The sequence below is a fragment of the Candidatus Lokiarchaeota archaeon genome (assembly GCA_014730275.1).
GTDB lineage: Archaea > Asgardarchaeota > Thorarchaeia > Thorarchaeales > Thorarchaeaceae > WJIL01.
Window position 1 is genome coordinate 1 of sequence record WJIL01000006.1, and the last position, 115343, is coordinate 115343.

Here is a 115343-nt window from a genome sequence, read left to right on the forward strand (position 1 = left end):
CCATCCATGATTGCCTTAAGCTCACCCGTTTGAGAATCTGCAAGTAGAATGGTCCCCATAATGGTGGGTTTTCCTCGTTCCTTGTTCTTGGGGTAATCACAGACGACTTTACAGGCAACCCCCATATCTTCAACATATGCAGGCATAAAGGCCCACCAACGCCATTCTTCTCCTGGCAACGTGAATTGGCTTTTTGATGGATAGACAGTCCTTCCCTTTGCATGCTTGCGGAAGGCCTCTTCTACGACCTCAATGCATTCCTCCATGCTTACGAGTTGGGCAATATCTTCGCCTTTCAGGATTATCATTGCACTTAACCATAGAAGAACATGCAGAAAAGGTCTACTATAAGCGGCAAAAGGTTGTAGTTAAAATTGGTCTGACCACTACATGAAACCGGTGAAGGTGTACTCTCGCGCGACGAGTGAAGGTTCTTTAAAGCCATCTTCACAGCTCAAATCAGCACCAGACTCGATTACACACGGATGCCGAAACTGATGCAGAAGGAAAAGGAAGAGCTCTTCAAAATACGACAATTGCCAGAGGATGTGGACAGGCGGTTTCAAGAGGAGCTAAATGATGAACAATATGAAGCCGTTACCCATGAAGCAGGACCGGCACTTGTTATTGCTGGTCCCGGATCGGGAAAAACAAGGGTACTGACATACAGAGCTGCCTGGTTGCTTGAGAAAGGAGCTTCCCCAGAAGCAATCGCACTCATGACATTTACAAAGAAAGCAGCTCAAGACATGATTCGTCGTGTCGAGTATCTTACAGGAGGAAAAGGCAATCGCATTATTGCAGGAACGTTCCACCACATATGCAATCGCTTTCTGAAGAAAAATGCCGACGCCTTGGACTGGGGATACACTTCTGATTTCACGATTCTAGACAGAGAAGATGCTGAAGATCTCATGAAACTCGTTGTTGGTAGACGCATTCCCGAAGAACAGCAAGGACATCACCCTCGGCCGTCTCAACTGGTCAATATCTATTCGAAAGCGTTGAATCTTGCTGAGAAGATAAAGGAGGTCGTGAAGGAATTCTATCCGGGGTATGAGGAACAAGCGGGTTTCATCATCAGAATGATTGATGCCTATCAAGTACGCAAACGAGAAATGAATGTGATGGACTTCGATGATCTCCTGGTGAATTTCCTCAATCTTCTACGCACGGATGATGTTGGTAATCAAATCAAAAGCCAGTTTGAGCATGTTCTCGTAGATGAGTATCAAGATGTGAATACCCTACAAGCGGACATCGTTAAAGAGCTGAGCTCGGAGGCTCAGTCAGTAATGGTAGTTGGAGATGATGCTCAAGCAATCTATTCGTTTCGGGGTGCACAAATCGAACACATGCTGGAGTTCCCTGAAAGGTATGATGGTACTACCGAGTACAGGCTCGAAAGCAACTATAGAAGCGTTCCGGAGATACTTAACTTCGTTAATGCATCAATCGCTCATAATGAATCTCAGTTCGAAAAAACACTACAACCAACAAGAGAATCGGGTGATAAACCATACCTGACCCCTTGCTTAGATGTCAGAGAAGAGGCGAATTTGACTTGTTCCAGAATACTTGAACTCAACGAGCAGGGTGTTCCTTTGAGCGAACAGGCTGTTTTATTTCGGGCCAGACATCACTCTCTTGAAGTTGAAAGGGCGTGTATTAATTACGGGATACAATATGAGATGCGAGCCGGCTTACGCTTCTTCGAGCGTGCTCATATCAAGGATGCAATGGCTCACCTGATTCTACTTGTCAATCCCGCTGATGTTGTACAGTGGATGAGAGTACTCACAATGCAGAGAGGAATAGGAGATGTGACAGCCTCAAAGGTACTCGATGAAGTGCTTGAAGCGGACAAACCCATGTCCAGATTTGTGAGACTGAATATGTCTGCTGCAATGTCAGGGAAAAGGGTATACAAGACAGGTATGGAAAGCCTCCAGCGGATTCAGAAATTCTTCCGAGATGATCTCCCACATTCATCAAACGAGGGCCTTCCATCTTTAGATGTCATACTTGAAAGGATTATCGAGTTTATTGAACCAATTGTACAAGATAACTACGATAATGCGGATGAGAGAATCCAAGATCTCCGTGAGCTGGTGAATTTCTCGGCAAGGTACGAGGACCCCACTGAGTTCCTCTCCGATGTTCTCACAATGTACAATCTGGTGGGAGCAACCAGAGACGAAGCCGCTGAAGAAGATTCAGAGAAAATCGTTCTATCAACGATACATCAAGCAAAAGGGTTGGAGTGGGATGCGGTCTATATTATTAGGCTCCTCGAGGGGGCATTACCATTTCACCGAGCTTTCAATAAGCCAGAAGAGATAGAGGAGGAGAGACGCCTCTTCTATGTAGCCAGTACGAGAGCCAAAGACTATCTGTTTCTAACCTATCCAGATGTTCTCGATTCTCGATGGTCTGATGAGATTGGTACCCCCTCTCGATTCATTGAGGAAATCCGTGATGAGGGGGTCTTCCAAGAATTGGGTGTTCTTGAGTAGATATGTAGAGAAAGCGGTTGATGGGATTCATCCAATGGCTAGTCTCGACCAGGTAACCTTCTCAAATTGCTTCAAGTGATGCTTTTGAGTACCTGCTTTGTACCTGAGAAGGTATAGCTGTCGTTACGTGAAGAGAACCCAATACTATTAATGGCATTTTCTAACTTAACAAGCAAAGCAGTTTCTCACTTCTTGTTATGAACATACACAGCATAGAGTAATCCCAGCGAAGGTGAATCGTACATGAATGAAATCTTATTGCCAATTATGGTGCTATTCTTAGTGGGCTTCATAGGTAAGCTAGTGGATTCCACTCTAGGACTAGGATATGGTACAATCCTAGCTCCATCGCTTCTTCTACTAGGATTTTCTGTAGATAGAGTGATACCTGGAGTGCTCCTTTCAGAGTTCATATCAGCAGCATTGACAGCTATTTCACACAGAGGGATGGGTACCATAAGCTCACACCCACGATCTGAGGATTTCAAGGTCAGTTTTGTTCTTTCAACTCTTGGTGTCATCGGGGCAGGTGTGGGTGTTTTTGTGGCATTAGCAACACCCTCCACATTCATCACTTTCTACGTTCTTGCAACAGTAATATTCACAGGAACACTAGTAATTGCAGGTTTCAAATGGAGATTCTCATGGGGACGAATCACCGTTTTAGGATTCATAGCCTCACTCAATAAGGCTCTAAGTGGAGGAGGATATGGCCCAATAGTTGCAGGAGGACAGATGATTTCCGGACGAGATGGTAAAGAAGCTCTTGGCACAACAAGTACAGCGGAAGCTTTCACAACAGGAGCTTCTTGGTTTCTTTACATAATGGTTGGCAAGGCTTCGTTGAATTGGGCATCACTTTCTGTCTTTGAAGTGCCATTACTTGTGGGTGCGGCAGCTTCTGCTCCAATAGCAGCATACGTAGTCAATAAAATTGATTCTCATAAGATAACTCCCTTCGTGGGCGCCGCCGCTGTTTCGTTAGGTATTGTTGCTATGGCCAATCTTGTCTTCGGCGGAATTGTTGTCATCGGAGCAGCTCTAGGTGTACTGATCATATTGGTATTTGGAGCAGGCTGGCTCCAATACGAAAAACAAGAGTTACAACGAGCAGGTAAATGGCCATCGCCTTGCGAAATTTATGATGAACCACCTTGTGATGACAAAGAGGAATAGATACAGTCCGAGAAGAAGTAAGAAACGACCAAAGAGATTATAGTCGCTACTCGGTGTTGGTTGGATTATGTCAAAACCATTTAGAGTTCTACAAATTGGCTTGGGTGCCATTGGTAAGCCAATCGCATCCGAAATACTCGCAAGGGACAATCTCAAGCTCATTGCCGTCGTGGATATCAATCCGAAGTACAAGGGGAAGAAAATCGCTGAAAGCAGCTCAAGTGATGCAGGAAAAGAAGTTCCCATCTTCTCAGATCTAACAGAAGCACTAGAGAGAACATCAGCCCGCCCTGCAGACATTGCTCTCATAGCTACGTCTTCTCACTTGGAGCAAGTGAAGAAGGCTATCCTCACCTGCCTAGATGTAGGCCTACACGTAGTTTCAATATGTGAGGAGCTCTCATATCCGCACAGGAGATACCCTAAGCTCGCGAACAAAATTGACTCAGAGGCTGAGGAAGTAGGTCGAACAGTTCTCGGCACAGGTATCAACCCGGGCTTTCTCATGGATCTTCTACCCATTATGCTAACGGGGCCATGTATACGATTCAACAAGCTAAAGGTTACGAGAGTCATCGACTCCAGTACTAGACGCAGCTCCTTCCAAGAAAAAGTAGGAACCGGAATGACAACAGACGAGTTCGAGAATGCAATCGAAGAGGGAAGAATTACAGGGCACGTGGGATTACTGGAATCCATTTACATGATTGATGATGCTCTCAAGCTTTCACTTGATGAGATTAAGGAAATGCCGCCGGAAGCAGTGATAGCGGATGAGGGGATGGAAACTCCAATTGGCAAAGTCGAGAAGGGCAATGTTTTGGGCCTCAAAAGCAGAGGTTTAGGTCTCAGAGCCGATGAAGAGATTGTTACGCTGGAATTTGTTGCACATGCAAGCGCTTCACCCGAGTACGATGAAATCATCATTGACGGGCAACCAGCAATCACACAGCGAATAGAGGGTGGAGTCATGGGTGATCATGGAACCGTTGGGATGGTGCTGAACGCGATACCACTTGTAATTAGCGCACCAGCAGGATTAGTTAAAATGACAGATCTTGCCATTCCCAGAAACACTCAGCATTACTACAAAATGAAATAGAATTCGAATTCAAGGAGTTTGAGAACATGCTTGAAGACTATGAATCAGCAACGCCCAAATCTAAAAAATTGTGGGCAAGAGCATTGAAAGTATTCGCGGGTGGTGTGAATCATAATATCCGGACTTTCGGTCTAGATGTATGCAATTCACATCCTCCATTTATAGCAAGAGGTGAAGGCTCTCATCTCTGGGATGTAGATGGAAACGAATATGTTGATTATTGGCTAACTCACTATTCTGCAATCCTTGGTCACAACCATCCAATCATCCAAAAAGCCATTGTAGATCGAGCACAAGATGGACACCACCTTGGAGCCTTGAACGAGCACCAAGTCGAAATGGCTGAAAGGATGCAGGATGCCATTCCCTTCTTCGAGAAGATGAGGTTCTGTAGCACGGGTGGGGAAGCAACTATGTATGCTGTTCGGCTCGCAAGGTTGTTCACTGGTAAGCCATTGGTGGCAAAAGCATTTGGTGGATGGCACGGGGGCAATGATGCGGTTGGCTATCATATCAAACATCCATATGATGATGAACCTTGGTATGATGGAGTCACATTCAACTACAATGACAAAGAAAGCGTAGATCGATTGCTCGAGCGCCATGGCGAGGATATTGCAGCTTTTATCGTGGAGCCAGTGTTGGGAGCTGGAGGTGGTCTTCCACCACGCAATGGATTCTTGAGTTATCTTCGAGAGGAAACTGAGAAGCGAGGTATAGTTCTTATCTTCGATGAGATTATCACAGGTTTTCGGTTGACCTATGGTTCTGCCGGTCTGAACTTGTTTGGTGTTGAACCTGACCTAGCTACGTTCGGAAAGATTGCCGGCGGGGGAATGCATCTGGGAGCCTACGGAGGACGTAAGGACATCATGCATCTAGCTGCCCCGCATGCGGAAGGAGGGCGATGGGTTGGTGGAGGCACGTTTTCAAGCCATCCTCTGTCCATGGTTGCAGGATCTGCGGCCTTAGATGAGTTACAGAAGCGAAGAGATGACTTCTCTAAACTCAACGATAAGGGGGACCAATTCCGGGAAAAAATAAACGAAATACTTCACGATAAAGGCCAATCCGCCATTTCCACCGGTACGGGATCGATTGTGTTTATCCACACATTGAAAGATAATATAGACCTACCATTAACGGGCGAGAAACTGGGTAGGCTCCTTGACCGCAAGAGTCTTGCAGAATTTCAATCAAAACTCATCGAAAAAGGGGTATTTGGCCACCACGGGCTTGGTGCACTGTCTTTTGCTCATTCAGAAGAAGACCTCGAGTTCACGCTAGACGCAATAGCTGAGGTATGATCAGCTGACTCGGTTCCATTGAGCATCAAAAATATAATACTCCAGCTTACCGATGCTTCAGCTTTTGTAGAGGAGTATTTGATAATGGACCGACCGAAAGTAGTAGTCTATACCGTAGCATCAGCAGATGGGAGAGTAGCCATAGCTCCAAACAAGACCATGTTCGATGGAGATGACCGATTTGACAGTTTCATGCACAAACCAGAACTAGATGTTCAGAAGCATCTATTTTCTATTCATGAACCAACAGTGATTATGGAAGGGAGTGGATCCTTTGTTCCAGAGAATGTTGTACCAAAGCCCCTTCCGCCCAGTGAAATGGAAGACTCTATTCTCTATGATGACTTCTTACCCCCGGATATCGTGGAAGTGGAGGAGCGCTGTGGTTGGTGCGTAGCTGTAGATGGAAGAGGAAGAATGAGAGGGTGGGCGAAGGAATTCGATGACATGCCCGGCTGGCATATTCTAATCATGGTTGGGTATCATACGCCTGCTGAGTACCTAGCTTATCTCAGACGCGAGAAAATACCGTATCTCGTTGCGGGTGAAGGCCATGTGAATTTAGAAGCGGTCTTCAAGAAACTGCGATCGAAGCTTGGTGTAGATTGTATTCTCTCAACCGCAGGAGGAAAACTGAACGGAGCTCTGCTTCGAGCAGGACTAATAGACGAGGTGAATATCGAGATTACGCCGGGGCTTGTTGGAGGTACAAATACGCCAATTCTTTATGAATCACCAGACCTTGAGGAGGAGGAGCTTCCAACCAAGTTGAAGCTGCTTTCGACCCATGTGGACAAAGGTGGCCATGTCTGGCTAAGATATGAGGTGCTATGTTCTTAGACCCTCAAAAGCAATTCTGATCGTTTGGGGCTTCTTAGGTAGCTTCTATACAGATTCGAAAAGAGGAATTCGAAGATACTGACGAATAGTGATATAAGACATGACCACACTGGACGGTGAAGAGGATAGAATAAAATGCGTCACCGTGCATTTGCACTCACATTATTCACAGTTATGTTACTTTCAGGATTCTTGGGCGTAGCTACTCACCAATCATTGCCCCGAGCAGAAACAGGGTCTCAATTGAAGACCAGTTCTGATTTACCATCCGGAACGAATCTAAGTAGGGTAGAATGGAGGGCAGATCACAATCCCAACCACGGATTCGAGTATTGGAGAACGGAACATGTTCCAGAGGAGCTGGACACATACCGAAGCACAGACAGATATCTGTGGTATGCCGAGAATCCTTGGCCAGTAAATGAGGGGTCAAAATCAATGGGTATACAAGCACGAGCAATCGATTCCGATCACCCCAGTCAAGCAGAGCTTAAGCAAGGAACCCAAGTTTCTCAGGATAACCCAGTGAATCTCACCCTTGATTTCGACTATTACATAAATCAGACTTCAAACCCTGATACCGACTATTTCTATCTTCATTTGGAGTTGAAGCAGTCTGGCACGAAAGAGCTCTACTACTATCTTAGTGGCGTTGATGATTCAGTTTCAAACTCATCATATTACAGGTACTTTGTAATGAACCAAACGCAGAATACTTGGTTGAGTTTTGATAGAAACATCACGGAGGATTTCTTTGCAGCATTTGGAGAATATCCGGAGTCCCAGAATATTATGGAATTCATTCTATTCAGTGAGACTTCATCATATACCCGAGTCTTTGTGGATGACTTGAACTTGGTCAATGGTACAAATAAAATCGTATCTGGATCGACTAACAATGGAGATTTTGAAGGGGGTGGAGGATGGGTTATCAGCAACAGAGAAGCTGGTGACATTGCTCGTACCGATATGCACAAGGAAGGCGATTATGCTCTCAATGCTACAGTAGCATCGAGCGGTAACATAAGCCAGGCAAGATTCTCATTCCATACAGACAGACGTTTGACTGCTAGTAACCAAGACCAGTTCCGTTTCTGGTGGCGAATCCACGAATACCAGGGTGCATCTAACTATACCTATGCATATATTCATGTCAGTTGTAGTAATGCAACAGAAGAATTCAGCATTTACTATATGTTTGCTCAGGGGTTGGAATCCCCGGTACATGGATACTCACAGGTAATCCAGATACAACCATCTGGATTCAATACGACTGATACATGGACATATTTCAATCGGAGTATCTGGGATGATATCACCGCCCATAATCAGACAAGTGAGGTTTTTGTGGAAGAAGTAGAATTGAGGATGTACACAAGCCACAAGTATTCACGGCTCTCCATGCTATTTGATGATATGGTATTGGAATGCTCGGCACTAAACGACAGGGGCTATGAAGATCAACCCGGTGTTGGTGAAGAAATTCGAGCTTGGGGTATTCCTAGCACAGAGTCGTACTTCACAGTTACAAATGATGCGTTGAATGGGGACAAAGCCGCCAATCTGACGGTTCAAAATGGTGACTCCTACTATGGCGATCAAGAAGGTGCCTACCGCCCTCTCAACAATGAAACAGATACCTATCTTGAAGTGAGCTGGAAACTTGAAACATTCACATCACAAGTAGACGAGATGGTGCATATCATCATTGAGTTTGCCGACAACAAAGAATACTCATATGTTTTCGCCAATGGCAGCGATCCAACTGGAGGAGAGGGTGTAGATGACTACATCATTTTGCCCAATGGAAATACCATAGGTCAATGGTTCACTGTGCAACGGAATATCGCTGAAGATTATGAGTTGCTGTTCGGCTCAGCACCCGAAACCGCAATTGACCGAGTAAATCTTGAAGGTTACTCAGAGACAGGAGGCACCGTTGAGATTCTATTTGACGATGTTTACTTGTACAATGACGCAGCTCCAGAGATTTCTGAACTCAGCTACACCCCGATATCCCCAGAAGTTGATGAGGCGGTAGAGGTCAACGTGTCGGTCTATGATCTTGGTACTGATACTGTGAAACTACATTATAGAGTTGATTCAGGGGGGTGGAGTAGTATCCCCATGACTGACCTTGGTGATAATAGATACACTACTTCGATTCCTGGACAAGCCTTCGACGCAGTTATCGAATTCTACGTGTCTGCTAATGATACCTCAGGCAAGTCCACAACTTTGCTCGATGATTCAGATTACTTCAGCTATACAGTCACAGATACAATCGCACCAGAAGTAGAAATCGTGTCTCCAGAGCAAGGTGACACCGTTAGTGATTCGGTCCAAATCAACATCACAGCGAGTGATAGTGGAAGTGGAATCGACCGAGTGGAAATCTACATGGATAACACCAGCTTGACAAACCTCACGAGCGAACCGTTTCTCTACAGCTGGAACACAACCACGGTATCAAATGGTGATTACAACCTTACTGTCCGAGCTTATGATGAAGCCGGCAATTGCGCGGATGTACAAATAAGCGTTTCAGTAGAAAATGAAGCAACTACCACAACTACTACAACTACTACAACTACCACTACTACAACGTCTACAACTGAAACGACAACTACCACCACAACAGTCCCACCACCTGATTTCACGGTAGTACCGGCCATAATAGCTGCAATCGTGGCCATCGTTATCATCGTGATTGTCCTATATCAGAGACAACAAAGAAGCTAAATCAACAGACCCCCTAGCTGAGGGGTATGGAAGCATCTCAGGATTGGGATGCTTCTTTGCCTCCTCTCATCTGTGAATACAAAGGGTTATTCATAAGACGTAGCAAAATCAGAGAATAAACAGTTCATTCCTTTGCCTATTTAAGACTCGCCTTTTTCTGCCGAAGAGAATCTCTATTCCTGACTTCCGGGTTCGTAGAGCTATGCCGCCCAGATAGGGTTCACGTTCAGATTGGCTTAGTGGTTCACCAAGTATAGCTCTCTTAGCCGTCATGAGAGTCAGGTCATGCGTAATATTGATGGACATACATCCAGCCTCTAGGGCTCCCAGATTATTGAAAACGGTGGTATCCAGCCGATCCAAATAGTCTCCAAAGCTTTCCATTTCTCCATCATATCTTCCGTGAGCCCAATTGTTGATGAATTCAGTAACGTTTTCACCATCTGGATGCAGCTCGCGTGAGATTACATTCATTGCGTTTTCTGGGCCAACTAGAGCTGGAAGGGTATCAATGGTATCCACAGTGTATCCTTGTTCTGATAGACCGTCAGCCAAATGTTCAGCAGTTTCATAGCAGCGAGAAATGAAGCTGGTCGATATGTGGACATTGCTACCAACTCTAAGCCTACAACCCATCTCATATGCGGTCTTCCTTCCCAAGTCTGTAAGACCAGCCCCCATCATCTCTTCATGATTGTTGAGTCGCTCTCTATGGGAGTGTCGGAGCAGAAGAACTGTCTGAACTCCTGCAGGGGTTTCTCTTGTCCATTCGACAATGTTCCTAGCAGAATCCAACCACTCAAATGAATACCAACTCTTCGCATGAGGCATGTGTCTTCACTGACCATTACTGATGGGCATGTCGTTTGATTATTTGATTATCATTTGTTCTGATGCTAAGCCGAGTTCTCAGTGTTCATTCTCCCATCGATCACTTCATCCACAAGTTCGACAAGAGCTCTCACTAGTGCAGCTCCAAATCCTCCCAATAGCGCACCAATTATGATGCTGATGACTATGACTAGCCAGCCCAAGCCGCTCAGGCCTAGCAAGGCAATGAAGAAATCAGCAATTGCCAACGCTTGAGATGTTAAAATGAGATATCCGAAGAGGATGGCCCAAGCCAGTCCAACACCAAGAAATCCTGCTATGAAGGCACGTTTGAGCCTGCGGCAAAACAGAGCTCCAATACCCCCTGCAAGTAGCATCAGGATCCATAGTCCAGTCAGCTGGAATAGTACTCCAAGTATCAGTACGAAAACAATAACTAAAACAAATGGTAATTTCGGAATAGATTCATCGATTTTTGGCAATGTAAAGCCTCCTTAGGGTAGAAAAGAAATTTCGCGTTCCATCAGTGTGTCCTCAGTATCATCTTCCAAGAAATCCTGAGATGTAGAATAAAAGAGCATCTGATGGTAGCCATAATGCTCTGTTTCAGAATCATAGCTATACCAGAGGTCGAACATGTCGTGCCAATGAGGGCTGAAGATGTTTCCACTTTGACCGCCGGGATACACATTGTATGATTCAGAAATATCACTCAAATCTGCGACCATGCGCCATGATGGGCCACCTCGAACAACCCATCGTGCATCCCATCCGCGATGTCTGCCACCTCCAGCTGCATTGAGCGTATAACCCGATCCTCGGTGGGGACCTCCGCCAAGATATGTCAACCCGACAAGATGGTCTACAACAATGATGTGTTGATGCCCATATTCCCAGTTGCTTTGGTCGTTCCCCAAATCTTCATTCATATTATCAAGAGCACGATGAAGGGATTGCACAATCATAGTTTTTCGCGTTTCTATATCCTCAGTTGTGTGGTCATCCAGGTAATATGTCCAGTTTTCCTTGAGAATATGTTCGAGTACAGGATTCCGGGAAAGGCGCAACCGAGAATCTATAGTCCTGAGCTCATCAAAAACCTCGTAGGACAAGGCCTTCAACAGGTATCGCCATAGCGTCGGTGTCTTTGAATCGGTTTTCATAACGAAATCCCAGTCGCGAAACCAATCGATTGCTGTATCAATAGTGGTGTTCGATTCTTCAGCAGAGTCCCAGTCATCGATAACAATGGGTACAATCTCTTGGGCCGAAACATCAAGAGAATCAGCTTGGAATTGCATCATCTTTTCCACAGTAACGTCATCATCAGTACTGAGTAAATCATCAATTCTTCTTCCCCGATAGCCGTCCGCAAACAGACCCTGTAACGTAAAAGCAGAGTCTTCTGGAGCAATAGAACGCTGATTGCAGGATTGCAAGTACCCTTGCGTAGGATTGACTGATCGAGGATTACATGCGTACGGGATATTGCTTACCATCCCGACGGAATCATTGAGAGCTTCTATAGGAAACTCACCAGTATATCCAGCACGTATAGGAAAGCGACCAGCCACTGTCATTGCGATGTTTCCTTCGTCATCTGCATAAACGATATTCTGCGGAGGGCTATCCCACCAGTAAACTGCTTCATAGTAATCTGTGATGTTCTTGGCTTGATTTAGAAGCGACAAGGCGAGAATCTCATGGGTTACACCACTCCCCGTCCAGTTCATTGCCATATTCACGCCATTAGCAGAATAGTTATCGTATCCTCCGATAACAGAGTCAATACACGGACCATGAATGGATTTCCGGACTTCGAAATCCACCGTACCCTGGTCACTGGTTTCGATAGGTTCATTCAAAATTTCAAAATCTCTCCAATCATCGCCATAATAGTACTGTGTCTCGTTGTCAGGATTCAGTCTTTCGACGAATAGATCCAGAACATCAACGCCAACATTGGTGAAGCCCCAAGCAATCTGATCCGTATGACCCAGCAGAATTCCCGGTAAACCTGGTAATGTAACTCCTGCGACATCTAATGCCCCAGGAACAACGATATGGGCTTCGTACCAGAGTGACGGCGCCTGAAGGCCTAGGTGAGGATCGTTAGCAAGAAGTGGTTTTCCAGTTGCTGTTCTGTCTCCATGTACAACCCAGTTATTGCTTCCCACTAACTCTTGGGGTCCAAGAGCTTCTGCCACGTTTGAAATTGCATCGAGTACCATTTTGAGCTTCTCGACGCCTAGAGTATCTTCATCACAATGTTTCGATTGAATCTGCTTTGGGGGATTAGTTGTTGCAGGAAAGTCCCCGGGTGCATTCGGAAATTCAGTCAAACTCAAGTTATGCTGTTCAGGAATGATGGGGACGGTATAAGGCATAACAGAGGGGTACATATCCTGGCGTAGGCTTTCGTTTTCTATCGTTGCCCATATGAATTGACGCTCAAGATCAGCGAACCCTCCAGACAGACCCCAAGTCATCATTTTGCTCCAAAGGAAGATGTCATGTGGAGTCCATTTTCGAGCTTGTATGCCTAGCATCTTGAATTCGAGTGGTGTGGTTGCTTGTGTCATGGATTCTATGAAAGCATTTACTCCCGCCACTTCAGCATTAACCAAGTCTAAGGCATATGCTATCTCAGGATTACTGTCTTGATGGCTCAGAAACCACTCGTAGGTTCTTTCAGCAGCCCGTGCAAGGCCAATTGTTCGATAGTATTTGTCGGTTGAAAGAGCAGGAGACCCGACAAGCTCACTAAGCCTGCCCGCTGCCATGTGATTCTGTAAAATCATCTGAAAGAGACGTTCTTTGGCATGCAAATATCCAAGCACACGAAATGCATCTTCAACGGTCTCAGCGTAGATGTGAGGGACCCCCCATGTGTCAATAATGACATCAACTGGAGCATCCAAGATGGACAGAGAGACGGTCATATCTGATTGGGGGTTGGCGACTCTTCCACTATCGAATATCCCACCCCATGGTTGGAGTATCCCTAAGCCGCCAGCAAGTGGTCCAATGGGCATAGTTAGTAAGATAATCAAAGCAATTGGTCCCACAAACGATAACCCAAGTTTCGCAATCTTTTTTCTCATTTGGGCCTCCTCACCTAATACCTTGGCATGACGCATCATGCGACTTAAACATTCCTAGTCAATTCTGATATCACAAAAGACTGAAATAGAACAGTTCGTGCATTCCTGTAATAGTGTCTAGAATCAGAGGAGGAGTGTTCGGTCTACATGCCTTTAACAGAAGTAGCATTGACGTTCGTACTGGCTGTTGCGGGAATGATAATCTGTTCAGGTATCATGTACATAAGTATTGGCAGAATGATTGCCCCATTGTTAGCATTTGTTGTTGCGGGACTGATTATTCCAGTCATCATGAATATTGTTTGGACTATGCTTTTGCCCTTTGTGACAATAATGGATTATCCAAAAACATCATTCATAGTCCCCACTGGTCCAGGTGTTGCAGTTGCAGTTGGTTGTTGGGCGGGTTTGTTCATAGAATACTACGCAGGTTTGCAGCTAGATGAATATGGAGATACGTCATGCTATAGATGCAGCCTGATGATTTTTGCGGCGATGTTGATTGGTATCCTTGCGTTCATAATGATTCCATAGCTCAAGCGAATGCCATCATACTCAAAGAACAAGAAAGGCCGATCTGTAAACGCTTTTCAAGCTGAACCAGGCGGTAGAGGGGGTTTCCATCTTGAATCCGATTTTGTTCGATATAGGAATGATAAAAGAATTGTCAGACAAGGAGACCTCAAGCTATCTCTTCAAAGGGTATTTCGGAAATGCTCAACCCGTACATCCCTAAAACACCAATAGCCTGTTCAATCCAAGTCTAGAAAAGCCAAGTTACCCTTAAGCAAGCGGCGCCAAACCAACTATTTATCACGAATATACCTGCTAAGTTCGACCAGCAAAAAGTGGAGTAGACTGATTTGTTTGAGCACCTTGATGGTATTGTAGAAAAAGGAACCAGCATGGGCGCTTCGTACGTTGAAGCGCGTGGTGAAAACAGCTTCGTAGAATACATTCAGATGGATGATGGCAGAGTCAATGCTCTCAGCCGTCGTATTGAACAGGGCGTCGCTCTGAGAGTGCTTGTTGATGGTGCGTGGAGTTTTGTTTCAACGGGACAACTTGATAGACTTGATGAGTATATAGATGATGCAGTTTCTATGGCAAAAGCAGCAGCAAGGAGTCGCAGAGAACCTATAGAACTTGCCGAAGTAGATACATTCGAAGATACAATTGAAGCGGATATTGAAAGAGATCCTCAGAACGTTCCGATTGAAGAGAAGATCGAGTATCTGAAGAATTTAACAGCTGCTGCCAAGGACTATGACGAACGAATCAGTGCGGTGACCGGGAAGCTGAGAAGTATTTCTGGCGAAACATTCCTTGTTACATCTGAAGGGTCGCGTATCAAGAAACCCAAGCTTCTGGTTTGGGTATATCCGTGGATAAGCGGAAAAGAAGGAACGCAACTGACAGCTGCCAGATATGAAGAGGCATCAACCCATGAGGGCTGGGAATTCATGGAGAACACCGCCACACCCGAACTAATCGCAGAAGAGGCCGCCAAGCGGGTCGTGCTACAGCTAGATGGAGTGAAAAGCAAGGCAGGTTCATTTCCCTGCGTGTTGGGCCCGCGAGTAATTGGCGTGCTTGCCCATGAAGCCCTCGGCCACCTGGCAGAAGCAGATCTCACAGTGAAAAGCGCCTTTGCAGGCAAAGTTGGAGAAGTCGTTGCTGCGGAGGGAGTAAATATGATCGATGACGGCACGGATGAAAACAATCTGGGCACAGAAGCCTATGATGAAGAAGGAGTTCCTCCAAGCAAAGTGGAGATAATCAAAGATTCCGTACTAAACGAGCTCATGACGAACCGGGAATACGCTGCCAAGACCGGACAACGAGTTACCGGAAATGCACGTGCAGAAAGCTACTTGTATCCACCAATAATCCGTATGAGAAATACATACTTCGAGAAAGGAAATTATGCACCAGAGGAAATTTTTGAGGGGATTGATTTTGGGTATTATTGTGCCGACTTCCGAGGGGGGCAAGCCCAGATGAATGCTAGCTTTCAAGTGGGTGTTCAAGAGGCCTATGAGATTGTCGATGGGGAACTCGGGAACCCAATCAAGGATCTATCGATTTCGGGAATCGCTACTGATGCACTTTTCAAAATTGAAGGTGTAGCGAATGAGGACTTCCCCTACGAGTTGGGCAGATGTGGTAAAGGCCAGACAGCCTATGTGGCCTCAGGGGGACCAAAGATTCGATTTTCTAAAGGCGGAATAACCTTTGGAGGCCAGGAGTAGAAGGTGACGAAAATGAATGAAAAGACACTCTTAGACCTATGTACGGATGCGTTAGACGTAGCTGAGAAGAAAGGTGTTGATGCAGCCGAAATCCAAGCTCATCATGAGTCTGAATTGGAATCTGAGGCAGAAATGGGACAAGTAAGTAGTGTTAATCAAAAAACTGGCAGCGAAATCGCAGTCAGGCTCTATATAGGGCAAAGAATGGGGTCTGCTTTTACGAGTATTGCAACTTCAGATTCTGTGGAAAAGGCGGTAGATCTTGCAATCGCAGCCGCGAAGGCATCCACTGTGGACGAGAAGTGGGAAGACCTGCCCACTCCCGCAGACTACCCGTCAGTAGAGGAATTATGGAACTCCGAAGTTGCAAATCTGGAGTCGTCAACAATTGTAGAAAGAACCAATGAACTCATAGCCAGAAGCAGTTCAGAAGAAGGGCTCATTCCTGCATCTGCGGGTGGAGGAATCTCTCTCTATCAATCAGCTTATGCCAACACAAATGGCATTGAGCATTCGGAACGAGGTTCTCTTGCTTATGCATTTCTAGCCGCAGTTGCAAGAACTGAATCTGGAATGACACCGATGACATTCTGCTTTGATATGAAGCGGTCACCAGATTTGGACTTGGACTATGTAATTGATGAGGTTACATCTACGATTCGAGTGATGAAGGAAACCGCAAAGGGAAGGGCAGGAAAGCATGATGTTGTAATGCACCCATCTGCATACGGACAATTGCTTCAATACACGCTTGTACCCTCAATCCGCGGTGATAACGTAACGAGAGGCAAATCGAAGATTGGCGACAAATTGGGAGAGAGTATAGCAGCAGAAACTCTGAATGTGTATGATGACGGGACGAACCCACGTGGAATTCAAGCATCAATTGCTGATGATGAGGGGGTTCCACGTCAGAAAACACCAATTCTTGAAGATGGAATCCTTCAATCATTCATTTGGGACAACTACTGGGCAAACAGAAGAGGGGTTGAAAGCACAGGAAACGCTAGTCGTAATAGGCGACAAGGGCTCGTCGAAGTAGCCCCATCGAACGTAGTAGTGGAATCAGGCTCCGTCTCCGATGAAGAGCTTATCAGTGGAATCGATTACGGATATCTCATCAAGGGATTACAAGGTGCACATAGCTCAAATCCAGAATCAGGTGATTTCAGCGTAGTTGGTAACCCGGCGATTCTCATTGAAAATGGAGAACCAGTAGGAGCCGTACACGGGCTTGCATTATCAGGGAATGTTTACGACCTGCTGAAGAGCATAAACAAGATTGCAAGCGAAGAAATAGTACTTCAGCAATTAATCGGTCCGCTGATTCTATTCAGTGATGTGAGTGTAGTAACGAAGGGCTAGCATGGGACTTGTTTCAATCCTATTGCAGGAGGGGGGGTTTCTTCATCAATATGGGGAAGTGGGTAAGTGAGCATCGATTCCCGATTCTAATCTATCGTGACAAGAGCGGGCAAAGTTTCCAGTCACTCCAGTAAGAAACAAAGGAGCAATGTTCCGAAGATTTATTTGAGAATGAATGATTAATATTACAATTAAGGCTGTTCATGGACCAAATCAAACAAAGAACAGTCTATAATGAACAACATCCAAAACAGAAAAGCAAAAGGTGTGATATCTTGAAAAGTGTGAGTGAAGGCGGAATCACGGTATATGTCCAAAGCAATGGCAGGTCAATGAGGGTAATAGAGTTGCCCCCTAACCAGGCGGAATCAGAGAGTTCCCTCAATACCTTGAAGAGCGGTGAAAGGAAATTGCCTGAAGACCAGATGATAATGCTCTTCGCTGCTACCAAAGCAGCTAGCGAGCTGGGCTGTCAATGCAAAGTTGTTGATGTTGGTCAATGGAGCTATCTGAAAAGCTTGAAGGGACCGAAGGTACCAATTCCAAGTGTGAGTGTTGGCCATCGAATACTGAAAGGAAGGCCAAAGACAAGCGAGATAGTAGACACTTACAAACAGGCGGCGAGTAGATAATCGAAGCTCAAGATTCCACACGTTGCCATAGATAGCCAGATTACTTTTCGACTGTAACAATGAGATTTCGGTCACGTGTTCTGTCAAAGGGACTACCATCATAGGTGGAGTAGAGCTTCATATCATGAAATCCAGCCTCATTCATGATTTCATGAACAATATTGTGGTTCAATTGTAGTACTTGAGTTGTATTTAGATTCATCTGCCATTCTTCATCTTCTTTGTGAAAAACGCTTAGAACTAATGTTGAAAAGCTAGAATCCTCAATATGATCAAAGAAACGGAAGAAAACTAAATCATCACCACTGGCAGATTTAGTTCCCTTTGGGGTTATGAAGCGAAATCCCGTTTGGTCCATACTCTCAAAGTTGAGTATTTGATACAGGAACATTCCTTCAGATACTAGTACATCATGAACGTCTGACACCACTTGTTGGAGGGTTGCAAGATTTGGAAGCAGTGCAAGAGAATTGCCCAGACATAAAACAAGATCGAAGTCATCTGAAATTGACTCCTTCATATCTCTCATATCTGCAACCATGAACTCCGCGTCGCTATGATGTCGATTCGCAATTTCTCTTGCCTTTTCTATCATGTTGGAACTGCTGTCAATCCCGAGTGCTTCAGCCCCTTGTCTTTCAAGTTCAATAATGTGTCGACCGGTTCCGCACGCAAGATCTAGTATTCGCTTGCCATCGATATTTCCGATTGTGTCGATTATGAAAGGAATCTCCCTACGGAGTCTTTCCTCCCAGTTAATACTATGATCATATGCAAGTGCAATGTCATCAAATTTCCCGCTAGACACCATAGAACCTCCATTTCCTTTCAAATACAAAGATTCAGGGCGTGCTTTGCCTATTCACTTTTCGATATTGGGTTTTCGTTTGTATCTATTTTGGGCAACCAAACTTTGAATCGGGCACCTTTCTTACGCTGTTCTTCAATACGATTCTCGACTGTTATCTGTCCATCATACTTGTCCAAAATCAGCTTGGCAAGATGTAAACCAAGTCCGCCATACCTACGAGATAAATCAAAGAGAATCTCTTTTCGTTTATCCTCGATTCCCACTCCATTATCTGCAATGGATACTGAATAGCCCCCAAGTGATTCTTCCATTCGCACCCAGACTTTTTTCTCACTACGTGGATTATGTTCTACTGCATTCTCCAGAAGAATATGAAAGAGCTCGGCGATATTTCTATCTGCATTTACAAAAGCCTTCGATACACAAATTTCCGATTCCATAGTAGCTTCAGGGAATTCAGTCCCAAAAGCATCCAAAGAACTACTTAGGATGTTGGTAACCTCGATTGGCTTCAATTCCCCATGATCAACTGAATCTAGTTTCTTGGCATCCCGAATAAGGCTGCTACTTTCCTGTAAGGTATTAATCGCGCTTTCAAGTACAGCAAGAGTCTCTCGATCCGCAGTCTCTTTTTCAGCGAATTCGAGTGCCAAAAGAACAGCTTGAAGATCGTTCGTAATATCGTGTCCAAGAATATCAAGATACAGCATAGCTTGGTTTCTTTGAATTTGGAGACGCTCCTGTGATTGTGCCAAGCTACCAATGGCGTTCTCAAGATAGGATGACAGCTTCCATACAAGAATAGCCAGAATATGGAATGTTGCGATAGCAGGTATGTTGGGTAGGATGTGACCAGCTATCTGGGACATTATTGAGATGATAACAGAGCTTACTGAAGCAACCAAAACTGCAGTCCAAGGGCGAACAAGGAAAGCCGACATGGTAATTGGAACTGCGAAGATTAGCAGAGATCGCCCATGAGAGACATGATACGGAGTTTCGGTAAAGATAATTATCAGAAGAATAGCTAGTATCAAAAGACCAGTGATTGTTCTTGATTCTGTTTTGTGGAGTAATCGTTCCATAACCAACACGAAAACGAAAAGTGAAAAAGAAGACAGAAGCAAGAGTGTAACATCGTTCCAGCCGGAAACCCATCCGCTTGGAACAGAAATTACGGAAAGAATCATCACAACAGAAGAGCCAAGAGCTATTATCCGTAGCGTGTGTCTAGTCATACGGTCTTGGAGCTCTTCAATTCGTGAAGGGCGATTGAATAGGTGTTCTCTCTCCTTCATTTCGACACTTTGCTCATACTTGCTCGCTGCTATATGAAGAATCCCCAGATGTATTCGCGAGGTATTTTCAGGCCGAATCTACCTAAAGCGAACGAAATTGTCACCATGATAGATACAATTGCAACCACTGGACACCACATCAATGGTATATGGCAATCTTAATATATTGATTTATCGCAATTATTCGATGTATTTAGATGTAAATAATGAGGGTAGAAAGATGGAATTAGAATTACCTGCAACCGAAAAGGAACTATCATTATTCGAGAAGTATTTGCCAATTTGGATTGCAATCTGTATGGTCGGCGGGATAGTCATGTCCCAAGCACTCCCGGGGATAAGTGCTGTTATTGATTCATGGCAAGTCGGAGGAGTTTCAATCCCGATAGGCATTTGTTTGTTCCTCATGATGTATCCAGCAATGCTCAACTTCCAAGTCTCAGAACTGAAGAAACTGGGAAGGAATCCGCAACCGATACTATTGACGCTCATTTCGAACTGGATTGTAGCGCCCTTGGTGGGATACGGACTGGCAACATTGTTGCTTCCGGGACAGGAGCAATTAATCGTTGCAGTTATTTTGTTAACATCTAGTCCCTGTACAGCAATGGTTCTGGTATGGGGATATCTTGCAAATGGGAATCAAGAACAAAATGTAATCACAACCAGCATCAATACGTTTACACTCATTCTTCTTTATGCACCTCTAGTTGCCATTTTCACCGGACTCTCCAATATCCCAATAGACCGATGGCTGCTGCTGGTCTCTGCGTTTGTATTTATTGGGCTGCCTCTATTGCTTGGAGTTGTGAGCAGGAGAGTTCTAGTTGATTGGAAGGGGAAAGAATGGTTTGAAAGTACATACCGACCAGCTGTAGGAAACTTAGCCCTAGTTGCCCTCTTGACAACTCTCATAGTATTGTTTTCGCTCAACGGAAGCATAATGCTGGATCGCCCAGACCTTCTAGTCTTAGTATCTGTTCCACTTATAGCCGGTTTCGCTATCGTTGTAGGATACAACCTTTTGGTAACGAGGATCGTGGGCCTTGCATATCAGGAGGGGGTTATTAGTGTCATCATCGGATCTTCAAGCCATTTCGAAATAGCGATTGCGACCGCTGTTTCAATCTATGGCGTTGGTTCTATCGCTGCACTAGGAACTACGATGGGATTGTTCTGGGAAGTGCCCATTATGCTTGGGCTGGTGTATCTGGCCAAGCACTTGAAAAGCAAAGACTACTGGAAACAACCTTCAGAAACAACAAAAAGGGAAGCTGTCCAGTATACAGAATAGAGTGCTAACATTGGTATCCGATGACAAGCTCCTAGATTGGCGGGTGGAATTCCACAAAGCCTTGAGTAACCCAATTAGACTTCGAATTGTTGAGGATTTATTGGAAGGTGAAGAATGTCAGTGTGAAATATTTCCTCGGATAGGACTATCTCAGTCAACGGTATCCTCTTATCTCTCTCAATTAGTTGATGCAGGAATACTCGAATCAAGACGTGATGGCAAGAGGAAGCTATATTCTATTTCGAATGAGGAAATCGCAGGTCTTTTACAAAAAATCAAAGAGACTGTGGAGTCCGTGCGGCAGTGAAGTCAAGGATAGCCGAACTAATATCCCGTACTCATTCTAGTCATCTTTTCTCAGCCAATAGACAGCAGTTGTAGTTACCACCAAGCCCGAAAGAACACCCACAACCAGAGCTAATTCCTCAAATGTTAGACCCAAGAAAGACGGATCAAGAGAATCTCCAGATATCCGTTGAAGGATTCGGAAATAATGGTCATTGGCGTCGAACTCAATCATTTCGCTTGGTACGTAGGTTGACACATTGAAGGGACCGGATGTAACCATTTCATTCTCTGAGGGTTTTGGATTCCAAGTATTCCAGCCGTTTAGACCAATCTCGACGAATATATGCTTTGGAATTATTGGTTTGTAGCCGATAGAACCTAGATGCCAAATCGACTCAATATTGAACTGGAATCGGACCTTATAGGTGGTCATCTCTACAGCCTGAGTCATGTTCCAAAAATCTGGCCCGTATGGCCCCCCGGAGGTGTCGCGATAGTAATTGATTGAAAAGGCAATATCTTCAGCCGTGATGGGGCTACCATCAGTCCAAGTGAGATTATTATAGAGTTCAAATGTTACCCGCGTGAAACCGTTAGGAACTGCAGGATTGTCGTCATGTGTTTCCATGTTGTATGACTTTGCCATCCATCCCATTTCTACACCGTTTGGACCCTGTTTCAGCAGGCTATCATACATCACACTGAGCATCGCTTCAACTGGATAATCATCCACCAAGGTCATGAAATTGAAACTCGGAATTTCCATGTCATAAGTGGTGCGGAATGTGCCTCCAAACGGGCCGCCATTTGCTAGTTTGGGATGAGACCTGTAGTAGGTCCACCAGCTTGGAACACCAGTATGTACATCATTCACAAAACCATCAAAACGATCAGTACGATATGCTGAAATCACTGATTTCTGATAAAGCACAATCTCTGGACATTGATACGTCCATATCTGCTGAAGACATTGTGCTGCTTCGTATACTGCATCATAATCTGGTGTGTGAAGGAGTTTATCAGCCCAGAAATCAAATGTTTCGTTTTGAAAGTTTGCCAGATTGTATCCACGATAATCCCTAAGTTCTGACCAGAAGTTGTATCCAAGCCAATCAACATACATAGTATTGAACTGTCTTGAGAGAATAGCCATATCATAATCGCCATGCCAGTATAGACGCTCTAAATAGTCATAATACCAGCCTTGAGTAATCAAGGCATCAATATGGAGAGCTTCAAAAGCCACTTCAAGTTGATTCTTCACGGGTTCGCTCTTGATGAAATGATCTGAGGACCAAACCACAACATCGAAGTTATCTCCATTGGGAGCTTCTCGGTACCCATCGCCGTCAACATCGAGAAAACCAGTTTCATTCAGCAGTTTATTCCCATAATCGATATCAGCATCATAGTAGCTGAAATTCAGTTTTCCCTCAACAGAGTAGGGATTGGCAGCAGGCACACAGGAATCTAAGGTGTTGGCATATCCACCCCAGATATCCTCAGCTATAGCATTCTTATCTATTGCAAAAGCCAGAGCTCGTCTGAATCCTGTGTAGTTGAATGGATATTTCTCAGTATTGATGGACAAGCAGACGTAACCATTTTGTGGAGTTGTTGAAACATTGATATTTTCTGTTTCCTGTAGTTCCGCAACGAGATCAGGGGTTATTCCTTCTCCAATCAAATCAATCTCATCATCCGTAAGTGCTTCCACCTGTCTCGCTTCGCTCGGGATATGACGTGCCACTAATTTGTCAATGGATGGACCATTGATTTTCGAATAGGGTTCTGGCTTTGTTGCGGCTACCATTACTGAAGAAACCGTAGGAAGCAGAAAAGAGAGAAGCAGACATAGAACAAAAACGATTCGTCCATCATACGATGCCCTGCACAAATTCGGAGACCTCCTGTTGAAACAATAAACTTCTATGAACGATTCAAGAAAAGAATTCTTGTGTATGTGTGAACAATTTGTTCACGATTCGAAGAAGGAATATTCCTATCGTCAGGCATCTTGCTTTCTATCATCAAAATATTCAATCTTCGCCAATTTGGTTGTATCATCTCTAGCTCTAATCTGACTCTGGCTCATACTTCGAAGGTCGATGCTCAATTTGTCCGAGTTTCGCGTTAGCCACAGTTCATAAGCATCACGAGCAAGAATACTAGCCGCAGCCACAGCCATTGTCTCTTCAGCACCATGTTTCTGAACAAGCCTAATCTCACTCAAATCGAAAACTTGACTCATCCGCTTTCTTGTTTTGACCCGAGCAAATTCATCTACAACAATCTGAATATCTGAATCAGCAAAATTCTGTTTCACTAGTTCGTAGATTTCAGAGACAGCCTTTGAATGTGCCCATGCTAGAATATCATTGAGGTTCTTGCTTTCCGCCCTGAAATCAGCAAACATGTTGTTGAATTTGTGAGGTGAGATGACCAAAACGTGTTTGGATTCACAGTATCCAACGATATCCTGAGCTTTCTGAGCGATTCTGTGGCGGGGAAGATCTTTACTGTCCATGATTCCAAGCGCTCTGAGATGCTTGGATTGTTGAGGTGTGAGTGCGACCGCGGCAACAGTAAGAGGGCCCAACCACTCACCTTTTCCTGCCTCATCTGAACCAATGATAATCTCATATCCCTCATCTTCGAATTGCATCTTCTGTATCGTTCTGTAAATCAATGCAGCACATTCAGAGGTATTAGACACAACTTTCCCGGTCCTATATCCAACAATGATGCCGCCTGAATATGCTAGTCTAAACTCCTCATGCCTGCTCTTAGCATCCAGCTGTGAAACCGGTTCATCTTTCAGAATCAAATCACGCATCTCGATAATCTTGCTAGGTGGAACTATTACAGTGGAAGATTCCAGATGAGACTACCTCCTCCTGCAGCCATGCATCTGCAGGTATTTAGATGTACTCATAAAAGAGTCGAAGAATCTTAAGGAGGTAGAAAACCTATTCAGAATAATAATATCACGAATTGGGCTCAGAGGTTCAAACGAACATAGTGAAACATGCTCATAATGCGAGCCCTAAGGAAAACCAGTACTTCCATGTAAGAAAGAGGTTGTAATCATCAAGAATAAGATTCCACCAATGACACGTAAGCAATGGCCACATTAGCAGCCTAGAGACTAACTCTTGTAACATCTCCAATAGTGACGGCCTTCTGAATTCCAGATTTGGTTTCAATTACTAATGCACCATCATCCCGGATATCCACGGCTGTCCCTTCAATCGTATCAGCTCCAGTATCAACTACCACATGATAGCCAAGAATCTTGTTCAGCCATTTCCATTCCTCAATGGTATCATCGTAAGATCCGTTTTCTTTCACAACTCCGATTCGTTTGTCAATTGCCAGAAGGATTTCCCTCAGTAATTCTTTACGAGAGATTTCATTTCCAGTGACTTCGATGAGACTTGCAGCAGGATACCTAAACTCAGTTGACAAGCCACTCATGGGATGGTTAAGATTTATGCCAACACCAACCACAACTCCTTCAATTTTGCCACCTTTAGATATGGCCTCGCAGAGGATTCCACCAACCTTGTTTTCATCAATGATGATATCATTAGGCCATTTTATGCTGGAATCAACTCCCACAACATGTCGAATAGACTCCGTCACAGCACAAGCCACAAGCATCCCCAGAATGGGTGAAGGTATTCCTTCCAGTGGACTTTCAAGAAAAACCGAAAAATAGAGTCCACCAGGGGGGGAAATCCAAATTCTGTTCATCCTCCCTCTTCCAGCAAGCTGCTCATCGGCAATTACTAACAGACCATGGTGCTGACCAGCGAGGGCTTCCTTCTTTGCCGTCTCGTTTGTGGAGTCCAATTTCTTGAAATAGCGAATCCTAGGTTTGAAATATCTAGTTTCCAGATTATCTGCGAAGGATTCGGGCTCGAACATCGTTTTCTTGTCCTATTGTCTTTTTCTCCAAATAGAATTTTCGCTGGAATTTCGAACAGGTTCTACCGCAAGAACCTATATTTGTGGGTACTGGTATTCCTATCTCGTGGGGTCCCAGATGACGAGTCTAGCAGGCGCTGTTATACTGGCAGACCGGAAGAAAACAGTGCTTTTCAAAAACAGAGACGTACTGAACACAGAACAATGCGACACCCTTTTCTATGATGTCGATTGTTTCGGAATTCGAGGGGTCGATAAGGCAACACAGAAGGAATCGGGATTGACTGTCGGTGTGAATCGGCATGGGTTGGCTGTAGCAAGTACACATGTACACAAAACAGTTGACCCAAACTATGACCTCTTGGCCGAACAGATTGTCATGTTTGCAAAAGACGCGGAAGATGGCTTGAAAATGACCAGAAGCTACCTAAAAGGGGGGCGAAAGTATCAGTGGGGTAATTTGATTCTGGCTGATCACGATAGCATCCTTGTCATAGAAATAGCCGGTAGTAATCATTCCATTGAACGGTCTGAAAGAAAAGCGCTTCGGACGAGTCATCATGTTATGCTAGATACTGAAGACACACTTAGACAATCTCTTGCCAAGTCTGGAGAGTACACATACGAAAATTCAGTAAATCGACTCTACAGAGGTTATGAACTCGTGAAAGAAGTATCTAGGGTCGATGGTGTATTTGACATGCTAAAAGATCACGGAGACAATCCAAGCAGTGAAAGCATGTGTGTACATGGCGAAAACGGAGAAGTGCCTGAAACAAGAAGAAGCTATGTCATCGAGGTGAATCATGGCAAGGACGCAAAGCGGCCCAGTGTTCTATTCCACGTAGCAAAGGGCAGGCCATGTGAGAATGAATTCATGGCAATACCATTAGTGTTTCCTGCAGACGAACAGGTTATGGAACGAGCTCGGTCTATGTATTTCGAGTAAGTATTCAACAATCAAGTTTCTTTAGCGAAAAGCCAAGTTTAATCGATAGTTGGAAACAGTTAGTTACATTAGTAATAGCGAACCCATAATACTTCAAAAAATACTGAAAAAAAGGATGAATAGACGAATAACATTCATAATCTATCCATCTTCTATTAGTTTTGTTCGCCAAATTCAAATCTTACGTCCCCCAGAAAAGGCGTGGATACATGATGGATACTGAGCAGTTGTATAGCAATATCCTTGAAGGTTCAACTAGCCTGATTCACAGCATAAAACCAAATGGGTCCTTTGAATTCGTGAATCGGGCATGGAAGAATACTTTGGGATATACAGAGGAAGAAACAGATGAAATGACTATTGACAGGATAATCTTCCCTGAAATGATACATAAGCATAAAGAAATGTTAGATTCGGTTTTTAATGGCAACAGAGTCACGGATTTCAATTCTATCTTCGTATCAAAGGATGGCGAACGGGTTTTTGTGGAAGGGAATATACTCCCGAGAGTTGAAGAGTCACAGGTGGTAGCTGCGCAATGCTACTATAGAGATATAACCAAGGAAAAAGAAACGCGAATAAGATTAAAGGAAGAGAGGAAACAATCAGAATTCCTACTAGATTTGATGCTACATGATATCACCAATATCAACCAAGAAATCATTACAACTTTCGAAATAACCTTACATCATCCAGATCTACCAAGTGACCTCAAGGAAATCGTTGAGGAGGGGCTTGAAGAAGTGGATAGAGCGTCAAACCTCATATCAAATGTCCGAAAAATCTCAATCATTGAAGAAAGAAGCCATTCTACAGAGAGCAAGGATCTGGGAAAAGCAATTCTTGATGCTGCTGCTGAAGTAGATTCTACTTTTCCCGACAAGAAGATGAAGTTGAATACAAACGTCAATGAAAATGAATACTTCATCATGGCGGATGAATTCCTAGATGATGTGTTCTTTGCTCTCCTGCATAATTCAATGAAATTCGATGAGAAAAAAGAAGTCGAAATAGATATTGAACTGGAGGAAATATCTCACACCCCGTTCTTGCGTATCGATATTAAAGATCGGGGACCTGGTATCCCAGACAAAGACAAGGAGCAAGTCTTTGCGAAAGTGAGCGGGAAAAGAGAAGGAATTCTAGGGTTGGGGCTGGGACTGACTCTTGTGAAAAAGGTTCTAGAGAATTACGGAGGACAAATTCGAGTGGAGGACAGAGTGCAGGGCGAGTACACAAAGGGAGTGAATTATGTGATTCTACTCCGTCGCGAATACGATAGTGATTCAGATAGAGGGGGCCGTTAAAATGGTAAGCGTATTGATTGTCGATGATGACAAGTTCATCCATAAAGTGCTTGAGCGAATAATAGAACTTGGAGGACACGACGTAGTTGGTCATGCCAGCAATGGGGCAGAAGCAGTTGAGCAATTTGTTGCATTAGAAGAAAAACCAGATATTATCCTGATGGATGAACGCATGCCAGTGATGAAAGGTGCAGCTGCAACAGCAGAAATCCTTGCATTGGATAGCAACACCAAAGTGCTATTTGTAAGCGCCGACGAATCTGTTAAACCCAAAGCAATGGAAGCTGGTGCTGTGGGATTTCTCACCAAACCCATTCGCAGTGCTCATCTCTTTGAAGCTATCGAGAAACACACCAGTTGCTAAACCCTGCTTCTGCGGTGTATTGATTTCTAGTAGCACTAGCCAGAGAGACTACACAGAAAGAGGAATTAGAACCTCGAAAGTGGCTCCAGAGTCTTCTTGTGGTTCGAGCAATTCAATGACTCCGCCAACAGCCTCTACGACCTGCCTTGAAAGATAAAGGCCTAGTCCCCCACCCCGTGTTGACACCCCTTTTTCAAAGAGATTATCACGGATTTCCTCTGCAATTCCGGGGCCGTCATCCCTAAAGATGACCTTTGCATTGTTTCCCTCCCGGGATAGCTCCACTGTGATTTTCGGATTCGTGCCTGCATGAACGGCAGAGTTTCTAAACAGATTCTCGAAAACCAACGGAAGTAGCTTGCTTTCCGTTATTCGCAGATTATCTGCTTCTTCATCAATCCGTAAGTCTACGGTGATATTTGGGTTAGCCCTTTCTGATCTAGAAGCGATATTTCGCAACATTTTGGCTATTTTGCGCTCCTCAGAATCAGTCGCTCGTCCAAAAGTTCTGAGAAGTTTCATCATTCGTTGGAACACAGCTTCGGAAGAAGACAATGCTTGTTTTACCATGTCATCTTGTGATTTCAGGACCATCTGAAGCAATTCATGATTTCCGATGATTACAGAAAGATCATTTCTCAAGTCGTGCCTAAGTAGTTTAGAGTATATTTCTAACTCCCGATGCTGCTGGCGTCTTATATCCTCATTGTGTTTCCTTTGGAGATAGCGTTCAAGCTCATTTGCCAAAGTCTGAATTAATGTCCGTTCTTCATTCGAGAAAGGCACTTCATCTTCTGGAGAGCGGTTCTCAAGATAACAGACCTCTAGCTTCCCTTTCAGCCCCTCACCATATGAGAACTCCTCAGTTTGCTTCCATTCGGTATCGGCATAGTTGGCAGAACTAACAATGGTCGGTCCAAGTGTGACTCTAGCTGCGGTTATACTAGGATATTGCCAACCTTCAGGAATCAAATGAACAAAGGTGTTTAGGACTTGTTTTAGAGGTGTTTCTGTTTGAGAAAAAAGCTTCGTAACAGCTCTATAGCAAATAATCTGATGTGCAATATTCTCAAGGTCCTCTTTTCTCTTCCGCTTCTCAGTGATATCATCAACAGTCGCTAAGAGGATTGAGTTTCGTTCCTCAGGCCCATTGATGGGAATGATGGAGGCCATAAGGATTCTTTTCTCACCATTTTGATTTACTGATTCGAATTCTCTAGATTCTGATTCCCCCAAGCCATCCAGATAAGGTAGTTTTGAACCTTTTAGCTCTTCCGGATTTGTATTCAACATGAAACCCAGAGTAGTGTTAGCAATATCGATTTCCCTCTCATCATCAAGAACAGCGACGCCCATGGGAAGAGCCTGAAGTATGGGTATCAGGAGATCGGAATTCTCGGACATCGAATAGTAGTCCCCTTGCTTGATTGGAATACATAACGACTGTTTCGTTATAACTTATATCCAGCTATGGTTGCTCTCAGGTTACATCCGGTGCCTCTGGAGCCTCTTTCTCACGTTTGATTTTAGCCTTACGCATTGCGCTAAGTTCCTTCTCCTTACCTCTGAAGAAAGTGTAGAAGAATAGGACACCAAGCAGATATAGACCAGATACCAATAGATAGGGAACTCGATAAAGCCCCCGAGCTAGCAGCCATCCCCCGATTATGGCAGCGACCCCCCTTACAAAAGAGTCTCCTGTGCGTGTTATGCCTACTGCAGTAGCTCGTTCCTTCTTGGTTAAACCTTCCATGAAAAACGCGTTGCTAACGGGGCCAGCCATATTCATCAGCACAGTACGTGATACATAGGCTATGACACCGATGTACAGAACTGGTGCCCACCCCAGCATGAGTAAGAAGGGAATAGATAGTGCTTCGGTTACAATTACCGTCTTCACCTTTCCTATTCTATCTGCCAAGGCTGGTGCTGAGAATTGTCCTACAGACAGCAAGATTGTATTGATAGCAAAGATTAGCCCGATTGTAGCTTCATCAACTTGGAAAACCGAACTGAAGTACAAGTTGAAATAAAGGACAATCACGCCTGCGCCAAGGCCAATTGTACTAGTAGTGATTGTGTATTTTCCAATGAAATCCCAATTTCGAACGTTAGCAAAGCCAAGCCTCTGCTCAGATTCTTGCGGTTCATCAGGCGTCATCGGTAGAAGAGCAAGACTGGATATGGCAATTGGAATGAGGCTAACCCACAAGGTGAGACGATAGGACCAGAGGAGATCGATTGCAATTCCCAAGCCTCTCAAGACTCCCGGAATATACCCACCCAAGATATTGCCTCCAAGTACTGCAAGCAATGACATTCCGCCACTGAACCCGAATAGATGGGCTCGTTCTTTTTCCGTTGACACATCACTTACGTAGGGTGACATCGCAACTTGAGTGAACGCTTGGGAGAAGCCTAACATCACTTGAGAGAAGAGGAGAATATACGGTTGAATCGCAGTATAGCGAATTGCTGTAGAAAGGAATGAAACGAAACTTGCGGCGAGCAAAATGCGTTTTCTGCTCCTCCGGTCTGTAATCATTCCAGCAGCTATTGCTATACCAGCCGTCGCGAACATTGATATGGATAGAAAGAAGCCAAGAAAGTCTTCACCAAAACCCACTTCAATCATATAGAGATTAAAGATTACATTGCTGATTCCGTAACCAAGAGTGCTTGCAACCCGAGAAAAAATGTATAGTTTGGCATCTTTCTGAAAAAGCCTAATTTTGTCCAAGTACCCCAGTTCGTCGCCAGCTGTCAAGCTCGTGGTACCGTCCTGCAAAATCTGCTCGTGTTAGAGGAAGTCCATCACCTTTATGCGTTGTCAAAACAGCAAAACCACAGACCTATATTTTCGTGTCAACTTCCGAGGTATCATGTCACCAATTGATCTTCGCAGCGATACGATTACTGAGCCAACTGATGACATGATTCAGGCAATCGTTCAGGCTCACGAAACAGGAAGGCTTGGAGATGATGTGATTGGCGAGGATGAAGTGGTAAATGAACTCCAAGAAAAAGCCGCCAAAATTCTTGGAAAAGAAGACGCATTGCTCGTCACTTCAGGCACACAAGGAAATGTGATATCACTTCTTGGACAGACAACTCGGGGGGGCGAAGTAATTGTTGAAGAGAACAGCCATACGTTTCTCTTTGAGGCGGGAGCTATGTCATCTCTTGGCGGCTTATTCCCCAAACCAGTGGAGGGGAATAGAGGATACATTGAACCAGAAACACTAGAAGGGGCAATTAGGCCAGATGATCCTCACTATCCTGAAAGCCAGTTGGTTGTAATAGAAAATACACACAATTATGCTGGGGGCGTGGTTGTGACCCCTGAGCGGGTTGATGCCCTCACTGAAGTTGCACATGAACACTCATTGAAGGTTCATTGTGACGGTGCTAGACTATTCAACGCAGCAGTAGCACTTGGAATCCCTGCAAAGAATCTTGTAGATACAGTAGATAGCGTTCAAATCTGCTTGAGTAAGGGGCTATCAGCACCTGTTGGCTCAATCATAGCTGGATCCGAGGAATTCATCCATGAAGCAGTAAGAATCAGGAAGCGTTTGGGAGGAGGAATGAGGCAAGCGGGAATCATAGCAGCTCCTGGACTTATTGCCATCGAGAAGATGGTTGATAGATTAGAGGATGATCATAAGAACGCGAGGTTTCTCTATGACAGACTGTCAGAAATTCCAAATCTAGAGGTAACTGAACCTGACACGAACATAATATTCGTCGATATCAGTGCGTACGATATGAATTCGATGGAATTCTCCAAAGAATTGGAAAAAGAGGGTATTCTTGTCTACGGGGGGTATGGATCCAGAGTGCGATTTGTAACCAACAGGATGGTAGACAGAGCAGACATGATAAAGACAGCTAATGCTATCGAATCTATTTTAAGCTAGAATGGGTAATTGGTCCGTGCTGAAGACATAGGGAAGGTAAGCCCACTATCTAGTAAGCCATCCTCATCGTGTGTATGAAGAGGATTACGGGCTTTTTCCTGCAGTATCTAGTATTTTATTGACATGCTTTTTCCAGCTTGGCTCAAGTTCTAGTGCCTTCTCAGCACAACATACAGCAGCTTCATACTCTTTCAGCTTCGTGTGAAGGAGACCTTTGTAGAACCAAGCATGGGCATACTCTTCATTCATATCGATGGCCTTCTGATAGGCCTCTAATGCTTCTTCGAATTCTCCCTTCTCTTCATAGCTTTTGGCTATTCTATAGTAGTCGTAATGGGTTACTGGAATCTCATCCGACAACCTATAACACCTCATCGAGGCGTTGTATTGGTAATCTAATCAAATAAATTTGCCGTAATTAAAGGGATTGCAGCCTAATTCATTGGAGTACAAAAGAGGAAATAGATATCTTAAGATGACACTGGAAGGTTTACCCTTCATGTTCACATAGTTCGAGAAGAACGCCACCAGTTGATTTTGGATGTACGAACGCTATCTTCGTGCCATGTGCCCCTAGTCGTGCTTCATGATCAATCATTCTTGTTTCATCTGCAAGCAATTCGTCAATAGCACTATCGATATCATCTACCTGAATAGCTATATGATGCATACCAGATCCACGCTTGGCAAGGAATTTGGCAACGGGACTTTCGTCAGTGGTGGGTTCAAGGAGCTCTATTCGGCTCTCACCAATCTCAAAGAAAGCTACTCGTACTCCTTGATCAGAAACCTCTTCTGAGCCAAGGTAGTTCATTCCAAGGGTATCTCGATAATAGGGGATTAAATCGGCTATGCTGTTCACAGCAATTCCAATATGATCTATTTTCTCTGGTCTCATTAGTTGCTACCTCAATGTATCAGGGCTTTGGTATTCTCCAAATTCATCTCGAAGAACCGAGCAAATCTCTCCAAGGGTTGCATACACTCTAACTGCTTCCAGAATTGGTGGCATCAAATTAGCATCACTTCTAGCTGCTTCCCGCAAAGCATCGAGAGCTACTTTAACGGTATTGTCATCGCGGGTTTTACGAAGCTTGTTCAATCGTTCTATCTGCGCTCTTTCGGTTTCTGGGTCGACTCGTAGATATTCGAATTCTCGTTCTTCCGTTGTAGTAAATTCATTTACGCCAACAACGATACGCTTACCCTCATCGACCTCTTTTTGATGTTTATATGCACTTTCACTTATTTCCCTTTGAATGAAGCCTCTCTCGATTGCTGATGGCGATCCTCCAAGATCATCAATCTGCTGTAGATACTCTCTAGCCTTTTCTTCGATGCTGTTTGTCAGAGATTCTACATAGTAGGAGCCAGCCAGCGGATCTATGGTGTCTGCAACACCTGTCTCATGTGCGAGGATCTGTTGGGTTCTCAGCGCAATCTGAACAGATTTCTCAGTTGGCAATGACAAAGCTTCATCTCGTGAATTTGTATGTAGAGACTGTGTTCCTCCCAGAACTCCTTGCAATGCCTGTAGAGTCACTCGTACAACATTGTTGTCAGGTTGTTGTGCTGTAAGGGTGCACCCCGCGGTCTGAGTATGAAATCTAAGCCTGCAAGATTTGTCATCCTCAGCATCGAATCTCTTCTTCATTATACGCGCCCATAAGCGTCGAGCGGCTCGGAATTTCGCAATCTCTTCAAAGAAGTGACTATGTGATCCGAAGAAAAATGATAGACGGGAGGCAAATCCATCTACATCAAGACCAGCATCCAAAGCAGCTTCTACATAGGCAATGCCGTTGGCCAGTGTGAAAGCCACCTCTTGAACAGCTGTCGAACCAGCCTCACGAATATGATAGCCGGATATGGATATAGTGTTCCATAAGGGCATGTTCTCCGAGCAGTATTCGAAAACATCAGTTATTAGTCTCATAGAGGGTTCTGGAGGGAAAATGTAGGTTCCTCTCGCAACATATTCCTTGAGAATATCGTTCTGAATCGTGCCTCGAAGCTCCTTAGCCGGAACACCTTGCTTCTCTGCCAGAGCTACATACATAGCCAAGAGTACAGCTGCAGGAGCGTTGATTGTCATCGAGGTGCTGACTTCATCCAAGGGAATACCATCGAATAGAATCTCCATATCAGCCAAAGAATCGATGGCAACGCCAACTTTGCCAACTTCCCCTTTCGCTAGGGGGTAATCCGAATCATATCCAACTTGTGTTGGCAAATCAAAAGCCACAGAAAGGCCAGTTTGCCCCTGTTCAAGCAAGAATTTGAAGCGTTCATTGGTCTCCTGTGCGGTTCCAAAGCCACTGTACTGTCGCATAGTCCAGAGGCGACCCCTGTACATAGTAGTATAGACACCACGGGTGTACGGAAACTGACCAGGAAAGCCCAAATCCTCCAAGTATTCTGTATTTTTCGTATCCATTGGAGTATACAATCGATTCGTAGGAATTCCTGAAACTGTGGAAAAATCCTGTTTTCTCTCAGGAAACCTCTCGATTGTTTTCTTGACCACACTGTCTCGCCATTTCTTGTATTGCTGGTTTATTTTCTCATCCTCCAAGCATATCACCTACTCTTCTTGTTCCGCAAGGAATTTCACAATCAGTCTTTCAGCAACAGTATAGGGATCTTCATGGCGTTTGGCAATCTTATTGATGGCTTCTTCGTAGTCTGTACTTCCACGGAGCTTTCCGAGCAGTTCTTGCGTTAGCTTATACTCCATAATGTCTTCAAGCTCCTCACGGCTCCGTTCAAGTCCCCTCTCATCAAGAAGACCACTAGCCTTGAGATAACGCATATGCTCCTCAATTTTCTCAACAAGCGTCTCAACACCTTCACCAGTTCGCGAGTTTGTTTGGAGAACTGGTGGCCTCCATCCGTCATCCTCAGGCGCAATATCGAGCATAGCATTGAGTTCGAGGACTTTCTTATCTGCCCCTGGAAGGTCGGACTTGTTGACGACAAAGATGTCAGCAATTTCCATGATTCCGGCTTTTATTGCTTGAATGTCGTCCCCGCTCCCAGGAACATCCGTTACAACTACTGTATGCGCAATCTCGATGACTTCAACTTCTGACTGGCCAGCACCTACAGTCTCAACGATGATTATGTCTTTTCCGAATGCATCTAATGCACGAACAGCGTCAGATGTCGCCCGGGATAGTCCTCCCAGATGACCCCGAGTACCCATGCTACGGACGAAAACCTTCTCATCGAGGGTATGTTTCTGCATCCGTATCCTATCACCGAGAAGTGCACCACCAGAAAACGGACTTGAGGGATCTACACAGATTATACCAATCGTTTTGTCTCTTTCACGATAGGCAGTTGTCAATTTGTTGACAAGAGTGGATTTGCCAGAACCTGGAGGACCTGTTACGCCAACAACATGAGCCTCACCGGTATGTCTATACAGCTGACTAAGAGCATCAAGAGCAATTGGTTCTTCATTTTCAATAAAGGTGATTAAACGTGCTAATGCTCGTTTCTCCCCGTTCAGGACGCCTTCAACCAACTTGTTCGCAGACAACTAGCGTACCTCACCAATGATTCAGTGGACTATACACGTGACCGGATATACTCGACGATTTCACCCAATGGAGTACCTGGCCCAAATACCTCGGCAATTCCCGCTTCCTTCAATCCAGGTATGTCATCTTCGGGAATAATACCTCCACCAATGACCAATATATCATCTGCACCTTTCTCTCGTAGAAGCTCAGTAACTCTTGGGAAAAGCGCATTGTGAGCCCCACTCAGAATGCTTAGTCCTATGCAGTCAACGTCTTCCTGCAGAGCGGATTCAACAATCATTTCGGGTGTTTGACGCAGGCCTGTATATATGACCTCCATGCCAGCATCCCGCAAGGCTCTTGCAACTACTTTGGCTCCCCGGTCATGACCGTCTAGGCCTGGCTTCGCTATGAGCACGCGTATTTTTCGTGAATTCAAGGAATCTACCTCTCAGGTCAATGTCAGAATCGACAGACACTGGAAGACGGATATAAAGGCTTTCAATCTAATTGGTGAAAACAACCATCAATAAAGCAAGAGTTAAACCCTAAGCCGGTATTCAGAACAAGTATGCCCCTTTTCGCCGACCTTTGCCTTATGAATGCCAATGTAATCACCGTTGTCCAGGATAATCCTGTTGCAGAAGCCATTGCCATCAAGCAAAACAGGATAGTAGCAGTAGGCTCAAATGAAGAAATTGGAGGACTCGTTGAGAAAGGCACCAAGACTCGAGATGTTCAAGGGTATAGTGTTATTCCGGGGTTGATCGATTCACATATGCACCCGGGCATGTATGGTATTGCCAAAACGGGAATCGATTGTGATACGTCATCTATGTCCGAGTTGCTTGAAAGTGTGAAGAGAAGGGCTCATGAAACACCTTCAGGCAAATGGGTCCTCGGTTCTGGCCTTGATGATATTAAACTCGGTCGATATCCATCATTGAAGGAACTTGATGAAGCTTCGCCAGACAATCCAGTCTACATCGAGCGGCGGGATGCTCACATAGGCATAGTCAACAGTTTGGCGCTCCAACGTGCAGATATCGATGATAACACCCCAGACCCCCCACATGGAAAAATCGACAGAGACGAAAATGGTAAGCCTACGGGCGTTCTGAGAGAATCAGCAAAGGACCTAGTCTACGAGAAGACTCCTGAGCCGACTGTGGAGGATTACAAGAAGGGACTAAAGCTGGTGATGGAAGAGTTCCTGACTCTGGGCATCACCACTATACATGCTTCTATGACTTGTACCAAGCAATTCAGAGCGTTCCAAGAATTGCGTCAAGAAGGGCGGCTCCCATTACGGGTTTGCATGCATATGTCGGGAGACGATGAAGGAATCCTTGAATCTCTTATTGCAACTGGAATCCAAACGCCTTTTGGTGATGACTGGCTGAAGATTACAGAAATCGAATGGATTTTCGACACAAGCACGAGTGGACGTACTGCAGCATATTATGAGCCATATATTGATGAACCGGATAACACCGGTATTTTGCTCTACGATCAGGATGACATAACAGAGAGAGTGAAAAAAGCACATGATGCAGGGTTGAGAGTGGGGCTTGACGGAATCGGTGACAGGGGAATAGATAGGGCACTAGATGCAATTGAAGCAGCGTTAGAAGAGCACCCGCGAGATGACCACCGCCATAGGATAGAGCATTGCTGCTACGCTACACCTGCAATTCAATCTAGACTAAAAGAGCTTGGAGTTATCGATGCTTCAGCAACTGGTTTTCTTCATGACTTGGGTGATGCCTATCAAGCCAATAGAGGAAAGGATGCAATGCAGTGGATGTGGCCCCATCGATCGCTCATAGATAAGGGGATTCCTGCCCCAGGTCATAGTGATTGCCCGATATGTTCACCTAATCCGTGGCTAGGAATCTACGGAATGGTCACTCGCAAAACCAGCAGTGGACAAGTCCTGCACCGTGAAGAGGGCGTTACTCCACTAGAGGGAATTGAGGCATACACAAGACTCGGGGCCTATTCAGCATGGGAAGAAACTGAAAAGGGAACGATTGAAGAGGGCAGACTTGCAGACGTTGTTGTTATTGACAGGAACCCATTGGAAGTCCCAATAGACGAACTGAGAAATACAAAGACACTTCTTACAATCGTAGATGGCAAGATTGCATACGATAGACTCCAAGAACACTAGATTCCAATCCTACGAGCTCGTGCCTAGCTGGTTCAAATCACAATAAAGAGCAGTTCTACTCCTTTTTGGTCTATCTCAAGGCAGAGAATATCCATAAAGAGCGATTATGGTTTTTAGGGCGCTTTTTAGAAAATCAAAAACAAATGTGAGGTGCCTTTAGAGTTATTAAGGTTCATTTCTTACGAGACATAGAGTGAACTTTGATGGCCGCAGAACGTGAAGATTTCACAGAATACGACTACTATTCAGAAGCGAAAGTGTTAGAAGAAAAAGGTGAAGATGAGAAGGCACTTGAGGCGTATCAGAAGGCTGTCGAGTTGGACCCTGAATACGCTGAAGCATGGTTCTACAAAGCCAAACTGCATCACAAGCTAGGGCAAAAAAAAGAAGCAATCGAATGTGCAAAGAAAGCACTAGAAATAGAGCCAGATTGGGAAGATCACGTCCAAGAATTTCTGCCTGATCTGAGTGCGTAGACAGCTACTCCAAGGCTGCTGATGCCTCGGGGTACAGGAGTACGTATACAGCCTGTTCAAGTGTGAGAATCTGCTTATTAACCCACTGCATGACCATATCCACGTTTTCCCGAGAGGATATCTTCTCAAGAGCATCTAGAGTTGGTTTTCGACACTCTGGATACTCGAGTAGGGCCTCGATTGTCTGAACAAGAATCATTTGCCTGACATCGGAACCGGTCTGGGTGAGCCAATAGAGGATATTTCTTTGATTTGCATCCTCAACATTTGTTCTCGCGGCCGCCTCATGGAGGGTTTCTGATATCTGTTTTCCAGCCTCGCCTTCCTGCATATCTTCCAGTTCGCTCTTGATTATTGTCACCAAAGCTTCCGTGACTTCCGGATCGCATAAGAGCATATCAACAAGGTCTGTTCGAGCCTTCATGGGACCACCAGAGCCATTTTCTTGGGTCAAGCAATCACTCCCTATACTGTGTTCTTAGCCTATATGGATTTGAGCGGGTTACTATTTATTGTTTGTTCGGTTATAGGGCATATGGAATGTCGCTTTTAGGAGGATATAAAGGAAAAATCGGGTGAGCTGATTTCTTACATTATCTCCTTCAGTTCGCTGAATGAGCTGATAACAAAGGTTGGCTCCACACCGTATTTTCTCTGATTCTGTTCCAAAGCATCATCTCTATTGTTTATCCAAACAACGGCAAGTCCAGCTCGGATCGCGCCAACGACATCTGCATAAAACTCGTCCCCTATGTAGAGCGTATTTTCTTTGTTTACGCTCAACTTCGCTAGAGCAAATTCGAATGGCTCAGGCATGGGTTTGAAAGCGTTATAGTCGCTGCTATCAGCAATAAGAGAGAAATAGTGGTCGAGGTTCAACTTGGAGAGAATCTTCTTTGCATTCCCCTGAAACGAATTCGTGATAACACCCAGCTTGATACCTTTGGTCTTCAAAGAATCAAGAATTGCCGTAAGCCCATCTGTTGGACTGGCATACTCAACATGGAGTTTTCTGAACATAGCAAGACCGTCTTGTAGGATCTCATCTACCGGTTCGATGTTGAATTCCTTGAGAGAGGTAGTTAGTGCATCTCGTACACAATCGATAGGACGTTTGAATTTCCCACCACCTGCTATGGTGGATATCTCATTATGGTACCTTTCGACTAATACATCTATGAAATCCTCAAGGATTCCACACCAATTGCGGGTTGATTGACGCAGAATCCACTTGCTTGCATCAATTGCATATGCCCCTGTATCGAGTATGGTTGAATCGAGGTCGAACAATATGGCATTGTATCTATCAAGTCTGAATTCCGACAAACGCAGCTCAGTCTCCAATGATTAGTCTCTCAGCGGTGCACCCTTCCCGAGGTAAATACCATTTGGATCAAGGCGGTGCATGATATCAATTTGTTCCTGTGTAGGTTCTTCTGTCACAGGTACGTCACTCGGGACTATCAAATCGAACATGACATTGTCTAGGACTTCCTCGGCAGTATAGCCCGGGTGTACTGATTTCAGTCTTATTTTCAAAGTAGTCGGGTCAAAATCCATCTGACACATGTCCGTGATTACAACTTCAGGACCACCACCGACCAACGACCACTTCTCACGTGAACCAGGGCCTTCAAGATGGCCAGGACTTGTCATGTAGTCCAACTCCTTGACGAACTTTCGCTTATCATGCGTCATCATAATGACGATTCGTTTGGCTGAGGACGCGATGTCATTGCCACCCCCGCTTCCAGGTAATTTCACCTTAGGCTTATCATAGCTCCCGATGTAGCTCGTATTCAAGTTGCCATACTCATCTATCTGGGCAGCTCCCAGGAAACCTACATCCACTCTACCTGCCTGTAGGATGAAACCAAGAGTCTCTATGAGGCCAATAGATGCGGAGCTTCCATAGTGATAGCGAGAATCGGCAACTGAGAGTGGAACATTTCGGGGTCTCGCATCTATGAAGCCAGCTTCCGAAATAAGCTTCATTTTTGGAGCGTGTGTTTCTTTTGCCAAAAGAGCTGCAAGCAACGGTAACCCTGTACCGCCAAACACAAATTCTCTGTCCCGTACTTGTCGGGAAGCACATGCTGCAAGGAATTCGATTCTAGTATATTCGACCATCTTAGTACCCCCATGGTTTTTTCGCTTTGAGCTCCATGAGACGATCCCATCCCACGAGATTTAGATACTCCATATGATTTTCCACACCCAGTATGTATTTCTCTAGGTATTCCTGCCATCCTTCTTCTGTCTTGCTCATTTTGTGGAACAACTGCAGAAATTCCAGATCGTAGTCGTAGTAATTGTGACACTGCATGGGATGGGCAGCGAATGGAAGGATTACCACATGATCTACATACATCGAGGGAATATTTGTTCGGTCTGGCGAAGCCCTAACCTCTGGCTCGTCAATCAGCTCTTCAGCCAGAACAATCAGCTTCTTGCCGCACCTTGAGCCCTCTATATCCTCGCCTACTATCCCATCGATTTGTGCATTGCCAGTTCTGTCTACACGTTGAACATGTACAATACTGAAATCAGGTTGTAGAGATGGCACCAGGCAAATCTTTTCACCCGTAAATGGACAGTCAATAACTGCGAGTTTCTTGTCACCCCTATATCGGGATAATCGCACCATATCGGTACCCATCAGACTCCGTATCGGCATGAAAGGAACGTTTAGAGCCCCACCGTAGAATCGCAATGCCATTGCAAGATTGCTGTAGTCCTCAACTTCTACCGCACCCTCAGCCACACGCCGTCGCATATTGTAGCCCAGTCCAAGAGCCTCAATCGCCTCGAAAGCAATCTCGAACCGATTTGCCACCCCAGCACCAGCCATGACCTCCAAATCAACTTCAGAACCGCATGTATGAATCGTTATGTTGCGTTTCTTCTGCCGCACCAGTTCATAGGCAAATGCAATGGGCGGTCTTTGGTACCCGAAGCCTCCCCAAAACATGTCTGAACCATCGGGAACCTTCTGAGCAGCCTCTTCCAGTGTCAGTCGTTTGTCTTCAATCTCAGATTCTGTCATCATCTCACCCAGTTTTCACCAGCGAATACCTTGCAACGTTACGGAGCCGACCTTTTATCTCTGACTCCTAGCTGCCAGAATTTTGCCCTTGGAAATGGCTCTTGTTCGCGCACATGACCTACGTAAAAGCTCTATATACGGGAATGTAGCACCGATACGGTATGTCAATCATCAATCGCGTAAAGGAATCAGACCTTCCAAACAAGATTGGTTTCATAGCACCCATTATTTCTCTCTCATGCATTGGATTAGCGATTCTACTGTCTCCAGGTTTTACGTGGATAGGCAACGCGCTGAGCGATTTGGGCCATTATACCAGAACAGATCTGGGACCATACCAACTCTATGCAGCAGTGATATTCAATGTGGGACTGACACTAACAGGCTTGCTCATGCTCTATTTCACATTGTATTTGCTACGGCGGATTACAGAGCCAGCAATGAAAATAGCCCTCAGCATTTTCGTGATTTCATGCATATTTCTCACTGCAATCGGCATTTTTTCCGAGAATTTCAGTCCAACGCATTACATCGTTTCTGTGGGCTTCTTCCTCACATTTCCATTCGCTATGTGGGCGTTAGGACTAGGCTGGCTCCGATTCCCCAAAAAGAGACTCTTCGCAGTCATATCATTGCTTCTGCCATTCGTCTCGCTTTACATGTGGAGTCAGCCATGGGATGGTGTGGCAATACCAGAGATTGTAACAGCTTTGTCTGCCATAATCTGGATTTGGATAATCGACTGGCTGCATGTTTCTGGTTCATTATCTGAATTTGACAAAAAAAGTTGAGTTAAACCACAGGATGATAGCCCTCAATACAGTTATATCAAATCAATCCTACCGTTATTGACAATTATCTGGAGACGTATGTGATGCCGAAGAAACAAACTACCAAAATAGCCGAGATTTTGATTGCGCTCGGCGGACTCGTTGGGCTACTCTATGGAATCCTTGAAGTCCTGAACATGGGGCTTGCTGTTTTTTCTCCTCTTGGAGGCGTTCTTGGTTCCCTCATTACAGGAATCATAGCAATTGTGATTTCACTCGTTGTCTTGGCCACAAGTGGAGTAGTAGATATTCCTTCCTTGAAAATGGAGAAGAACGTGGTAGTAATCATTGTACTAGGAGTCCTTCTTTTTCTTTTTGCAGCCGACTTGGCAGGAGCCCTTGTGATTATTGGCGCAATCCTGATGCTATTGTAAAGATATAGATGCTCACACCTAGCTGCAGGCCAATGCCGTCAGCTCGTCTTCGTTTGGATTAGCTGTTCCATGCGATTGTAAAAGCCCTATCCACCGAAATCTGGATTAGGGTATCAATTGGCTTCACGTTTATTTCAGTATGTCAGAATTTGAAAGCAGCAGCCATCGTGAATCTGAAGCTAAAATCCAACGCTTCATGATGGCTATATCGCGAGGGCAACAGAATTTTATTGAGGGTATAGATAGAATAACAACAGAAGGCATTTGGAGAGAGTTGTAATGTCTCAGAAACCAACTCAAGAATTTGGCAATCTCCTGGTCGTGATGGGTGGAATCATTGGGCTCATTTACGGGCTTCTGGATATACTTGGTTGGGGAACTTCTATAGCTGGAGAGTTCTCTATTCTAGGCCCGATTCTAGGCCCTGCAGCCAACATAGTATTGGGAATCGTTGGCATTGTGGTTGCTCTTATCATCCTAGCAACCAGTGGAATGGTTGATATTCCTGCACTCAAAATGGAAAAGAACTGGATCATTCTTGTGATCCTGGGAATCGTTTTGGCCATTCTTGACGCTTACATACCAGGAATTATCGTCATTATCGGTGCTCTCTTGACGGTAGTATAAAGTAACGCTCGCTCATGCCAGTGGTCTATAGCCATAGCATGAGCGACTTCTTTTTTTTTTCTGACGAAGCCAATATCACAATTGTAAGAACAATAGTGATAGAGCCACTAGATTAGCTGATCCATTAGCTCGAGAAGCTCTACAACCTCAAGCTTCGAACCAATGGCCGAGAGATCTTTGCCAGTTTCCTTTTCTTCCTCTTGTAACGCTTCGATAGCGTCATTAAAATTGGTCACGCAGAATGGACAGCTGGTCATTAAAACTTCTGCGCCCGTTGAGGCAGCTTCCTTAACGCGTTCCTTTGCTGTTTCAAGTGCCATATCGGGGAACTGGGTTTTTACACCGCCTCCGGCACCACAGCAGAAGCTATCGCCTTTGATCCGATACATCTCTCGGAAATCGATACCAGGGATTGCACGAATGACCTCTCTTGGTCGCTCATACCAAGCTTCTTTGGCTTTTGCAGCCTTTCTACTGTCTATAAGCCAGTTATCTGACTCGTCTAGCATGCGGTGTTCGATATCAAGGCCAATGTGCCTGATGGTGTGACAGGGGTCATGCCAGGTCACCTTTTTCTCATAGGGTGTCTCGATTTCGAGTTCTCCCTCCTGAATCATATCATGCACAATATCAAGCGTATGTGCAACCTTGAATGGGAGAGGATTTCCACTCTGTTTAGGATAATCAACGCGGAAAGTCCGATAGCACCCAGCACATGAAAAGGTTAGCAAATCGAAATCCTTGAACATCTCAAGATTCTCGTTCATGACTTTCTTGAAGGTATCTTTCTGACCGGTCCGTAGGATTGGTGAACCACAGCACACTTCATCTGAAAGAACGGTGAAGTTGACTCCAAGTTTTTCCAAAATGCTGGCTGTGTGTTTTGCAATGTCTTGTTGTCTATATGCACCTGTACAGCCGACATAGTAGGCAACATCAGCATTCTTGAGATCCACTTCCCCATCATACCAGGCTATGCGTTCTTCTCTGGCTTCATTGTAGGGATTGCGCTTGTCTTCTTCGAGGACCCGATCATTGATGACCTTGTGGCGTTTCAGTGGTTCAACACCATCTTCCAGAATCGCAGCTCGAAGTTCCTCAATCACATCGACAGTTTCAATGTAATTCTCACACTGTTCTGCGCAGAGGCCACAGGTCGTGCAGGCTTCCATAACCTCCAGCATCTCCTGGCTAGGTTTGAGGTCTCCTTCAAGATACGCTCGGGCCATCCACATTTTCCCGCTGTTGTAGTAGCCCTCCCAGCCATAGAAATTGCCGCCCGGGCATGATAGCATCATGCCGGTATATTCTTCGGTTTCGCCTTCTCTGTCAGGTTCATCTGCGTAAGCATACTGACAGGCACGACAGTGTATGCATCGTGCATTTATGTCTCGTAGTTCCTCTAAGCTTGTCATAGCTTCCACCGTCCGTTCTGGATATTCGTCTCCCTTTCACCAGTTACTTTTTGAAACTTATGTTCTGTCATGATTTCATTCCTCCAAAGGATTCGGCAGGTCAGTTACAGTTCCCCACGGTATAGCTAGGCGACCCGGATGTAGAATCAGATTCGGATCCAGGACCTTACGGAACTTCACCAGCATCTTGTAGTAGTCCTTCGCTTTGCTGAAGGTCTCTGGGGCATGGACAAACGGATCAGGTCTATAATTGATCCAGCCCTGTTTCAGAAAGCTCTTCGTCGTCTCAAGATTGAACTGCCGTATTTTGTCATAGATGCCTTCCTCGGTGCTATCAAAGCAGAGAATTGGCATGACGATTGCTTGTCTGGCATGATCTATGGAGGCCACCCACATTGTTGGTGGGAAACCATATTCTTCCATTTTCGCACAATACTCCTCCATCATTCGGGGAGCTTCCAACCATGGGACATACCACGTGATGAACAAGAAGCCAGCCTGATAGAGACCATATGGTACTGCTATCAGATTTGGTTTTTTCAACCGAGACGCAATCTGTTTCGGATGCAAGTCCTGCTTTGGGCATTTAGTGTTCTCTCTGAGCTCGTAATCCTTGTAGATTTCATCAATCCGTTCCAAGGTGAAGTTGAGCTCCTCTTCAGAATGAGCCCAGATTTCGGTATTCATCCAGTATTCGTCAATGCCAATCTTGTCATAAAACTTGTAATCCTGTGGAATGTTCCCCTTTGGCCACCTTGTCATCACAAGCGGCCAGTTACCACCTTGTACCATAACGGTATTGTCGGAGATACCCATCTCATGTTTAGCTATCTCCCATACTGGCTCTACAATGTGATCCCAGCTATCACCACCATAAGCTACAATTGTCTTATGATGAGGATGTGGAACAATCTTTACAGCAGCCTTGGTAACGATTCCCATTGAGCCCTGTGAGCCAAGGAACAGACCATCAGGGTTTGGTCCAATCCCCCACCTGTAGTAGGCTTTCGCTCCATCAAGAGCCCAAGAGCCTGTTCTGAAAATTTGACCATCAGGTAGGACGACCTCGAGGCCCATGATCATATCGGCCTGTGGACCATATCTAGCAGTAACGAGAGAGAAACCTCGTTCAATGGCGTCACCCAAAATGGTTGCACCCGGTGGTGCTCCATCTGGAATGGGTGGTGCCCATTCGGGCCATTTCTTTTTGAATATCCTCCATGCATCACCACATTTGACACCAGGTTCAACCACCATGACGCGGTTTTCCGGGTCAACTTCCAGGCGATTCATGCGAGCCATATCCATCAAGATCCCTCCAGGTTCAATTGCTGGAAGGGCGAACCCACCACTCAAACCACCTGCTGCAGGTGTTACTGGACTCAGGTTATCATTGGCCACTTGTAGAATACCAGCAACTTCTTCGACGTTACCTGGTCGGACAATTACTTCGGGAAGTTCTGCTTCCAAACCCATGATTCCCTTTGCCATGTAACTGTAGCGCAACGGTTCGCTATCTGTGACATATTCCTCACCGCATATGGATTCCAACTTCTTAACTTCGGCATCAGTTATTTTGTTGTATTCAGTCATCTATTCAAAGTCTCCATCGCCACGCATTTTGTCCATAGTGTAATGGAACAAAGAAGGCGCGCAATAAATAGGCATCGCATTTTGGTTACTTGTCGCGCTGAAATCATACATGGTAATTGAAGAAATAGAACAAATCCGTGTTGGTACGACCATTGTAGACAGCAACAAGCTGTAGAATCCTCAACAATGAAGCTTAATTCCCGCCCTTACACCTTCTTATGTAGGTGAGTTTGTTTGTCTGATGAGTCTGACAAGAATATCCCCGAAATGCTAACTGATTTACCCGGCGAAAAATCAGCCGAGTTCGTTGAAATGGCTGAGAAATACATCCCAAAGGGATTGTATACGGTCACTCCCGCATTCATTTCTGAGAGTAGAGGAGCAACTATAAAGGATCTAGATGGCAACCGCTACATAGATTTCGCAACTGGAATTGCCTCTCTCAATGTTGGTCATAGGCCTCCTAAGGTAATGGAAGCAATCCGAGAACAACTGGATAAGTATCTGCATGCTTGTTACCATGTAACACCATATGCTCCCTATGTCGAGATGGCGAAGCAATTGGTTGAGCTAGCCCCAGGTGATTTCAGCAAGAAAGCTATCTTTCTGAATAGTGGTGCTGAGGCGGTTGAAAATGCGATCAAAATAGCTATCAATTATACTCAACGTCCACGGATTATAGCATTTGGCTACGCATTTCATGGAAGGACCCGACTCGCAATGGGACTGACGGCCAGCGTCCAACCATACAAGAAAGGTTTTGGAGTCCTCGATCGAAACATCTACAGAACGCCCTATGCATATTGCTACAGATGCCCGTTTGGACGTGAATATCCTGATTGTGGTCTTCAATGTTTGAAATTCCTCGAGGACAATTTGGAACTCCACGTTTCACCAGATCAAATTGCTGCAATGGTTGTTGAGCCTATTCAGGGAGAGGGCGGTTTCATCGTCCCACCAGAAGGATTCCTAAGCGGTCTTAGACGCATATGCGACGAACATAATATCGTCATGATCGCTGACGAAATACAGTCCGGTTTGGGACGTGCAGGGAAAATGTTTGCGATGGATCACTTCGATGTTGTACCCGATGTAATCACGCTCGCAAAAACCCTTGGTGGTGGACTTCCACTCTCTGCAGTAATCAGCAAGACAGACATTGTGGAGTCGGTTCATGCAGGTGGTTTAGGAACTACCTTCGGCGGCAACCCAGTCAGCTTGGTAGCTGGAATGGAAACGGTCAAAATTGCGCAAGGGAGCCTTGACCATGCTAACGAGATGGGGGAAGTCATGCAGAAGCGATTCGATGAGTGGTATGACGAATACGAGTTCATAGGGGATACCAGAGGACTTGGAATGATGAGAGCCATTGAGCTTGTTAAGGATAGGAACTCAAAAGAGCCCGCAAAAGACCTGCGAAGTAAGATTCTTGCTGAGTGTCACAAAAATGGACTCATTGTCATCGGGGCCGGACCACACAAGAATGTTATTCGGTTCCTTCCAGCAATCAACATTGATGAAGGCATCCTCAACAAGGGGCTGGATATCGTCGAAGCCGCCTTGCAAGAAGCTTCTTAGTCCGCATACTGGCATTCATGAAGACTGAGTAGACGGGGGAATCATTCCCCCACCCCTTCCTATTTTTCATAGATGGCCTACAATACTAGATCTATATGCCATCACGAAGTATGGGGCCCGATAATTGGAGGTAGTAAGAGCATACGTACTAGAAGGGAACCACCCACTTAGATATCCAGTTGCTGTGAAGCCTTTCGAGTAAATGCATAAAGGGTGAATAGCAGAAAAACGGAGACCACCATAATAGCTGAATATACACTCCTCATACCGAATGTGAAGAATGGTTCATAGAATATTGGAACAACCGCATTTCCAACGAACATTGAGAAAGTCAATAGACCAGCAAGGGCTCCTCTTCGTCCAGGGGATAGTTTCTGGCTTGTGGCCAATACTACTGGCGAAAGAGAGCCAGCAGCCCAACCAAGAATCAATACTGCTAGGGCAACAAGAACCAAGCTGGCTTGTTGTGTAATGTCACCAATGGAAATCAGAAGCACCAAAGATGTAAACAGTGATAGCATCCCCAAACCAAGAGCTGTTCTCTCTCCAAATCTAGTCACAATCCTATTAATGGAAAGGCCAGCGGTCAGACCCGTGACACCCAGGAGCATAAGAACGCCTCCAACTATTGACGGCAGAAACGCTCCTGTAAGGCCACGAGAAGTCCAGACTGTTATTCCCCCGTAAGATGCAGAAATCAGAAACCCGGATAGCATCATCAACAGGACAGCGGGACGCTTCAATTCTTCAGAGAATGTTCGAATCAGGTTCACCAATGCATGTTCCGTTTCAACTCTACGGTTTTCCGGTCTCGATAGTCCAAGGATTGCTGCAACAAAAAAAGCGATGATTACGAAGGTTCCATAGAAAACCCGCCAACCGTATATCACCATTTGGCCCGCAATTGCAGGCCCCAATCCAACCATCGTCGTTGCCAGAGCACCAGTAATCCCCATCTTACCCTGTATTTCCGACTGAGATGAGTAGTCAGTGATTAAAGCTATAAGCACAGGATTGACGAATCCAAAACCAAATCCTGCCAGAGCGTACCCCCATATGAAGAAAGACAAAGATGGAGAGACGGAAACCAATAGGAGACCTATACCATAAAAGACAAGGCCAAAAAGAATCACTGGAATCCGCCCTCGAATATCGGATATTGCTCCCGAGAATAGTTGCACTGAAGCAAACGGAATCATAAACGCTGGGACGGATATGAGGACTTGAGTAGGATCGACTGAGAAATCTGAAGCAATAGCTCCAAGCAGTACTAATACAGCGTTGCCAACAAGAGGGCCAATTGCAAATAGAACATATGCGGAAACCTCCATGACTTGTTGTTTCCTAGTGATTGTTGTTGCCTCCTTGATGGTATGTTGCGGTTCATAGAATAGCCAAAATTCAGAAAAGATAAGCTTGTCTACACGATGAATGTCCTAAATGGTATTCCGGAGTAAATCCGATTCGTTCTGTTTTATTTGAGAAATACGATTCCTAACACGCTCGAGTGAGATTTCATAATCAAGAAATGGAAAATCAGAACCAAACACCACCCGGTCAGGTACATATCGCATAGTCAAGTCGATGTCTTTCGTGTCACAACCGCTGGTTTCAAGAATCACCGAACGGTAACGGGTAAGCTCTATTCCTTCAGGTCTGCAGCAATGCAGAAGCACGATTTTGCCGTCGTAGCCTTCTAACAATGGTGCCAAATCCCTTGCTCGGCATGAATGTCTATCGGTATGGATAAAAATAATCAGATTTCGTTCCTCTGCGAATGAGAAGAAAGGCTTCAACAATGCAGTATTTTCAAGTGAATATTCAAAATCGATACTACCACAATGCAATTTGATTCCCGGGATATCATGGGAATTGATTCTCGCCAGAAATGAACTGGTGGCTTCAGCTTTGGGATGGATTACAGGAACAGGAAGAAGTTCTGAGTATGGCTTGACTTCTGAGAGTAACCACTCCAACGACTCTGCATAGCCGACATGTGGAGTAGCATATGGAGTTGCAAACATCATATCAATGTCAGCGAATTTCTTGAGATTTCTAACCAGAAATTCCGCCCCGGCCTGCTTGGGTATTCCGTATTCCTCGTTGAGCTTATCAGAGCTGATACGTCCAATATGGTAGTGAAAATCAATCATTACAACACACTCCCGAATCTTCGGAATTCAGCCCGCTTTTTGATTCTGGTTGATTGAGGGGTAAATAATTGGCATTTTTTGGAACATAAAACTTCTCTTCTGTTCCGAGATTCAGGCTTAGTACTACCTAGACTCGGTTTGCTGAAATCTTCGAGAAGCTAACCCCGATCGAGTAGGAAAGTGACCATGACTGACGTAATCAAGAGAATCGGGCCAAGAATAAGGCCTGCCCAGAAGAAAAGGGCGATTGCACCAAGAAGTATTAGCTTGATTCTTGTTGCCCTATTTTTTGCCCAGTTAGGTTCTTCTATCTGCTTCAGTACAGATATGCCCAACAGCAATGGAATAGCTGCAAAAAACACTGTAATCAGAGCTTCAGATGTAAGATTCGTCTGAACCAGAACATAGATCATCTGGAAGAATAGGCTCCCCGAACTTCCAATGAATAGCAATGCCGCCAGAGACGCCATTAGAAATGGGGCGCTCTGTAAATCGAGAACCGTGTTTCTCCGCCTTAGAAGAATCAGCAACCCACTGAAAACTATAATCAGCATCGGAGCGATGATTATCGCCAAAGACTGTCCTTCCCACTGGTAAATCAGCATTACTGAGAAGGGAACGAGAATCCATTCCTCGAGGGTAAAGGATTCCTCGTAGCCCAATGCCATACCGAACCTTCCTCCTTGCATCGGCTCATGGACAACTACGTAATAGGTGCCAGTAGCATTTACCGTCGAATCCACATCTACCAGAAGCGAGTATGTACTGGGTGTAAACCCTTCGTATTTCGGCTCGTTTGGATAGATCCCAGCAATAACGGATATTCCCAGATCTTCCACTGTCTCAATGTAATCTGGAGGAGTTCCACGATGTGTTATTTCAGGACCCATCAAAACTATTCCCGGTAGGAAACCTTTTGCCACAAATTGATTCGGTATGAATAGGGTGAATCTAAGTCGTGTGCCATTTTCAAGATCCAATTTGTAGTATCTGCCTTCACCACCCTCATGAATCTCCGAATAGACCACCCAGGATTTTCTGGGATTGGGAATTTCAAACGCGGTCTCCAAACTCTCGTTTTCATCACTTTGAATGGGAACATGCCCATGAACAGTAGAAAACAGCAATCCAAATAGGATTAGTTGGGATAGTACTACAAGGGTTCGATTTCTTAACATTTGTTAATTATGTTTTCTGTGGTGATATATGTTGTGATTTCAGCCAAAGGAATTTGATATTATCATCAATACTCATTTGATATTTGTTTAAACGGTATATCTTCATATGTGGGCCCAAAAGCTTGTCGTTCTACGGCTGTAAACCAGCTAATTAGTTTGCAAAACTTTACGGGGATACATATGGACGTGCAAATTTATCGCCCATAAGAGCAAGCTAGACCAATTAAATCGCAAGGAGACCTATAGGAAATGTCAGATGATGAATTTCCAAATCTAAAGACCAGTGAAGAAATAATCAGAGAAGACTCCGCAAAACATGTGATACATGGCGGAAATGTAAAACAGGGAGGCAGGCTAGTACTAACGAACCAGAGATTGCTATTTGGTCGAGAAAGCTCATTCTTGTTCTTTTTCTTCAAGAGCACGGATACTACCGTAGATGTACCTCTTGACCAAATCAGGAAGGTTGGTACTAAGGGTATGATTAGAAAACAGCTGCAAGTTAGTCACGAAGACAAAGGCAATTATGAGAAAGACTTCTTCCAAGTTGGCGATGTCGATGAGTGGGTAGCTAAGTTGAAAGAGGTTTCAGACGCTGAGTAGAACGATGACCAGTTTTGCTGTCGGTCATTCATAAAATTTGAACTTCGTTTAATCGTTCTGTGGCAGTCCTCTAGCAGGGGCTGCCGGCCACCTCTTTATCAACCAATGAAACTGTATCGATCATATCCAAGCAGTATCTAATAGATTATGGTTTCTCACTCATTTTCTTCAATAGAAACAAGCCGTTTCATTTTCCGATAGAAGTACAAATCTAGGATGAACAGAAATGCACCCTGAATAATGACACCAATTCCATTTCCTGCAATGAATGGATCCTGCCCGAAGAACAGAAGAAGTATGACCCCGACTGCCTGATAACCCACATCTAATCCAACATTTATGAGAAGTATTTTCGCTAACTTTGATGCAGGGTCGTCTTGTTGTTTGAAAAGGGTGAACGATGCGATTACTACATCAATGAAACCCCACAACATAGCTTGGAGACCGATTCCTTGTAATAGCGATGTGGAGAACAGATAGAGTAACAAACCAACAACCAAGCTGGAAAAAGCCCATGCAAGCAACGTCCTCCCAAGGGTCCGTGCCAGCTTCCTTTTTTCCGTCAACTCATTCACCTCTCACTTACCTAGTAAGAGGCGTTCATAAAACATTGGTTGAATACCGGAGAAATGAATCCGTGTATTCATTTGCCACTGATTCAACCCAGAACCAATCAGTCATAGATTTCTGCGGAATATTTATGAATTTGTCATAGACCGTTGCAGAAAACGATTGCATAAAAGCAACCACAGGACTGGAAGTCCGACAAATCATATTACATTCATAAATGAATCGAGGGATGGAAAATGTCAACTAAAGATGAATTTACTCTGAAGCAAATTGTCACATTCTATGTTGTAACTTTTGTTTTCTCATGGGCCTTTTGGGTTCCTCAGGCGTTACATGATATGGGATTGATCCCATCTTCAGCGTTCACAGACTATCTATCTACGCCGTTCAATGTTGCTGCATGGGGTCCTCTAGTTGGGGCAGTACTGACTACACTACTTTGCGAGGGCAAGGATAGCACAATGAACCTACTCAAGAGAGGTACAATATGGAAATTCGATTGGAAACTGTATCTTGTTGTTTTTCTTCTCTTTCCAGCGATAACCATTTTATCCCTCACTATAGCGGTAGCCTTTGCGGGCTATGATCCTCTCCTCCAATGGATAGAAATGCCGTTCGCGTTACTAGTAGCTTTTGTCTACATTCTCCTATTAGGTGGCCCGCTTCAAGAAGAATTCGGATGGCGAGGATATGCGTTGCCTAGGTTACAGTCCCGGCTGGATGTTGTCAGCTCTAGTTTGATAGTTGGTCTTTTCTGGGGACTCTGGCACCTGCCATTGTTCTTCATTTCCGGTCAAGCCTACTATTACAGCCAACCGATTTGGGGATTGATGATATCAACTATTCTCATATCGATACTCTTTGGATGGGTGTTCAACAACACAAAAGGCAGCATATTCGCATGTCTCATATTTCACACCACATTCAACTGGTCTCACTATGCGTTCCCCATTCTTGAAAGCAATGTGGGAGCAACGATATTCCTCGGCCTCGCGTTCATATTGGCAGCCGCTGTAGTGATTGTATCCGTTTATCAGCAAAGATTTGGAGAAGAAAATTAGGCTCCCTATACTCTTGGCAATACTGTTTCATAAGTGGGTGAAATGATTTAAGATGTTTCGCGATACAGACTAGCTTGAGGTAGGTAAGATTGCGGCGTCATCATTATGTTCCTATATGCCTCATACTTTGTCTGGCCCTGTTTTCAGTTCCGAAGGCTAGGGCTCAATACGATACCAGACTCAGTCCAAACGAGACCTTAAGTTCTCAACATATCTGGTCCAACCGTAATAGCTACTACTACGCCAATCTTACTGCAGGCAGCTGGAGTGTAGTTGTCAAGAGTGACGGTTTTTGGAGCATGAGGCTTGCCGTGAGGGTACGAGATGGGGATACTTCAGAAGTGATTGCAGCAACTCAAGGTTCAGGTGGGTCAAGTGTTACGGTAGAGTTCACACTTGAGGAAAATACAATCGTAAACATCTTAGTCGAAGAAACCGGCAGTGGATCAGGATTCTATAGTATCGGCGTCTACAACGGTCTTAATGCTGTAGCCGCCACTTACGGTATCTGGCTATTTATTGTACCTGCGATTGTAATTGCAGTCATAGGTGTTGTTGCATATCGTGTTAAATCTGGAGGGAAGACTCCTGACGACCAAGAGCTACAAGTGGAAGCCCCCGAATTTGCGATACCCGAAAAACACCGTCAAAGAGAAGAGACTACAGATATTCGAACTTTGCGGCTCCCAGCCAAGTGCCCATCATGCGGTGCATCGCTATCGCAGGAAGATATTGATTGGGTTGGTGCACTCGAGGCAGAATGCAATTATTGCGGAGCTGTCGTCAAAGCACGTCTGGAAATGCTTTGAACTGCGAAAGAGGACTTAGAATTCCTGAGCAGACAACCGTGAAATTCCTGGACTGCAAGCGCTCAGTATATCTTAGGCGAGTCCCATTCCCCAAATACCTCTCTCCATACATCGCAGATTTCGCCTACTGATGCGTATGCACGGACAGCCTTGACAACCCAAGGCATGACATTTTCATCACCTTCGGATGCTTTCCTCAGCCCTTCCAAAGCCTCCTGAACCGCCTCTTCGTCTCGCTCTTCCCGGACTCGATTCAGTCGTTCAATCTGCCGTTTTTCAACTTCAGGATCAATCTTCAGCACAGGAATCTCGGGTTCTTTCTCAACCTTGAATTTGTTGACGCCAATAATGGTTCGCTCGTTGTTTTCGATTTCCTTCTGATATCGATATGAGGATTTGGCGATTTCTTTCTGGAAGAAACCCTTCTTTATAGCGGGAACTACACCCCCCATAGCATCTATCTTATCGAAGTACTCATAGGCCTCCTCTTCCAACTCATCCGTTAGTGATTCAATGTAGTACGAACCAGCAAGAGGATCAATGGTGTTTGCAGCGCCACTCTCGTGTGCTAGTACCTGTTGGGTACGCAGAGCAACACGAACAGCGTCTTCTGAAGGAAGCGCCAAAGCTTCATCCATGCTATTGGTGTGCAGCGACTGAGTGCCACCAAGAACTGCAGCAAGTGCCTGATATGCAGTTCTAACGATGTTGACCATCGGTTGTTGTGCTGTGAGCGAACAGCCAGCTGTCTGAGTATGGAACCGCATCCAAAGAGAACGATTCTTCTCCGCACCAAAACGCTCTTTCATCTCGCGTGCCCAAATCCTCCTTGCAGCACGGTACTTGGCAACCTCCTCGAATATATCATTGTGAGCATTGAAGAAGAATGACAAGCGCGGTGCAAAATCATCAACGTCCAGCCCTCTCTCGACACACCAATCCACGTACTCCAATCCATTTCTGAGCGTGAATGCAAGTTCCTGTGCTGCCGTTGACCCTGCTTCGCGAATGTGATACCCACTGATTGAGACCGTGTTCCATCGTGGAATGTGTTCGGTGCAGTACTCAATGATATCGACGATAATTCGTAATGATGGCTCAGGTGCATAAATCTCTGAACGCTGAGCTTGAAATTCCTTAAGCAGGTCATTCTGAATAGTTCCACCGATTTGGTCAGGAGGGACCCCTTGCTTCTCAGCGACGACCATATACATCGCAAGTAAAATGGAGGCGGGCGCATTGATGGTCATGCTTGTGGTGACCTCATCAAGAGGAATTCCGTCGAATAATATTTCCATGTCCTTCAATGTGTCAACTGCTACACCGAGTTTGCCAACTTCACCGTGTGACATAGGATGGTCGGAGTCCCGACCATAGATTGTTGGCAAATGGAAAGCAACACTCAGACCGGTTTGTCCATGCTTGAGCAAATACTTGAACCGCTGATTCGTTTCTTCAGCAGTACCCATGCCTGCAAACTGACGCATAGTCCAGAGTCTGCCCCGGTACATCGTAGGCTGAACTCCCCGTGTGAATGGATACTCGCTTGGAAATCCCAGGTCCTCGAGGTAGTCAAGATCTTGCGTATCCAGAGGCGTGTAGAGTCTCTTAACCGGCTTGCTAGAAGTGGTTACGAACTCGTCTTTGATTTCAGGGTACTTATTCAAATGTGGTTCGAGGGTTTCTTTCTCCCACGTCTTTTTTGCCTTGGCTATGCGATTCGACTCTGGTTTGCTGCCTGCATATTCCTTCCTCGATTCTGCTTTTTCGGCACCCATGTCTAGTTCTCCTGAGTACGATATGGAAGCTGTCCAAAGAGAGGATATTAACTTATTCGATTTTGCCCAATGCAGAACTTAGAATTCGAACCCCTTTCTTGCCTTAACGCCTTCTTCCTCGAAGTAATGCTTTACCTCTTTCATCTCAGTAACTAAATCAGCTGCCTCAATCACTTCTTCACGGGCATACCTTCCCGTCATGATCAGTTCCATATCATCGGGTTTAGTGCGTATAAGTTCCAGCTGATCCTCCAGACTGAATAAGTCCCATTCCACGGCCACATTAATCTCATCAAGAATCAACACATCACAGGTATGGTCAGCAATCGCCTCTTGAGCCATTCGTAGCCCTTTCTGTGCAAGTTCGATATCAACAGGGTCAGGATTCTCTTTGTCAACAAATGTTTCTCTGCCAACCGGGACGATAGCGAAATGGGGAATTTTCTGAACCGAAGCAAACTCTCCATAATTGATATCAACCTTGTCACCCCGCATGGCGACCTTTGCCTTCATGAAGGAAATCATCATCACACCAAGACCATGGCCTGCTGCACGCATACCAGCACCAAGAGCAGCTGTGGTTTTCCCTTTACCAGTTCCAGTATAAACTTGCACGAGACCTGGCCGAGGTTCATCACTCATTGGAGCCTCACCTATTCATGCATTGTGTTGACAAGCTCAGCTACACGCTGGCCCAGTTTGATACTGCCCTGAATTGCAAGTTCATCATCCTTTGCGGAGCGCCATTTGCCATCGTCTGTTTGGAGACTCCCAGCGCCAAAGAAGCCATCTTTCACAGGATTGTCAACTGCTCCCACAACGATCATACCGTGACCGAGAGCAAACCGATTTAGATAGTCAACGATATGTTCCTGTCCGCCATATCGCAAGCCTGCGTATGATATTGCGCCAAAGATTTTGTCCTTCAGTTCGTTCCCATTCATCTTCATGGGTCTTGATCTGTCGATCAAATCCTTCAAGACACCAGGAACAGCAGTGAAGTAAGAAGGAGCGGAAACAATGATTCCATCAGCCTTTCTTAGCCATTCTTCAATCTCTGGCATGTCGTCCTTTTCACTCTCGGGACAAGGTTTGCGACGAACACATGCATCACAGCCAGTGCAATGACGAATTTCATAGTCGCTCATCTTCAAGAGTACTGTGTTTCCTTCTTTGTTAGAACTACTAGATAATTCAGAAGAGGCGGCATCAAGTGCCTTCCTCAGGAGAAACTCAGTGTGCGACTTCTCAGTCTTAGGAGATCCACAAATACCAACTACTAGCATAATCGACTCACGGTAGAATCGAAAAGGGGCATGGCATTTAGCCCTTTCCTCTTTTCAGGATGCACTAACGTCTTTCAAAGCTTGTGTGATTTCATCAACTGCATGAACAGCCTGCATTTTGCTCCCCCCTTTGTAGGGGGCAGCAACTACACTGAATGAGCCAACCTTAAAGAACTGTACATTGTATTTATTTACGTTCAAAGATGTCGGCACCATGTCAGGATTTGGCTTGAATCCCGTGTTGATTATTTTATCTTGGATTCGAAGAGCATGAGATTTCGGAACGTTGCCGTAAACCATTTTGCCCTTAGCATCAAAAACCCCAATATAGGCAACTTCATAGTTTTCTAAGGCTTCGTCTACAAAATCCCGAGTACAGCCAATCAATCTCTCGCTGGAAGTTTTTGAATTAACGAGAAGATATCTGTCAATAACACGATCTATCTCGTCCATCTGGGGGATTTCGCCGGAGAATTTGTCCAGAACATCTTGATACGACTTTCGGATTGTTTTGCCAAGAGATACCAATCTCTGTTTTAATTGTGCTTTGTCATCTGGATTATGTGTTAGAGCCACAACAGCAAATTCACTGAAAATGGCATAAGCCCAGAGTTTGTCATTTTCTTCCAGAAAGTAGGTACGCTGCTTTTCTACAGAATGAGATGAGGTAAGGAGCGTAACACCAGCAGTAACGCGACTAGGAAGTGATAAATCAAAACTGTTGCCTTCTTCTTTCAAGACCCGTGCATAGGCAAGTTCTCCATTGCTTCTGATAACATACGCGCTTGCGACTTTCACCTTTGCTCCCCTGTCTCAAAAAGGTTCGAATTGCCTTTCTTAAGGATTGTTTGTAGACATACCCTTTTTATGGCTACGAGAATACCCAAAACTGGGTGTTGATGTGCCACGACGGAAAGACCGCCCTCGTAGAACGCGGTATGACATATATGCGGAACTCATTCGTGTCATCTATATCTACGGCCACTGCCCCCTTACTCGAGCGGCACGTTCATGCAATATGCCAGTTGATCGTGCAAAGGATAGCATCAACATGCTCTGTGATAGAGGTCTGCTAGAAGAAGAGGACGATGACGGGCAGATTCTATACACAGTAACAGTGCGTGGCCACCAGTATTTGGAGCTTTACAAGCGTATGGCAAAGCTAGTGGGTATGCCAATGCCCGATCCAATTATGGGAATGTAGCCACATTAGATGTGGTCTATACCCATGAAATACAGATACTCCGGAAAACCCGAGGTTTTTATGGCTCTAAAAGGCCAAAACTTTAAGCAAGATAGAAACCACGGGTAATCAGGAGGTCACCATCTCAAATGGGAGTACCACAATCTCAAATTGTGGACTACAATACGAAACTCCAAGTTACAGCAACAGTAACTACAGGAGGTCCACAGTCTCAAATCAGCCTATTCGGTGTGCTCTTCATTGCCATGATTTTGGCGTTAGTAATTATCTATGCTCTCAAAAGATATCTGGGCAACTGGAGAGAACGCACGATTGAGGAACCATTTGAGTCTACGGATGAACAATCAGTCTGGTCGTTTCTCCGGTCGAAGTTACCTAGAACGAGAGTTCTCGCTTTAATCATCATTATTGTCATCGGAATTCCAAGTGTATTCTTTATTGGTCGAATGCCGGTCCATCGAACCAACATCACTCACACAGATCCTGAAGGAGATGTATCGGATCCTAACATCGACATTGTCCAATTGCGCTCATACCGAACTGGTAACGACATCGCACTCGAAATAACAGTTGCAGGGGAAATCAGAAACGTAACGGATTCTTCACCGTATCCTGATCCATACGATTACAGAATAACGATAATCACAAGGAGACCGAATGAAGAAGGTACCCCGGCTTACAGAGTCAGCTACACGAATGGAACCCTCGGGTTGCAGTACGATACCAGAGCCAACGTAGATAACAATACGCTAACCATTTTCCTTCCTTTGTATGAAATAGATTCACGATACTACATAATTGATATCAAAGGCAAAGCGAGGACTTACACCGAGACAGATACCACAGAGGCAGATTCGGACCGTCCTGTTGAAAGGCTACTTTTCTAGGGATGGTCACAATTTGTGACTACTGATTGTGACTTCGCTTTATATGTAGAGGATAGTGGATTATACATAGAAAATATGCATCAAAGGAGCAACGAAGAACATGAAATTCAAAGGTGAACAGGAACTCGTACTGGGTCTGGTTCGAGAAGACCTCGAGCTAAAAGACTGTAGATACGTAGTTCCTGAAGACGGGTCCCAAATCACTGTAGAGGGAGACATCAGAATCAAAGGCGAGACGTTCTTCAGAGGGAGTGTAAAAGCACAGAATCTGGAAGTAACTTCAAGCGACAAAGTGACAATCGAAGGTGATTTGGAAGTTGAAGGATCAGCCACCGCAAAGAAAGGCAGTATAGAAGTCAGGGGTTCCGCGAAAGGACAGATTTTCGAAGCCGGTGGTTCACTCACAATAGGCGAGAATCTCATTTGTGGAGGTGCCAAAGGTGGCGGCTCAATCAAAGTGGGCGGTAACGCAAAGGCACAGAGAATGAGTGCAGGTGGATCTCTGAGTATAAGCGGAGATGCTGTTGTTGACAGATTACGTGGAGGAGGCTCAATCAAAGTGGGCGGCCGAATCGAAACAGAAGAGCTTCATGTCGGTGGCAGCGGTAAATGCAATCATGGAAAAATCGGAAGAGTGAACATAGGCGGCAGTTTCAAGGCCGAAGGTTCTGTTGAAATCGACGAGATTGATGTTGGCGGCTCTGCCAAAGTCGGACCCAACTCCAAAGTAGCATCCGTTGATGTCGGAGGCTCATTCAAGGCAGCTGACAATTTCGAGTTCGGGGACATTGATGTTGGTGGTAGCGTAAAGATCAGTGGCAATGGCAAGGGCGGAGAAATTGATGTTGGCGGAACTGTGAAAGTATCTGGATCGCTTGAGCTGGAAAATGTAGAAGTGGGCGGGAAGCTCTCTGTAGATGACAACCTCAAAGCAAGTCGAAAGATCAAAGTCGGGGGAACGGTCTCTGTTGGCGGTAGAATCGACACATACCGTATTCTCGCAGGCGGAAGAATTGAAGCCAAGTACATCTTCGCTGAAGACGGACTCAGAATCGGGCGCAAGGGTGAAGTCCGAGGTTTTGTAGAATCCAAGGAAATTTGGATTCGCGAACGTGCCAGGACAGATTCGCTCTACGGAGAAGATATTCGCGTCGAGGAAAGAGCAAGAGTAGCGAACATCTATGGAAAGGATGTTTACATTGAACGAGACGCAATAGTCGAGGGAAAGGTCCTCTACACAGACAGCCTCGAAAAAGAGAGCGATGTAACAATCAGAAAAGACACCAGAAAGGTGGATGAGCTTCCCCCACCAGAAGAATTGGCAAATAGTTAGATTCACCAATGCGGTCGCTATTTGTAAGCAATAAAATAAGCAGGGGTGCCGGGTTGATAGCGAAAAAACTTGGCACCCCTAGTCAAGTGTTTTTCTTGTGATTAAATCCAAGATTCTACTAAGCCAATCACAGAGATTCTTTTTCTTGCTGTATGTTTCGGGTCAGAATTGCCCTAACAGGTTCTGTACTCATTCTTGCTACGATTTCCATATTTCGTTCAAGCTCAAACCACTCTGCAATTGGAAGATTGGGAATTACTTTTTTCGTTTCTGACACGAAATCACGCTCCAATGTGGTAAATTGTCTGATTCAATTTATCTGAAACTAGTCCTATGAAACAGGGACAAATACCCGTGTTCGGTTTTTGATGGGTCAACAAGAAATGACCCAAATTTGTCCGTAATTATCGAGTTTAGATTTATGAAATTTTCGAGGGTAAGAAATGCTATGCAGTGAATCCACGAATCGCACTGAAACGCCTTGCGATTGACTATGAGTCCACATCTTTTGAAAATTCCACCTTGTTTTAGGACATATTGACATCCGTTGTGCTATTCATTTTCCTTCTGCAGAACGAGTATTCTCCGTGTAGACTCTGGTTCATACGGTTCTTTCCCGAAGCCACCAAATTCTTCAACAACATCAAACCCCGCCATTTTGACCAACAAATCAGCCTCGCGGTTGTAGATTATTGCCACCGAGGATTCAACTTCCACAATTTCATCAACATTATCTTCGCCGCCAGAGATCCGATACTCTATGTTTACATCCTGTCTCTGTTCAACTCTGTCCACTTTGGCCTTTCCCCTGCGTGATACCGTTCGACCATCAGGTAGCTCAACTGGTTCGTTTTCCCACTCGCTTTCTTGATCATGGAGAACTCCGGGATACAAGTCCAGTAGAAACAAGCCGTCATCGCGCAGATGCTCGCGTATGCTAACAAGTGTTGAAAGCTGTTCTTCTGTTGTCACTGCATATCCAAAGGATGCAGGAATGATAATCAGAGAGAAAGTGATGTCAAAACCGAAATTTGTCATGTCTCCTTCAACTAGTGTTATTCGGTTTTCGGCGGGTTCTGTAAGCCTGTCTAGCTTATTCCGTGCAATCGAAAGCATTGAAGGTGATTTTTCAAGAGCAAAAACACGGAAGCCCTCCTTTGCAAGGGGAACAGTAACGCGCAAAGTGCCGGCTGCAAGATCTAGTATCGGTGAGCCTGTTTCATGAGCGTAACTGACATAGAATGGGATGTCGCTATTATCAGCAAAAAAATCGTAAAATTCAGCTGCCCCTTCGTAACCAACATTATTTGACACCATGATGTCCTCCAAGATACATAAAGCATTTCAAGCATTTGAAGGATTCCCATCGGATTTTCACTTCTCACGGCTGACTTATTCGGAGAATCAAGAATTTCCCAACGAGAGATGGGGAAGGGGGAGAGGATATCCCCCTTTTCTTACACGTTGAGCAGTTTAAAACGGCTGATCAGGCATTTCTGGATCCAATATACTTCACCTCATTTCTTCAAACAGGAAAGGCATACATCGTCTACTCGTTTCTCACTATGATGAAAGAATCACATGCCTACCAGAGAAAATAGCCGTTACAGTTTCATACGACACATTTGCATAGTTGTGCTTATATTATACTCAGCAATACGAGTATGGAAAGGATTATCATCGTCTCGGCAAATACCGGCACATTCTTCGTAGTAAACACCTATTGCCAAATCTGATGTATCCGAAGATTCTCCTAATCATGAAAAGTTCAGCAAACCAAGTCAGTTCGAAGCTTTTATCAGATTGAATTGTCGGACTCGCTCAGGAACCTGTCAATACAGGCGGTTAGATGATGGACGTCACAAAGGAAACCTTGGAAGATCTTTATACGCAGACTCTCAAAGTCAGGCTTTTCGAAGAAAAAGTATGGGAAGTATTCGGGCGCAATCTGATACCGGGCACGCTTCATCTCTATCTTGGAGAAGAGGCAGTTGCTGCAGGTGTAAGTACAGCTCTGAGAGAGTCGGATTGGATTCAGAGTACCCATAGAGGGCATGGGCACGTTGTCGCGAAAGGAGCGGATATGAAACGAGCTTTTGCCGAGTTGCTTGGAAAGAAGACGGGCTCATGCAAGGGGAAAGGTGGATCCATGCATATTACGGAGTTTGAGGCAGGTATTCTCGGCGCTACAGGCGTCGTGGCCTCAGGCCTACCAATAGCTGTTGGAGCAGCTCTTTCGGCACAGTTGCGAGGAACCGATGAAGTGGTAGCTTGTTTCTTTGGTGACGGAGCCTCAAACAACGGAACTTTCTGTGAGTCCCTCAATATGTCTGCGATATGGAAATTGCCTGTAATCTGGGTAGTTGAGAATAACTTTTACGCTATGGGGACACCAATCAAGCAGATGTGCCCAAGTCAGAGCATAGCAAGAAGAGGCGAAGCGTATTGTATCCCAAGTCAAGTTGTTGATGGCAATAATGCATTGAAGGTCTACAAAGCCGCAGCAGAAGCAGTAGAAAGAGCACGAAACGGCGAAGGTCCATCACTGATTGAGTGCCAGACATACAGAAAGAAAGGCCATTCTCGCTTTGATCCCGCTGATTATCGACCAGAGGAAGAGGAAGAAGAATGGTTGAGCAGAGATCCTGTTGAAATAATCACGAATCTTGCCATTGAGCAAAAAGCGTTGTCCAAGAAGAAAGCTGAGAACATCCGAAAACAGCTGCAAGAGCAAGTGGATGAAGCGGCTGAATTTGCAATCAATTCTGAACATCCTGAACCAGAAGAAGCTCTGGAAGATGTGTTTGCGGAGGTGGCCTAATTGACGGAAATGACGTATCGAGAAGCCCTAAGAGAAGGTCTTAGAGAAGAATTACAGCGTGATGAACGCGTTTTCATGATGGGCGAAGATATTGGCAAAAACTGGGGTGGTGCATTCAAAGTAACCAAAGGTTTTGTCGAGGAATTTGGCGAAGAACGTATCAGAGACACACCAATTTCAGAGAACACAATTGCAGGAGCGGGTGTGGGTGCAGCAATAACGGGAATGCGCCCAGTTGCTGAGATAATGTTTGGTGATCTCATTACGCTGGCCATGGATCAAATCTGTAACCAGGCAGCAAAGATGCGATATATGTTCGGCGGACAAACATCTGTACCCCTTGTCTTGCGGACCGTATTTGGAGGGGGCAAAAATATTGCTTCCCACCACTCGCAGAGCCTACAAGCATGGTTCATGCATACACCAGGGCTCAAAGTAGCAGTACCTGCTTTCGCTTCGGATGTCAAAGGATTGATCAAGACAGCCATCCGTGATCCAGATCCAGTTATGTTTTTCGAGCATAAATTGGTCTATGACAAGAAGGAAGATGTACCAGATGACGAATACCTCATCCCCTTTGGGGAAGCGAAAATCCGTCGCGCAGGTGAGGATGTTACTGTCTGGGCCACGTTCAGAATGCTACATCAAGCCATAGAGGTAGCAGATGAGCTCGCCAAGGAAGGAATCAGTGTCGAAGTTATCGATCCAAGAACTCTAGTGCCGCTCGATAAGAAGACCCTCATTGATTCGGTTGTCAAAACGGGGAGGCTTGTTCTTGTTACTGAGGAAACCAAGACAGGAGCGACCACAGCAGAGATATCAGCATTGGTACAAGAGGAAGCTTTTGACTGGTTGGACGCCCCAATCAAACGGGTGAATGCACCCGATACACCAATACCTTTCAGTCCCACTTTAGAGGACTATTTCATACCTGACAAAAAGCAGATTTCCAACACAATCAAGAGTATCGTATAGAATCTGAGGGAGCCCAATGGTCGAGATTATGATAATGCAACGAATGAGCGTCGCAATGGAATATGGCGTGATTCTGGAGTGGCTAAAAGAAGAGGGTGAACACGTCGAAAAGGGCGAACCCGTTGTTGAAATCTTTGGTGAGAAAAATGAGTTCGAATTAGAATCGCCATACGAGGGTATACTTCTCAAACAGCTCTGTGAAGTGGATGATGAGATTCCAATCAGTGAACCTATAGCAATCATAGGCGAAGAGGACGAGGAAGTACCTGATATCACACCCAAAAAGCTTGGAGAGATGGAAGAAGACCAGACTCCTGCTGCCGAAGACAAACGAACAGCTGTTGAGGTAGTCAAAGAAGCTGAATCTACTGGGCAAACCGAAATCTCTAGGCTAAGAGGAGGGAGAGTCAAAGCATCTCCACGAGCAAGAAAGAAAGCCGAGGAGCTTGGTGTCAATATCAAAATGGTTCGTGGTACAGGGCCGAGCGGTCGGATCGTAGAGGATGACGTGATAGAAGCATCAAAGGTACAGGTGGATTCTAGAGAAATAAAAGAAATAAAACCAATGAGTCCATTGAGGCGGACAATAGCGCGAAGGATGACAGAAAGCTCAGAACGACCTCACATCACAATGATCACCGAGATTAACATGACAGAAGTTGTCAAACTCAGAAAAGAAATCAATACAAAAACTGAGAAAACTCATGCTTTGAGGATTTCGTTCAATGACATAATTGTAAAGGCTGTAGCAGACACCCTGGAGAAATTCCCCCATTTCAATGCAACTCTTGAGGGTAACAACATCAAGATGTATGATGACATAAACATAGGAATAGCTATGGCAACAGATGAAGGTCTGATAGTTCCAACGGTGTTCTCAGCCAATAAAAAATCGATTACAGAAATAGCACAAGAAAGCCAAGGACTGAAAGAAAGAGCACAAGAAGGTGAATTGACTTCTGAAGAGCTTTCAGGCAGCACATTTACCGTCTCAAATCTAGGACCATTCCAAGTGGATCTTTTCATTCCACTCATTAACCCACCAGAAGCTGCGATTCTTGCTCTCGGGCAAATCAAAGAGAAGCCGGTGGCTGTTGACGGTATGATTGGTATTCGCCACATGATGATGGCTTCATGCGCAGTGGATCACAGAATCCTTGATGGTGCTCCTGCAGGAAAGTTCCTCCAAGTACTGAAGGAGTCTCTTGAGAATCCCTATTTCATGAAAATATAGATGAAACCATTTAGCCATGTCTGAAGACTACCCCGAATCCACCACGGGGATAGCTCCAGTCAACTGCATCATATGGACAGATGATTTTGCATGTTCCGCACTCGATACAATCTTCGTACTGGAAAGTCAGTTCTCCATCTTCCAGCTTGAAACATCCTGCTGGGCAACTAGGTATACAGGGTTTTGATTCACAGGATGAACACTCCTCCTTGTCTACTACTATGTGAGCTTCTTCATCAAAGCGGTATTTCAGTAAGCCTAATTTGTTCTCCAAATCATCTCTCATAGCGCCCGCAATGCCTCCAGCAAATCTTTCATTATGTAAGGCAGAGGAACTCTAGAAAACATTTCATGAGTTGCCAACTGCAGCATCTTCTTTCGTTGTCCTTCTCCCTTGAAGGTATTCCGAGCGATAGCGTTGATGGTCTCAGCGTATTCTGTATGAAGCCGTGGATTTGACAAGAAGTCTGGTGCATGCTTGAATCGCCTAAGGTTACCTATGATGCCCCACTTCTCCAGATGATGCCAATAGGAGCTAAGCTGGGATTTTGAGAAATCTCCAGCGCTGACCGCATTTCGGACTGCTTGAGCAGCTGCTATGCCAGACGAAATTGCATAATTCATACCTTCGAATGCATATCCTAGATTCAAAACAAGTCCTGCAGCATCACCGACAACAATGATGCCATCATCGTAGAGCTTAGGCATACCACTGTATCCAGATTCAGATACCAAATGAGCAGAATACTCGATAAGCTCTCCACCAGCAATCATCCTTCTGACAAGAGGGTGTGATTTCAGAGGGGCTACCAATTCAGGTGCTTCTAATCGTCCAGACTCAAAGCCGGATAAATGTGCCACCGATCCGAGAGAGATCGTGTTCAGATTCGTATAGAGAAAGCCACCCCCAGCTTCTCCCAGAGTGCATCCCAAAAATGAATGTGCAACTCCTTGCGAGCCCTCCAATCCAAACCGTTCTTCAATAATCTCTCGCGGTAAAGAATAGACCTCTTTTACACCTAGGCCCATTTCTGAAGGTTCTAGGGTTCCCTTCAATCCAGCATCGGTCGAGACCATCGAATTTACACCATCAGCGGCTATAACCACATCAGCGTGGACCTCTTCCCCATCAGAACGAATTCCGATTACTCTCTGGTCATCTTCGATAACGCCTTCAACAAGCACTCCCTCTACAAGAAGAGCACCTGCATTCTCGGCCATCTGAGAAAACCATCTATCGAATTTGCTCCTGTTGATGGTATATGTTGAGTTGTCAGAAGCAAAGCTATCTCCTGAGCTGTATTCTAAAGTCGTTGCCGAATCGCCAGATAGAAAGGACACCCGGTGTTTGTTCACATGCCGCTCCACTGGAGATATTTCCCAAACATTGGGAATGAGTTTCTCCAAAACAGAGCCATTCAGAAGGCATCCGGATACATTCTTCTCGCCCGGTTTCTGTGCTCGGTCAACAAGCATCACTTCATGTCCAGTCTTGGCTAGAACGTAGGCAGCTGCACTTCCTGCAGGACCAGCACCGACAACAATGGTCTGTACTTTCTCTGGCATCAATCCCACCCTTTAGGAGAATCTATGCAGTCATCCTCTAGATTTTGGACTCAGCTAGGTCTTGCTGTATCAAATCGGTTGTAATATCTGCAGACATGATAACGCTGGGAACTCCTGCACCAGGATGTGTTCCTGCACCGACTAGATAGAGCCCCTTAATGTCTCGTGATCGATTATGTGGTCTGAAGTAACCAGATTGCATAAGTAGCGGTTGTAGTGAGAAAGCTGTTCCTTTGTACGAATTGAATTCGTCCTTGAAGTCCTGCGGCGTAAATACACGTTCGACAGCGAGATTATCAAGCAGACCCGGTAATACACGTTCATCTAGATGTTCAAGAATGTGATTTTTGAAATCCGCTTTTTTGGTCTCCCAGTCCGTATTAGAATCCAAGTTAGTTACCGGTGTACAAGCGTACATCGTCTCGCATCCCGGAGGTGCAAGCTCTGGATCCGTACGCGTGGGGATATGCAAGTACGTGGAGAAATCATCTGGAATCACATTGTTCTTGAAGATATCATCTATCAGTCCGCGATATCGGGGTCCAAAGACAATGCTATGATGTGTCATATCAGGATACGTCTTCTCGACGCCAAAATAGACCATGAAAAGGCTCATGCTCCAATCTGCTTTTCTATACCGTTTGTCGCTGTTCTTGCTTCGTTGTCGTTCATCTATCAAGCTAATGTAGGTCTCTGCCACGTCAGAATTGCAAACAACAATATCGGCATCGTAGTATTTGCCATCACTGGTTTCTACGCCTTCTACAGCCCCACTTCTGTCAACAGGAATGGCAATGACTTCAGAATTCAATTTGATAGTCCCGCCCAGCTCCTCAAACACTTGACCCATTGCATCCACAAGTTTGTGAGTGCCTCCTTTGACCCACCACACGCCGTGCTTCTCTTCAATGTACGTGATGAGAGTATAGATAGCCGTTGCATCGAAAGGGTTACCACCAATAAACAGTGGATTGAAGGATAATGCCATGCGAAGACGTTCATCGTCGACATAGTCTGATACAAACCCATAGACGCTCTTGTAGGCTTTGTATCTAAGGCCTGCAGGCGCCATCTTCGCCATACTCCAGATTGTTTCGAAGGGCATCGATCCAAACTTCTCAAAACCAAGTTCGTAGATTGGTTTAACTTTGTCTAAAAACTTGCGGTAACCATCTACGTCCTCCGGACTCATTTTCTGGATTTCAGCGATATTATCCTCATATCCACCATAATCCATGGTTGTGCCATCGGGGAAGTAAAGTCGATATTTTGGCAACACACGCTCAAGTTCAACATAATCCTCCAATTTCTTGCCTGCAGCCTCGAAAACATCATGAACCACAGTAGGAGGTGTAACGATGGTGGGGCCTGTATCGAACGTATAGCCCTTCTCGGTGAAGACTCCCGCTCTACCTCCTAATTGATGTCTCTTTTCCAATAACGTGACTTCATGGCCATTCGCTTGGATTCGTATTGCAGCTGCTAGTCCACCTAGACCTCCACCTACAACACAGACATTTCGCCTATCAGTCTTTGTTTCATTTGACATAGTAATTTCTACCCTCATTGTAATTGGTTGCTTGGACTACCTCTGCCCTTTGCGGACTAAATCGTATGTTTTCTTCTCTTGATTGTATTTCCTGCGCAGTTTGAAAGCAATCCAGAGCTTCCTCCATTTTGGCACCACGGCCCGCTTCTCAAAGACCTGATAATCCATCTTTTCAATTTCATGCATGATTTCACCATAAACTTCCGCCGCAACTCTCACAGTAAAAGAAGCAGCCGGTGGCAAATCCTGTAAACCAATTTCGGCCTTTGCATAAATTGAATGAGCTCGAGCGATTTCGTGTTTGAGAAGCAATTCGAAATTAGGAGAAACTGTACGATTTTCAAAATCAGATATCGGTACCCTGAATTCGTCTCTTAGCTTCTTGGGCAAATAGATTCTGCCGTTGTCATAGTCTTCAGCAACGTCTCTCAATATGTTGGTAAGTTGAAGTGCTACTCCCAAATCAGCAGCGCGATCCAAAGTTTCTGGGTCAGTACTTCCCCAAATGTGGCACATCATCAAACCAACCGTCGAAGCCACATGATAGCAGTATCTGTCCAACTCTTCCACAGTTTCAATTTCTTTCAGACGCAGGTCCATTCTGACGCCTTCAATCAGTTCATGCAGATATCGAACCGGTATCCTGTACTTCACCATAGTATGACCGAATGCTCTGAAAAGTGGATGGGAGAAAACCTCGCCCTTCGCCAAGCGTTCAGCAATATCTTTCAAGAGATCCAGTTCATGCTCGATCTCCTTGACGGTCAGCTCCATCTCATCGGCGAAATCATCAACCAATCTGCAGAACCCATACAGAGCAGCAATTGATTTCCGTTCTTCTTCATTCAAATATCGAGACGCAAAATGAAACGATCGAGCATGCAATTTGAAAACATCCATGCAGTACTCGTAACTCAAGTCCAAATCTGGTGCATCTAAATCGTCACTGCTATGTACTTCTGATGGTAATGTCGCCAAATGCGCGTGGTATTCACTCAGCATATTCCTACTCCTCTCTACAGACACCCGGCACCTGTGACTGTGGGATTCTTGTTCCCACCTGAGCAATCCTGTTCTCTCCTCACGAAAGCCCATCTGTCTAAGATTTTTAGCACTATCACAAAATATTGCTTTTAAACTAATAGATATTCCCTTGCCATTCTGTCGAATCGAGATTAGTGAAACAACGGTCATCACAGAGGGAGTAGGGTAACCATATTAGGGATGGTTTCAGTAGATAATAGAGGAGTGAACTCACTTGAGGATTGGAGTGATTGGAACAGGCATCGGTGGCCTATCTGCAGCAGCTTTGCTAGGCAAGCAAGGCCATGAGGTTGTCCTTATCGAGAAAACCGATAGACCTGGAGGAAGAGCACGTGTTTGGAAGAAAGACGGTTTCGTTTTCGATATGGGGCCGTCTTGGTATCTCATGCCAGAAATTTTTGATCACTACTTCGAGCATTTCGGAAGAAAAGCAGAAGATTTCTACGATCTCATACGACTGAATCCATCGTACCGTATTTTCTTCCCGGAACGCGAAATCATTGACATCTCAGCGAATCTTGAAGAAAACATGGAACTGTTTGATCAACTGGAGGAGAATGGCGCTGAGAAACTTCGGGAATACCTTGACCAAGCTGAAGAAAAATATGAATACCTGCTGGATGGTCTTATGTATGAGAACCTCTCGGGTATTCTATCGATGCTGAATCCAAAGCTGTGGCGGGCAGGTTGGAAACTCAGTATCCTTTCCAACATTGATGGCTTGGTTAGCAAGTACTTCGATGATGAACGAAGCAAGAAAATACTCGAGTATTCCATAGTGTTCCTTGGAGGCAATCCCGAGAACACACCCGCGTTGTACTCGATGATTTCTCACATTGATTTCAATCTAGGCGTTTGGTATCCATATGGCGGAATTGGCAAAATCGTGGAGGCCCTCGTTTCATTGTGTGAGGAATACAACGTTGAATTCAGGTACAATACTGAAGTGGAACATATACAAGTAGAGAACAAGAAAGCAAGCAAGCTGATAACCAACAAAGGTTCTATCGATGGGGATATCTTCGTTGTCAATGCAGATTACCCACATTCCGAAACAGACCTTCTAGAAAAGCAATATCAGCAGTATCCAGAAAGATACTGGGAGGGCAAAACCATTGCTCCGTCAGCATTCGTTCTCTATCTCGGTCTTGACAAGAAAATCGATTCCTTGACTCACCACAATGTTATCCTTGATCACGATTGGGTAGCGCACTTTAACCAAATTTTCGATGAACCGGGATGGCCGGATAAACCCGCATACTATCTTTGCTGCCCTTCGAGGAAGGATGATACGGTTGCACCTGAAGGAATGGAGAACATATTCGTGACCGTGCCGATATCACCAGGGCTGGAAGATACCCCTGATCACCGAGAGATGTATTTCAAAAAGATAGTCTCCCACATGGAGAAAGTGATTGGGGAACCTATTGAAGATTCAATTGTGGTTAGACGTATCTTCACACTGGATGATTTTGCCAATGAGTACAACGCGTACAAAGGAACTGCTGTTGGACTTACTCACACCTTCAGTCAGTCAGCATTCTTTAGACCAAGGCACGACAGCAAGAAAGTGGATAATCTCTATTACACTGGGCAATATACACACCCGGGAATCGGCGTACCAATGGCATTAATCTCTTCAGAGATTGTTGCCGACATGATAACCGAAGATTATGACATTGCATGATGGAGAATAAGTGTGAATGACGAATATCCTGAAGCTTGCTTATAGCATTTCAAGAGTCAGGTTCTGGCTGTACTTGGGTGGAACCTACCTCGTAGGCTATATTATCGGCATTTCTACAGTGGGCCAACTCATTGACCCTTTTTTCATCGCGCACCTCTTCTACTTCATGATCCCAGCCAATGTACTTCTCTATGGTGTAAATGATCTCTCAGATCGTGATACGGATATGTTCAACCCAAAGAAAGGCGACAAAGAGTACAAGACCAAACAACAAGACCTAAAGAAGCTCTATGCTCTCGTAGGACTTTCTTTTCTATATGGCTTCATTCTCATGTTTTTCCAAAGTGATCTTACCGCAATTTTGCTTTTCGCGTCCTGGATGGTTCTTTCCGTTCTTTATAGCGTAGAACCAATCAGATTGAAAGCGGTACCTGTTTTAGATTTCACATCGAATTTCCTTTACGTTATTCCAGCGCTCTTGGCAATATATCAAACTAAAGGAACTATTCCGCCTCTAATTCCGGTATTTGCTGCGTTCTGTTGGACAGCCGCAATGCAGCTCTTCTCTGCTGTTCCAGATATCGAGGCGGATAGAAAAGCAGACGTAAGAACCACAGCAGTAGCCATTGGGAAAAGAGCCTCGCTTCTCCTGTGTTTGGTATTCTGGGTCCTCTTCGCAGTGATTCTTGTTTTTGTTCATCCGTGGAATTACCCATGGAATCTCCTCACCTTTGTGTATCCCATGATTCCGGTTTACCTTATTCTAAAGCGGGAAGCTGATGTTAGCAGGGTCTACTGGTTCTTTCCCTACTGGAATGGCATCTTCGGTATGATAATCTTCTTCACTATTGGGCTTCCGAAACTGGGGATGATTTGATGCAACTGAAGAAATCAAATGATGTGTTGTTGGCTGTATTCTGTGGAGCCTTCTTCCTGTCAAGTTACCTAGTGGCAAATGTTCCGATTGGCGAGTCGGTTACATGGGTTTCTGCCTTTTTCATTGTGGCCTTAGCTCTACCTTCTTACTACTATTTTATCAAGTGGGCAGGCCCAAAAAAGGGGATGTTGATACTGATTCTTTTCGCGATATTTCCAGTTATCATCGAATCGATCGGAATCTCAACAGGAATACCATACGGAAGCTTCCACTATGCTGAGACCATGGGATTCAAGATTCTTGGTTTGGTTCCATGGAGTGTTACTTTTGCATTTGGTCCATTGCTTCTTGGTTCCATGACGGTCACAACACGACTTTCTCAGAACGCGTCCTTAGCCATCCCGGCTAGCGCAATTGTGCTCGTCCTAGTTGACCTCGTGCTTGATCCTGCAGCAGTAGTACTCAATATTTGGGTCTGGTCACAACCAGGTGCCTATTATGGGGTTCCCCTCGTAAATTTCGTCGGATGGTTCATTACTGGAACTGTAGCATCAATTATCTTTCATCTACTTACGAGAGCGAATTCAGATAAGATGGTTCAAATGCCTCGGACTATAGCAAGTAGTCTGTTCATCATACTATCGTTTTGGAGTGGGTTCTCACTCTGGAAGGGGCTATTCGTTCCGCTTCTTGTTGGCATACTGTTGATTGGTTTCCTTTCTTGGAGACTATACTATCCTCAGCTAACTATCCGCAATCGCCAGAAAAAGAACTAGAGAATCCACATAGCAGAACTTAAGAAGATACATCTATGATGCAGAGCAATACAGGAGAGGACACACGTGGATAATGACTTGCAACACCTCATCAGTACTGACAAGTCTCAGGCTGATCAAATGCTGCCTAATTTTCTAGAGTTAGCAGAGATACAATCAAGGCTGCAAAGGATTGATGGTTACATTAACGAATTCATGGCCTCTAATCAGGGGAAACCCGAGATTCTCTACGAAGCAGCATACCATCTGATAAAGGCAGGAGGAAAGAGACTCAGGTCACTTATTGCCGTACTCGCGTGTGAGGCAGTTGGGGGAGAAATCGAAGATGTCTTACCGGTTGCCTTAGCAGCTGAACTACTCCAAACTGCAAGTCTAATTCATGATGATCTGATTGACGATGACGAGACAAGACGAGGCGTGCCAACGGTCCATAGCATCTTCGGTAGAAAAACTGCACTTCTCGCAGGTGACTTGTTGATATCACAGGCCATTCGCCTTCTAGGTGATTATGGAGAACCAGATCTTCTGAGTCACATAGGTGTCGGGGGAACAAAAATGTGCGAAGGAGAAGCTGCAGATTTATACCTCAGCCCAGAAAGGCCGGAAGATTATACGCTTGAGGAGTACTTAGAAATAACGCAGCGAAAGACTGTATCATTCATTGAAGCCGCCGTTGCAATAGGCGTTAGAATCGGGGGTGGGGATGAAGTGAAAACAAAAGCACTCAAGGATTATGCAAAAGGCATGGGTGTAGCGTTTCAGATTCGTGATGACATCCTCGATGTCCAGTCTCATGAACACACTGTTGGAAAGACAACAAAGTCAGACCTGCGTTTGGGCAGACCAAACTATGTCATTCTTAGCGCATTGAGATACAGCGACGAAGAAACAGGACAGAAGTTATTCAAAGCGCTAGTTGACGAAGATATTCATAAAGTACTTCAAATCGTCGATGAAACTGCTGTTGTTGCTCTCGCGAAGGAAGATGCAAAGCAACACATAACCAAAGCGAAGAGGGCACTTCGAGAAGTCAAGATACTCAAAAAGCATCTTCTTAATAGGATGGCAGATTACGTAATTCATCGAAATGTCTGATAGAAACAGAGTGTGGTTTTAATGGGGTTATCCCATGAGAAGGGAGACACGAGAGAATCAAAAAGAAACAGATTCAACTCCATTGTATCATGGATAATATTGATACGACCACCGTTCCTACTAGCAACCGCCGGTTCCATAGCTGTTGGTGGAGCAGTAGCATTTTCCGAAACTGGTTCTTTCAATTGGTTCCTGTTTGCTCTAACCATTATGTCAGGAGTTCTCATTCATATGGGCACCAATGCCGCAAATGATTACTTCGACCATATGAGCGGTAATGACGATATTAACGTAAACTATGTCAAGCCATTTACAGGCGGTAGTCGCATGATACAACAAGGAAGGCTTAATCCCAAAGACATTCTGAGTGTCTCTGTATCTTTGCTAACTATTGCTGCTCTGATTGGTTTCTACCTCTTTCTAAGCGTAGGGTGGATTGTCCTCATACTGGGTTTATTCGGCGCATTCTCGGGTTTTTTCTACGCTGCCCCACCTATCCGCTTGGCAAGCAAAGGCATTGGAGAAATCCTAGTAGGGCTAAACTTCGGTATATTGCTCATCATCGGCACGTACTATGTTCAAACGGAATCTTTCGGCCTTCAACCGCTATTAGTATCGATTCCTATCGCTCTTTCAATATCAGCCGTATTGTGGATCAACGAATTCCCAGATTATCAAGCGGATAAGCAAGTTGGGAAGGATACTATGGTAGTAAGAATAGGATTGCGAAGGGCATCTCATGTCTTTGTGGCTTTGATCCTGTCCGTCTATATTCTCTATGCGGTGTTTATCATTTCCGATTCTATCAACCACTACTCATCTTTTGTGTTCTGTACAGTTCCCCTAGGTGTGGTTTCCGTGATTGAAGCACGAAACCGGTATCCGTTTCCAGAGACCCTCGCACCAGCCAACGCATCAGCGGTTTTGAATCATCTAGTCCTTCTCGGATTATTAATCTCAGCTTATCTAGCTGCTTCAATCAAAGCACCAACTACCATGCTTATTCTAACAGGAACTGTAGTACTATTGATTTGTTTTGCTTTAGCAGCCGGTTGCAGAAGACTAGAAGCAAGCAAATGACAGTCCATCCAAAATACGACCTTAAATGCCAATGCCAAGAATCACACATGAGCCGCACCATTGTGGTCGGTTCCAACCTCGAAACGACATCTGCTCTAGCCGGTGGCGAGTATCCTCCCGTCACCGGCACCTTTTTGTTCCAAAATAGTACCCCTTTAGTCTGTTATAACAACACCTATTAACATCAAATAGTAATTTTGTTTGAGGCTTGGAGAAGCGAGTGTACCTTACGGCAGATGTAGTACCATGTCCTGGCGATTGATAGATAATGAAGAATCCGATATATACAGGAATTTGGCGCTAGAAGAGAGTCTGGCCAGAACAAATGCTGGTGCAGTCGATAAAACAAATACAGTGCGGTTCTGGAAATCGGAACCCTCCGTGGTACTTGGTAGGTTTCAATGTGTTCATGAGGAAGTGAACATAGAGTTTTGCAGGAACAACGATATCAGTATAGCTAGAAGATTTACTGGTGGAGGAACTGTTTTTCACGACGAAGGTAATCTGAATATTTCATTCTGTCTCGATCAGTCGGAAAGCTGTGTTTCAAGAACCCTTCGAGAACTCTATTGGAATTTCATAGGCACTCTAGCCAAAGGTCTACGAAGCATCGGCATAGGCGCCAGTTATGACCCCAACAGAAGCTGTATTCGCATAAACGGGAGAAAGATTACAGGCACAGCAGGATGGCTCAAACAAGGAGTCTCATTCATCCACGGTACGCTCCTACTATCTGCAAATCTCGAAACGCTTAGGAGAGCACTTAGTCCGCCTCCAAATCAACCAGTCTATCTTAGAGATGGCAGGTCCATACGATGCAAGGAGAGCAAAAAGGACGTTGTTACCACAATTGCCAAAGAGTTCGACTCGCCACCTAATGAAGACGAAATCAAGCAAGCAATCATAGATAGTATTGCAACGTTCACAGGAGCGGAAATCGTCAAAGATAACTTTACTCAAAAAGAAGAGGCCATGGCAAATTCACTATATCATACGAGATACAAGAGAACTAAGTGGAATCTAGGCACACTGTCTGAAAGCAAATCTAGGAAATAGTAGATTCTAGTTAAGGCCAAAAAACGGGTTTTTCAGAAACACTTTAACATAGCGTAATCCAACTTGGAGCCTGAGCAGATATTGCTAATCAAACGGAGAAAAGAGAGATGACCAAAGACGTTGGAGACAGGCTGCGTTACTTCCAAAAGCATTTTGGCGCACTGAACAGAGACATTCCGGAGACAAGAAACGCATTTACGGATCTTCTCAAGATAGTAGATCGGGATGGTGCCCTGCCACGCAAATTCAAAGAAATCATATGCATTGTAGCTAGCATTCTCGAGCCCTGTGAGAGCTGCATGGTGTATCATACGAAACAGGCGTTATCAGCTGGAGCTTCTAGAGAAGAAATCATGGAAGGGTGTGCAGTTGCAATAGTTATGGGTGGTGGACCCGCAGCAGCCCACATTGCAACAGTGCAAGATGCATTAGACAAGTGGGCATAGTTAGTAATTCTTTACGCAGATAAATTTGGCAGGGTTATCCCCCTTGTTGAAGAATTGATGTTCTTCATTTCCTGCAATATGTAAAACATCACCTGCAGTAAGAAGAATGGATTTACCCTCAATAACAGCAGTAGGCGTCCCTTCAAGGACATAGACACCATGATCATGTTCATGGTTATCGAGCGAAGTATGACCGTTCGGCTCAATTTGGTATGTTCGCATCGCAAAATGAGTTGAGCCGTTCTCAGAATTGAGCAGTGAATTCTTCCACACGCCTTCGACGCCGTTAGCAGTAACTTGCTCGTAGTCTGATAAGTCAGAGTCTCTTGTCAAATACAAGGCGGATACATCCATATAGATTTTTGAAAGGTCCCCTCAAAAGAGCACTGGTTGCTTTTTTGGTCCAATCAACCCTTTTTTCGTATTGGGAGTGTTAAGTGTGTTCTTTAGGGCTGAATCAACCATATTTTCTACGTGTTTTCTCATCGGTCATAACATGCTTCAAACGTTCTTCCCACTCGGGAGCTTCCCACGTCCCGAGAGCTCGATGAGTTTTCATGTAACTTGAAGGGATGGGGTGGGTTCCTAGAACAATGTCTAGGCCAAATTTTTCTTCGATGAAATTTTCGAAGTAGTCAATCATAGTGCACGGAGGATACCCGACTAGAAATCCTGTAGCAAGATGAATTACCTCTGCGCCATTTGCTTTCATTTCTTCTCCAGCGTACTCTATGTTGCCGCCTGGACATCCACCACAAGTTGCATAGCCAACAATCCGTAATTCCTCATCGTAGATGCTGAATGCGCCTTCTCGTGCATGGAGTGACCTGAAGCATTTACCCCCTGCGCAATCCCCATAGCGTTCACAGACTATGATTCCCAGTTTCTTCATTTCTCTCATCTCAGTAGTAGATTTCTATGAGAAATTGGTAAAGAGAACTTTGATTGCTTTCTGATCCTCCATTAGCTCAAATCCCTGTTCCCATTCATCAAGGGATAGTCGGTGAGTTATCAGCGGGGCAACAGCGATTTTGCGTGAAGCCATCAACTTCAGTGTTGTTACCCAAGATGAAGGTATGGTGCCCCATGTGCCGGTCATTGTCAGTTCTTTCACAATCATCTGATCGAGGTCTACTTCAGCAGGGCGACCACGCACTCCTAGAAGAGCTACGTGTCCCGCCACTTTCACGAATTCTAGGGCCTGACTGCAAGCAGCACATGAGCCAGATGCTTCAACCACAACATCAGCACCTATTCCTAGGGATTCATCGTTGACAATATCGATTGGATCTTCCTTCTCAATATCGATTGTACGGTCGGCTCCGGTACGTTCTGCAATGTCAAGCCGCCATCTATCAGAAGACATACCGGTGACAATGACTTTTCCTGCCCCCATAGCTTTGGCAACTTGCAATGATAGCAGTCCCATCGTGCCTGGACCTTGAACGACAACAACATCTCCAGGACAAATAGGAGATTTCTCAATAAGCGCGTGGACCACACATGCGGTGGGTTCAGCCAAGGCCGCTTCTTCCAAGGGTACGCTGTCTGGAACCTTGTGTATGATATACTCTGGCACGGTAAGATACTGGGCAAATGCACCATTCGCTCTCGAGACCCCGAGAATACGCTTGTTGGGAGCGGTGCATCTGTTTACGTGTCCAGTTTTGCATTGGTGACACTGTCCACAATATGCGGTGGCTGGAGAAACCACTTCATCTCCAACTTGGATAGTGGAAACCTCAGAGCCGATATCAACAACCGTTCCGGAGTATTCGTGGCCAAGGACTACTGGTGGGGTATGAAATGCTTGATCGTGCTTTATATGAACATCAGTCCCACAAATACCAGCAGCTTCGACTTTCACCAAAACTTCATCATTTTGGGGTTTGGGCTCGGAAATGGTTCGTATCTCTAGATTACCCGCACCGCGGGCGGTTTTCATTAGGCTTTTCAAATGTTTAGGCTCCCATAGAAGTTATCAGAGCTCAAACTTCTTCGAATGTAGCTCGAACAGTAGCACCACAATAGCTACATTTGGCTTCAAGCGGACCTACCCAGTCAATGGATTCATGTGATAATGAAGCTCCACAACTCGGGCAGCGCTCTGGAAGTCGTACTGTCTGCATAGTGGAACCATCCCTACGAGTTCCCTGTTCACGATGTCTCTCAGGTATTACAAAAGAGGGGGGCTGTACGGTGAAACCAGAGGCGGTTTGGCCTATACCCTTACAGACCTTGAAAGACACTATTAAGAAAATAACGAAGAATATTATTGGGAACAGCAAGAAAAACGCTGAGAAGCCAAAAAAGAAATCAAAGAATTCAAAGGGGCTGAATGGAAATTGCAACGGTAGTTCTCCTCTTGTAATGAGTTCTCTAGGTTGATGTCGGGAAAGTCCCTTATTACATTTGTCAGAAAAGAGGTGCTGCAGGATACGGGAGGGCACAATCTATAAAAGATGGCTAAGGTTGTAATTGAGTTGTCTAATCGATGGAGGAACCAATACATTGCAAATTCCAGCCTTTCTGCTTCGGAAACTGTATATCAAAGGCAGTCTAGAAAACGTTGAAGACGGATTCCATTTCAAAATCAAGAACTCGTTGTCCCCCGGCACAGCAACCGCGATGGATCCCATCAAGGTTGATGACGAAGAGTACCCTCTAGAGAATACAGTCATTAAATCTGAAGACACCGAAATCACAGGTTCAGAGGTCTCGGAGGATAACCCGATTCCAATCAAAGTCGGCGTTGAAATTCTAATTAAAGTTGAGGGCGATCAGCTCGGTGAGGGAGAACACAAAATCGATATTGGTCTTCAAACAAAAGAAGCCGGGAAATTGGCATTCGACGTCAAAGACGCTTTGTAAAAGAAGCATATTAGGTAACAAGAGTCGATACGAACCCAATCATCATAGAATCCATCTATGCCTCTCTTGGCGGTAGGGAGGGTTTAAACTTCGAAAAATGCATTCCACATGATGAATTACCAACACCAAGGAGCATCAAGCTGGAGAAAGTGATAGGAGACTGATGAGAGGGAAATCCCAAAACTGGCCTGTACTGTATACCCAATCACGGGAATTATCATAACATCGGCTCCAAAGATGAAGAAGGATGAAAGGAACATACCTCCAATAATTGATAGAAATGATAGAATGATTACCAGTAGTGTTACGTATGCAAATCGATGAATAATCCATCCTGCTTTATCATCTCTATTTACCAATTGTAGAATCATCAGAATCTGAATCAGTTCGAAGGTGGTACCGAGAACAATCGTTGCTGATGCGAGCTGCTGAATCAGAAAATATCCAAGCGCACCAAACATGGATAGGAGGACACTGAGACTCAATATCAATGATGTCAGAAATGAGTATATTCTGAACATGATGGGTCTCTTGAACTGTTCTATCACACGCACACCTTTCACCCCCCATTCAATTCTAAGCTCATGAATCGCTCAACATAGTATGTTGACATCTGTGCCCCGTATGCATAGAAGTTATAGTCAAAACCATGCCCCGCCAAGGGTATGGTAATGAGAAGACACCTATGTCCAAGGTTATTTGCCAGTCGATAGAAACTCACTCCTTGACTCTCATAATCAGCTAACCCATCCATACCCCCATGAATAATCATGATAGGCGGAACTATCGTACTGTTCGAAATAAGCGAGGCTGCAAAGAGCTTCTTGTATTGTTCTTCAATTGGTAAGTCGCCCTCCACGAGGGGATCAAAAAAACCACGTTCATCCCTTGTGATATTTGTCACTGGATAAAACCAAATGCCAGCCCTGACAGTCATATTGGACGAGAAGTATCCTGCGAACAGAGCGTTCTTGTGACCAATAGTCACGAGTGAGGCAAGATTCCCTCCTGCTGACCTTCCTACAACAAAGATATTCTCCATGTCCGCTCTGTATTTCGAGCTGTTCATTTCAAGCATCTTTGTGAAATAGCCCACATTCTCAATCTGATTGTCGATGTTGTAGCTTCCGTTGTAAGAGGGTCCAAATGATGCTAGTGAAGAGAATGTGCCAAAGTGTTCCACATATTCCTCGGGCAGGCTTGTGACATCAAAAAGACCATACTGAATATCGAATACCACAAATCCTTGTGATGCGAAGTATTGATTGAACAGAGGGATGTTATAACTACCTTTGTCGCCGAGAACCCATGCTCCACCGTGAAGTGTAATAATAACCGGAAATGGACCCGCTCCCATGGGACAATACCAATCGAAGAAGAAAGTGTCCTGACCATTATCGAGATAGGGGATGTCGTATTCCGCACTGAAGCTCGTTTCGTCAATAGGAACCCCGAATAGATTGTCAAACATCGAGTAAGGAGCAGGCCGTAGTCCTGAAGTATCAAGTTCCGCCTATTGTGCCCCATAAACTGACACCATCTGATTCTCGGCCTCGGCAATGCTAAAGGGCATGACGGGATAAGGAATGATTGCACCAACGAAAATGAATGCACAAACCCCCGCTATAACTAGCCTTTCTCTCCGTTTTTCTATGAAGGAAAACCGAATGATGATCACCCCACTTGTCAGCACTAGAATGTAAAGCAGTGGAGCAACACCAGGATAGAACATCGCTATGAGCCAGCCAAGGGTGGAAGAGCCAAAGAAGAGGTAGAGGATTGTGACCAGCCCGAAGAGGCCTATACAGAGGTAGCAAAGGAAAAGCAGGATATATCGAAGAATCTGCTTGAGTCTCATCTCTTTCCTCTCAGCCGTAAATATGCAGTACAGTACTTCGGTATTAATGCTTATCGAGATAATCAAGAAGAAATGTATTCAGGTGCAAAAACGTTGTAACATGTGAAACAATCTTCATAATGATCAATTCTGCAAAGGGAGTCCCCACGGCTGAATATACAAGATGCGTGTAGACAAGCAAGAAAGATAACCCACTGATGAATAGATGGGAGGGGCTGAAAACAGCCCCGTTTAGCTTCAACTTGTTTTCCATCTGTACACTACAATGACCAATATAATCACTGCGGCAATCCCAATCACACCAACTATGACGAGGGGATCAATACCACCATCAGGCGGAAGTGTGGTTGTTCCTGTGTCTATGCCTTGCACAGTTGTGAATTCATAGTACTTGTGAGTCCATTCACCATTCGAACCTTTGGCGTAGACGTCTAGCGTATGAAGACCATTGGTATCAGGCAACGTTCCTAACGTGGTACTGTTGTCACCTCCGTCCCAAGAGAAGTACTTCTCTTCTGGAACTTCGCTGAAGTAAAACTCTGGTGCTTCATCTGGTAACGCAGACGAAGTATTGGCAATTTCGCGATAAGCAATCTCAATGGGACCCTCATAAGGAAGAGTATAGGTTTCAGTTACATCTCCGTCCTTATTGACAGTCTCCATTTCGATTCTTCGGGGAGAAGTATTGAGTCGCACATAGTGGTTATAGTCGCCGCCCCACGGAGTCCGATACAGCTTTGGTCCGACACCACTTGAGGTGACATGTACAACGCCATTTACTGTTATCCGCTGGAATACGTGGTCATGTCCACTGAGAAACATGGTCACATTCTCCTCCTCAAACAGGTTCTGAAGACGGGCTCGCTCGGTCTTATTGGCATCTATCGCACTGTCTATGTGGGCAACAGGATAGAACGGTTGATGAGCAACAACATATTTGATTTCCTTGTCGGTGCTTTGAAGATCGTTTACCAGCCAGTCATACTGTTCTCCAGTTATTCTACGCGGGGTCTCAGGTACTTCAGTATCGAGAAATGTGAAGTGCACACCCGCATAGTCGAACGAAAACCAAGTTGAGTTTCCACCATACTGGTGGAACGAGTCCAAGAACCAATCTGCGTAGGTTTCTCCTGGTCTTGTATCATGGTTTCCTATGCAACCATAGATTGGTGTATAATGACCCAGCTTATCAGACACATTGAGATAGTTACCCCAAGCAATCTCATTGTAGGTTTCATCAGTTGCGGATACTTCATGCACAAAATCACCCGCAATTATTACGAGATGGGGCTCTTCATTGCGTGCCATGTCCACGAAATCCCGGAATATCTGAGACTGTCCCGGTGCCATTGATTGTAGGGGCTGTGGATCGCCCATTACGATGAGCTTGAATGGTGTCCCATCCTCAGGTTCCGTTTTGAAGTAATAAACCTCGCTACTGGTTCCATCAGAAACAGCTTCATAGTACACCGTTGTTCCAGCTTCTAATCCATCAATCCAGATGCTGTGTTCTTTGCTCGAAGTGGGATTACTAACACTCGAATCGAGGTTGTCAGAAGCATTTCCATAGTTTACTGTGGCATTCGTTGGAGTTTTTGTTTCCCAGTAAATCATGGCTGAAGTCTTGTTTACCATGTGAACCGTCGGTCCTCGCGGAAAAATCTCATCATCAGCCCGAACCGCATCAGGCTGGATCTCGCTGTCGAGCGGAGCAATTTCCAATCCTGCAAGGGGAGCTCCAGCAAAAGATAGAATCAGCAGTGAAAAAATAATTAGGAATGAAGGTTTTCTGGACATCTGCAATCGCCCAAGATTAGAAATGCATTATCCCAAATAAGAACTCGGCTTTCCGAATAGTTCAGTTATTCATTTCTATGGGAATGAATATTGCTAGCTAATTGACTACCAAGTGATGAGAGGGGCGATTTCATGGCCCCGCTCAAGCGCCCCCCGTTTTCCATTTGTAGACTACAATAACCATTATCACTGCCACAACGCCGAGCACACCAAGAATCACAACAGGATTCATGCCCGAAGGGGGAGGAGTGGTGGTTGTTTGTGGTTCTTCACCACCAACAGTATCAAACGCATAGTGTTTGTGATTCCATACTCCATCTAATCCTTTGGCATAGACATCAAGCGTATGAAGCCCGTTGATATCAGGAAATGTCCCTAACGTGGTACTGTTGTCACCTCCGTCCCAAGAGAAGTACTTCTCTTCTGGAACTTCGCTAAAGAGAATCAATGGTGCTTGTTCTGGACGTCCAGCTGATGTATTGAAGAATCGTCGTAGAGCAATTTCGATAGAGCCCTCATACGGGAGTGCATAGTCTGCTGCAACTTCTCCGTCCGTATTGATGGTTTCCATCTGAATCTCCGCGTCTGAGATATTCCATCTTGTATAGTGATGGAAATCTCCGCCCCAAGGAGTGGAATAGAGTTTGGGTCCAGCTCCTGCTGTAGTGACATGCAGAACTCCATTGACAGTCAGTCTCTGGAAAACATGGTCGTGCCCTGCAAGATATGCGGTGACATTGTGCTCTTCAAACAAACTCTGGAGGCGATTCCTTTCTGTCCGGTTTCTATCCAGCGAGCTTCCTATAGCACTAACAGGGTACATTGGTTGATGGCCCATCACGAATTTGATTTCTTTGTCTGTGTTTTCTAGATCGTTTACCAACCAATCATATTGCTCTCCACTTATCCTACCTTGATATTCTGGCATTTCACTATCAAGAAGAGTGAAGTGAACACCTGCGTAATCAAACGAGAAATAGGTGGAATCTCCACCGTATTGCTGGAAGGCTTCAAGAAATCCATCTGCATAATGTTCTCCTGAAATGGTATCATGATTTCCAATAACTCCATACATTGGAGCGTAGTGCCCCGCTTTGTCACTTACATTGAGATACTTATTCCAACATAGGTCGTTATAGCTCTCGTCGGTATCAGAGAGCTGGTCCACATAATCTCCTAGTATCAAAATGAGGTGCGGTTCTTCATTGCGAACCATATCTATAATATCCTTGAATACTTGCGACTGATCCGGGGCCATTGCTGATGTTGGTTGTGGGTCACTTAGCACAACAAGATTGAATGGTTCACCATCTTCAGGCTCAGTTTTGAAGTGATAGATATCGCTACTCGTCCCATCAGAAATTGCTTGGTAGTATACCGTCGTTCCAGCATCTAAGCCATCAATCCATACTCTATGCTCTTTTGATAGCGTCGTGTTTTCCACAGCTGAATCTAAGTTTTCGGAGGTAGATCCGTAGTTCACTGTAGCATTTGTTTGTGTATTCGTTTCCCAGTAAATCATAGCCGCGGTCTTGTTGACCATATGTACAGTTGGGCCTCTTGGAAAAGCTTCGCTGTCAGCAAAGGCATAAGAGTTCAGTTCTGTATGAGCTACATTGTTATTCCATGTAGCGAGAGGGATTCCTGCTACTGAGGAGGCAAACAATGAGAGAACAAGTATGAACGATATCTTCTGGGACATTTTGGTACACGTGTATCCAATGTCACCATTCTACTTAAAGGCTGACGTGATGGAAATCCAGCGGCACAACAGTTTTGTGGGTTGATGATAGCCAAAAGATGAAGGTGTTGAAATCTTGTACATCAAGCTGAGGAAGGATGGCGCAGTAGGGCTCGGCAGAGCAACAAAAGGTAAAGCTGAGATAACAATTGGATACGGCGAGGCCCATATGGTTGCAGCGGCTCTCGAAAAGGTGGCACAGACACCCAAAGAATTCCACCAGACATACAAAAAGACGACGAATGTCGGTGGCGGTAACGAAATCGAATTCGACCGCGAAAAGAATGGTGCCATATCAATATCAGGAGACGGATACAGATACAGCTGTTCTGAAGAAGAGATTCTCCAGCTTGTTAAATCTCTCAGAGATCTGCCCCCGCTTGATACTCATGAAGAGTCCAGGTTTGTTAGCAAGAACGCCGATGCGTTGCATTGTGTTACAGTTGAAAACAAGGGCAACTCGGTGAAACTCACCTTACCTGAAGCGGCCGTCTTGAGAACTTCATTGCTAAGCAGTATGGAGGGGCAATACTACACAGAAGTAATCGAGATAGGAAAACAGAAGGTCAAATTGGAGCGAACCAGTGGTCTGAAATGGCAACTCATTGGAAAGGACTCGGTGAAATTCACGGCCTATGAAATTGAAGAGCTTGTCGAAGGAATAGAATCAGCGATCATGGATGTGCTTATGAAGACAGCTAATTCAATGGGAATCGATGAAGTCAGCGACATCCGAGTTAAGAGTAGAGTGCAGCGTATCGAAGAAGACACCAAGGCAGTAGTTGAGAACTACGCACACGGAAGAAGAGTCCGAAAGAGAATCAAAAAGATGGCAGAAAAGGTTCTAGGAGCGGGAGAGGACGCAGCATCTCGTACAAACCACTTCATGGAAGTTGCTAACTACATCTATCGTGAGCTAGAACCAGAGTACTTCGAGCCCCTCTTCGGGGTGCTTGCTTCAACATTTCTGCCAACAATCAAGTAGAAGCAAACATTCGTGCCAAGCTAGGTAGTTACACAGAACTCTCATTGCATCTCAGTCTCTCAATCAGACTTGCCACAGCAGGTAGACCACGGATACCTATCAAGGACTCGGTTGATTAAACCGCGGACTTTCCGTTCCTCGCTAGTGCCTTCATATACGAGTATGAGTACCTTTCCTCCGCGTGTCCGCTTGAATTTCTGATACATTGTTTTGCTGGTATTGATTATGTCAGCAACAATCATCACATCGGCTTCGGGTAGGTCCAAGTCACGCTCTCCAACCGGGGACATAACAAGTGCGTCAATCGGCTCATCCTTGAATGACTTCAGCACAGACCCTTTATCTCGAGTTTTTCCCGTGATTCTGGTGACTTTCATTCCCGCCTTTGACAGGAGATTTTGGACCTGGGAAACCATTCGCAGATAGGAGGATATTATCACAGATTTATCGTATTGCTTCGCAATCTCCACAATCTTTGCTGCTTTTGGAGAGATTGTTGGAAGGACTTTCCGTAGCTCGCTAACATTGAAGTAATGCTTGAGATACTCATTATGAAACATTCTCATGAACTGTTTGGGCGGCATAGCATAGACATACTTTCGAAGGAGCAACAGACCTGAGTACCTACCTTTCAAATCATCCGAAACGGGGAGTCGTTCCAGCATGAGATGGATTCTTCGAGAATCGCCTTGAACCAATTCCAGATTCCCGGATTCTTCCAGCTGGCCAAGTATCTCCCTACGTGTATCTCGAACAAGCTCATCAATAACAATAGAAATCGATCGGATTTTCTTGTTGTGCACCGGAACTGTTGAAATCACTGTTTTTTCAATGTATTCGTCAATATCTGTGTCATAGAGGTCTTCCATTGTCACTAGACTTGCGTTGGGTATGTGTTTCAATAGTGTCTTTAGCTCTTTTCGAATCTCCAACTGCTCATCTGTAAATACAGCGTGCTCATCTCTCAACGTACCACTCATGCCAATTATCCGCTTTTCCCGTAGAAGAGTAAGAAGAGTAGGCCACGGAAATACCAGAGCGGTTCTTCCCCTGGTCCTTCGAACTAGTGTGTCAACTTCGTTGATAATAACTACATCAATGCCTTCTAGAAGAGTGATATCTTTCTTCAAGACGTTGGCGAGTACCTGCGGCGTAGAGATGATGACTCGTTTCTCACGGAGAATGTACTCGCGCATTCCAGACCGAACGCGGGAGGAAAGGTCCCCAAGATCCTCTGAAAGCCCTCCATACTCAGATTTCATATAGTCAACAGTCTCGGCCAGTGAAGACGTGGAATGGACCACAATAATGAAACGTTTGTCAGGAAAGGATTCGACAACCAGTTGATGCGTCAAGAAACGCTTTCCCAAGCCACAATCCAGCTCCACAAGCACATTATCATCTTTAAGTTCGTAGATTTGGTCGAGGATGAACTCTTGGTAACCTCGGGGTGTGTACTTGGTCTTCGTTTCTGACATGGTTCTCAATTGTTTTGAGTGGAGTATCGTATAAAAGCTCCCGTAAGCATACTGGGAAAAAACCGGACACTGTTTAGATATGTTCTCCCGGTTCCGGTAGCTCCCTCTCATCTCCTTCGGCTCGTAGCGAAGGAATGCGTTCAACCTCATCTCTCGGGATGGCTTTTCCACGAACCCAGATTGTGTTATCAGGTACCACAGTATCCTTTGGAACAACCGAGGCGGCACCGATGACCACATTGTCTCCAATCTCTGCCCCCGCCAGAATAACGGCGTTTGCACCGACAGTAACGTTGTCGCCAAGCTTCACCGTTTTCAAATACAAAGAATTACCCTCGTACACATGTCCGCTTAGTATCGCATCATAGCCGAAAAAGCAATTCTGTCCGATTATCGTTCTTTCAGGATTGAAGAGCCTACCATTTCCGACAACCGTTCCCTTGCCGATTTCTGCACCGAACCAGACATGGCGGAACCTAGTATCTGTGAATATGCTAAAGAAACCGGCAAAATATGGTAGCAAGATATAGTAGACCTCGTAGAATTCGTAAAGCAACCATTTTTCGGTTTCAGCATTGTAATATCCATCTTCTAAGAAAGGAATCCCTCGTCTGGAAAGCAAGAATAAGCCCAGCAAGATAGCAAGGAATATACTATAAGATGTAAGGCCAATTGGAACAAAGAGCACAATGAACCAGAAGTGTTCATAGAAAAACGAAGGGAACCAGCCAGCGAAGGTTCCAGTAAACCAAGGATGGATACTTGAAATGGGCCAAAACAGATTATTCATGAACCCCTCAATATTGTTGTACGCCCAGGCGAAAACCATAATGCCGGGGATAGCAGCCAATGTAAGGCTAATCAGAATGGATAAAGCAAGATATATACCGTAGAGAATGGTCCTTATTTTCACTCTTTGAGCTCTCCGAATCTAGGGCTGATACATGAGAAACAGTACCCAGATTTGAAGGTATTCATACTCGAGGGAAACAGATATTATCCATCTGTTCACGTGTCGCTCAAATCAGACACGCGATATGCGGAGACATTTGATGTGACATATGATGTGATAATAGCTGGAACTGGTCCCGCGGGATTGATGACTGCCGATAGGCTCTCTGAGAAAGGCATTGACACACTAGTATTGGAAAAGAGAAAACACGTTACGGATTCTCTCATGGGTGAACTGGTTACGGACAAAGCCCTCCGTCTTCTTAGAGTAAGGCCAGATTCCGAATATATAGGTAACAAGTATAAGAGAATAATCGGCGAAAGTCTGGATACAGGTTCCAATGTAGTAGTGGGAGAAAATCTCCTAGGTAATTCATATCTTCTGGACGAAGACAAATGTCAGCAACTCATGAAAGAACGTGCAGAATCAAATGGCGTCGAATTCAGGTTTTCCAGCAGGGTGGATTCGGTCATAAAGAACAATGGACAGGTTACAGGCATACGATACAATGACAACAAGAAAGAGCGTGCAAATCTTGTCATCGGAGCAGATGGATCGTTCAGCAAGGTTTCACAAACAGCCGGCTTCAAGACAGCACGTTGGCTACTCTCCTATGGCTATCGGTGGAAACTAGAGGATTGCAAAGATATTGATCCAACAACAGCGTACTTCTATGTTGGCCGTGATGTAGGTCTGGGCTATATGTGGTTTTATCCACGGAGTGAAACTGAGGTGAATCTCGGAATCGGACGTGTGCCCTCGTCCAAGGAACAATGGGAACAACTACCTCCAATGGTCGACGTATTGAAGAAATACAAAAACAAGTTCCCGGAAACCAAGGATTCCAAAATCGCATCTGTGAACGGTGGAGTAGTGCCCTGTGCAGGCATCATCCCGAAATTCACTGATGCGGGTGTTGCTCTCTGTGGCAATGCTGCGGGTCAAGTGTCCTCAATTGTCGGTGGTGGTGTCACAACATGCTTTCATGCAGGAACGTTATTGGCAAGACATGCTGCTAGAGCTGTTTCTGAGGATGACTTCTCAAGGAAAAGCATAGAGAAATATGAGAAGGAATACCGCAAGTCAAAGCTTGCGTGGAATATTCAGAATACTGGTGATGGTATGTGGGCTGTATCAAGGTATGCCATGTTGAATGACCCACTGGAGGCGGCTGAAATAGTCCTCAATTCTCTTGATGCTAGAACCTTGAACTCTATCATCCAAGGTGACATTTCCGTTTCTGAGGTTCTGACACTCCTTACCGAGTTCATGCCCATGATTCTACGGATTGGCAAAGGCTATCTCAAGAGCGTTGCTCTTGTTGGTCCTTGATTTTTGGAAAAAAAACAGATACAGGAAGGAAGGGATATGCCTGCGCTGCATGAAGAAGGTCTCCCCCTCCTTCCTGCCTGCCTCGTCTGGCGAAGAACGCCTTAGCCCTAGAATTCGTATTCGATGGACGAATTCAATTCTGGGATATTCAACCAGTATATTTAATATTGCTCTTGTCAACATTAATTGAGTAAGTGTCTGTCCATAACCATACAGCACTTTATGTAATCAAATGTTGAACGAAAGTTGGGGGAAAAATGCCGATTAGCGAAGATGCCGCAGAAACGTTGGAGCTGTTAGGATTCAAGACGGGGATAGATCATGATTCACGGGCGCTGAGTCTTCTGCGAGCCATGCTCAAGAAATGTGATGAGACAGGAAAACCAATATCATTCACCACTGCTTATGAAGCCCTACTAAGAGAAGAACCAAGTGCAAGCCCCTCAAAAGCATGGATTCACAAGGTGCTCAAATCTCTTGTTGATGATGGCCTCGTAACTATGTTCGGAGAGAGCGCACATCGCAAAAGCTATCTCGCAGATGCCAAATCTGTGATGAACGGAATCGAAGTCCTTAGAGAGAAAGCTATTGAAAGAGTCTCAGAGACAATAGATAGAAAAAAGGAAGAGCTAGAAATCATAAGAAATCTGGATTCTGCAGCCCTTGCACAAGAAATCACAGAATGGATAACTGGAAGAAGACAGGCACTAAAGGCCAGATTCATCAAGGGAATTGACGAATTTTACAGAGTCATTGACACAACGCTATACAAGAACCTGAAATCCGGAGACGTTCTAAGAATCTGCATATTGACAATCAATCCATTCATGCATAGATTTGAGAAAAGAATCAGCAAGATGGTTGATATAGCCAGAAAGGGCGTTGAGATAAAATATGCAGTTCCAGCAGGATTGCTAGAGAGAGAGTCTTTCAAAAACAATCAAAACCTGAGAAATCTCATAAGAGAAGGTTTGGAAAATCTGATTACACTACAAGGGCAGGGTCACAAAATAGATGCTCGGTTTTTCAACGTCAGTAAGAAGCATTATCAATTTGTGGCAGCTAATCACGAAAGCATGGCACTCATCATCACAGAAAAACCAATCACCGGAGCATGGATGAGCCGCCGTTTCAACGCAGATCTGGTAGACTCAGCTGTTGAATCCTTTGACAAGATTTGGAACAAGTCCAAGTCTGTACTTGACATCCGGTCTTCTGATATCGAATCTTCTGGAATGGACATAGACTCTGAGGTCGCAATGAGCTTCATAGAGGGAGGAAAGGAATAGTGACTGTCTCGGGTACAAATCAGACTTCCCTGCTTCAGCTTTATGATGTGAATCCACAGGAGAAGAGGATGCACGTCCTGAGAGCCCTGCTTGAAGCATGTGAAAATGAAATCAGAGTCGGTTTTTCGGACATTCTGAAACACCTCAGCGGCGAGGATACTGAGAAGCCCAATGAATCATTGATTTATCGTCTGCTAAGCTCCTTGGAAGACGAGGACTTCATTGAGGTTGATAGGAGCGGCTACAGACACAGATACTATACAGATTTGAATCGAATAGAGACAGCTCTAGAGAAAAAGAAGGGAAGTGCTCTTCAAACACTTTCTGAAGACAGAATTAAACTGAAACGAAAACTTGAGCGGCTCAACAATATCAGAATAGGTCTACTGGTCGACAGAGTCATCAAGGTGATGACTGATTCTAAATGGGATGATAGATCGCGTTTTGGCATGGGTCTCAGAACCCTACAGCTCATGGCTGATCGAGAGGTATACGCACAGGTAACTCGAGGAGATATCGTACGGATTACAGTTGATGACGTGGATCTTCAATCTCCACAGTGGAGCGAGCGCGTCGAAGTTTTTGGGAATCTAGCTTCAAGGGGCGTAAAAGTGAGAGTCCTTTTCACTTGGCCATGTAGACAGGTAAAGAATGCGTGGAGAAATACGACGGAAGAGTATCTAAATCTCAAAAATCAAGGCCTAGATGTCGATTTTCGTATCCGGAGCGGAGACCTGACCTATCAGATGGTAACAAGGAATGCCGAGGTCCTAGTATTGACTGTAGCAGAGGAACCATTGGCTTCCATATGCGTTCCTAGAAACGAGAATCCAACGTTATTAGATGATGTCGTAGACAGTTTTGATGCAGAATTCACGTCATCTTACAGTTTAGGTGAAGGTGATATCCGATGAACAACCGAATTCATGTTTCGGAACTGTCACTTTTTGAACTCGATATGGCATCGCGCAAAATGGATGTTCTTGAAGCTGTTCTGAAGTCGGTGGAAGGAGACTCTGCTACAGCTGATTTTGAGGAGATATTCGAAATAGTAAACGCTGAAAAAAGTAACAACCTCTCCAAGAGTTGGATCTATAAATGCCTCGGGGAACTAGAACAAGAGGGGTTCGTAGTAGTTGATCGAATAAGTACGCCGAACAAATACATGGCTACAAAAGAGACCATAGCAAAGGCATTAGAAAGCGCCAAAAAGGAACAAATGGTCAAGCTCCACGAGAAGATAAACCAAAACAGGAAAAATGAACAAGTTATTCAGAATACAAGCATACACAAACTTGCAAGAGAACTTGCAGGAAAATCCGACAAAGAATCAAGGGATTACTCACACCTAATCGAGGGTAGTGAAAACGTCAGAGGTTCATTGATTTCTGAGATACTGAATGCCGCAAATCAAGGTAGTGTTATTAGAATAGCTAACTCTTCGGTTTCTTTAACGAGCAATCTCGGTGAACGGGGGCCAGTAGAAGTACGAATGCTTGAACAAGCACTAAATGGAGTTGAAATGAGAGTTCTTTTTTCTAGAGAGAACACAAGAGCAAATGAACCAAAATCGATTTCCTCGTTCATGAATGATGCACTCCCGCTATTGGGAAAAGCGGTATCCTCAGGTCATTTGAAATTGAGAGCTATTGAGGAAGAGAGAGGCACATATCGCAGCGTAATCAAAGATGAGGAAAAAATGATTCTGTACTTATCTGATACATACAAAGCAGATGCAGCCTTTTTCATATCAGATGAAGATAATGAAACACTGATTCAGCATGCCATCAAGATATTCGATGAACGCTGGGGAAACGCCGTGGATATGACAGATATGTTGAGAACAACTCTTTCAAATATCAATTATGAACCTGCAGGCTAGACTACCCATTCAGGATTGTTTTCCAGCTTGGTCATTATATCAACACAGACGCTGTCAAAATCATCATACATCCCATATTCACCGCCGGCGGCGAAGGGATGACCGCCACCGTCAAAGAGACTAGCAGCTACATCACATAGCACTTTCTCACTTCCTCTTCTGAATCCGAGCATGCCACCTTTACTCACAGTAATCAAGAGATCCGCGACGTTCAATTTTTGGCCTCCGATGTCCAGATTCTCTTCATCTGCAGCGAAGGTACCCATATCAGTGGTCGTTACCCCATTCGGAATCCTTAGAATGCGCACCAGGCGATCATGGACAACATCATCGCATTGGTGAGCTAGTGCCTTCTTCATCTTCTTTAGCTTCTCTTTTCGATAATGCTTCACTTTTCTGTTGAGAAGACGTTTTTTGAAACGTTTCTTTTTCTCATTCCATAAGGCAGATATCCCTCCATCAGCCAACTCAGAAAGCAAAGGCATCAGAGCCTTGGTGATATCCTCCTTTCGAGAGAGAGCTTCAAACCTAAGCACAGAGAGGGCATCAGTCAAAGCATTTGCTGCATCAATCTCTCTCAGATTGAAATCCGTATCATGTGCGATCTGCGCAAGCTCGGCTGATACCTCGTCTTTGGGCATAAGAACTCTATAGGTTATCTCTGCAGCACAATAATCTGAATTCACCTTTAAGACCGGCGAGTTGTCTAGGGACAAGACCGCTGCCGCCGACTTCTTTGTCCATTGATGATGATCGAGCCATACAACTCTGCACCCCTGAGATACAGCTCGTTTGAGCGCAGACATGATTGAATCGAGTTGATTTTCGTCCATAGCTAAATCTGTAATGACTATTAGTGTGTTCCGACGTACAGCAACTGCTGAGAAAGTGTCAGAAAAACCGCCATAATCAGTGAGAATAACATCAAAATCCAGATTTCTTGACTTTGCATAGCGCCACACTATAGCTGCTGAATTCAATCCATCAACATCTTTATCGTGGCTTATACTGAGCAAAGAGTCCAGCCTGCGTTTCTTCCGAGTTTCTTCCGAATCTTCTGGCATAAACAAAATCACCATAAAAGGGACTTCGGTTTTTGACTCGATGATTTCAGTGTATCATCCTGATATTATTTGTGCTTTTCACTCATTTCGAAATGGTTTTCTGGTCAGTCAATGCATAATAAGATTGGATGACCACCAATGGTAGACGGCGACCAAGTTTTGATGAGCGGAAATGAAGCAATCGCCAGGGGAGCAATTGAAGCGGGTATTAGATTCTGTGCATCATATCCAGGAACACCATCAACTGAAATCACCGAGTATGTTATGAACGAAAGCGATAGAAGAGGTATTCATGCAGAATGGTCCACAAATGAAAAGGTGGCTCTTGAAGCCAGTACTGCAGCAAGCTGGGCAGGACTACCAGCTCTTTGTCCGATGAAGTCATTGGGATTGAATGTCGCTGCTGATTTTCTGCTGAATGTCAACTTATCAGGAACAGGAGATGGCGGGTTAGTAATCGTGGTCTGTGATGATCCTAGAGGGCACAGTTCGAGCAATGAACAGGATTCGCGATTCTATGCAAAAGCAGCAAGCCTTCCGCTACTTGAGCCAGAATCATGTCAACAGGCAAAGGATATGATGCCCTATGCATTTGAGATTTCCAAGAAGCATGAAATCCCTGTGATACTCAGAAGCACAACCAGATTGAGCCACACTAGGGCAGTAGTGAATCTGGGAGAAATCCCGGACATCGAGGGTGCATCAGCTCATACTGTCTCTTCAAACCTCTATAATGTACCGAGACCAGACCTAAAACACAAGCAGTTGCTCGAAAAGCTTGCTGACATAAGAGAAGAGTTCGAAAAGTCGCAGTTCAATGATTTGGATAGCTCTGAAAAGAGTCTGAGGGTCCTCACATCTGGAGTAACCAACGCTTATTCAGATGAAGCGATGAGGAAATTGAATCTGGAAGATGCCGAGATACTGTCTCTAGCAACAACATTCCCACTTCCAGAGAAGTCAGTGATGAAGGCCATAGATTCTGCCCAGGATGTACTCTTTACTGAAGAGGGCCAACCATTTATTGAAGAGAATGTTGCGATTCTATTTGCTAGGAGAAGGAACCAGAGCCCACCCACGCTTTACGGAAAGAGTAACGGGCTGATTGAACGCTATGGTGAGTTGAATGTAGACAAAGTGGCTCGCGCACTATCCAGAATTACTGGTCGCGAATATCAACCTGTTGCCCGTAGTTTTGATGAAGACGCTCAACAGTCTCGAGAGCTACTGCTGGACAGACCACCAACGTTTTGCCCGGGATGCGGTCATCGGATTGTGTATTGGGCAATTAGAAAAGCAAAACAAAGATTCGGTAAGCCAGTTGTGGTTACCGGCGACATAGGCTGCTATTCAATGGGAGTTTTCTATGATTCCTCACTAGATACAATGCAATCTATGGGGTCAGGCATTGGTACCGCATCTGGATTGGGGCAGCTTGAGAGATTCGGATTTGAACAAAAAGTAATTGCGGTAGCGGGAGATTCCACATTCTTCCATGCATGCTTACCGGGCCTTGTCAATGCTAGAAACAAAAATGCAGACTTGACATTCATTATTATCGACAATAATACGACAGCCATGACTGGATTTCAACCAAGCCCCAGCTCACATACTAAGAGAGGCGAAACATTCCCCGTGGACATAGAAAGCATGGCGAGGGCTACTCTTCCGGATTACATCGATATTGGTATTGCTTCAGACATGCAAGATACAACCAATCTTATTCATGAAAGCTTGACCAGAGATGGGCTCAAAATCATAATTCTGAAGGGAGTTTGTAGACTCGCTGAAAGAGAAGAGAGCGAAACGGAAAGGCCGCAAATCTACGTTGATGCAGATAGTTGTATTGGAGAGAACTGCAGGCTTTGTATGACTCAATTCGGTTGCTTGGCTATTGGATGGAATGAAGAGGAGAATCATGCAGAAATCCAGAACCATCTATGCGTTCGATGCGGTGACTGTATTGACGTTTGTCCTCATGATGCAATACGGAGGAAATGATCCAAGTTGAAATATCATCAAAACATTCTGATAGCGGGTGTAGGCGGACAAGGCAACCTTGTTTGTGGCAAAGCGCTTGCTGAAGCATCAATAAAGGATGGTTACAGACCTGTTGTAGGTCAGATATTCGGAGCTTCAAGAAGAGGAGGGACTGTTCAGACCCATGTAAGAATAGGCAATAGCAATTTGGGTCCACTCATACCTCGTGGTGATGTAGATGTTATTCTTGGTCTTGAACCTATGGAATCCCTAAGAGCGGCAATAGAGTACGCTGGCCCCGAAACTATTGCACTTGTAAGTGAAACTCCTGTGCAAACAGTAGATTCATTGGCAGGAAGAAAATCATACCCCGAGATTGACGAGTTGCGGGCGTCACTATCAGCACTTGCAAGAAAAGTCTATTCGGTAAATCCCAAAGAGACACTCGAGAGTCTTGGAACGTACCGTGTCCAGAATTCGTATATGTTGGGAGCGCTATGCGGTATTCAAGCTGCTATCCTCAGCGAAGAATCTATCAAGAATGGACTCCTTGCGATAGTAGGCAGAAGCCAAACCAATACAAAGGCATTCGAAGAGGGGTTGAAAGCTGGAAAACGTGCATCTGGCAAATAAACGGCGAGATTGTCTGAAATCTCCAAAAATTGAATTTCAAAAAAAAATAGAATAAACTGTATTTTACTAATAGCCCTTAAAGCAGGATTGTGGGTGAAGCCTAACTTAGTATTTCTCAATCATGGGCTTGCGTTTTTCAATCTCTTCTTGCGGCATAGGATCAAGACCATGTGCATCAGCACCATGCTTCTTGATTTTCTCCACTACCGCATCTTTTGTTTCGCCGGTAACAGATGCATCACACATCCTGCAATCAAATCTATATGGCATTTTATTCACTATAGTTAATTTTGTAAAATGTCCTTAAGTAATATGGGATACCTCATCGCACTAAAGTTCGGGATAACTGGCAGCTAGAATTGATTGTCTTCTTTCTTCTGTTTAGCCATTTCTTGTGCATCCTCGTACATGAGATTCGCCAGAATGGTAAACATATCTGCGACTCCTTCTCCAGTCTTAGCACTGGTTTCCATGTAGAGGAATCCTTGGTCTTCAGCCCATTTCTTCGCTTCGTATGGATCGACCGCTCGATCAGGAAGATCTATCTTGTTTCCCACAACAAGAGCTGGGACTTTCCTTCCGATAGACTCGTATGCCTCCTCCACCCAGTTTGGAAGCTCTGCGAAGGACCTTCGTCGAGTCACGTCATAAACCAGAATGACACCAGCCGCTCCACTATAGTACATCTTTCGTACTGCTTGGAACCGGGCCTGTCCTGCTACATCCCACACTTGTAGTTTGAGACCAACTGCATGATCTTTCTCTTCGGGGTAGATATGGGTGAGTTTGACAGCGAATTGGCTACCAATCGTGGTCTTGTAATCTTTCTCGAAGCTTCCCGTTGTATACCGATTAACAAGTGCGGTCTTACCAACAGCACCGGGTCCCACAATCATGCTCTTCATCAGATACTCATAAGCATCTTCGGATTTGCCAGGTGGAAGAGGTTTGGGTTCCCTATTTCGTATATCTGTTACTAATTCGCTCTCTACTTGCTCAGGTTCCTCAGGAGCTGGCGGTTCTTCTGGCTCAGTTACTGTCTCCGTCATTGCCTTCAAATCGTCGCCACTGGGTCCTACAGGCTCAGTCTCCCCGAAAATATCATCCAACATTTTGGAAGCTGCTTCAAGTTGCTGTTTCTCACTTTCAGTATACGCCGATTCTGTTTCAGCTTCAGGCTCCGTTGTCACACTACCAAAACCTGTACCCTCCGACCTCACAGAAGAAGACGATTCAACAGGTGCTTCTTGAGGTTGAGAGGGGGTATCAAGGGTCACTTCAGGAGCAGATGCTGGAGAAGCCTTTGCTTCGCCTTCTTTTACTGAAATAGCTGTCTCAGGGGTCGTGACCTGTTTGACGTTTCCGGATTGATCAGTCCACATCAACACAATTGGGCGAATAACAACCGTTCCCTCTTCAAGTGGTCTTAAATGAACTTGAATGGATTTACATTCTTGGGAACCAAGATCGAAAGCCAACTCTTTGGGTTCTACTTCCATGTTGTCTTTGGGAAACCAATAGATTTTGCCTTTGATTCCCGAGATTGATTTTTCGGTAGCATTGGTGACTGTTACTTCTCCTTTCAGCTCTTCACCAGCAGCAGCTTCACGACTAACCTCAAAACGTGGAATTATCTCATAGAGACCTTCGAGGACCTTGAGAGGGCCGTTTGAAACTCCAACTAGGACCTCTTTGCGTTCATCTCCACCTGCGTCTCCTACACTTATGGAAAGAATCTTTCTTCCAATATCAGTCACAGCTAGCTGCTTCAATTCAGCCATGTACAGGCTATAGAAAACAATCTCTTGTGTGGCGTTGGCTACAATTATCTCGTCCATATGATCAGCATTTATCTCAGCCATCCGAATCGACAATGCGTCGACATGCTCGAGTTTGGAGAACATATCAAGCTGACTTTCTTCATTGCGATATATCCTGATAGAGCCATCATGAGTCACAACTCCGAGCTCCATCTTTCGGTCTCCAAGAATATCACCTGCTGCTAATGAGATAACAGGGCTTGGGAGATCAAGCACCGCAATTTCATCGGCTGAATTTCCTCTAATCTTGAAAACACGCAATGTTTTGTCACGATTACCAATGACTATCTCATCTATCTCATCGCCAATTACATCGCAGGTACCAATACAGAGAGGCATATCTTCGAGGGTGTAGCAAACGAGTTCTTCCAGGTGATTATCAGCACCCATCTTGAAAACTCTAAGAGTGGAATCACTTCCACCTGCTATGATTTCGTTCTTATCATCACCAGTAACATCAGTGACTTCCACAGTAGTTACGAAACGGCCAATAGGCTGTTCCGCGATAAGCTCAATTTGACCACTAGGAGCGTATCGATAAACTTGGAGTGTACCCGTTTCTCCGCCTGCACCACTTACACTTCGACCAACAACGATTTCCATTTGTCCGTCATTGTTCGCATCTTCAACGCTTATTGAGAGGATGCTCCCTTGAACAGATACCTGAGCAAGGAAGTCTAGGTGATCTGTATCGGCTTTGTATAACCGGAGAATCCCGTCTCGTCCACCAGTGCAAATCTCCGGCCTCGTTGAGCCTGTCAGATCACCTGTAGCCGAGGCACTAGTGCTAGTATCGTCTTCCACTTCAAAGAGTATCTTAGGCGAATCCAAGCTGTGTCATCCTCGTGTATTGTAAATATGCAAATGCCCGTAGTAATTCCAATGTTCGGTGCAGGGTGATATTAACAGTGCTATTCAGGTTTTTGAAGGTGAAGATACCTTTTAGACCTTTTGCGGTAATACTGTTTGAATAGAGCTGAGAAGGTATATTATTTAAACAGCTTCGAAGGGGAGAATAGTGCAGGTGGCACCGGTGTCGAAACTTGCCGTTCAGAATATCAAGAAATCATATTCGAATGACGGCTTAGAAAAAACGAAGGTCCTGGATGGCATCAGCTTTGCCATGGAGGAAGGCGAGTTTACCGCCATAGTTGGTCCATCTGGTTGTGGCAAAACGACACTCCTCAAAATCATCGCTGGTTTGCTAGAATCGGACGAGGGGCAAGTCAGAATCGATGACCATTCAGTAGGTCTCGGACATAGCAGAGTAGGTTACATTTTCCAACAAGAATCTTTGTTTCCGTGGCTGAATGTGGAACAGAATATCAGATTCGGACTAGATATTATGGGGTATTCCTCTCAAGAGATTGCTACGAGAACCGACGAAATGTTGGATCTTGTTGGGCTGGAAGGTTTAGAAAAAAACTACCCACATGAAATCTCAGGAGGTCAAGCTAGACGGGTAGAGATGGCCCGAAGCCTCATCACCAGACCAGACATTCTCGTTTCTGACGAGGCTTTTTCCAATCTGGACGCTCAAACACGTAACTATCTACAGGATGAATTCCTACGAATCTGGGAAAACACGGGTTCAAGCATACTTTTCGTTACCCACAATGTTGATGAAGCAGTCTACACCTCTGATCGTATACTCGTGCTTAGCAATATTCCATCCAAAATAATCGCTGAATTCGAGATAGATATTCCCAGACCGCGGGATAGAACCTCAAAGGAATGTATCGAATACCGTGCGGAGGTTCTTGAGATTCTAAAGGTAGAGCAACAGAAAGCCATGGCACGCCTTGAAAGATAAATTCACTCCAAGATTTTTTGTTCTATGGACTCTTCATTTGCTTCTCTGATGCGTTTTCCCTGTTTTGCTTTCCAAAGGAGGAATGGTCCAAGACAGTAAGCTCCGACAACAAGCAGAGAAAAACCGGGTATGAGGGCTACGCCTAATAGCGGAAAAAGTGTGAATAAGACAGCGAAAATCAACAAACTAACTCCAAAGAAAACAAAGATTTCATAGCGGTCTGCTGCTCTACACTCGGAAGAGCAATAGCTCTTTCTTCCAAATATAGAGTCGATTGGTTTTCCACACCACTGACATCTTCGAGTTGGGTCCCCGTATTCTCCTCTCCGGGGATACTCGCTATCGTGTGCTTCCCTCACAATTTGTTACCTTATGATGGATTTCGAATCTGTCCTATTAGATGTTTGCTACTGCCTCCATGTCTAGACAGACACATCTTGCCGCCATGCAAGCATCTTCCGTTCAGCATAGAGAAAGAGATAGCTCAAAAGGAAACCAATGAACCCAATAACAAGCATTGCCGATATGGTCTCACCAGTGCGACCTAGCTGTTGGGTAATGCTCACGAGGTACCCGAGTCCTAGCCCTCCACCTATGATTTCTGCAGCCACCAAACACATCCATCCAATCCCAAACCCAACCCGCAGGCCTGCAAGCACCTCGGGAAGGGCAGAAGGAATGATTACTCTTCTAAGGACCTGTCTCTCGGTGGCACCGAAAGTTCGGCATACGTCAAGATGAACAGAATTTGTTCGCTTTACACCCGCAGTTGTATTCAGCAAAATGGGGAAAAAAGAACCTATCCAGATTATGAAAACTTGCGCAACAAGTAAAGAAAAGGGATACTGCAGACCTTTGAACATCAAAATGGAAATCGGAATCCAAGCAATGGGAGGGATAGGACGCATAGCATCAACCACTGGTCCGAGAATAGCATCAACAGTCTTGTACCGACCGATAGCAATGCCAAGAGGTACTGCAGTACCGATTGCTAGAACGAAACCAAGTATTACTCGGAATAAGCTCCATCCTGTGTGGAGAAGAAGCGTATTTCCCTCTGTATCCCCTTCAACAATGAGTTTAATGAAAGAAGTCCCGATATCGATGAGTGTTATTTCATCAGCGATATGGCCGATAATCTGCCAAAGAACAAGAAGAATCACAGCTGGCAGTAATACCTTCAAAATGAGATCTCGGAATGAGAAGCCTCTCCATTCAAATGAGAAAGTATCAACTTCTTTATTGCCCGATGTGCTAGTCGCTACCGTTTCGCTTTCAGGCACACTCATCGCCGATTGAACCACTCGTGCATCTCTTTTTTGTCTGTCGCTTCAGATTCCAGGATCTATTCAGGATTAAGCATTCTCAATGAAGGTCATGTTGATGAAACCATCAAGAAACTGCTCGGGAGTGTCAATGTCAACAAGCTCCTGGTGAATCAGGAAATCAAGATACATACGTAGACCCGTACGATTCAGATTGTAGTCGTAGATGATACGACTAAAAGCAAGTTCCACAGCGCCTTCATCGATTCCCAACCAGTCAATTGCAATCTGTAATGCTTCAGTAGGATGCTGCACAATCCACTCCTCAGCCCTTTTATGAACTGAGATGACCTTCTGTACGATGTCAGGATTGTTCTCTAGGTAATCATTTGCTGCTGCTACTACGCAACATGGGTGATTGGGCCAGATCTCCCCTGAAAGCATCAACGGTGTGGTAGTATTCTCGTAATCAGATTGAGCTGGGAAGGGTTCCCATGCAATAAAAGCGGGGGCATCTTCGGAGAGTGATATGGCCATATCCTGAACTCGCTTTACTTGGGGGTCTATGTCGTTTATAGTCAGGTCTGAGCTATTGAGCGCTAATCGTAGAAGGAAATTCTGTACTGTTGATGGGCCAGGATGATACACGGTTTTGCCTGCCAGGTCACCAATTTCGGTTACATCTCCATTTTCATACGCAGACTTCTTCACAGTGATTGCTGATCCTTCAAGGTTCACTGCAGCTAGAATCGTGATGGCGATTTCCTGATTGATACCTACAACCATAGCGGGAGCTGCTCCAAGATAACCCATTTGGATTTGCCCACCGCCAAAACCATTCATCTCGTATGCTCCGTTCTGGTATTGTAATAGTTCTACATTGATTCCCTCTTCTGTAAACCATCCCTTTGATTGAGCAACTTTCAAAGCGAGCTGATGGAGATCCTGAGAAAGATACCCAATGCGTACCGTGTTAGGATTGGGAGTAAGTACAACGAAAATCGCAACAGATGAAACTATCAAGACTGCTACTGCTACTCCAATCGCTTTGTTTTTCTCCACTTTCTTGTTCTCCGCCTTCTTTATAGCCGAATCTGACATATGAGTATTGAGATAGGAACGCTTCAGGCGCCAGATTGATTAGTCAAGACCAGCACTACGAGTAATATGACCCTTCGGGATCGAATTCCTAGCAAGCTACGACTCAGTGATGCGCTAGTCTCAGTCGATATGGACAGTGAAGTATCAGTACACCCTACAAGCGACTATGTACTTCTAGAGATTCCCCATGACGTAGGACGAATCAGCATCTATCGAATAGCCAAAACTGCTTATAACCTCGTGAAAAACGATAATCGTATGGTAGCAATTAGGGGTTACGGATTCAAAGGAATCGGTCTCTCCGTGCGTATTGCACACAAACTCAAACAAATGGAGGAGCGCTTCTTATATCAAATGACGTTCGATACGTTTGACGCTATAGATCCCGACGAACCTGATCGACACCTTACGTCTGTCCAAATCATTGTAATGCCGCCGGAAAAACGGGAAGACTAGTTGAAGATACATGAATATGGAAAGAAACACAAGGAGATTAGGCAACGCAGGTGGATTCGTAAAGACTAAGCTATCCAAGTTAGAGCTACCTGAAGTTTGTCCCGTATGTATGGAGCAGGCAGAAGACCTGGTCCCTATAACGGCTTATGAGAGAAAAGACAGTGGCCAGTTAGCTGAACCGCCCCGTAGTGCATGGAGAACTACCAGAAAAGACATTGGTCCCTCCTTACGTTCAATGCGTGGAGCCCTGATCTTGTGGGTTCCATGCTGTGCGGCACACTGCAATGTTCGAAGCGATCGTGAGAAATATGTTGGTCTATGTGGTTTTCTTCTATTGTTGTATCCGCTCATCTACATGTGGCTAGGAATAATATATGCAATAGGAAACGAAGAATCCATTTTTCCACCCATTACAGGGTTACTCATAGTAATCGTAATTCTGATCTTCTTGGGGGTTTACAGCTTTTTTCCACGAGCACTAGAACGCTCGTTTCGAATACAGAGCATCAATAGAACTAGTGATTACGTCATACTAGGTCTTTCCAATAAAGAATACTTGGCAGCAGTAATGGAGAAGAATCAAATGTATGCAGAAAGGCTAGGCAAGAATATGAACTCAAAAGCCACATGAAGGCAAGGGCAGTGCTGTCCTTTTGTTTCATATTATTTCTTTCAATCAAACGGATAGAAAAGGCTCAAAACCTATAAATCAACCTCTGATTCATGAATGTACAAATGAGAGGGGTCGTGCATGATTGAACCCAATGTTAGAAGAATGGTATGTCTATTGCTCTTATGGCTATTTATCGTTACACCGCTATCATTGGGTGTCAAGAATAGAGCAGAAGTACAGGGAAGTAGATTGCTAGTTCCCAAACAAGAAATCGTCGTAAGCAGCCCCGTTACCATCTCAGGTAATGACGATTTTGAGATTCAAGGCTGGGCTGGAAGTGGTACTGAAGAGGACCCCTATGTTATTGCAGATTTGAACATCAGAGGTGCAGCAGAATGTATAATCGTTGAAAATACAGACGTGTATTTTGTCATCCGCAATTGTTCTGTAGAAGCAAATAACATTGATGATGCAGTTGGGATTCTTCTGACAGGGGTAAAGAACGCCATAGTGGATGGCTGCTCTGCAAGTGATGCAGAATGGGGAATCCGCCTTGAAAATTGCTCAAATTGCGAAGTTGTCAACTGCAGGGTATACAACAACAATATAGGGGTGGTATTTCAAGGCGTGTTCAATTCCACGTTGCGTGATACTGCGACTCATGGATGTAATTTTGGGGTTGCTGCTCAAGAGACAGAAAACTGTGAGTTCCAGTCTAACCGGATATTTGGAAACAAAGTAGTTGGCATCTCATTGGGAGAATCCACTAATCGATGCATAGTTTTTGGGAACTCGATAGGATGGAATGACGCATGGTCGGTTTCGGATGACGCGCGCGACAATGGATATGAGAATCAATGGAATGAAAGCACTCAAGGAAACGAATGGCACGCCTACAACGATACAGAAACATATTCCATTGCAGGAAATGCGAGTTCAGTTGACTATTATCCAACATTGTTAGTAGATACAGACCCACCACAGGTAAATTCTCCAGACGATATTTCATTTGAGCATGGTGCAGTGGGTTTTGCAGTAAACTGGTCGTTCTCAGACGAATATCCGCGGCTGATAGAGATTATCACAGACAACGCAACGGTAAGAACTATTGATTGGCATGAGGATAGTGTTTCGTATAGTGTTAATCATCTACCTCATGGGGTCCATAACTGTACTATTAGATTGACTGACTGGGCGGGAAATCAAGTGAGTGATACTGTTCGGGTGATTGTTATGTACAGTATTTTTGGCGGCCTAGGAACACCCTATGTACTGATTTCCTCTATACTAAGCGTGCTTGCTGTTGCAGCAGTTATCGTTGTCATGATAAAGACACGAGGATAACGGATTATGTTCTCGTAACGTATTGGACAGAGCAAGTTCGCAGTCTCGACATATCTAAATACTGGCCTTACTATATCATTGAGCCATGTCACGCGTGGTGGTCCTCGGCGGATGTGGTACTGTAGGTAGTATTGCTGTTGAAACACTTGCTTCCTACGAAGACATTTCGAGTATTGTTATAGCAGACATACGAGAAGATGCCGCAAAGAAACGGGCTGAGTCTGTAGATGCGGAACTTTGCTTGCCTCGAAGAGTGGATGTCACAGTAAGAGAGAGTTTAGACGAAGCAATTCAAGATGCTGATGTGGTCCTTAATACATGTGGGCCATTCTATCGATTCGGTCCCACTATTCTTAGCAGAGTAATTGATGCAGGAATCGACTACGTTGATGTATGTGATGATTTTGACGCGACAAGGAAACTCTTGGATATGGATGATGACGCGAAAAAGGTAGGCATATCAGCACTTACAGGCATGGGGAGTTCACCAGGCATAGCTAACCTGCTGGCAAAATTCTGCGCGGATCATATGCTTGACTCCGTAGACTCAATCGATATTTATCATGCGCATGGTGGTGAACCCAACGAAGGAAGGGCTGTTGTGGCTCACCGAATTCACAGTATGCAGGCAGACATTCCAATGTATCTGAATGGCAAATTCACCACTGTGAGATATTTTGGCGAGGATGGCAAAGCGCTAGAAGAGGACGTAGATTACAAACTGGTCGGTACTCACAGATCTTATCCGTATCCGCATCCCGAAACCATAACTTTGCCTCAATGGATCGAATGCAATCGAGTAACGAATCTTGGCTGTGTTTTACCAGACGAGTACTATGATTTGATTCGAGGTGTTGTCCGCTTAGGCATAACTGAGGAAACACCAATCGAGGTATCAGGTGTTGAAGTAGAACCGTTTGAGTTTGCTATGTCATATATTCTAGATCAGAGAGAGAAAATCCTCCAGAAGACGAACTTTGGCGAGCAGAGGGGTTGTCTGAAAATCACAATGAAAGGAACTATGGAAGGTAAGACGCATCGTTTTGATTTTTCGTTGGCCTCCAAAGGTCAATCTATGGGAGAAGGAACAGGAATTCCGGCTGCACTTGGTGTCATACTCATGTTGCGCGGTAAAATCCAGAAGAAAGGCGTCCTTCCGCCAGAAGGCTGTGTTAATCCACTTGATTTCCTTGGTTTGATGCAAGAACAACTCAAGATGGAGAAAGTGGGGGGTGAGGGTTCACCTCTCATTATTGAATCAACCGATCATGAGGGCAACACCGAAGAAATTTCATTGTAGTACTCAGTTTGCCATTTTTCAGGTAAACGATTCATCCCGAAAGCTATTTGTCCTGCCGCGAAGAGTGTTATCAGTCTGTTATTGGGGTGCTTACGCTGAGTAGCTACGTACTTGCACATGATCTGGGGACAGGCGGTAACAAGGCTTCCCTCGTTGATGTAAACGGAAACATACTAGCTTCTGCTGTCCGAGACTATCCTGTGCTCTATCCATCTGAGGGTTTTGCTGAACAGGATCCCAATGCTCATTGGTGGAAAGCGATATGTGAGACCTCCCGAGAAGCGGTTAAGAAATCTAATATCGAGGCTACCGAGGTTTCTGCAGTCACCTTTTCAACACAAATGATGGGTACTATCCCCGTAGATAGAAACGGCAAGCCACTGATGAACTGCATGACTTGGATGGACAGCCGTGCAGCAAAGCAGAACAAAAGAATCGCCTCTAATCCGATAAGAATGATGCGTATGCTCTGGCAAACGGGAGGGTTACCTTCAGGCAAAGACATTATCGGGAAGATTCTTTGGATAAAGGAAGAGCGTCCCCAAATCTATGAAAAGACGTACAAATTCCTAGATTGCAAGGACTATTTGGTATATCGGAGCACAGGAGAATTTGTTACTTCATGGGATTGCGCTAATCTGACTTGGTTCATGAACTCACGAGGTGGAAATAACGAATGGTCGGACACCATTCTGGGTTGGATGGGTGTCGATAAGGACATGCTACCCGAATTGGCCCCGTCAACTGCTGTAGTAGGCGCGCTCACAGATGAAGCTGCGTCGGATTTGGGGTTGAAAATATCAACATTGGTTGTCAATGGATGCGGCGATATGACTGCTGCTGCAGTGGGATCAGGAGCAACAAGAGAAAAGGAAGTTCATCTCTATGCGGGTTCTAGTGCTTGGCTTGGAGCGCACGTGAAGAAACGAAAACTCGATATCTTCACGTATACGGGATCGATAAGAAGTGCTATTCCTGACAAATATTTGATGATAGCAGAACAAGAATCAGCAGGGGCGTGTCTCAAACATGTACGGGAACACTGGCAATGTGATCTTTGTGAACGGGTGAAGGGTGCTGCAAAAGAGGAGTGTGCTAAATGCCGCAGTGGAGAAAGAAATCCCTTCAAGACACTGGATGAAATTGCTAAGCATTCGCCACCGGGGTCTAACAAGTTGCTCTTTGCACCCTGGATGTTTGGAGAAAGAACCCCGCTTGACGATCATAACGTCCGTGGTGGATACTTCAATCTCGCTTTGTCACATGATAAGGCCGATATGGTCCGAGCTGTCATGGAAGGAGCGGCATATCACACCCGCTGGATGATGGAGGGGGTAGAGAAACATCGGATGCTGGGGAAAGTCGATAAAGTAAACATGGTCGGTGGTTGTGCAAATTCCGATATTTGGTGTCAAATTTACGCTGATATTTTGGATAAGCCTGTGCATCGGATGGAGAACTATTTTGAAGCAGGGAGTGTTGGAGCCGCCATGGTGGCATGGGTCGGGTTAGGTGAAATCCCAGATTTTGTCAACGCTGCAAAACGAGTCAATATTGATCGTGAATTTAGACCAGATGGGGACAATACGGAAATGTACCATAAGCTCTATGAGATTCTGAAGAAATACTACAAGAAGAACAAGGGTCTGTGGAAAGCCCTTAATGAGTAATGAATTGGTCAGTTTCTACAACACAGATAGTTAGCAGGCCGAACCAGGGTGTTTTTGCAATTGTAGCACAAAAGTAGTACCCTGTGTGTAGTCGCCGTTCACGCGGCTTCTCACGCTGATATGGCCATCGAATGAATCAATGATTGTCTTAACCAAGTAGAGACCCAGACCCGTGCCTTTCGCGCTTTCCATGAATCTAGTGAATAGCTTCTCTCTTTTCCCCTTTGGTATTCCCGTTCCATAATCACTTATTGAAATCTTCAGATAGCAATCTGTTCCAATCTTCATCGGAGCTACCGATACTTCTATTCTTTTTTCTTCAGGGGAGTTTTCGATGGCATTTTTGAACAGGTTAATGAACACATCAAGTAGCAAATCGTTAGCTAAGACGTAATACGTTTCTTCTGGACAAATGAAATCAACTTCATCATAGTCCACATCAAGAGAAGCTATCGCCAAGTCGAAGGACCGTTTCATGATATTTGTTAGATTGATGGGCATCATTTCCTCCGGACTACTTTCTGTTAACGATACCACTTTCTTCATCTTCTCAATTCTCTCTATGGCGTCTCTCAAAGCACTTTTTGCATTCTCCAAGAAATCACGACGCAATTTCTCCGGTTCTCTTGGAGAAGTTGCCAGCTCCAAGCTACCCAGCAGGATGTGGTGGTAGTTGTTGATATCATGGAGCAGAATGTCGGAAAGCAGCGTTGCTTTCTGCTCTGAACGCTTTGCTTCCTTTACGGTATTCAGATACTGAAATCCTATAACAGCAGGTCCTACTGTAAGGCCAGTAGACATGAATGCCTCACCAATCCACCATCCAAATGTCCAAGCCGGAAATATAGACTTGAGGAAATGCGGAACTGTCATCAGCAACATGAATCCAACTGCAATAAGCTCCAAGCTTAGTTCAGCCTTGCTTTTTTCGGTCAGAACCGCAATGGCGTAGATGAATATACCAAAATCTGTAAGAGTCACTATAAGAAGAAAAACACGTCCCAGGACGCTATTGCGAAGAGCTGCTGAAGAGAAAGCTACGTAATTCACTGCCAAATGGGCAACAAGAAATAGTAGAATAGTAATCAATACGCAGACTATTAGCCAAGTATTTGCATCACGAGACTGTGACGAATCTGAGTTCCGCTGATTATACTCCGTGGAAATCATTAGAAGAATCCCAGCCAGCAACCCACCGATGATATGAGGATACACCGTTAAATCACTGGGATCTTCGCGGACTGCAATTGTGATAACCTGAAGAATGTTGATGGTGCTCCAGCTGCCAAAGAATGCAATCAACGGGTTGTAGGAATCGGATGGCCTATAACCTGAGTACCCACGAATAAGGAAGGCCATTATCGCTGAAACGCTTGCTGTAGCTATATGCGTAATTAGGAAAGCCGTTTTATCAATCACAAGAACTGTTCCGATATGGGTCTCGATCCAAACAACAAGCACAAAGGGAATAAAAATCAGTAACGAAAGCGATGGGGCTATTGCTAGAGCTTTTCGAAAAGGAAAGCCAATTCTTTCGAAATATGGCGTTGAAATAGATAAATAGAGTAGAGAAAAGCCTACTGCCACAAATGCAAGTGACAACGTCCGTGAGAGATACAAAGAATTAGGAAAAACCAGAGCAGCTATTGCTGAGAATGCCATGAGGACATTGCTCATCATCAGATGGAAAGCGTTGAGTTCCTGAAAGGACTCTCTGTTCCTAGATGAAATGAAAGCGTTTAATGTGAACCCTATGATAGCTACTACCGCAAGCATATTTCCAACGGGGGATTCAAGCGGACTAGTATTATGGACAAGAAATACCCCAAATATTCGAATTAGTACAATACCAGTTGCAATTCCACCCAAGGCTTTGGAAGCGTTTTCTTCTGAATCCTGTAATCGAATTGTAGCAGAATTAAACACCAAAAGAGTCAGAGCAAGAACAAACAAATCAAGTTTTACATAAAAGATGTTAATTTCCAAAGAAAGATGAGAGTACAAGCTTTGATTAAGCAGTATCCTAGCAGCAGTGCCAACCGAACGTAATGAATAAAGAATGAAATATACAGTTAGAAACCCAAAGAAGACTGATTTTTCCTTACGAAAGCGTAGCGCAGTCATTGCTGCCCCAATAGAACAGATGAAAGCCAAAAATGACATGAGGCCTACGTAGTTAGCAGATGAAGACCAGGCAAACAAACCAAGATAGGTAATTGGTAGTGGGCTTAGGAGTATGACTACTATTCGCAATAGCTTCTTAGCGTGCTTGGGTAAGGTCACCTCCTAATAACCTCGGGCCTTGAGCATGACCTCAGCTATATGAATGATTATCCGTTGAATATTACTGTCTTGCCGTTACAGTGCAAAACCGGTCTTACCAGAGCCCCAAGATTCCAACGCAACTTTCAGTTCTTCATGTTCCTTGGCGTACTTTCCAACAGGAATATCCTCCATCTTAGCGTCGATAGCTTGCCTGAAGGCCATCGCTCCTGCTTTTGGACCATCAGGATGTGCATGGATTGCTCCACCAGAGCCAATCACAATATCTGGGCCAAGATCTTCCATTACTTCTTCAACCATTCCTTGGGAAATGCCTCCACTTGGCATGGGAGCACTCTGTTCGATGTGCTGAAGAGGCATGGTCATCTCGTGTGCCATGCCGAGAAAACGCTCCTTTAGAATTGGAGCCTTCCCGTAGGGAGCTGGAAAAACCGTGATATCCGAGCCGCATAGACGGGGTAGCTTGCCAATGACCAAGTTTGACGCAATCCCAGAAATCGGAGATTCATACAGAGCACCAGCAATATCCATGTGACCAAGAACTGGTACCTTCGTCGATTCATCCTCACATACGGCTCTGAAGGCAGAATATCCAACAGCTAGGAAATTGACCATAAGCGCGTTAGCGCCGTATTCTTGTGCTCGTTCAGCGTTTTCAAGGACCTTTGGGACGCGGTCGGTGATATTTGCGGTATAGAGAGTTTTCTCCCCCTTTTCCTCGTCAGCTCTATCTGCGGCTTCCATGAAGAGTGTGACCCGTTCTTCCAAAGTATTGAAGTGTGGATCAGCAAGCAGTTCGTCATCCTTTATGATATCTGATCCACCTACTGCAGCTTCATAGAAAAGCTCTGCACCCATTTCCGCAGAAGTGTACACACATGGCTTGATCATGTTGTTAAGAAGGGGGCGTTCTTTCACACCGAGGAGCTTTCGCAGTCCTTTCATACCAAATTTCGGGCCAGAAAACTCCTTGAGCCAGCTCTTCGGAAAACGCAAGTCCAAGCACTTGATGCGCCCACCCATGGAGATGTTCCCAATAACTGTGCTCAACAACATCGGAATCTGAGGGCCAAAATTCTCGTGGGGAAATGCTACTTGAATGATGTACTCTCGGCGTTTCAAGTCGCTGGGTTTGCTGTATTCATAGTACGGTACTTCGTATATGCCAATCACCTTTGCCACGTGCCGTTTCCTCACTTCAACCGTTTCACCAGGTACCATTGTCCAAGTGCCAGTCGATTGCTCAATGGCGGCTGCATGAGCCACATCTCGTGCATCCATGAAGGGAGGTAGGCCTACATAGTATGTTCCTATAACATATTTCTCAAAATCCAGTGCATCCGGCATTGCATCGGGCATTGCCTCAAGCGGGATCCTATCCATAGCAATCAATCCTACAACTCAATATACATGGTGTCTTATGTCCTTTTGGAGCAAACGTCGAAGTGTATTGAAATTTGTAGAAGATATCATTCAGCTGGCTTTATTTGTCAGATTGACATAGACACACGTAGTATTTCGCTTGGTGTTCTCGTTATTTGGGAGAGCCAAGTCAACTTGGAGGCTTACAGCATGATTCACATATCAGAAGTAGCGGAGAAAGCCAGGATTAATGAAAAGTATCTTGAGCCCTACGGAAGGCACATGGCCAAAATAGACTTGAGCATACGAGAAGAACTTGGTGAACGGAAGGGCAAGCTAATCCTTGTTACAGCAACGAATCCTACAAGCGCCGGAGAGGGAAAAACGACCAATTCCATCGGATTATCGATGGCTCTCAATGCATTGGGCCACAATGCGGTTGTGACGCTTAGAGAGCCTTCTCTGGGACCTGTATTTGGCATCAAGGGTGGTGCCACAGGTGGCGGGCAATCGAAGGTTCTTCCATCAGACAAAATCAACCTATCATTTACAGCTGATTTTCCAGCAATAACCTCAGCGCACAATCTGCTTTCTGCTTTGATTGACAATCATATACATCGAACCACGGATGTAGGCATCGACGGTAGACGAGTTTATTGGCCGCGGGCACTTGATATGAATGATCGTGCTCTTAGAAAGGTCGTTGTTGGGCTTGGCGGAAAGTCAGGAGGGTATCCACGAGAGGACACATTCGTCATTACAGCAGCATCAGAAATCATGGCAATTCTTGCTCTTTCAAAAGACTATGACGACTTGAAGAAACGGCTCGGAAACATACTGGTTTCAAGAGATTTGGATTTGAATGAGGTCTACGCAAGGGATTTGAACGCTGAAGGAGCCATGGCAGTTCTGTTGAGTGATGCACTCAAACCTAACCTAGTTCAGACCTCCGAAGGAACTCCAGCCATTATTCACACTGGACCGTTTGCCAATATTGCTCATGGCACGAATTCTATCGTGGCTATCGACCTTGCGCTTCGCCTTTTTGATTACGTCGTAGTGGAGGCAGGATTTGGTGCGGATCTAGGAGCCGAGAAATTCTTCAATATTGTGACGCGCGCAGGGGAATTTGGGGTCGATGCTACTGTGCTGCTAACGTCAATTAGAGCCCTCAAGAAACATGGTGACGGTGAGCTCAAGAAGGGCTTTTCGAACCTAGAGGCTCACGCAGAAAATCTTGATGAGTTTGGGGTGCCATTCGTTGTTACGTTGAATCGCTTTCCAGATGACACCGACGAAGACATTGCTGAACTGAGAAAGTTCTGCGAATCGAAGGGGTGGACCATGGAGGTTTCAGAGGTCTTTGCAAAGGGTAGCGATGGGGGCAAGGATTTCGCCAAGAGCGTACTTGATGCTGTAGAAAAAGAAAGCACTCTGAACTACACATACAATCTTGATGATGACATAAAGACCAAAATCGAGAAGCTGGCCAAGTCAGTGTATGGTGCAGATGATGTCATATACTCAGGCAACGCGGGAGGGGAAATCTGGTCACTAGAAAATCGTGGCCATGGTGATTTGCCCATCTGTGTTGCGAAAACACAGTTCAGCCTCTCAGATGACTCGAAGTTACTTGGAAAACCTGAGGATTTCAGAGTGAATGTACGAGGAGCAGATGTTAGTGCTGGAGCGGGTTTTGTTATTGTGTATATGGGAGACGTAATGCTCATGCCGGGATTGCCTAAGAAACCCGCCGCTGAAGACATGGACATCGATAGTAATGGCAATAGGCAAGGTGTAATGTAATAGGTGATACGAATTGATGTCGCTTGACTTCACTCCGGACTGTTTTTGTGATGGCAAAGTCATTGATGGGCGAGCCCTGTCCAAGCAGATTCGTGGCAAAATAGAGGAGGAAGTTGAGCGGTTAACTGAGCTTCATCAACTGCGGCCGAAATTGACAACCATACTTGTAGGAGACGACGCTGCATCGAAGAAATATATCAAATACAAACAGAAAGCGTGCAAGAACGTAGGTATTCTCTCCGAAAACTTCAATCTGCCAGGAGATATACAAGAAGATGAGCTCATCGAGAAAATCGAGGAATTGAATCAGGACAACAAGGTTCACGGAATTCTTGTCCAGCTTCCCCTTCCGAGACATATTGACAAAGAGAATATCATCGGGGCTATAGACCCCGACAAAGACGTGGATGGTTTTGCACCACGGAATATCTACAGACTGTTCCATGGCGGAGAAATGTTAGCAGCAGCTACACCTCAGGGAATCGTGACCATGCTTGATCACCTAGACGTGAAGCTGAAAGGCCTGCAAGCAGTGGTTATCAATAGATCAATCATCGTAGGCAAACCACTCATCTTCTTGCTCCTCAACCGTGACCTCACCGTTTCGGTATGCCACTCCAAAACTGAGGATTTGAAGAGGCACACAACGAATGCGGACGTGTTGATAACAGCCGTCGGTCTTCGTGAATCAAAAGAAGACCCATACTTCATCACTGCAGATATGGTCAAAGAGGGCGTAGTGGTCATTGATGTAGCATCACCTTACGGTGACTGTGACTTTGACGAGGTCAAGAAGAAAGCCAAATACATCACCCCGGTACCAGGGGGCGTTGGGCCAATGACAATCACAATGCTCCTCAAGAATGTATTAACCGCCTACGCCTACCAGACAGCGCAAGCAAATGTTCTCGCCACTGATGCCATTGACTACGGATCCTATACCACCTAAAGGGCTTCAGTCCTCATCGGGTTTATGGAACAATCCCAAACCCTTTTTTGGCGTTGCCTTTGTCGGATGCATAAGAAGCGACAAAAGGGTGACTCTGAAAGTGAAAGTGATAGAATGTGTGCCCAACTTTAGTGAAGGGCGGGACAAAGAAGTTATTGATGCTATAGGTGATGCGATTAAGAGTGTGGAAGGAGTCAGACTGCTAGATGTGGAATTTGATCCTGACCACAATCGTTCAGTCTTCACCTTCATCGGCGCCCCGGAGAATGTCAAAGAAGCTGCTCACGAGGCTGCTGATGTGGCTGTTGAAAAGATAGACATGCGCGAGCACAAGGGTGGTCATCCCCGAATGGGCGCAGTGGACGTAGTGCCATTCATTCCTCTTCACGGCACGACCATTGGTGAATGCATAGAACTCTCAAAAGAATTCGGCGAAGAGTTTGCAGCAAAACACGATGTACCAGTGTACCTGTATGCGGAATCTGCAACAAGGCCCGAACGGGAAGAGCTTCCTAATATCAGACAAGGTGAGTATGAACTCCTGAGTGAGAAAATCGGAGAAGATTCGACAAAGGAGCCAGACTTTGGGCCTAACAAAATCAATCCCAAAGCAGGAGCTACTGCTACAGGAGCACGGCACTACCTTATCGCCTTCAACATGAACTTGAATACCACCGACGTGGAAGTGGCAAAGGAATGTGCGAATGCGGTCCGTGCCACGACAGGTGGCTTTGTCTATGTTCAGGGTATCGGGCTTGATTTGCCTGAGAAAGGCATGGTACAGGTCTCCTGTAATCTAATCCATCCCAAACGAACCAAAATCCATCAGGTACTGGAAGTCGTCAAGAACGAAGCTAAGAGATTCGGAGCTACCGTAGTAGAAACAGAAATCATCGGCATGGTTCCACTGTTTGCTCTGCTCGACGCACTCGATTACTACCTGCAACCTGAGCGTCTTGACGAG

Annotated in this window: 110 protein-coding genes (1 of these 110 running past the window's edge); 54 read left to right on the top strand and 56 right to left on the bottom strand. The window is 44.9% G+C overall.

Annotation, left to right across the window (positions count from 1 at the left end; translation table 11 throughout):
- On the bottom strand, nucleotides 1-308 hold a 308-nt coding region (locus tag GF309_00390; protein MBD3157218.1), incomplete at its 3' end, for an ornithine cyclodeaminase family protein.
- A 177-nt stretch (nucleotides 309-485) separates the two neighbouring features.
- On the opposite strand from GF309_00390, the gene GF309_00395 reads away from it, so the two are divergent.
- From GF309_00395 to GF309_00415, 5 genes are all read left to right on the top strand, one after another.
- Nucleotides 486-2516 carry an AAA family ATPase gene (locus tag GF309_00395; GenBank protein MBD3157219.1) on the top strand — a complete coding sequence of 677 codons (2031 nt, stop codon included), beginning with the start codon at nucleotides 486-488 and terminating at the stop codon, nucleotides 2514-2516.
- A gap of 243 nt (nucleotides 2517-2759) precedes the next feature.
- Nucleotides 2760-3692, top strand: coding sequence for a TSUP family transporter (locus GF309_00400; protein ID MBD3157220.1), 933 nt, complete (start codon nucleotides 2760-2762; stop codon nucleotides 3690-3692).
- A gap of 67 nt (nucleotides 3693-3759) precedes the next feature.
- Nucleotides 3760-4794, top strand: a complete 1035-nt coding sequence (locus GF309_00405) for a dihydrodipicolinate reductase (protein MBD3157221.1) — start codon at nucleotides 3760-3762, stop codon at nucleotides 4792-4794.
- 26 nt (nucleotides 4795-4820) lie between these two features.
- A complete protein-coding gene (locus GF309_00410; protein MBD3157222.1) occupies nucleotides 4821-6101 on the top strand; it encodes an aminotransferase class III-fold pyridoxal phosphate-dependent enzyme in 1281 nt (426 codons plus the stop codon).
- Between the two features lie 84 nt (nucleotides 6102-6185).
- Nucleotides 6186-6941, top strand: coding sequence for a deaminase (locus GF309_00415; GenBank protein ID MBD3157223.1), 756 nt, complete (start codon nucleotides 6186-6188; stop codon nucleotides 6939-6941).
- A 2501-nt stretch (nucleotides 6942-9442) separates the two neighbouring features.
- On the opposite strand, the gene GF309_00420 is transcribed toward GF309_00415, so the two are convergent.
- The 4 genes from GF309_00420 to GF309_00435 form a co-directional block, all read right to left on the bottom strand.
- Nucleotides 9443-9637, bottom strand: coding sequence for a hypothetical protein (locus GF309_00420; GenBank protein ID MBD3157224.1), 195 nt, complete (start codon nucleotides 9635-9637; stop codon nucleotides 9443-9445).
- Nucleotides 9638-9791: 154 nt separating this feature from the next.
- Entirely contained in the window at nucleotides 9792-10514 is a 723-nt protein-coding gene (locus GF309_00425; protein MBD3157225.1) for a hypothetical protein, read from the bottom strand.
- A 65-nt stretch (nucleotides 10515-10579) separates the two neighbouring features.
- Nucleotides 10580-10996, bottom strand: a complete 417-nt coding sequence (locus GF309_00430) for a hypothetical protein (protein MBD3157226.1) — start codon at nucleotides 10994-10996, stop codon at nucleotides 10580-10582.
- A gap of 12 nt (nucleotides 10997-11008) precedes the next feature.
- Complete coding sequence (locus GF309_00435; GenBank protein ID MBD3157227.1) at nucleotides 11009-13657, bottom strand: hypothetical protein; 2649 nt, start codon at nucleotides 13655-13657, stop codon at nucleotides 11009-11011.
- A 108-nt stretch (nucleotides 13658-13765) separates the two neighbouring features.
- On the opposite strand from GF309_00435, the gene GF309_00440 reads away from it, so the two are divergent.
- The 4 genes from GF309_00440 to GF309_00455 all read left to right on the top strand — a co-directional run bounded on the left by GF309_00440 (nucleotide 13766) and on the right by GF309_00455 (nucleotide 17867).
- Nucleotides 13766-14152, top strand: a complete 387-nt coding sequence (locus tag GF309_00440) for a hypothetical protein (GenBank protein MBD3157228.1) — start codon at nucleotides 13766-13768, stop codon at nucleotides 14150-14152.
- 329 nt (nucleotides 14153-14481) lie between these two features.
- On the top strand, nucleotides 14482-15870 hold the full coding sequence (locus tag GF309_00445; protein ID MBD3157229.1) for a TldD/PmbA family protein: 1389 nt from the start codon (nucleotides 14482-14484) through the stop codon (nucleotides 15868-15870).
- Between the two features lie 12 nt (nucleotides 15871-15882).
- Nucleotides 15883-17235 (top strand): hypothetical protein, encoded by a 1353-nt coding sequence (locus GF309_00450; protein MBD3157230.1) that lies wholly within the window; start codon nucleotides 15883-15885, stop codon nucleotides 17233-17235.
- A 275-nt stretch (nucleotides 17236-17510) separates the two neighbouring features.
- Nucleotides 17511-17867, top strand: coding sequence for a hypothetical protein (locus tag GF309_00455; protein MBD3157231.1), 357 nt, complete (start codon nucleotides 17511-17513; stop codon nucleotides 17865-17867).
- A 40-nt stretch (nucleotides 17868-17907) separates the two neighbouring features.
- On the opposite strand, the gene GF309_00460 is transcribed toward GF309_00455, so the two are convergent.
- Both GF309_00460 and GF309_00465 read right to left on the bottom strand, forming a co-directional pair.
- Entirely contained in the window at nucleotides 17908-18678 is a 771-nt protein-coding gene (locus GF309_00460) for a methyltransferase domain-containing protein (GenBank protein ID MBD3157232.1), read from the bottom strand.
- Nucleotides 18679-18725: 47 nt separating this feature from the next.
- On the bottom strand, nucleotides 18726-19976 hold the full coding sequence (locus GF309_00465) for a GHKL domain-containing protein (GenBank protein MBD3157233.1): 1251 nt from the start codon (nucleotides 19974-19976) through the stop codon (nucleotides 18726-18728).
- Between the two features lie 118 nt (nucleotides 19977-20094).
- Here GF309_00465 and GF309_00470 point away from each other — a divergent pair, with 118 nt between their 5' ends.
- Nucleotides 20095-21270, top strand: a complete 1176-nt coding sequence (locus GF309_00470; protein ID MBD3157234.1) for an arsenical-resistance protein — start codon at nucleotides 20095-20097, stop codon at nucleotides 21268-21270.
- Entirely contained in the window at nucleotides 21251-21577 is a 327-nt protein-coding gene (locus GF309_00475; GenBank protein ID MBD3157235.1) for a metalloregulator ArsR/SmtB family transcription factor, read from the top strand. The genes GF309_00470 and GF309_00475 overlap by 20 nt, the downstream gene beginning before the upstream one ends.
- 36 nt (nucleotides 21578-21613) lie before the next feature.
- Here GF309_00475 and GF309_00480 read toward each other — a convergent pair whose 3' ends face one another.
- The 3 genes from GF309_00480 to GF309_00490 form a co-directional block, all read right to left on the bottom strand.
- Nucleotides 21614-23455, bottom strand: coding sequence for a hypothetical protein (locus tag GF309_00480; GenBank protein ID MBD3157236.1), 1842 nt, complete (start codon nucleotides 23453-23455; stop codon nucleotides 21614-21616).
- 111 nt (nucleotides 23456-23566) lie between these two features.
- The gene (locus GF309_00485; GenBank protein ID MBD3157237.1) at nucleotides 23567-24394 is read right to left on the bottom strand and encodes a hypothetical protein; all 828 of its coding nucleotides are present in this window, start codon (nucleotides 24392-24394) and stop codon (nucleotides 23567-23569) included.
- Nucleotides 24395-24699: 305 nt separating this feature from the next.
- The gene (locus tag GF309_00490; protein MBD3157238.1) at nucleotides 24700-25488 is read right to left on the bottom strand and encodes a biotin--[acetyl-CoA-carboxylase] ligase; all 789 of its coding nucleotides are present in this window, start codon (nucleotides 25486-25488) and stop codon (nucleotides 24700-24702) included.
- Between the two features lie 118 nt (nucleotides 25489-25606).
- On the opposite strand from GF309_00490, the gene GF309_00495 reads away from it, so the two are divergent.
- The 3 genes from GF309_00495 (at nucleotide 25607) to GF309_00505 (ending at nucleotide 28108) form a co-directional block, all read left to right on the top strand.
- Nucleotides 25607-26437: a hypothetical protein gene (locus GF309_00495; GenBank protein MBD3157239.1), complete on the top strand. Its 831-nt coding sequence runs from the start codon at nucleotides 25607-25609 to the stop codon at nucleotides 26435-26437.
- Nucleotides 26438-26646: 209 nt separating this feature from the next.
- A complete protein-coding gene (locus tag GF309_00500; protein MBD3157240.1) occupies nucleotides 26647-27744 on the top strand; it encodes a PAS domain S-box protein in 1098 nt (365 codons plus the stop codon).
- Nucleotide 27745: 1 nt separating this feature from the next.
- Nucleotides 27746-28108, top strand: coding sequence for a response regulator (locus tag GF309_00505; protein MBD3157241.1), 363 nt, complete (start codon nucleotides 27746-27748; stop codon nucleotides 28106-28108).
- 48 nt (nucleotides 28109-28156) lie between these two features.
- On the opposite strand, the gene GF309_00510 is transcribed toward GF309_00505, so the two are convergent.
- Nucleotides 28157-29512 carry a hypothetical protein gene (locus GF309_00510; GenBank protein MBD3157242.1) on the bottom strand — a complete coding sequence of 452 codons (1356 nt, stop codon included), beginning with the start codon at nucleotides 29510-29512 and terminating at the stop codon, nucleotides 28157-28159.
- Nucleotides 29513-29588: 76 nt separating this feature from the next.
- Nucleotides 29589-30899: an MFS transporter gene (locus GF309_00515; GenBank protein MBD3157243.1), complete on the bottom strand. Its 1311-nt coding sequence runs from the start codon at nucleotides 30897-30899 to the stop codon at nucleotides 29589-29591.
- Nucleotides 30900-30990: 91 nt separating this feature from the next.
- Here GF309_00515 and GF309_00520 point away from each other — a divergent pair, with 91 nt between their 5' ends.
- Nucleotides 30991-32028, top strand: a complete 1038-nt coding sequence (locus tag GF309_00520; protein MBD3157244.1) for an aminotransferase class I/II-fold pyridoxal phosphate-dependent enzyme — start codon at nucleotides 30991-30993, stop codon at nucleotides 32026-32028.
- 84 nt (nucleotides 32029-32112) lie between these two features.
- Here the strand turns inward: GF309_00520 and GF309_00525 are convergent, their stop codons facing one another.
- The 5 genes from GF309_00525 to GF309_00545 form a co-directional block, all read right to left on the bottom strand.
- On the bottom strand, nucleotides 32113-32403 hold the full coding sequence (locus tag GF309_00525) for a tetratricopeptide repeat protein (GenBank protein MBD3157245.1): 291 nt from the start codon (nucleotides 32401-32403) through the stop codon (nucleotides 32113-32115).
- 115 nt (nucleotides 32404-32518) lie between these two features.
- Nucleotides 32519-32926, bottom strand: coding sequence for a methylmalonyl-CoA epimerase (gene mce, locus GF309_00530; protein ID MBD3157246.1), 408 nt, complete (start codon nucleotides 32924-32926; stop codon nucleotides 32519-32521).
- 6 nt (nucleotides 32927-32932) lie between these two features.
- Nucleotides 32933-34612, bottom strand: coding sequence for a methylmalonyl-CoA mutase (locus GF309_00535; GenBank protein MBD3157247.1), 1680 nt, complete (start codon nucleotides 34610-34612; stop codon nucleotides 32933-32935).
- Nucleotides 34613-35557, bottom strand: coding sequence for a methylmalonyl Co-A mutase-associated GTPase MeaB (gene meaB / locus GF309_00540; protein ID MBD3157248.1), 945 nt, complete (start codon nucleotides 35555-35557; stop codon nucleotides 34613-34615).
- Nucleotides 35558-35601: 44 nt separating this feature from the next.
- Nucleotides 35602-35994 (bottom strand): methylmalonyl-CoA mutase, encoded by a 393-nt coding sequence (locus GF309_00545; protein MBD3157249.1) that lies wholly within the window; start codon nucleotides 35992-35994, stop codon nucleotides 35602-35604.
- Nucleotides 35995-36126: 132 nt separating this feature from the next.
- Between GF309_00545 and GF309_00550 the strand changes: the two genes are divergently transcribed.
- Nucleotides 36127-37728 (top strand): amidohydrolase family protein, encoded by a 1602-nt coding sequence (locus tag GF309_00550; GenBank protein MBD3157250.1) that lies wholly within the window; start codon nucleotides 36127-36129, stop codon nucleotides 37726-37728.
- Between the two features lie 203 nt (nucleotides 37729-37931).
- Complete coding sequence (locus GF309_00555; protein MBD3157251.1) at nucleotides 37932-38204, top strand: tetratricopeptide repeat protein; 273 nt, start codon at nucleotides 37932-37934, stop codon at nucleotides 38202-38204.
- A gap of 4 nt (nucleotides 38205-38208) precedes the next feature.
- On the opposite strand, the gene GF309_00560 is transcribed toward GF309_00555, so the two are convergent.
- The 4 genes from GF309_00560 to GF309_00575 form a co-directional block, all read right to left on the bottom strand.
- Complete coding sequence (locus GF309_00560; GenBank protein MBD3157252.1) at nucleotides 38209-38658, bottom strand: hypothetical protein; 450 nt, start codon at nucleotides 38656-38658, stop codon at nucleotides 38209-38211.
- 134 nt (nucleotides 38659-38792) lie between these two features.
- Nucleotides 38793-39548: an HAD-IA family hydrolase gene (locus GF309_00565; protein ID MBD3157253.1), complete on the bottom strand. Its 756-nt coding sequence runs from the start codon at nucleotides 39546-39548 to the stop codon at nucleotides 38793-38795.
- A gap of 3 nt (nucleotides 39549-39551) precedes the next feature.
- Nucleotides 39552-40334 carry a hypothetical protein gene (locus GF309_00570; protein MBD3157254.1) on the bottom strand — a complete coding sequence of 261 codons (783 nt, stop codon included), beginning with the start codon at nucleotides 40332-40334 and terminating at the stop codon, nucleotides 39552-39554.
- A 1-nt stretch (nucleotide 40335) separates the two neighbouring features.
- Nucleotides 40336-41253, bottom strand: coding sequence for a hypothetical protein (locus GF309_00575; protein ID MBD3157255.1), 918 nt, complete (start codon nucleotides 41251-41253; stop codon nucleotides 40336-40338).
- Nucleotides 41254-41411: 158 nt separating this feature from the next.
- On the opposite strand from GF309_00575, the gene GF309_00580 reads away from it, so the two are divergent.
- The 3 genes from GF309_00580 (at nucleotide 41412) to GF309_00590 (ending at nucleotide 43081) form a co-directional block, all read left to right on the top strand.
- Nucleotides 41412-42041, top strand: coding sequence for a DUF998 domain-containing protein (locus GF309_00580; GenBank protein ID MBD3157256.1), 630 nt, complete (start codon nucleotides 41412-41414; stop codon nucleotides 42039-42041).
- 83 nt (nucleotides 42042-42124) lie between these two features.
- Nucleotides 42125-42454 carry a hypothetical protein gene (locus GF309_00585; GenBank protein ID MBD3157257.1) on the top strand — a complete coding sequence of 110 codons (330 nt, stop codon included), beginning with the start codon at nucleotides 42125-42127 and terminating at the stop codon, nucleotides 42452-42454.
- Nucleotides 42455-42733: 279 nt separating this feature from the next.
- Complete coding sequence (locus tag GF309_00590; GenBank protein ID MBD3157258.1) at nucleotides 42734-43081, top strand: hypothetical protein; 348 nt, start codon at nucleotides 42734-42736, stop codon at nucleotides 43079-43081.
- A 107-nt stretch (nucleotides 43082-43188) separates the two neighbouring features.
- Here GF309_00590 and GF309_00595 read toward each other — a convergent pair whose 3' ends face one another.
- Both GF309_00595 and GF309_00600 read right to left on the bottom strand, forming a co-directional pair.
- Nucleotides 43189-44496 carry a hypothetical protein gene (locus tag GF309_00595; GenBank protein MBD3157259.1) on the bottom strand — a complete coding sequence of 436 codons (1308 nt, stop codon included), beginning with the start codon at nucleotides 44494-44496 and terminating at the stop codon, nucleotides 43189-43191.
- A gap of 75 nt (nucleotides 44497-44571) precedes the next feature.
- A complete protein-coding gene (locus GF309_00600; GenBank protein MBD3157260.1) occupies nucleotides 44572-46089 on the bottom strand; it encodes an FAD-binding protein in 1518 nt (505 codons plus the stop codon).
- A 234-nt stretch (nucleotides 46090-46323) separates the two neighbouring features.
- On the opposite strand from GF309_00600, the gene GF309_00605 reads away from it, so the two are divergent.
- A complete protein-coding gene (locus GF309_00605) occupies nucleotides 46324-47667 on the top strand; it encodes an aminotransferase class III-fold pyridoxal phosphate-dependent enzyme (GenBank protein ID MBD3157261.1) in 1344 nt (447 codons plus the stop codon).
- A gap of 167 nt (nucleotides 47668-47834) precedes the next feature.
- Here the strand turns inward: GF309_00605 and GF309_00610 are convergent, their stop codons facing one another.
- The 3 genes from GF309_00610 to GF309_00620 all read right to left on the bottom strand — a co-directional run bounded on the left by GF309_00610 (nucleotide 47835) and on the right by GF309_00620 (nucleotide 50890).
- Nucleotides 47835-48998 carry an MFS transporter gene (locus tag GF309_00610; protein ID MBD3157262.1) on the bottom strand — a complete coding sequence of 388 codons (1164 nt, stop codon included), beginning with the start codon at nucleotides 48996-48998 and terminating at the stop codon, nucleotides 47835-47837.
- A gap of 105 nt (nucleotides 48999-49103) precedes the next feature.
- On the bottom strand, nucleotides 49104-49820 hold the full coding sequence (locus GF309_00615) for an amidohydrolase family protein (protein ID MBD3157263.1): 717 nt from the start codon (nucleotides 49818-49820) through the stop codon (nucleotides 49104-49106).
- A 158-nt stretch (nucleotides 49821-49978) separates the two neighbouring features.
- Entirely contained in the window at nucleotides 49979-50890 is a 912-nt protein-coding gene (locus tag GF309_00620) for a hypothetical protein (protein MBD3157264.1), read from the bottom strand.
- A gap of 357 nt (nucleotides 50891-51247) precedes the next feature.
- Here GF309_00620 and GF309_00625 point away from each other — a divergent pair, with 357 nt between their 5' ends.
- Complete coding sequence (locus GF309_00625) at nucleotides 51248-51601, top strand: hypothetical protein (protein ID MBD3157265.1); 354 nt, start codon at nucleotides 51248-51250, stop codon at nucleotides 51599-51601.
- Between the two features lie 155 nt (nucleotides 51602-51756).
- On the opposite strand, the gene GF309_00630 is transcribed toward GF309_00625, so the two are convergent.
- Complete coding sequence (locus tag GF309_00630) at nucleotides 51757-52167, bottom strand: hypothetical protein (GenBank protein MBD3157266.1); 411 nt, start codon at nucleotides 52165-52167, stop codon at nucleotides 51757-51759.
- A 240-nt stretch (nucleotides 52168-52407) separates the two neighbouring features.
- Here GF309_00630 and GF309_00635 point away from each other — a divergent pair, with 240 nt between their 5' ends.
- Nucleotides 52408-53232, top strand: a complete 825-nt coding sequence (locus tag GF309_00635; protein MBD3157267.1) for a CPBP family intramembrane metalloprotease — start codon at nucleotides 52408-52410, stop codon at nucleotides 53230-53232.
- Nucleotides 53233-53543: 311 nt separating this feature from the next.
- Complete coding sequence (locus GF309_00640; GenBank protein ID MBD3157268.1) at nucleotides 53544-54041, top strand: hypothetical protein; 498 nt, start codon at nucleotides 53544-53546, stop codon at nucleotides 54039-54041.
- A gap of 62 nt (nucleotides 54042-54103) precedes the next feature.
- Here the strand turns inward: GF309_00640 and GF309_00645 are convergent, their stop codons facing one another.
- The 4 genes from GF309_00645 to GF309_00660 all read right to left on the bottom strand — a co-directional run bounded on the left by GF309_00645 (nucleotide 54104) and on the right by GF309_00660 (nucleotide 57903).
- A complete protein-coding gene (locus GF309_00645; protein ID MBD3157269.1) occupies nucleotides 54104-55819 on the bottom strand; it encodes a methylmalonyl-CoA mutase in 1716 nt (571 codons plus the stop codon).
- Nucleotides 55820-55897: 78 nt separating this feature from the next.
- Complete coding sequence (locus tag GF309_00650; GenBank protein ID MBD3157270.1) at nucleotides 55898-56461, bottom strand: cob(I)yrinic acid a,c-diamide adenosyltransferase; 564 nt, start codon at nucleotides 56459-56461, stop codon at nucleotides 55898-55900.
- Nucleotides 56462-56472: 11 nt separating this feature from the next.
- Nucleotides 56473-57105, bottom strand: coding sequence for a hypothetical protein (locus GF309_00655; protein MBD3157271.1), 633 nt, complete (start codon nucleotides 57103-57105; stop codon nucleotides 56473-56475).
- A 54-nt stretch (nucleotides 57106-57159) separates the two neighbouring features.
- Nucleotides 57160-57903 (bottom strand): hypothetical protein, encoded by a 744-nt coding sequence (locus GF309_00660; protein MBD3157272.1) that lies wholly within the window; start codon nucleotides 57901-57903, stop codon nucleotides 57160-57162.
- A gap of 46 nt (nucleotides 57904-57949) precedes the next feature.
- On the opposite strand from GF309_00660, the gene GF309_00665 reads away from it, so the two are divergent.
- The 3 genes from GF309_00665 (at nucleotide 57950) to GF309_00675 (ending at nucleotide 60529) form a co-directional block, all read left to right on the top strand.
- Nucleotides 57950-58309, top strand: coding sequence for a hypothetical protein (locus tag GF309_00665; GenBank protein ID MBD3157273.1), 360 nt, complete (start codon nucleotides 57950-57952; stop codon nucleotides 58307-58309).
- A gap of 128 nt (nucleotides 58310-58437) precedes the next feature.
- Nucleotides 58438-59196 carry a hypothetical protein gene (locus tag GF309_00670; GenBank protein MBD3157274.1) on the top strand — a complete coding sequence of 253 codons (759 nt, stop codon included), beginning with the start codon at nucleotides 58438-58440 and terminating at the stop codon, nucleotides 59194-59196.
- Between the two features lie 100 nt (nucleotides 59197-59296).
- Entirely contained in the window at nucleotides 59297-60529 is a 1233-nt protein-coding gene (locus GF309_00675) for a hypothetical protein (protein MBD3157275.1), read from the top strand.
- A 127-nt stretch (nucleotides 60530-60656) separates the two neighbouring features.
- Here GF309_00675 and GF309_00680 read toward each other — a convergent pair whose 3' ends face one another.
- Together GF309_00680 and GF309_00685 are read right to left on the bottom strand one after the other, a co-directional pair.
- Complete coding sequence (locus GF309_00680) at nucleotides 60657-60806, bottom strand: hypothetical protein (protein ID MBD3157276.1); 150 nt, start codon at nucleotides 60804-60806, stop codon at nucleotides 60657-60659.
- Between the two features lie 275 nt (nucleotides 60807-61081).
- Nucleotides 61082-61846 (bottom strand): methyltransferase domain-containing protein, encoded by a 765-nt coding sequence (locus GF309_00685; GenBank protein ID MBD3157277.1) that lies wholly within the window; start codon nucleotides 61844-61846, stop codon nucleotides 61082-61084.
- Between the two features lie 532 nt (nucleotides 61847-62378).
- On the opposite strand from GF309_00685, the gene GF309_00690 reads away from it, so the two are divergent.
- Genes GF309_00690 through GF309_00700 form a run of 3 tightly spaced genes read left to right on the top strand, consistent with a single transcriptional unit; the run spans nucleotide 62379 to nucleotide 65559 of the window.
- The gene (locus GF309_00690) at nucleotides 62379-63350 is read left to right on the top strand and encodes a pyruvate dehydrogenase (acetyl-transferring) E1 component subunit alpha (protein ID MBD3157278.1); all 972 of its coding nucleotides are present in this window, start codon (nucleotides 62379-62381) and stop codon (nucleotides 63348-63350) included.
- Nucleotides 63351-63359: 9 nt separating this feature from the next.
- Entirely contained in the window at nucleotides 63360-64325 is a 966-nt protein-coding gene (locus tag GF309_00695) for an alpha-ketoacid dehydrogenase subunit beta (protein ID MBD3157279.1), read from the top strand.
- Nucleotides 64326-64341: 16 nt separating this feature from the next.
- The gene (locus GF309_00700; protein MBD3157280.1) at nucleotides 64342-65559 is read left to right on the top strand and encodes a hypothetical protein; all 1218 of its coding nucleotides are present in this window, start codon (nucleotides 64342-64344) and stop codon (nucleotides 65557-65559) included.
- A gap of 10 nt (nucleotides 65560-65569) precedes the next feature.
- Here GF309_00700 and GF309_00705 read toward each other — a convergent pair whose 3' ends face one another.
- From GF309_00705 to GF309_00720, 4 genes are read right to left on the bottom strand one after another with little or no spacing between them, the layout of a single operon-like run.
- Nucleotides 65570-65845: a ferredoxin family protein gene (locus GF309_00705; GenBank protein MBD3157281.1), complete on the bottom strand. Its 276-nt coding sequence runs from the start codon at nucleotides 65843-65845 to the stop codon at nucleotides 65570-65572.
- Nucleotides 65842-67125 (bottom strand): NAD(P)-binding protein, encoded by a 1284-nt coding sequence (locus GF309_00710; GenBank protein MBD3157282.1) that lies wholly within the window; start codon nucleotides 67123-67125, stop codon nucleotides 65842-65844. The genes GF309_00705 and GF309_00710 overlap by 4 nt, the downstream gene beginning before the upstream one ends.
- 37 nt (nucleotides 67126-67162) lie before the next feature.
- Nucleotides 67163-68692 carry a phytoene desaturase gene (gene crtI, locus GF309_00715; protein ID MBD3157283.1) on the bottom strand — a complete coding sequence of 510 codons (1530 nt, stop codon included), beginning with the start codon at nucleotides 68690-68692 and terminating at the stop codon, nucleotides 67163-67165.
- An 18-nt stretch (nucleotides 68693-68710) separates the two neighbouring features.
- A complete protein-coding gene (locus tag GF309_00720) occupies nucleotides 68711-69871 on the bottom strand; it encodes a hypothetical protein (protein MBD3157284.1) in 1161 nt (386 codons plus the stop codon).
- A 61-nt stretch (nucleotides 69872-69932) separates the two neighbouring features.
- On the opposite strand from GF309_00720, the gene crtI (GF309_00725) reads away from it, so the two are divergent.
- The 7 genes from crtI (GF309_00725) (at nucleotide 69933) to GF309_00755 (ending at nucleotide 76735) form a co-directional block, all read left to right on the top strand.
- Nucleotides 69933-71405 carry a phytoene desaturase gene (gene crtI / locus GF309_00725; protein ID MBD3157285.1) on the top strand — a complete coding sequence of 491 codons (1473 nt, stop codon included), beginning with the start codon at nucleotides 69933-69935 and terminating at the stop codon, nucleotides 71403-71405.
- Nucleotides 71406-71421: 16 nt separating this feature from the next.
- Nucleotides 71422-72282, top strand: coding sequence for a prenyltransferase (locus GF309_00730; GenBank protein ID MBD3157286.1), 861 nt, complete (start codon nucleotides 71422-71424; stop codon nucleotides 72280-72282).
- On the top strand, nucleotides 72282-73058 hold the full coding sequence (locus GF309_00735; protein MBD3157287.1) for a carotenoid biosynthesis protein: 777 nt from the start codon (nucleotides 72282-72284) through the stop codon (nucleotides 73056-73058). The genes GF309_00730 and GF309_00735 overlap by 1 nt, the downstream gene beginning before the upstream one ends.
- Nucleotides 73059-73124: 66 nt before the next feature.
- Nucleotides 73125-74153, top strand: coding sequence for a hypothetical protein (locus GF309_00740; GenBank protein MBD3157288.1), 1029 nt, complete (start codon nucleotides 73125-73127; stop codon nucleotides 74151-74153).
- 21 nt (nucleotides 74154-74174) lie between these two features.
- A complete protein-coding gene (locus GF309_00745; GenBank protein ID MBD3157289.1) occupies nucleotides 74175-75233 on the top strand; it encodes a hypothetical protein in 1059 nt (352 codons plus the stop codon).
- 246 nt (nucleotides 75234-75479) lie between these two features.
- On the top strand, nucleotides 75480-76289 hold the full coding sequence (locus GF309_00750) for a hypothetical protein (GenBank protein ID MBD3157290.1): 810 nt from the start codon (nucleotides 75480-75482) through the stop codon (nucleotides 76287-76289).
- A 107-nt stretch (nucleotides 76290-76396) separates the two neighbouring features.
- A complete protein-coding gene (locus tag GF309_00755; GenBank protein ID MBD3157291.1) occupies nucleotides 76397-76735 on the top strand; it encodes a carboxymuconolactone decarboxylase family protein in 339 nt (112 codons plus the stop codon).
- On the opposite strand, the gene GF309_00760 is transcribed toward GF309_00755, so the two are convergent.
- The 4 genes from GF309_00760 to GF309_00775 all read right to left on the bottom strand — a co-directional run bounded on the left by GF309_00760 (nucleotide 76736) and on the right by GF309_00775 (nucleotide 79086).
- Entirely contained in the window at nucleotides 76736-77089 is a 354-nt protein-coding gene (locus tag GF309_00760) for a cupin domain-containing protein (GenBank protein ID MBD3157292.1), read from the bottom strand. It lies immediately after the preceding gene.
- A gap of 103 nt (nucleotides 77090-77192) precedes the next feature.
- The gene (locus GF309_00765; protein ID MBD3157293.1) at nucleotides 77193-77636 is read right to left on the bottom strand and encodes a CGGC domain-containing protein; all 444 of its coding nucleotides are present in this window, start codon (nucleotides 77634-77636) and stop codon (nucleotides 77193-77195) included.
- A gap of 15 nt (nucleotides 77637-77651) precedes the next feature.
- A complete protein-coding gene (locus tag GF309_00770; protein ID MBD3157294.1) occupies nucleotides 77652-78692 on the bottom strand; it encodes an alcohol dehydrogenase catalytic domain-containing protein in 1041 nt (346 codons plus the stop codon).
- A 31-nt stretch (nucleotides 78693-78723) separates the two neighbouring features.
- Nucleotides 78724-79086 (bottom strand): hypothetical protein, encoded by a 363-nt coding sequence (locus GF309_00775; GenBank protein MBD3157295.1) that lies wholly within the window; start codon nucleotides 79084-79086, stop codon nucleotides 78724-78726.
- Nucleotides 79087-79246: 160 nt separating this feature from the next.
- On the opposite strand from GF309_00775, the gene GF309_00780 reads away from it, so the two are divergent.
- On the top strand, nucleotides 79247-79606 hold the full coding sequence (locus tag GF309_00780; protein MBD3157296.1) for a hydroxymethylglutaryl-CoA reductase: 360 nt from the start codon (nucleotides 79247-79249) through the stop codon (nucleotides 79604-79606).
- Between the two features lie 116 nt (nucleotides 79607-79722).
- Here GF309_00780 and GF309_00785 read toward each other — a convergent pair whose 3' ends face one another.
- From GF309_00785 to GF309_00805, 5 genes are all read right to left on the bottom strand, one after another.
- The gene (locus GF309_00785; protein ID MBD3157297.1) at nucleotides 79723-80160 is read right to left on the bottom strand and encodes a hypothetical protein; all 438 of its coding nucleotides are present in this window, start codon (nucleotides 80158-80160) and stop codon (nucleotides 79723-79725) included.
- Nucleotides 80161-80165: 5 nt separating this feature from the next.
- Complete coding sequence (locus GF309_00790) at nucleotides 80166-81077, bottom strand: alpha/beta hydrolase fold domain-containing protein (GenBank protein ID MBD3157298.1); 912 nt, start codon at nucleotides 81075-81077, stop codon at nucleotides 80166-80168.
- Nucleotides 81078-81119: 42 nt separating this feature from the next.
- Nucleotides 81120-81464, bottom strand: coding sequence for a hypothetical protein (locus tag GF309_00795; GenBank protein MBD3157299.1), 345 nt, complete (start codon nucleotides 81462-81464; stop codon nucleotides 81120-81122).
- 237 nt (nucleotides 81465-81701) lie between these two features.
- Nucleotides 81702-83261, bottom strand: a complete 1560-nt coding sequence (locus tag GF309_00800) for a hypothetical protein (GenBank protein MBD3157300.1) — start codon at nucleotides 83259-83261, stop codon at nucleotides 81702-81704.
- A 142-nt stretch (nucleotides 83262-83403) separates the two neighbouring features.
- Nucleotides 83404-84963, bottom strand: coding sequence for a hypothetical protein (locus tag GF309_00805; protein MBD3157301.1), 1560 nt, complete (start codon nucleotides 84961-84963; stop codon nucleotides 83404-83406).
- A gap of 115 nt (nucleotides 84964-85078) precedes the next feature.
- On the opposite strand from GF309_00805, the gene GF309_00810 reads away from it, so the two are divergent.
- The gene (locus GF309_00810) at nucleotides 85079-85987 is read left to right on the top strand and encodes a hypothetical protein (protein MBD3157302.1); all 909 of its coding nucleotides are present in this window, start codon (nucleotides 85079-85081) and stop codon (nucleotides 85985-85987) included.
- A gap of 59 nt (nucleotides 85988-86046) precedes the next feature.
- Here the strand turns inward: GF309_00810 and GF309_00815 are convergent, their stop codons facing one another.
- Together GF309_00815 and GF309_00820 are read right to left on the bottom strand one after the other, a co-directional pair.
- Nucleotides 86047-87705 carry a hypothetical protein gene (locus GF309_00815; protein MBD3157303.1) on the bottom strand — a complete coding sequence of 553 codons (1659 nt, stop codon included), beginning with the start codon at nucleotides 87703-87705 and terminating at the stop codon, nucleotides 86047-86049.
- Entirely contained in the window at nucleotides 87539-88378 is an 840-nt protein-coding gene (locus GF309_00820) for a hypothetical protein (protein MBD3157304.1), read from the bottom strand. Before GF309_00820 ends, GF309_00815 begins: the two co-directional genes overlap by 167 nt.
- Nucleotides 88379-88519: 141 nt before the next feature.
- On the opposite strand from GF309_00820, the gene GF309_00825 reads away from it, so the two are divergent.
- The 4 genes from GF309_00825 (at nucleotide 88520) to GF309_00840 (ending at nucleotide 92920) form a co-directional block, all read left to right on the top strand.
- A complete protein-coding gene (locus tag GF309_00825) occupies nucleotides 88520-89749 on the top strand; it encodes a hypothetical protein (GenBank protein MBD3157305.1) in 1230 nt (409 codons plus the stop codon).
- 257 nt (nucleotides 89750-90006) lie between these two features.
- Complete coding sequence (locus GF309_00830) at nucleotides 90007-91038, top strand: hypothetical protein (GenBank protein MBD3157306.1); 1032 nt, start codon at nucleotides 90007-90009, stop codon at nucleotides 91036-91038.
- The gene (locus GF309_00835) at nucleotides 91038-91952 is read left to right on the top strand and encodes a hypothetical protein (protein ID MBD3157307.1); all 915 of its coding nucleotides are present in this window, start codon (nucleotides 91038-91040) and stop codon (nucleotides 91950-91952) included. The genes GF309_00830 and GF309_00835 overlap by 1 nt, the downstream gene beginning before the upstream one ends.
- Nucleotides 91949-92920, top strand: a complete 972-nt coding sequence (locus GF309_00840) for a hypothetical protein (protein ID MBD3157308.1) — start codon at nucleotides 91949-91951, stop codon at nucleotides 92918-92920. Before GF309_00835 ends, GF309_00840 begins: the two co-directional genes overlap by 4 nt.
- Here GF309_00840 and GF309_00845 read toward each other — a convergent pair.
- Nucleotides 92917-93984: a hypothetical protein gene (locus GF309_00845; protein MBD3157309.1), complete on the bottom strand. Its 1068-nt coding sequence runs from the start codon at nucleotides 93982-93984 to the stop codon at nucleotides 92917-92919. The two genes, GF309_00840 and GF309_00845, sit on opposite strands and share 4 nt — an antisense overlap.
- 138 nt (nucleotides 93985-94122) lie before the next feature.
- Here GF309_00845 and GF309_00850 point away from each other — a divergent pair, with 138 nt between their 5' ends.
- Together GF309_00850 and GF309_00855 are read left to right on the top strand one after the other, a co-directional pair.
- Complete coding sequence (locus tag GF309_00850) at nucleotides 94123-95985, top strand: indolepyruvate ferredoxin oxidoreductase (GenBank protein MBD3157310.1); 1863 nt, start codon at nucleotides 94123-94125, stop codon at nucleotides 95983-95985.
- Between the two features lie 6 nt (nucleotides 95986-95991).
- On the top strand, nucleotides 95992-96597 hold the full coding sequence (locus tag GF309_00855) for a hypothetical protein (GenBank protein MBD3157311.1): 606 nt from the start codon (nucleotides 95992-95994) through the stop codon (nucleotides 96595-96597).
- A 105-nt stretch (nucleotides 96598-96702) separates the two neighbouring features.
- Here GF309_00855 and GF309_00860 read toward each other — a convergent pair whose 3' ends face one another.
- Together GF309_00860 and GF309_00865 are read right to left on the bottom strand one after the other, a co-directional pair.
- The gene (locus GF309_00860; GenBank protein MBD3157312.1) at nucleotides 96703-96867 is read right to left on the bottom strand and encodes a DUF1059 domain-containing protein; all 165 of its coding nucleotides are present in this window, start codon (nucleotides 96865-96867) and stop codon (nucleotides 96703-96705) included.
- Between the two features lie 83 nt (nucleotides 96868-96950).
- Complete coding sequence (locus GF309_00865) at nucleotides 96951-99248, bottom strand: GTP-binding protein (GenBank protein ID MBD3157313.1); 2298 nt, start codon at nucleotides 99246-99248, stop codon at nucleotides 96951-96953.
- A gap of 193 nt (nucleotides 99249-99441) precedes the next feature.
- Here GF309_00865 and GF309_00870 point away from each other — a divergent pair, with 193 nt between their 5' ends.
- Nucleotides 99442-100230, top strand: coding sequence for an ATP-binding cassette domain-containing protein (locus GF309_00870; protein ID MBD3157314.1), 789 nt, complete (start codon nucleotides 99442-99444; stop codon nucleotides 100228-100230).
- A gap of 2 nt (nucleotides 100231-100232) precedes the next feature.
- Here the strand turns inward: GF309_00870 and GF309_00875 are convergent, their stop codons facing one another.
- The 3 genes from GF309_00875 to GF309_00885 form a co-directional block, all read right to left on the bottom strand.
- Nucleotides 100233-100589 (bottom strand): hypothetical protein, encoded by a 357-nt coding sequence (locus tag GF309_00875; GenBank protein ID MBD3157315.1) that lies wholly within the window; start codon nucleotides 100587-100589, stop codon nucleotides 100233-100235.
- Between the two features lie 63 nt (nucleotides 100590-100652).
- Nucleotides 100653-101534, bottom strand: coding sequence for an ABC transporter permease subunit (locus GF309_00880; protein ID MBD3157316.1), 882 nt, complete (start codon nucleotides 101532-101534; stop codon nucleotides 100653-100655).
- Between the two features lie 51 nt (nucleotides 101535-101585).
- Entirely contained in the window at nucleotides 101586-102596 is a 1011-nt protein-coding gene (locus GF309_00885) for a hypothetical protein (GenBank protein MBD3157317.1), read from the bottom strand.
- Between the two features lie 66 nt (nucleotides 102597-102662).
- Between GF309_00885 and GF309_00890 the strand changes: the two genes are divergently transcribed.
- The 5 genes from GF309_00890 to GF309_00910 all read left to right on the top strand — a co-directional run bounded on the left by GF309_00890 (nucleotide 102663) and on the right by GF309_00910 (nucleotide 107979).
- Nucleotides 102663-103052, top strand: a complete 390-nt coding sequence (locus GF309_00890; protein ID MBD3157318.1) for a hypothetical protein — start codon at nucleotides 102663-102665, stop codon at nucleotides 103050-103052.
- Nucleotides 103053-103068: 16 nt separating this feature from the next.
- Nucleotides 103069-103683: a hypothetical protein gene (locus GF309_00895; GenBank protein MBD3157319.1), complete on the top strand. Its 615-nt coding sequence runs from the start codon at nucleotides 103069-103071 to the stop codon at nucleotides 103681-103683.
- Nucleotides 103684-103803: 120 nt separating this feature from the next.
- Nucleotides 103804-105009, top strand: coding sequence for a hypothetical protein (locus GF309_00900; GenBank protein MBD3157320.1), 1206 nt, complete (start codon nucleotides 103804-103806; stop codon nucleotides 105007-105009).
- Nucleotides 105010-105094: 85 nt separating this feature from the next.
- Nucleotides 105095-106309: a saccharopine dehydrogenase gene (locus GF309_00905; GenBank protein MBD3157321.1), complete on the top strand. Its 1215-nt coding sequence runs from the start codon at nucleotides 105095-105097 to the stop codon at nucleotides 106307-106309.
- A gap of 47 nt (nucleotides 106310-106356) precedes the next feature.
- On the top strand, nucleotides 106357-107979 hold the full coding sequence (locus GF309_00910; GenBank protein MBD3157322.1) for a hypothetical protein: 1623 nt from the start codon (nucleotides 106357-106359) through the stop codon (nucleotides 107977-107979).
- A gap of 30 nt (nucleotides 107980-108009) precedes the next feature.
- Here GF309_00910 and GF309_00915 read toward each other — a convergent pair whose 3' ends face one another.
- Both GF309_00915 and GF309_00920 read right to left on the bottom strand, forming a co-directional pair.
- A complete protein-coding gene (locus GF309_00915) occupies nucleotides 108010-110262 on the bottom strand; it encodes a hypothetical protein (GenBank protein ID MBD3157323.1) in 2253 nt (750 codons plus the stop codon).
- Between the two features lie 75 nt (nucleotides 110263-110337).
- The gene (locus GF309_00920; GenBank protein ID MBD3157324.1) at nucleotides 110338-111645 is read right to left on the bottom strand and encodes a ribulose 1,5-bisphosphate carboxylase; all 1308 of its coding nucleotides are present in this window, start codon (nucleotides 111643-111645) and stop codon (nucleotides 110338-110340) included.
- A gap of 189 nt (nucleotides 111646-111834) precedes the next feature.
- Here GF309_00920 and GF309_00925 point away from each other — a divergent pair, with 189 nt between their 5' ends.
- The 3 genes in view from GF309_00925 to ftcD are tightly spaced (at most 16 nt apart) and all read left to right on the top strand, a layout consistent with a single transcriptional unit that may run on beyond the window.
- Entirely contained in the window at nucleotides 111835-113430 is a 1596-nt protein-coding gene (locus GF309_00925; GenBank protein MBD3157325.1) for a formate--tetrahydrofolate ligase, read from the top strand.
- A 16-nt stretch (nucleotides 113431-113446) separates the two neighbouring features.
- Nucleotides 113447-114379, top strand: coding sequence for a bifunctional methylenetetrahydrofolate dehydrogenase/methenyltetrahydrofolate cyclohydrolase (locus tag GF309_00930; protein MBD3157326.1), 933 nt, complete (start codon nucleotides 113447-113449; stop codon nucleotides 114377-114379).
- Nucleotides 114333-115343, top strand: the 5' portion of a protein-coding gene (ftcD, locus tag GF309_00935) for a glutamate formimidoyltransferase (GenBank protein ID MBD3157327.1). The gene runs 696 nt beyond the window's last position; the window shows 1011 of its 1707 coding nt (coding positions 1-1011); the start codon lies at nucleotides 114333-114335; the stop codon falls past the right edge of the window. The genes GF309_00930 and ftcD overlap by 47 nt, the downstream gene beginning before the upstream one ends.

What these genes read in the sequence shown, in the direction of transcription:
- GF309_00490 (MBD3157238.1), bottom strand. Translation starts at nt 25,488, where the DNA reads ATGTTCGAGCCCGAATCCTTCGCAGATAATCTGGAAACTAGATATTTC.
- GF309_00610 (MBD3157262.1), bottom strand. Translation starts at nt 48,998, where the DNA reads ATGGAGGTTTCCGCATATGTTCTATTTGCAATTGGCCCTCTTGTTGGC.
- GF309_00645 (MBD3157269.1), bottom strand. Translation starts at nt 55,819, where the DNA reads ATGGGTGCCGAAAAAGCAGAATCGAGGAAGGAATATGCAGGCAGCAAA.
- GF309_00750 (MBD3157290.1), top strand. Translation starts at nt 75,480, where the DNA reads ATGTCCTGGCGATTGATAGATAATGAAGAATCCGATATATACAGGAAT.
- GF309_00575 (MBD3157255.1), bottom strand. Translation starts at nt 41,253, where the DNA reads ATGATGACAGAATCTGAGATTGAAGACAAACGACTGACACTGGAAGAG.
- GF309_00675 (MBD3157275.1), top strand. Translation starts at nt 59,297, where the DNA reads ATGAAATTCAAAGGTGAACAGGAACTCGTACTGGGTCTGGTTCGAGAA.
- crtI (MBD3157283.1), bottom strand. Translation starts at nt 68,692, where the DNA reads ATGAGGGTAGAAATTACTATGTCAAATGAAACAAAGACTGATAGGCGA.
- GF309_00705 (MBD3157281.1), bottom strand. Translation starts at nt 65,845, where the DNA reads ATGAGAGATGATTTGGAGAACAAATTAGGCTTACTGAAATACCGCTTT.
- GF309_00500 (MBD3157240.1), top strand. Translation starts at nt 26,647, where the DNA reads ATGATGGATACTGAGCAGTTGTATAGCAATATCCTTGAAGGTTCAACT.
- GF309_00400 (MBD3157220.1), top strand. Translation starts at nt 2,760, where the DNA reads ATGAATGAAATCTTATTGCCAATTATGGTGCTATTCTTAGTGGGCTTC.
- GF309_00600 (MBD3157260.1), bottom strand. Translation starts at nt 46,089, where the DNA reads ATGACTGAATACAACAAAATAACTGATGCCGAAGTTAAGAAGTTGGAA.
- GF309_00840 (MBD3157308.1), top strand. Translation starts at nt 91,949, where the DNA reads ATGAACAACCGAATTCATGTTTCGGAACTGTCACTTTTTGAACTCGAT.
- GF309_00635 (MBD3157267.1), top strand. Translation starts at nt 52,408, where the DNA reads ATGTCAACTAAAGATGAATTTACTCTGAAGCAAATTGTCACATTCTAT.
- GF309_00930 (MBD3157326.1), top strand. Translation starts at nt 113,447, where the DNA reads ATGTCGCTTGACTTCACTCCGGACTGTTTTTGTGATGGCAAAGTCATT.
- GF309_00625 (MBD3157265.1), top strand. Translation starts at nt 51,248, where the DNA reads ATGTCAGATGATGAATTTCCAAATCTAAAGACCAGTGAAGAAATAATC.
- GF309_00925 (MBD3157325.1), top strand. Translation starts at nt 111,835, where the DNA reads ATGATTCACATATCAGAAGTAGCGGAGAAAGCCAGGATTAATGAAAAG.
- GF309_00710 (MBD3157282.1), bottom strand. Translation starts at nt 67,125, where the DNA reads ATGCCAGAGAAAGTACAGACCATTGTTGTCGGTGCTGGTCCTGCAGGA.
- GF309_00440 (MBD3157228.1), top strand. Translation starts at nt 13,766, where the DNA reads ATGCCTTTAACAGAAGTAGCATTGACGTTCGTACTGGCTGTTGCGGGA.
- GF309_00435 (MBD3157227.1), bottom strand. Translation starts at nt 13,657, where the DNA reads ATGATGCGTCATGCCAAGGTATTAGGTGAGGAGGCCCAAATGAGAAAA.
- GF309_00615 (MBD3157263.1), bottom strand. Translation starts at nt 49,820, where the DNA reads ATGATTGATTTTCACTACCATATTGGACGTATCAGCTCTGATAAGCTC.
- GF309_00495 (MBD3157239.1), top strand. Translation starts at nt 25,607, where the DNA reads ATGACGAGTCTAGCAGGCGCTGTTATACTGGCAGACCGGAAGAAAACA.
- GF309_00450 (MBD3157230.1), top strand. Translation starts at nt 15,883, where the DNA reads ATGAATGAAAAGACACTCTTAGACCTATGTACGGATGCGTTAGACGTA.
- GF309_00690 (MBD3157278.1), top strand. Translation starts at nt 62,379, where the DNA reads ATGATGGACGTCACAAAGGAAACCTTGGAAGATCTTTATACGCAGACT.
- GF309_00510 (MBD3157242.1), bottom strand. Translation starts at nt 29,512, where the DNA reads ATGTCCGAGAATTCCGATCTCCTGATACCCATACTTCAGGCTCTTCCC.
- GF309_00900 (MBD3157320.1), top strand. Translation starts at nt 103,804, where the DNA reads ATGATTGAACCCAATGTTAGAAGAATGGTATGTCTATTGCTCTTATGG.
- GF309_00790 (MBD3157298.1), bottom strand. Translation starts at nt 81,077, where the DNA reads ATGTTTGACAATCTATTCGGGGTTCCTATTGACGAAACGAGCTTCAGT.
- GF309_00465 (MBD3157233.1), bottom strand. Translation starts at nt 19,976, where the DNA reads ATGAAGGAGAGAGAACACCTATTCAATCGCCCTTCACGAATTGAAGAG.
- GF309_00805 (MBD3157301.1), bottom strand. Translation starts at nt 84,963, where the DNA reads ATGTCCCAGAAGATATCGTTCATACTTGTTCTCTCATTGTTTGCCTCC.
- GF309_00405 (MBD3157221.1), top strand. Translation starts at nt 3,760, where the DNA reads ATGTCAAAACCATTTAGAGTTCTACAAATTGGCTTGGGTGCCATTGGT.
- GF309_00765 (MBD3157293.1), bottom strand. Translation starts at nt 77,636, where the DNA reads ATGAGAGAAATGAAGAAACTGGGAATCATAGTCTGTGAACGCTATGGG.
- GF309_00655 (MBD3157271.1), bottom strand. Translation starts at nt 57,105, where the DNA reads ATGCTAGTAGTTGGTATTTGTGGATCTCCTAAGACTGAGAAGTCGCAC.
- GF309_00410 (MBD3157222.1), top strand. Translation starts at nt 4,821, where the DNA reads ATGCTTGAAGACTATGAATCAGCAACGCCCAAATCTAAAAAATTGTGG.
- GF309_00595 (MBD3157259.1), bottom strand. Translation starts at nt 44,496, where the DNA reads ATGACAAGCTTAGAGGAACTACGAGACATAAATGCACGATGCATACAC.
- GF309_00730 (MBD3157286.1), top strand. Translation starts at nt 71,422, where the DNA reads ATGACGAATATCCTGAAGCTTGCTTATAGCATTTCAAGAGTCAGGTTC.
- GF309_00920 (MBD3157324.1), bottom strand. Translation starts at nt 111,645, where the DNA reads ATGGATAGGATCCCGCTTGAGGCAATGCCCGATGCAATGCCGGATGCA.
- GF309_00885 (MBD3157317.1), bottom strand. Translation starts at nt 102,596, where the DNA reads ATGTCAGATTCGGCTATAAAGAAGGCGGAGAACAAGAAAGTGGAGAAA.
- GF309_00860 (MBD3157312.1), bottom strand. Translation starts at nt 96,867, where the DNA reads ATGCCATATAGATTTGATTGCAGGATGTGTGATGCATCTGTTACCGGC.
- GF309_00735 (MBD3157287.1), top strand. Translation starts at nt 72,282, where the DNA reads ATGCAACTGAAGAAATCAAATGATGTGTTGTTGGCTGTATTCTGTGGA.
- GF309_00425 (MBD3157225.1), bottom strand. Translation starts at nt 10,514, where the DNA reads ATGCCTCATGCGAAGAGTTGGTATTCATTTGAGTGGTTGGATTCTGCT.
- GF309_00550 (MBD3157250.1), top strand. Translation starts at nt 36,127, where the DNA reads ATGCCCCTTTTCGCCGACCTTTGCCTTATGAATGCCAATGTAATCACC.
- GF309_00590 (MBD3157258.1), top strand. Translation starts at nt 42,734, where the DNA reads ATGTCTCAGAAACCAACTCAAGAATTTGGCAATCTCCTGGTCGTGATG.
- GF309_00815 (MBD3157303.1), bottom strand. Translation starts at nt 87,705, where the DNA reads ATGTGGTCATCGGTGCCGCCTCGGTTGTTCCAAAGGATACTGTGGTAC.
- GF309_00830 (MBD3157306.1), top strand. Translation starts at nt 90,007, where the DNA reads ATGCCGATTAGCGAAGATGCCGCAGAAACGTTGGAGCTGTTAGGATTC.
- GF309_00520 (MBD3157244.1), top strand. Translation starts at nt 30,991, where the DNA reads ATGTCACCAATTGATCTTCGCAGCGATACGATTACTGAGCCAACTGAT.
- GF309_00845 (MBD3157309.1), bottom strand. Translation starts at nt 93,984, where the DNA reads ATGCCAGAAGATTCGGAAGAAACTCGGAAGAAACGCAGGCTGGACTCT.
- GF309_00395 (MBD3157219.1), top strand. Translation starts at nt 486, where the DNA reads ATGCCGAAACTGATGCAGAAGGAAAAGGAAGAGCTCTTCAAAATACGA.
- GF309_00585 (MBD3157257.1), top strand. Translation starts at nt 42,125, where the DNA reads ATGCCGAAGAAACAAACTACCAAAATAGCCGAGATTTTGATTGCGCTC.
- GF309_00850 (MBD3157310.1), top strand. Translation starts at nt 94,123, where the DNA reads ATGGTAGACGGCGACCAAGTTTTGATGAGCGGAAATGAAGCAATCGCC.
- GF309_00745 (MBD3157289.1), top strand. Translation starts at nt 74,175, where the DNA reads ATGGGGTTATCCCATGAGAAGGGAGACACGAGAGAATCAAAAAGAAAC.
- GF309_00420 (MBD3157224.1), bottom strand. Translation starts at nt 9,637, where the DNA reads ATGGCCACGATTGCAGCTATTATGGCCGGTACTACCGTGAAATCAGGT.
- GF309_00555 (MBD3157251.1), top strand. Translation starts at nt 37,932, where the DNA reads ATGGCCGCAGAACGTGAAGATTTCACAGAATACGACTACTATTCAGAA.
- GF309_00755 (MBD3157291.1), top strand. Translation starts at nt 76,397, where the DNA reads ATGACCAAAGACGTTGGAGACAGGCTGCGTTACTTCCAAAAGCATTTT.
- GF309_00670 (MBD3157274.1), top strand. Translation starts at nt 58,438, where the DNA reads ATGGGAGTACCACAATCTCAAATTGTGGACTACAATACGAAACTCCAA.
- GF309_00795 (MBD3157299.1), bottom strand. Translation starts at nt 81,464, where the DNA reads ATGAGACTCAAGCAGATTCTTCGATATATCCTGCTTTTCCTTTGCTAC.
- GF309_00580 (MBD3157256.1), top strand. Translation starts at nt 41,412, where the DNA reads ATGTCAATCATCAATCGCGTAAAGGAATCAGACCTTCCAAACAAGATT.
- GF309_00685 (MBD3157277.1), bottom strand. Translation starts at nt 61,846, where the DNA reads ATGGTGTCAAATAATGTTGGTTACGAAGGGGCAGCTGAATTTTACGAT.
- mce (MBD3157246.1), bottom strand. Translation starts at nt 32,926, where the DNA reads ATGAGACCAGAGAAAATAGATCATATTGGAATTGCTGTGAACAGCATA.
- GF309_00650 (MBD3157270.1), bottom strand. Translation starts at nt 56,461, where the DNA reads ATGAGTGATGAACCTCGGCCAGGTCTCGTGCAAGTTTATACTGGAACT.
- GF309_00895 (MBD3157319.1), top strand. Translation starts at nt 103,069, where the DNA reads ATGGAAAGAAACACAAGGAGATTAGGCAACGCAGGTGGATTCGTAAAG.
- GF309_00905 (MBD3157321.1), top strand. Translation starts at nt 105,095, where the DNA reads ATGTCACGCGTGGTGGTCCTCGGCGGATGTGGTACTGTAGGTAGTATT.
- GF309_00570 (MBD3157254.1), bottom strand. Translation starts at nt 40,334, where the DNA reads ATGGTCGAATATACTAGAATCGAATTCCTTGCAGCATGTGCTTCCCGA.
- GF309_00460 (MBD3157232.1), bottom strand. Translation starts at nt 18,678, where the DNA reads ATGGTGTCTAGCGGGAAATTTGATGACATTGCACTTGCATATGATCAT.
- GF309_00415 (MBD3157223.1), top strand. Translation starts at nt 6,186, where the DNA reads ATGGACCGACCGAAAGTAGTAGTCTATACCGTAGCATCAGCAGATGGG.
- GF309_00695 (MBD3157279.1), top strand. Translation starts at nt 63,360, where the DNA reads ATGACGTATCGAGAAGCCCTAAGAGAAGGTCTTAGAGAAGAATTACAG.
- GF309_00700 (MBD3157280.1), top strand. Translation starts at nt 64,342, where the DNA reads ATGGTCGAGATTATGATAATGCAACGAATGAGCGTCGCAATGGAATAT.
- GF309_00800 (MBD3157300.1), bottom strand. Translation starts at nt 83,261, where the DNA reads ATGTCCAGAAAACCTTCATTCCTAATTATTTTTTCACTGCTGATTCTA.
- GF309_00485 (MBD3157237.1), bottom strand. Translation starts at nt 24,394, where the DNA reads ATGCGTGATTTGATTCTGAAAGATGAACCGGTTTCACAGCTGGATGCT.
- GF309_00760 (MBD3157292.1), bottom strand. Translation starts at nt 77,089, where the DNA reads ATGGATGTATCCGCCTTGTATTTGACAAGAGACTCTGACTTATCAGAC.
- GF309_00890 (MBD3157318.1), top strand. Translation starts at nt 102,663, where the DNA reads ATGACCCTTCGGGATCGAATTCCTAGCAAGCTACGACTCAGTGATGCG.
- GF309_00505 (MBD3157241.1), top strand. Translation starts at nt 27,746, where the DNA reads ATGGTAAGCGTATTGATTGTCGATGATGACAAGTTCATCCATAAAGTG.
- GF309_00525 (MBD3157245.1), bottom strand. Translation starts at nt 32,403, where the DNA reads ATGAGGTGTTATAGGTTGTCGGATGAGATTCCAGTAACCCATTACGAC.